Annotated in this window: 105 protein-coding genes and 2 pseudogenes (2 of these 107 cut by a window edge); 30 read left to right on the top strand and 77 right to left on the bottom strand. The window is 31.6% G+C overall.

The genetic code is table 11. The annotated features are described in order from the left end of the window. From PQO00_RS09690 to PQO00_RS09585, 22 genes are all read right to left on the bottom strand, one after another. Positions 1-1,355: the beginning of an endonuclease/exonuclease/phosphatase family protein gene (locus PQO00_RS09690; protein ID WP_274184647.1), read on the bottom strand. It extends 1,447 nt beyond the left edge of the window; only the first 1,355 of its 2,802 coding nucleotides appear in the window; the start codon lies at positions 1,353-1,355; its stop codon lies off the left edge, out of view. A 23-nt stretch (positions 1,356-1,378) separates the two neighbouring features. Continuing rightward, positions 1,379-2,230 (bottom strand): N-acetylglucosamine kinase, encoded by an 852-nt coding sequence (locus tag PQO00_RS09685; RefSeq protein WP_274184646.1) that lies wholly within the window; start codon positions 2,228-2,230, stop codon positions 1,379-1,381. Positions 2,231-2,422: 192 nt separating this feature from the next. Beyond that, positions 2,423-3,292, bottom strand: a complete 870-nt coding sequence (locus PQO00_RS09680; RefSeq protein ID WP_274184645.1) for an endonuclease/exonuclease/phosphatase family protein — start codon at positions 3,290-3,292, stop codon at positions 2,423-2,425. Between the two features lie 11 nt (positions 3,293-3,303). Continuing rightward, positions 3,304-5,220, bottom strand: a complete 1,917-nt coding sequence (locus tag PQO00_RS09675; RefSeq protein WP_274184644.1) for a PQQ-binding-like beta-propeller repeat protein — start codon at positions 5,218-5,220, stop codon at positions 3,304-3,306. 45 nt (positions 5,221-5,265) lie between these two features. Beyond that, complete coding sequence (gene pafA, locus PQO00_RS09670) at positions 5,266-6,942, bottom strand: alkaline phosphatase PafA (RefSeq protein WP_274184643.1); 1,677 nt, start codon at positions 6,940-6,942, stop codon at positions 5,266-5,268. A gap of 176 nt (positions 6,943-7,118) precedes the next feature. Further along, entirely contained in the window at positions 7,119-8,093 is a 975-nt protein-coding gene (locus PQO00_RS09665; RefSeq protein ID WP_274184642.1) for an endonuclease/exonuclease/phosphatase family protein, read from the bottom strand. An 85-nt stretch (positions 8,094-8,178) separates the two neighbouring features. After that, a complete protein-coding gene (locus tag PQO00_RS09660) occupies positions 8,179-9,906 on the bottom strand; it encodes a RagB/SusD family nutrient uptake outer membrane protein (RefSeq protein WP_274184641.1) in 1,728 nt (575 codons plus the stop codon). 21 nt (positions 9,907-9,927) lie between these two features. Then, entirely contained in the window at positions 9,928-13,440 is a 3,513-nt protein-coding gene (locus PQO00_RS09655) for a TonB-dependent receptor (RefSeq protein WP_274184640.1), read from the bottom strand. A 240-nt stretch (positions 13,441-13,680) separates the two neighbouring features. Further along, positions 13,681-15,393, bottom strand: coding sequence for a lamin tail domain-containing protein (locus tag PQO00_RS09650; protein ID WP_274184639.1), 1,713 nt, complete (start codon positions 15,391-15,393; stop codon positions 13,681-13,683). Positions 15,394-15,476: 83 nt separating this feature from the next. Next, on the bottom strand, positions 15,477-16,649 hold the full coding sequence (locus PQO00_RS09645; protein ID WP_274184638.1) for a FecR family protein: 1,173 nt from the start codon (positions 16,647-16,649) through the stop codon (positions 15,477-15,479). Between the two features lie 209 nt (positions 16,650-16,858). Then, positions 16,859-17,404: an RNA polymerase sigma-70 factor gene (locus tag PQO00_RS09640; protein WP_274184637.1), complete on the bottom strand. Its 546-nt coding sequence runs from the start codon at positions 17,402-17,404 to the stop codon at positions 16,859-16,861. A 1,035-nt stretch (positions 17,405-18,439) separates the two neighbouring features. Continuing rightward, complete coding sequence (locus PQO00_RS09635; RefSeq protein WP_274184636.1) at positions 18,440-21,250, bottom strand: pitrilysin family protein; 2,811 nt, start codon at positions 21,248-21,250, stop codon at positions 18,440-18,442. 92 nt (positions 21,251-21,342) lie between these two features. Then, complete coding sequence (locus PQO00_RS09630; protein WP_274184635.1) at positions 21,343-22,680, bottom strand: hypothetical protein; 1,338 nt, start codon at positions 22,678-22,680, stop codon at positions 21,343-21,345. Positions 22,681-22,683: 3 nt separating this feature from the next. After that, on the bottom strand, positions 22,684-24,009 hold the full coding sequence (locus PQO00_RS09625) for a hypothetical protein (protein WP_274184634.1): 1,326 nt from the start codon (positions 24,007-24,009) through the stop codon (positions 22,684-22,686). A 44-nt stretch (positions 24,010-24,053) separates the two neighbouring features. Next, the gene (locus PQO00_RS09620) at positions 24,054-26,381 is read right to left on the bottom strand and encodes a Gldg family protein (protein ID WP_274184633.1); all 2,328 of its coding nucleotides are present in this window, start codon (positions 26,379-26,381) and stop codon (positions 24,054-24,056) included. Between the two features lie 7 nt (positions 26,382-26,388). Further along, positions 26,389-27,315 (bottom strand): ABC transporter ATP-binding protein, encoded by a 927-nt coding sequence (locus PQO00_RS09615; protein ID WP_274184632.1) that lies wholly within the window; start codon positions 27,313-27,315, stop codon positions 26,389-26,391. 192 nt (positions 27,316-27,507) lie between these two features. Beyond that, a complete protein-coding gene (locus PQO00_RS09610) occupies positions 27,508-29,001 on the bottom strand; it encodes a RagB/SusD family nutrient uptake outer membrane protein (RefSeq protein ID WP_274184631.1) in 1,494 nt (497 codons plus the stop codon). A gap of 10 nt (positions 29,002-29,011) precedes the next feature. Next, a complete protein-coding gene (locus PQO00_RS09605; protein ID WP_274184630.1) occupies positions 29,012-32,566 on the bottom strand; it encodes a SusC/RagA family TonB-linked outer membrane protein in 3,555 nt (1,184 codons plus the stop codon). 224 nt (positions 32,567-32,790) lie between these two features. Further along, positions 32,791-33,960, bottom strand: coding sequence for a FecR family protein (locus tag PQO00_RS09600; RefSeq protein ID WP_274184629.1), 1,170 nt, complete (start codon positions 33,958-33,960; stop codon positions 32,791-32,793). A gap of 338 nt (positions 33,961-34,298) precedes the next feature. Continuing rightward, positions 34,299-34,826 (bottom strand): RNA polymerase sigma-70 factor, encoded by a 528-nt coding sequence (locus tag PQO00_RS09595; RefSeq protein WP_274184628.1) that lies wholly within the window; start codon positions 34,824-34,826, stop codon positions 34,299-34,301. An 856-nt stretch (positions 34,827-35,682) separates the two neighbouring features. After that, the gene (locus tag PQO00_RS09590; RefSeq protein ID WP_274184627.1) at positions 35,683-35,841 is read right to left on the bottom strand and encodes a hypothetical protein; all 159 of its coding nucleotides are present in this window, start codon (positions 35,839-35,841) and stop codon (positions 35,683-35,685) included. Between the two features lie 24 nt (positions 35,842-35,865). Next, the gene (locus PQO00_RS09585) at positions 35,866-36,258 is read right to left on the bottom strand and encodes a hypothetical protein (protein WP_274184626.1); all 393 of its coding nucleotides are present in this window, start codon (positions 36,256-36,258) and stop codon (positions 35,866-35,868) included. Between the two features lie 1,141 nt (positions 36,259-37,399). On the opposite strand from PQO00_RS09585, the gene PQO00_RS09580 reads away from it, so the two are divergent. Further along, a complete protein-coding gene (locus PQO00_RS09580) occupies positions 37,400-37,900 on the top strand; it encodes a CAP domain-containing protein (RefSeq protein ID WP_274184625.1) in 501 nt (166 codons plus the stop codon). A 69-nt stretch (positions 37,901-37,969) separates the two neighbouring features. Here the strand turns inward: PQO00_RS09580 and PQO00_RS09575 are convergent, their stop codons facing one another. From PQO00_RS09575 to PQO00_RS09475, 21 genes are all read right to left on the bottom strand, one after another. Beyond that, positions 37,970-40,300 carry a tyrosine-protein kinase family protein gene (locus PQO00_RS09575; protein WP_274184624.1) on the bottom strand — a complete coding sequence of 777 codons (2,331 nt, stop codon included), beginning with the start codon at positions 40,298-40,300 and terminating at the stop codon, positions 37,970-37,972. A 58-nt stretch (positions 40,301-40,358) separates the two neighbouring features. After that, entirely contained in the window at positions 40,359-41,117 is a 759-nt protein-coding gene (locus tag PQO00_RS09570) for a polysaccharide biosynthesis/export family protein (protein ID WP_274184623.1), read from the bottom strand. Next, positions 41,110-42,228, bottom strand: a complete 1,119-nt coding sequence (gene wecB, locus PQO00_RS09565) for a non-hydrolyzing UDP-N-acetylglucosamine 2-epimerase (RefSeq protein WP_274184622.1) — start codon at positions 42,226-42,228, stop codon at positions 41,110-41,112. Before wecB ends, PQO00_RS09570 begins: the two co-directional genes overlap by 8 nt. Before the next feature lie 15 nt (positions 42,229-42,243). Continuing rightward, positions 42,244-42,939, bottom strand: coding sequence for a WecB/TagA/CpsF family glycosyltransferase (locus PQO00_RS09560; RefSeq protein WP_274184621.1), 696 nt, complete (start codon positions 42,937-42,939; stop codon positions 42,244-42,246). 289 nt (positions 42,940-43,228) lie between these two features. Beyond that, positions 43,229-44,434, bottom strand: coding sequence for a delta-aminolevulinic acid dehydratase (locus tag PQO00_RS09555; protein ID WP_274184620.1), 1,206 nt, complete (start codon positions 44,432-44,434; stop codon positions 43,229-43,231). Beyond that, positions 44,424-46,568: a bi-domain-containing oxidoreductase gene (locus PQO00_RS09550; protein ID WP_274184619.1), complete on the bottom strand. Its 2,145-nt coding sequence runs from the start codon at positions 46,566-46,568 to the stop codon at positions 44,424-44,426. Before PQO00_RS09550 ends, PQO00_RS09555 begins: the two co-directional genes overlap by 11 nt. A gap of 12 nt (positions 46,569-46,580) precedes the next feature. Then, the gene (locus PQO00_RS09545; protein ID WP_274184618.1) at positions 46,581-47,804 is read right to left on the bottom strand and encodes a hypothetical protein; all 1,224 of its coding nucleotides are present in this window, start codon (positions 47,802-47,804) and stop codon (positions 46,581-46,583) included. After that, positions 47,801-48,259, bottom strand: a complete 459-nt coding sequence (locus tag PQO00_RS09540; RefSeq protein WP_274184617.1) for a DapH/DapD/GlmU-related protein — start codon at positions 48,257-48,259, stop codon at positions 47,801-47,803. Before PQO00_RS09540 ends, PQO00_RS09545 begins: the two co-directional genes overlap by 4 nt. Beyond that, positions 48,256-49,422, bottom strand: coding sequence for a glycosyltransferase family 4 protein (locus PQO00_RS09535; protein ID WP_274184616.1), 1,167 nt, complete (start codon positions 49,420-49,422; stop codon positions 48,256-48,258). The genes PQO00_RS09540 and PQO00_RS09535 overlap by 4 nt, the downstream gene beginning before the upstream one ends. Continuing rightward, positions 49,412-50,503, bottom strand: a complete 1,092-nt coding sequence (locus PQO00_RS09530) for a glycosyltransferase family 4 protein (protein WP_274184615.1) — start codon at positions 50,501-50,503, stop codon at positions 49,412-49,414. The genes PQO00_RS09535 and PQO00_RS09530 overlap by 11 nt, the downstream gene beginning before the upstream one ends. A gap of 2 nt (positions 50,504-50,505) precedes the next feature. After that, positions 50,506-51,582 carry a glycosyltransferase family 4 protein gene (locus PQO00_RS09525; RefSeq protein ID WP_274184614.1) on the bottom strand — a complete coding sequence of 359 codons (1,077 nt, stop codon included), beginning with the start codon at positions 51,580-51,582 and terminating at the stop codon, positions 50,506-50,508. Next, positions 51,579-52,727 (bottom strand): glycosyltransferase family 4 protein, encoded by a 1,149-nt coding sequence (locus tag PQO00_RS09520; RefSeq protein ID WP_274184613.1) that lies wholly within the window; start codon positions 52,725-52,727, stop codon positions 51,579-51,581. The genes PQO00_RS09525 and PQO00_RS09520 overlap by 4 nt, the downstream gene beginning before the upstream one ends. After that, positions 52,717-53,868 (bottom strand): glycosyltransferase family 4 protein, encoded by a 1,152-nt coding sequence (locus tag PQO00_RS09515; RefSeq protein WP_274184612.1) that lies wholly within the window; start codon positions 53,866-53,868, stop codon positions 52,717-52,719. Before PQO00_RS09515 ends, PQO00_RS09520 begins: the two co-directional genes overlap by 11 nt. After that, positions 53,865-55,016, bottom strand: coding sequence for a glycosyltransferase family 4 protein (locus tag PQO00_RS09510; RefSeq protein WP_274184611.1), 1,152 nt, complete (start codon positions 55,014-55,016; stop codon positions 53,865-53,867). Before PQO00_RS09510 ends, PQO00_RS09515 begins: the two co-directional genes overlap by 4 nt. 79 nt (positions 55,017-55,095) lie before the next feature. Beyond that, positions 55,096-56,082, bottom strand: coding sequence for a hypothetical protein (locus PQO00_RS09505; RefSeq protein WP_274184610.1), 987 nt, complete (start codon positions 56,080-56,082; stop codon positions 55,096-55,098). 3 nt (positions 56,083-56,085) lie between these two features. Next, on the bottom strand, positions 56,086-57,168 hold the full coding sequence (locus PQO00_RS09500; RefSeq protein ID WP_274184609.1) for a GNAT family N-acetyltransferase: 1,083 nt from the start codon (positions 57,166-57,168) through the stop codon (positions 56,086-56,088). Then, entirely contained in the window at positions 57,165-58,604 is a 1,440-nt protein-coding gene (locus tag PQO00_RS09495) for a lipopolysaccharide biosynthesis protein (RefSeq protein WP_274184608.1), read from the bottom strand. The genes PQO00_RS09500 and PQO00_RS09495 overlap by 4 nt, the downstream gene beginning before the upstream one ends. Further along, a complete protein-coding gene (locus PQO00_RS09490; protein ID WP_274184607.1) occupies positions 58,594-59,619 on the bottom strand; it encodes an NAD-dependent epimerase/dehydratase family protein in 1,026 nt (341 codons plus the stop codon). The genes PQO00_RS09495 and PQO00_RS09490 overlap by 11 nt, the downstream gene beginning before the upstream one ends. 5 nt (positions 59,620-59,624) lie before the next feature. Continuing rightward, a complete protein-coding gene (locus PQO00_RS09485; protein ID WP_274184606.1) occupies positions 59,625-59,882 on the bottom strand; it encodes a hypothetical protein in 258 nt (85 codons plus the stop codon). Beyond that, positions 59,872-60,963: an MraY family glycosyltransferase gene (locus PQO00_RS09480; protein WP_274184605.1), complete on the bottom strand. Its 1,092-nt coding sequence runs from the start codon at positions 60,961-60,963 to the stop codon at positions 59,872-59,874. Before PQO00_RS09480 ends, PQO00_RS09485 begins: the two co-directional genes overlap by 11 nt. 164 nt (positions 60,964-61,127) lie before the next feature. After that, positions 61,128-62,315, bottom strand: a complete 1,188-nt coding sequence (locus tag PQO00_RS09475; protein WP_274184604.1) for an OmpA family protein — start codon at positions 62,313-62,315, stop codon at positions 61,128-61,130. Between the two features lie 894 nt (positions 62,316-63,209). On the opposite strand from PQO00_RS09475, the gene PQO00_RS09470 reads away from it, so the two are divergent. The 3 genes from PQO00_RS09470 to PQO00_RS09460 all read left to right on the top strand — a co-directional run bounded on the left by PQO00_RS09470 (position 63,210) and on the right by PQO00_RS09460 (position 67,544). Continuing rightward, positions 63,210-65,225 (top strand): tetratricopeptide repeat-containing sensor histidine kinase, encoded by a 2,016-nt coding sequence (locus PQO00_RS09470; protein ID WP_274184603.1) that lies wholly within the window; start codon positions 63,210-63,212, stop codon positions 65,223-65,225. After that, the gene (locus PQO00_RS09465; RefSeq protein WP_274184709.1) at positions 65,225-65,881 is read left to right on the top strand and encodes a response regulator transcription factor; all 657 of its coding nucleotides are present in this window, start codon (positions 65,225-65,227) and stop codon (positions 65,879-65,881) included. The genes PQO00_RS09470 and PQO00_RS09465 overlap by 1 nt, the downstream gene beginning before the upstream one ends. A gap of 910 nt (positions 65,882-66,791) precedes the next feature. Next, entirely contained in the window at positions 66,792-67,544 is a 753-nt protein-coding gene (locus PQO00_RS09460; protein WP_274184602.1) for a LytTR family DNA-binding domain-containing protein, read from the top strand. Positions 67,545-67,741: 197 nt separating this feature from the next. Here the strand turns inward: PQO00_RS09460 and PQO00_RS09455 are convergent, their stop codons facing one another. The 19 genes from PQO00_RS09455 to PQO00_RS09365 form a co-directional block, all read right to left on the bottom strand. Further along, complete coding sequence (locus PQO00_RS09455) at positions 67,742-68,590, bottom strand: hypothetical protein (RefSeq protein ID WP_274184601.1); 849 nt, start codon at positions 68,588-68,590, stop codon at positions 67,742-67,744. A gap of 291 nt (positions 68,591-68,881) precedes the next feature. Further along, on the bottom strand, positions 68,882-69,265 hold the full coding sequence (locus PQO00_RS09450) for a class I SAM-dependent methyltransferase (protein ID WP_274184600.1): 384 nt from the start codon (positions 69,263-69,265) through the stop codon (positions 68,882-68,884). A gap of 4 nt (positions 69,266-69,269) precedes the next feature. Further along, the gene (locus tag PQO00_RS09445) at positions 69,270-69,785 is read right to left on the bottom strand and encodes an N-acetyltransferase (protein ID WP_274184599.1); all 516 of its coding nucleotides are present in this window, start codon (positions 69,783-69,785) and stop codon (positions 69,270-69,272) included. Between the two features lie 32 nt (positions 69,786-69,817). Continuing rightward, complete coding sequence (locus PQO00_RS09440; RefSeq protein ID WP_274184598.1) at positions 69,818-70,594, bottom strand: sulfite exporter TauE/SafE family protein; 777 nt, start codon at positions 70,592-70,594, stop codon at positions 69,818-69,820. 4 nt (positions 70,595-70,598) lie between these two features. Next, entirely contained in the window at positions 70,599-71,486 is an 888-nt protein-coding gene (locus PQO00_RS09435) for a PhzF family phenazine biosynthesis isomerase (RefSeq protein WP_274184597.1), read from the bottom strand. A gap of 64 nt (positions 71,487-71,550) precedes the next feature. Further along, the gene (locus tag PQO00_RS09430; protein WP_274184596.1) at positions 71,551-72,471 is read right to left on the bottom strand and encodes a hypothetical protein; all 921 of its coding nucleotides are present in this window, start codon (positions 72,469-72,471) and stop codon (positions 71,551-71,553) included. Positions 72,472-72,473: 2 nt separating this feature from the next. Continuing rightward, on the bottom strand, positions 72,474-72,860 hold the full coding sequence (locus PQO00_RS09425) for a hypothetical protein (protein WP_274184595.1): 387 nt from the start codon (positions 72,858-72,860) through the stop codon (positions 72,474-72,476). Further along, on the bottom strand, positions 72,857-73,732 hold the full coding sequence (locus PQO00_RS09420) for an alpha/beta fold hydrolase (protein WP_274184594.1): 876 nt from the start codon (positions 73,730-73,732) through the stop codon (positions 72,857-72,859). The genes PQO00_RS09425 and PQO00_RS09420 overlap by 4 nt, the downstream gene beginning before the upstream one ends. Before the next feature lie 40 nt (positions 73,733-73,772). Further along, a complete protein-coding gene (locus PQO00_RS09415; RefSeq protein ID WP_274184593.1) occupies positions 73,773-74,372 on the bottom strand; it encodes a DUF6624 domain-containing protein in 600 nt (199 codons plus the stop codon). A gap of 143 nt (positions 74,373-74,515) precedes the next feature. Beyond that, entirely contained in the window at positions 74,516-75,367 is an 852-nt protein-coding gene (locus PQO00_RS09410; protein ID WP_274184592.1) for an MBL fold metallo-hydrolase, read from the bottom strand. 47 nt (positions 75,368-75,414) lie between these two features. Further along, positions 75,415-76,272: a MaoC/PaaZ C-terminal domain-containing protein gene (locus tag PQO00_RS09405; RefSeq protein ID WP_274184591.1), complete on the bottom strand. Its 858-nt coding sequence runs from the start codon at positions 76,270-76,272 to the stop codon at positions 75,415-75,417. Between the two features lie 4 nt (positions 76,273-76,276). After that, the gene (locus PQO00_RS09400; protein WP_274184590.1) at positions 76,277-76,828 is read right to left on the bottom strand and encodes a carboxymuconolactone decarboxylase family protein; all 552 of its coding nucleotides are present in this window, start codon (positions 76,826-76,828) and stop codon (positions 76,277-76,279) included. 26 nt (positions 76,829-76,854) lie between these two features. After that, entirely contained in the window at positions 76,855-77,421 is a 567-nt protein-coding gene (locus PQO00_RS09395) for a hypothetical protein (RefSeq protein ID WP_274184589.1), read from the bottom strand. Then, positions 77,405-78,280: a ketopantoate reductase family protein gene (locus PQO00_RS09390; protein ID WP_274184588.1), complete on the bottom strand. Its 876-nt coding sequence runs from the start codon at positions 78,278-78,280 to the stop codon at positions 77,405-77,407. The genes PQO00_RS09395 and PQO00_RS09390 overlap by 17 nt, the downstream gene beginning before the upstream one ends. Before the next feature lie 47 nt (positions 78,281-78,327). Next, a complete protein-coding gene (locus tag PQO00_RS09385; RefSeq protein ID WP_274184587.1) occupies positions 78,328-78,813 on the bottom strand; it encodes a DinB family protein in 486 nt (161 codons plus the stop codon). 14 nt (positions 78,814-78,827) lie between these two features. Continuing rightward, complete coding sequence (locus PQO00_RS09380; RefSeq protein WP_274184586.1) at positions 78,828-79,265, bottom strand: carboxymuconolactone decarboxylase family protein; 438 nt, start codon at positions 79,263-79,265, stop codon at positions 78,828-78,830. 63 nt (positions 79,266-79,328) lie between these two features. Beyond that, positions 79,329-79,907 (bottom strand): Crp/Fnr family transcriptional regulator, encoded by a 579-nt coding sequence (locus tag PQO00_RS09375; RefSeq protein ID WP_274184585.1) that lies wholly within the window; start codon positions 79,905-79,907, stop codon positions 79,329-79,331. Positions 79,908-79,945: 38 nt separating this feature from the next. Next, positions 79,946-80,410 carry a GNAT family N-acetyltransferase gene (locus PQO00_RS09370; RefSeq protein ID WP_274184584.1) on the bottom strand — a complete coding sequence of 155 codons (465 nt, stop codon included), beginning with the start codon at positions 80,408-80,410 and terminating at the stop codon, positions 79,946-79,948. After that, positions 80,407-80,967, bottom strand: a complete 561-nt coding sequence (locus tag PQO00_RS09365; protein WP_274184583.1) for a GNAT family N-acetyltransferase — start codon at positions 80,965-80,967, stop codon at positions 80,407-80,409. The genes PQO00_RS09370 and PQO00_RS09365 overlap by 4 nt, the downstream gene beginning before the upstream one ends. 126 nt (positions 80,968-81,093) lie before the next feature. Between PQO00_RS09365 and PQO00_RS09360 the strand changes: the two genes are divergently transcribed. From PQO00_RS09360 to arsM, 10 genes are all read left to right on the top strand, one after another. Then, entirely contained in the window at positions 81,094-81,810 is a 717-nt protein-coding gene (locus tag PQO00_RS09360; protein ID WP_274184582.1) for a dienelactone hydrolase family protein, read from the top strand. Next, the gene (locus PQO00_RS09355; RefSeq protein WP_274184581.1) at positions 81,803-82,450 is read left to right on the top strand and encodes an HAD family phosphatase; all 648 of its coding nucleotides are present in this window, start codon (positions 81,803-81,805) and stop codon (positions 82,448-82,450) included. Before PQO00_RS09360 ends, PQO00_RS09355 begins: the two co-directional genes overlap by 8 nt. A 55-nt stretch (positions 82,451-82,505) precedes the next feature. Further along, positions 82,506-83,357 (top strand): sigma-70 family RNA polymerase sigma factor, encoded by an 852-nt coding sequence (locus PQO00_RS09350; protein ID WP_274184580.1) that lies wholly within the window; start codon positions 82,506-82,508, stop codon positions 83,355-83,357. Positions 83,358-83,694: 337 nt separating this feature from the next. Further along, positions 83,695-84,303: an FMN-dependent NADH-azoreductase gene (locus tag PQO00_RS09345; RefSeq protein WP_274184579.1), complete on the top strand. Its 609-nt coding sequence runs from the start codon at positions 83,695-83,697 to the stop codon at positions 84,301-84,303. 10 nt (positions 84,304-84,313) lie between these two features. Continuing rightward, the gene (locus tag PQO00_RS09340) at positions 84,314-84,817 is read left to right on the top strand and encodes a cupin domain-containing protein (protein ID WP_274184578.1); all 504 of its coding nucleotides are present in this window, start codon (positions 84,314-84,316) and stop codon (positions 84,815-84,817) included. 184 nt (positions 84,818-85,001) lie between these two features. Further along, positions 85,002-85,421: a hypothetical protein gene (locus PQO00_RS09335; protein ID WP_274184577.1), complete on the top strand. Its 420-nt coding sequence runs from the start codon at positions 85,002-85,004 to the stop codon at positions 85,419-85,421. A gap of 34 nt (positions 85,422-85,455) precedes the next feature. Beyond that, positions 85,456-86,334, top strand: a complete 879-nt coding sequence (locus PQO00_RS09330) for an RNA polymerase sigma factor (RefSeq protein WP_274184576.1) — start codon at positions 85,456-85,458, stop codon at positions 86,332-86,334. Between the two features lie 109 nt (positions 86,335-86,443). After that, positions 86,444-86,914, top strand: a complete 471-nt coding sequence (locus PQO00_RS09325) for a DinB family protein (protein WP_274184575.1) — start codon at positions 86,444-86,446, stop codon at positions 86,912-86,914. Positions 86,915-87,002: 88 nt separating this feature from the next. Continuing rightward, a complete protein-coding gene (gene sigZ, locus PQO00_RS09320) occupies positions 87,003-87,551 on the top strand; it encodes an RNA polymerase sigma factor SigZ (RefSeq protein ID WP_274184574.1) in 549 nt (182 codons plus the stop codon). A gap of 59 nt (positions 87,552-87,610) precedes the next feature. Beyond that, positions 87,611-88,534 (top strand): arsenite methyltransferase, encoded by a 924-nt coding sequence (gene arsM / locus PQO00_RS09315; RefSeq protein ID WP_274184573.1) that lies wholly within the window; start codon positions 87,611-87,613, stop codon positions 88,532-88,534. A 59-nt stretch (positions 88,535-88,593) separates the two neighbouring features. On the opposite strand, the gene PQO00_RS09310 is transcribed toward arsM, so the two are convergent. Then, on the bottom strand, positions 88,594-89,172 hold the full coding sequence (locus PQO00_RS09310) for an RNA polymerase sigma factor (protein ID WP_274184572.1): 579 nt from the start codon (positions 89,170-89,172) through the stop codon (positions 88,594-88,596). Positions 89,173-89,207: 35 nt separating this feature from the next. Further along, the gene (thiE, locus tag PQO00_RS09305; RefSeq protein WP_274184571.1) at positions 89,208-89,849 is read right to left on the bottom strand and encodes a thiamine phosphate synthase; all 642 of its coding nucleotides are present in this window, start codon (positions 89,847-89,849) and stop codon (positions 89,208-89,210) included. A 229-nt stretch (positions 89,850-90,078) separates the two neighbouring features. On the opposite strand from thiE, the gene PQO00_RS09300 reads away from it, so the two are divergent. The 6 genes from PQO00_RS09300 (at position 90,079) to PQO00_RS09275 (ending at position 94,321) form a co-directional block, all read left to right on the top strand. Continuing rightward, positions 90,079-90,993, top strand: a complete 915-nt coding sequence (locus PQO00_RS09300; protein WP_274184570.1) for a ketopantoate reductase family protein — start codon at positions 90,079-90,081, stop codon at positions 90,991-90,993. After that, positions 90,994-91,776 (top strand): DUF6597 domain-containing transcriptional factor, encoded by a 783-nt coding sequence (locus PQO00_RS09295; protein WP_274184569.1) that lies wholly within the window; start codon positions 90,994-90,996, stop codon positions 91,774-91,776. It begins immediately after the preceding gene. A gap of 77 nt (positions 91,777-91,853) precedes the next feature. Next, a complete protein-coding gene (locus tag PQO00_RS09290; protein WP_274184568.1) occupies positions 91,854-93,233 on the top strand; it encodes a hypothetical protein in 1,380 nt (459 codons plus the stop codon). Between the two features lie 83 nt (positions 93,234-93,316). Beyond that, positions 93,317-93,520 (top strand): hypothetical protein, encoded by a 204-nt coding sequence (locus tag PQO00_RS09285; protein WP_274184567.1) that lies wholly within the window; start codon positions 93,317-93,319, stop codon positions 93,518-93,520. Positions 93,521-93,531: 11 nt separating this feature from the next. Beyond that, positions 93,532-93,849, top strand: a complete 318-nt coding sequence (locus PQO00_RS09280; RefSeq protein WP_274184566.1) for a cupin domain-containing protein — start codon at positions 93,532-93,534, stop codon at positions 93,847-93,849. A 13-nt stretch (positions 93,850-93,862) separates the two neighbouring features. After that, a complete protein-coding gene (locus PQO00_RS09275; protein WP_274184565.1) occupies positions 93,863-94,321 on the top strand; it encodes a VOC family protein in 459 nt (152 codons plus the stop codon). 36 nt (positions 94,322-94,357) lie between these two features. On the opposite strand, the gene PQO00_RS09270 is transcribed toward PQO00_RS09275, so the two are convergent. From PQO00_RS09270 to PQO00_RS09260, 3 genes are read right to left on the bottom strand one after another with little or no spacing between them, the layout of a single operon-like run. Then, on the bottom strand, positions 94,358-95,080 hold the full coding sequence (locus PQO00_RS09270) for a GNAT family N-acetyltransferase (RefSeq protein ID WP_274184564.1): 723 nt from the start codon (positions 95,078-95,080) through the stop codon (positions 94,358-94,360). Continuing rightward, positions 95,070-96,272, bottom strand: a complete 1,203-nt coding sequence (locus tag PQO00_RS09265; RefSeq protein WP_274184563.1) for an MFS transporter — start codon at positions 96,270-96,272, stop codon at positions 95,070-95,072. Before PQO00_RS09265 ends, PQO00_RS09270 begins: the two co-directional genes overlap by 11 nt. A gap of 52 nt (positions 96,273-96,324) precedes the next feature. After that, positions 96,325-96,900, bottom strand: coding sequence for a Crp/Fnr family transcriptional regulator (locus PQO00_RS09260; RefSeq protein WP_274184562.1), 576 nt, complete (start codon positions 96,898-96,900; stop codon positions 96,325-96,327). Between the two features lie 110 nt (positions 96,901-97,010). Here PQO00_RS09260 and PQO00_RS09255 point away from each other — a divergent pair, with 110 nt between their 5' ends. The 5 genes and pseudogenes from PQO00_RS09255 to PQO00_RS09235 all read left to right on the top strand — a co-directional run bounded on the left by PQO00_RS09255 (position 97,011) and on the right by PQO00_RS09235 (position 100,322). Further along, on the top strand, positions 97,011-97,745 hold the full coding sequence (locus PQO00_RS09255; protein ID WP_274184561.1) for an SDR family oxidoreductase: 735 nt from the start codon (positions 97,011-97,013) through the stop codon (positions 97,743-97,745). A 181-nt stretch (positions 97,746-97,926) separates the two neighbouring features. After that, entirely contained in the window at positions 97,927-98,769 is an 843-nt protein-coding gene (locus PQO00_RS09250) for a methylated-DNA--[protein]-cysteine S-methyltransferase (protein WP_274184560.1), read from the top strand. Between the two features lie 6 nt (positions 98,770-98,775). Next, positions 98,776-99,488 (top strand): annotated as a pseudogene (locus tag PQO00_RS20390) (2OG-Fe(II) oxygenase). Between the two features lies 1 nt (position 99,489). After that, positions 99,490-99,735 (top strand): Ada metal-binding domain-containing protein, encoded by a 246-nt coding sequence (locus PQO00_RS09240; RefSeq protein WP_274184559.1) that lies wholly within the window; start codon positions 99,490-99,492, stop codon positions 99,733-99,735. Next, a pseudogene (locus PQO00_RS09235) lies at positions 99,722-100,322 on the top strand (alpha-ketoglutarate-dependent dioxygenase AlkB). The gene PQO00_RS09240 and the pseudogene PQO00_RS09235 overlap by 14 nt, the downstream one beginning before the upstream one ends. Before the next feature lie 564 nt (positions 100,323-100,886). Here PQO00_RS09235 and mnmE read toward each other — a convergent pair. Next, entirely contained in the window at positions 100,887-102,308 is a 1,422-nt protein-coding gene (gene mnmE / locus PQO00_RS09230) for a tRNA uridine-5-carboxymethylaminomethyl(34) synthesis GTPase MnmE (RefSeq protein ID WP_274184558.1), read from the bottom strand. A gap of 387 nt (positions 102,309-102,695) precedes the next feature. On the opposite strand from mnmE, the gene PQO00_RS09225 reads away from it, so the two are divergent. Then, entirely contained in the window at positions 102,696-103,124 is a 429-nt protein-coding gene (locus tag PQO00_RS09225; protein WP_274184557.1) for a hypothetical protein, read from the top strand. A gap of 605 nt (positions 103,125-103,729) precedes the next feature. Continuing rightward, complete coding sequence (locus tag PQO00_RS09220) at positions 103,730-104,158, top strand: hypothetical protein (protein WP_274184556.1); 429 nt, start codon at positions 103,730-103,732, stop codon at positions 104,156-104,158. On the opposite strand, the gene PQO00_RS09215 is transcribed toward PQO00_RS09220, so the two are convergent. The 5 genes from PQO00_RS09215 to PQO00_RS09195 all read right to left on the bottom strand — a co-directional run bounded on the left by PQO00_RS09215 (position 104,150) and on the right by PQO00_RS09195 (position 109,498). Then, positions 104,150-104,980, bottom strand: a complete 831-nt coding sequence (locus PQO00_RS09215; RefSeq protein WP_274184555.1) for a S1 RNA-binding domain-containing protein — start codon at positions 104,978-104,980, stop codon at positions 104,150-104,152. The two genes, PQO00_RS09220 and PQO00_RS09215, sit on opposite strands and share 9 nt — an antisense overlap. 733 nt (positions 104,981-105,713) lie before the next feature. Next, positions 105,714-106,052, bottom strand: a complete 339-nt coding sequence (locus PQO00_RS09210; protein WP_274184554.1) for a DUF2853 family protein — start codon at positions 106,050-106,052, stop codon at positions 105,714-105,716. Positions 106,053-106,137: 85 nt separating this feature from the next. Beyond that, positions 106,138-107,904 (bottom strand): 2-succinyl-5-enolpyruvyl-6-hydroxy-3-cyclohexene-1-carboxylate synthase, encoded by a 1,767-nt coding sequence (gene menD / locus PQO00_RS09205; protein WP_274184553.1) that lies wholly within the window; start codon positions 107,902-107,904, stop codon positions 106,138-106,140. 47 nt (positions 107,905-107,951) lie between these two features. Then, positions 107,952-109,070: a chorismate-binding protein gene (locus PQO00_RS09200; protein ID WP_274184552.1), complete on the bottom strand. Its 1,119-nt coding sequence runs from the start codon at positions 109,068-109,070 to the stop codon at positions 107,952-107,954. Next, positions 109,070-109,498 carry a PaaI family thioesterase gene (locus PQO00_RS09195; RefSeq protein WP_274184551.1) on the bottom strand — a complete coding sequence of 143 codons (429 nt, stop codon included), beginning with the start codon at positions 109,496-109,498 and terminating at the stop codon, positions 109,070-109,072. The genes PQO00_RS09200 and PQO00_RS09195 overlap by 1 nt, the downstream gene beginning before the upstream one ends. Positions 109,499-109,572: 74 nt before the next feature. Here PQO00_RS09195 and PQO00_RS09190 point away from each other — a divergent pair, with 74 nt between their 5' ends. Then, positions 109,573-110,208, top strand: coding sequence for an alpha/beta hydrolase (locus tag PQO00_RS09190; RefSeq protein WP_274184550.1), 636 nt, complete (start codon positions 109,573-109,575; stop codon positions 110,206-110,208). 64 nt (positions 110,209-110,272) lie between these two features. Here the strand turns inward: PQO00_RS09190 and PQO00_RS09185 are convergent, their stop codons facing one another. After that, a complete protein-coding gene (locus tag PQO00_RS09185) occupies positions 110,273-110,434 on the bottom strand; it encodes a hypothetical protein (protein WP_274184549.1) in 162 nt (53 codons plus the stop codon). 608 nt (positions 110,435-111,042) lie between these two features. On the opposite strand from PQO00_RS09185, the gene PQO00_RS09180 reads away from it, so the two are divergent. Next, positions 111,043-111,927 (top strand): GyrI-like domain-containing protein, encoded by an 885-nt coding sequence (locus tag PQO00_RS09180; RefSeq protein ID WP_274184548.1) that lies wholly within the window; start codon positions 111,043-111,045, stop codon positions 111,925-111,927. 332 nt (positions 111,928-112,259) lie between these two features. Continuing rightward, a complete protein-coding gene (locus PQO00_RS09175; RefSeq protein ID WP_274184547.1) occupies positions 112,260-112,616 on the top strand; it encodes a hypothetical protein in 357 nt (118 codons plus the stop codon). On the opposite strand, the gene PQO00_RS09170 is transcribed toward PQO00_RS09175, so the two are convergent. The 3 genes from PQO00_RS09170 to PQO00_RS09160 form a co-directional block, all read right to left on the bottom strand. Continuing rightward, complete coding sequence (locus PQO00_RS09170; RefSeq protein ID WP_274184546.1) at positions 112,609-113,556, bottom strand: nitronate monooxygenase family protein; 948 nt, start codon at positions 113,554-113,556, stop codon at positions 112,609-112,611. The genes PQO00_RS09175 and PQO00_RS09170 overlap by 8 nt on opposite strands. 182 nt (positions 113,557-113,738) lie before the next feature. After that, complete coding sequence (locus PQO00_RS09165) at positions 113,739-114,968, bottom strand: class I SAM-dependent rRNA methyltransferase (RefSeq protein WP_274184545.1); 1,230 nt, start codon at positions 114,966-114,968, stop codon at positions 113,739-113,741. A 34-nt stretch (positions 114,969-115,002) separates the two neighbouring features. Beyond that, on the bottom strand, positions 115,003-115,343 hold the 3' end of the coding sequence (locus PQO00_RS09160) for a metallophosphoesterase (protein WP_274184544.1). Its footprint extends 736 nt past the window's final position; only the last 341 of its 1,077 coding nucleotides appear in the window; its start codon lies off the right edge, out of view — the gene reads right to left on this strand; its stop codon occupies positions 115,003-115,005.

Raw genomic sequence — 115,343 nt, 5'->3', positions numbered from 1 at the left:
TCTTGTACACCAAATATGTCCATATTATGGTTTTTAATAAGGTTGGCTATGTGTGGGTAACGCGTTTCCCATAAATCTAAAGCATCTATGGTGTTTGCATATCTTACATTATATGTTCCTGCATTGAACTGTGGTGTTATTGTCTGGCTTATACCACCATGAACTTCTAAACTGTTGACCACAGCCCCAGAAACGTGACGCCCAATGGCAAAGGTGCCTGTATCGGTTGTATTACCCCAGGCATACAAACGAAAGGTCACAGTTGTTCCATAGGTTAAATTTTGTAAGGCAGCTATTGAGCCTAGGTCTATTTCAGGCTGATCTATCCCATCATAGCCACTTGTAAATGGAACATTTCCCGTTCCCATATCTGTAAAATTAACGCCGTCTAAACTATAGCTCCATCTATATGCATTGCACCCTGAGTTGCTTCTTCTTAACCTCACATTTAATGAGGTCAACGAAGCGGTACTGCCTTCCTTAGGAGACAGTGCAAACTCATAATAATTGCTATTTGTTAACGCATCGCTTTTAGTCCCGTTAAGGGGAAGAAAGTTCCTTGCCGTAAAACCTCTACTTAATCCTGTATTACTATCTTCGGGAATTCCTGACCCTCTATTTAATGTTGAACTGTAAACTCCTAAATTATTGGATGTAGATGGGTAACTCTCTTCATTACCACTAGAGTTTGGAAGGGCAAATTGAAATCCAATCAATGACTCATCTCCATTGCGGACTACCCTACCTCCTATAGACAGACTAGGGCTTGTATCTCCCGATGAAAAGCGTCCAAAAGCAACAGTACTTGTAGATGTTGTAGCTCCCCATAAATATAGTCGCAATGTTATAGTCGTACCAAAAGAAAGGTTTTGTAAAGCGTCTATGTTAGATAACATCACTTCTGTTTGGTAAGCACCGTTTGTATCTGTTGGATCAAAAGGAACATCGGTTGTATTGGCATTTAAAAATGTGGTACCATCCAAACTATACATCCACCTATAAAAACTCGCTCCTGAACTACTCCTTCTCAGTTTTGCATCAATGTTATACAATGAAACCGTATACCCCGGCTGAACAGAAAAAGAGACTTCATAATAATCATTATTATTAATCGCATCGGACATAGTCCCATTAATTGTAAAATCACTGGAAGAGAATCCCCGGGATAAACCAATTGGTAAAATCCCACTGCCTCTTGTTAGTGGGTTTGCTGTTATGTGTGGGTTAACATGGGTTGGAGCATAAGATCCCTCATCTCCACTTGAAATTGGATCTCCAAACTGCCATGACAGTAGTTGGGCACTTGTGGTTACTGTGCTAAGAACCAAGCTTAACAGTAGAATGGTTTTTTTCATAATATTTGGTTTAGTTATTTAGTTTATTTTTTGGATATGTGGTAGTTTACCAAACTATAAACGGGCTTTTGAATAAACTCTCCCACAATGAACCCTTGCTCTTTTAATAATTCTTTTATCTGCTCTTTTGCAAAAAATGCTATCGAACCAACAAAATGAACTGGATAATTCTTTAATTCTTCCTTAAACAACATAAGGTGGGTTTTTACAAACAGTTTTAAAGCATCTTCTAAAAGTGCTTTCATAAATGGTTCTTCAATGTTATCGAATAGAAACCTAGCAAATGAAGATAAATAGGCATTCACATTTGCCTTTTTGTAAAGTTTCTTTTTTACTTTGACCGGGTTTGGATTATACTCCATACTAAATCTATGAGCCAAATGCTCCGGCATTTGATTAAAATAATAAGCCCTTAACAATTGTTTCCCAATAAAATTACCACTCGCATCATCCATTAAGGTAAAACCCATTGGGGGCATTCTTGTTATTATTTCATTTCCATTATAAAAACAACAATTAGATCCTGTTCCAAGAATACAAACTATTGCAGGTGTTTTAGTACATGAATGGACCGCTGCAGCTAAATCTTCTTTAACCGTAATTTCATTAGCTTTTGTAAAATATTTCTTAAACCCTTCTTTAAGGGCTTTTTGTTGTTCTTCAAACCCACATCCAGCACCATAAAAGTATATTTTATTGATGTCGTTCTTGTTTGATGACAACTCTAAAGAACCTTGTAATATTTTTAAGATTTTTGTTTTAGATAATAATGATGGGTTTACCCCCTTTGTTTTTGCTCTTAATTGAATATTACCATTGCAATCTACACCTAACCAATCACATTTGGTAGATCCACCATCTGCTATTAATATCATAGTTTAACACTTTTTTAATCATATGACCAGTTATTTACTTCTTATTAGTTTCAAAAAGCACCATAGGCTTAGCCCAGTAACATCAACTAATTTTTAAGGAAGTTTTTAAAAATGGTACCTTATTAATTTGAAAACCAACCATTAATAAGGCACCTTTTTAATTAACTAAACTAACTCTAATAAATACTTATACTATTTATTGTTGGCGTTCCCCGCACCTTCTTTTAACTGTATATCCAATATTATCGGAAAATGGTCTGAAGGGAATTTTCCACTTGAATACGTATTTAGATCCAGTTCATAGGTAATGACCGTGAAGTTCTTTGATAATAAAACATGGTCAATCCTTTCATCGGTTTGTTTCGCCTTTCCAAAGCCATTAAAAGTTCCCGTATTTTCATTCTTTAGGTCAAGCGCTATATCATAAGCATTATAAAATTCTGGATACTTATTAAACTCCTCATACCACTTGCTTCGTTGTCCTATATTAAAATCTCCGGTAAGTACAACTGGCTTATTGCCTGCTATGTTCTTTATCTGCTCAAAAATAAGGTGAATACTATTTGCTCTAGCTATATCTCCCTTGTGGTCAAAATGTGTGTTAAAGAAATAAAATATAAAGCCTGATTCTTTATCACAAAACTTTGCCCAACTACATAGTCTCTCAAATGCAGCATCCCACCCCTTGCTTAATTTTTCTGGGGTTTCAGATAACCAAAAATCGCCTGAATCCAATAAGATAAACTTCTCTCTTTTATACCATATGGCTGAATGCTCTCCTTCTCTTGCACCTTCTCTACCAAGCCCCGTATATTCGTAATCGGGCATGGATCTTAATAAATCGGAAAGTTGCCCAAAAAGCCCTTCTTGTATGCCGAATACATCTATATTGTGTTTTTTTATTACGTCTACAATATGTGGATACCTATCTTCCCAGGCATTATCCGGTCTGTCACCTTCGTTATCGTACCGTAAATTGTAGGAAGCTATACGATAATTCTGCGCCTGAAGTGTAACTGAGATAGCTATACTTATAATAATTAACAGAAATGTTTTTTTCATTTGAGATTTAATTAATCTTTAACATTAGATGTATGCTTATTGTTTTTTCCGCGCATTGGCCACGCATCTTCTGCCAAGCCTTCTGCAAACATTTCAAAAGCATAAAGATTACCATCATAGGCTCCAATGTATACCGTGCCATCATCTCCGATGGATACTCCAGACCATATTCTGTTTCCAGTAAGATATTTATATTTTAAAGTTCCATCTGGATTAACAGCATAAAAATAATTGTCTGCAGATCCGAAATAAATAGTTCCATTTTTATCTACAGCAGGTGAGCAATCTATAATTCCACCCACAGTAAATGTCCATAGTAGGTTTCCACTAGAGGCATCAATCGCAAGCAAATTATTGGTATCTTTAGTCCCTACATAAACAGTTCCATTTGCTATTACAGGAGAACTTACTTCTATTCTTCCAAATGTTGGAAGATGCCATTTTATTGAACCGTCATCTGGATTAAAGGCATATACAGAACCATCTGTACCTCCTTGACCTACCGCAACAATTACGGTACCATCAGTATCAATAGCTGGACATAATTGGGAATTACCACCTATGTTAGCCGACCATTTTTCGGTACCATCTGGATTTAATGCATAGAAATTATCATCATCAGAGGCAAAAAATATGGTACCATCAGAACCAATTGCTGGTGATGATTTCACATTGTTTGTCGTTTCAAAAACCCATTTTCTGCTACCATCTGGGTTTATGGCATATAAATTATCCTCATCTGATCCTAAATATAAGGTACCATCATCAGCTATTGCTGGTGTTGAATAATTAACATTATTATCAACCGACGATATCCATTTTTGTGTACCGTCTGGATTTATGGCATGTAAATTATCATCTCTGGAAGCTACGTAAATAGTGCCATCAGTTCCAATAGAAGCTGAAGCATATGAATAATCTGTAAACTCTGTATATTCCCATTTTAAAGTACCGTCTGGATTAATAGCATAAAATTTATTGTCGCTTCTTGCACAAATATAAATAGTGCCATCATCTGCCAACGCAGGTGCTTGAGGTCTTACCTCTGCTCCAATTGCGAAGGTCCATTTTACTCCCCAAACATATAAATCTGTTTCGGTCACATAAACAAGTCCTGCATCATCTGTTACCGTCATCTTTACATTATAAATGCCTGGCGTATCATAAGTGTGTTCTGGGTTTTCCATTTCAGAAGCGTTTCCATCTCCAAAATCCCAAGCCCATGTTACAGCAGTATTCGTACTTAAAAATGCTGGATTATATGTAAAGTCTATTGTTTGCCCGCTCATAGTAACCTCACTTGTTGTAAAAGGTTCTACAGGACCTGGTATAACTTGGGAAACAACCTCAACAGGAGAAGCTATCCCATCATATACAACTGATAATGTTACGGTATATTCTTCGAAATTTTGAAGCTCTGTAATTTGATAAATAGCGATATTTTCATCTAATAATACGCCGGTTTCTCCTCCTGGAGTCCAGGATAAGTAATACCCGCTAATATCTGATCTATTAGGTTTTTCCCATCTTGCTATAACAAATTCATTCCCCGGATATACTTGAAGATTAAGTTCATCGGGTAAAAAAACTGAAACAGGAACTTTTAAAGATTTTTCATCTTCACTAATTATAGATTCAATCCAAATTTTATGTTCTGTATTGACCTCTAGACCTGTAATTTCATAAGAAGTAATGCTTCCATCGAGATCAGCTACCAATACGTCAGCTACATAAATTCTGTATCCAATGGGGGTACCCTTACTTGGTTTGTCCCAAGATAACTGTACTTTTTCATGTGCCACTTGAAATTCAATGTTTTCTACAACCAGCCTTTTAGCTTCTATTGGCGGAACACTATCATTTTCACAACCAAAAATGGCTAGTGCTACAACCATTGTTAGTACTATCTTTTTGAGTATTTCTTTCATGTTTAATGATTATTTAGTTAAAATTCTTTATGATATAATGCTTTTCTAATTATTTATAAAAAGGGCTTCTATAGGGCTCTTATCACTTGCATTTGGTAAGGGAATGTCAAGTATAAAAGCTATAGTAGGTGCTACTTGCGTGATACGATAGGGCTTTACCGATATACCTTGTGGAATATCCCAACCGTACCAAAGCAGAGGCACATGGGTATCACTGTTATAGGCAGTACTGTGAGTAGTGCCATAGTTTCTACTAGCCATCCAACCTGAGTACATGTGGTATATAATATCACCCGATTCATTAGGATCAAAACTGTTTCTAATTAATTCTCCAATGGAACTATTAGCCAAAGTCCAGCTGTTTAAACTTGGTGCATAAACCTCTTTTACACCTGGTATCTTTTTTAAAAAAGATACCGCTTCATTTATAAGGGTTTCTTTTGGTATTTGTACTTCATCAGTAAAGTATAATTGGGTATTGTCTAAATATGCTACATAATCGGCAGTCCCATATACTTCTGATAAATGGTTGTTTAACCCGGTCTTTATATCTTGTACACTAAAAAACTCACCTGGTAAATGATTCGATTCTAAAAATTGTGGATGGTCGCTCGCACCATGATCAGCGGTTAAAAACAGCAAATAATTACCTTTTCCAACTTGGTCATCTAAAACCTTTAAAAGTTGAGCTATTTCACGGTCCATACGTACATAGGTATCTTCCAATTCTTTGGATCGAATTCCAAAAGCATGTCCTACATAATCGGTACTGGAATAGCTAATAGCTAAAAAATCGGTTTCAGGACCTTTTCCCAACTTCTCTCCTTTAAGTGTTGCCTGAACCATTTTCGTTAGCAAACTATTTCCAAAAGGTGTTTCTGTAAGCAATGCATAATTACCGTTGCTTTTTCTTAATTCTTTTAGATTATAGGGGAATGTGCTTTTCTTCCTTCCTTTAAGGATTTTTTCAAAATCATCATCATCTGCATTGCTATTTATATATTGATTTATTGGTAACAAGGGAGCCCAAGTTGAATTAAGCAACGAATCTGCTTTTTTGCTCTTATTAAATGCCACCAACCAGTTTGGCAGTGTTTTGGTATAATAAGAACTAGTTATAAAATCTCCAGTCTTATTATTATACCAATAAGCGGCATTAGCCAAGTGTCCAGCTGGGGAAATAGCGCTTCTATCTTTAATGGATACCCCTATAACTTTCGAACGACCATTGGAAAAAAGCTTAAGTTCATCAGTAATAGTGGTCGTTTTTATGTTTTTTGGCGATCTGGAAAACCGATGGTTTACAGTTGATGTATCTATCCCCAAATTGTTTACTAAAAATACAGTAGTGTCTTCTACACAATACATTTTTCTTTTCAGCCTCCTATTATACCAATCGTTTGATACAATACCATGATTGGTTGGAGTAGTGCCGGTATAGATACTGGCATGGCCTAAACAAGTTGCTGTTGGAATGTAATTGTAATGCGTGTTTTTTGCATTAAAGCCATCTTTCATTAATCTTTTAAAACCATCATCACCAAAGTTCGCTTTAAACCTATTTAAATATTCGGCACGCATTTGATCTAAAATCACTCCCACAACCAGTTTTGGCTTTTCTTGATGTTGGATTTTTTTGGCTGTTTGAGCATTTATGCCCATACCCAAAAAAAGTAAAACATGGATTGTAAAGTATTTTATTATGTCTTTTTTTAGATTCATTTTTCGTTTTGCTTATGGCTTTAAAGCCATACATTACTATTTTTAATGATGTATTTATCCCTTATAATCATTCTTTTTTACAGGAATGTTATTCTTAAAAACTGTCTTTATGTTTAGGTTTTTTGTTTTTCTAGCCTGTGAATTTTTGCTTTTTTATGAACCTAGCAGTTAATTCGTTAAAGTGATAAAACAGTTAATACAGGAAAATGATCGGAAGGATAATAATTGCCTTCATAATCTGGAATAACTTTATAAGCATTGCACGAAGTTACATTCCTAGTAAAAACATGATCTATTTTCTCTCCTGAAGTGAGAGGACCAACATCCATACCCGTTTTTGTATACGAAGGTCCACTAGGTGAGGTTTGAGACACACTTTTAGTATCAATAAAATGTATTGGATCTATTTCATTAGTCATTATATTATATGAGGTGTCTCGATTGGGGTCTGAATTAAAATCACCAACTACAGCAACACTTTCACCTTCTTCTATGATCTCCTCAACTTTGCTCATTAAAAGTGATGCTTGTTGCTTACGAATATTATCATTTAATGAGAAGTGAGTATTGAATATGTAAACAACCTCGCCATTATCAACATTTTCTTTGAACTTGCCCCATACACAATTTCTAAAATGTGTATCACTCGTACCTTCACCAAATCCAACATTAGGAGTATCAGGGTCATTTGAAAACCAAAAGACCCCTTTTTCTAAAACGTCAAAGCGTTCTGCATTATAAAAAATAGAATTTACAATCTCGTCTGGAGTTGGAGAATTGTTTTCAGATTTACCACTTTCTGTTCCATAACCAAAATAGCTAAGCGATGTTTGATCCTTGATATATTTGGCTTGGTGTGAAAAGGCTTCTTGAACTCCAATGAAATCGGGGTTATGCCTGTTTATCAGGTTTACTAAACTTACCCGCCTTGTCGACCACTGCCTAGACCCAGTTTGTCCTTTGTCATTTAAAACATTGTACGTCATAACATTGACTACACCACCAACATTGGTCGCATCTGTAGTTGTTTTAGAACTTTTTTCTGGAATCACAGGTGTGTCATCACCGCCACCACCAGAATCACTACTACAATGGCACAAAACAACAACGCATAGCGCAAAAAATAGTTTTTTAATAATTTTCGAAAACATAGCTTATAATATTTAATTTTTTAAATTATCCTTCTTTGTTGTGCTAATCAGTTATAAATAGACTTTAAACCGCATAACACATTAATTAAAATCCTGTACTATCTGTCCAACCTGGGTTTTGGGTTAAAACTCCTCTTGAACGTACACGCTCGTCTGCTGGTATAGGCCATAAGTAATCTCGACCTTCTTCCCAAATTAAATTATTGTTTGGATAGGCAAAAACATACCCTGAAGTCCCATCAGACAGTATCAAATCAACGCCAGCTTGCAAACTAGTTCCACCTGATATAGTTTCTGGTGTTCCAGACCAAATCACCAAATCATCAGAACCATTGTTATCCATGTCGTAAGTATCTAACCCAGGGAAATAACAGCCATAAAAAGGTCGGGTAAACAATTGCCCTTCTTTCCAACGAAGTAAATCATATTCCCGGTAACCTTCTAAAGCCAACTCAATAGTTCGCTCACGACGAATTTCTAAAATAACTCCCATATTGTCTCCTTGTGTTACATTCGTATAATAGGATACTAAAAATGGATCGGGTGTCGTATTTGCCGCTGTTAAAATTAAGTTAGGCATATTTACACGAGCACGAAGCTTATTGATTGACATGTCTATATCTGATTGATTGATTGTTCCCAATTCAGCTTTAGCTTCAGCATAATTGAGGTAGACTTCAGCAGTTCTAAACAGTGGCCAATCGGCTATTCCTTTATTATTACCATCATAATCTGGAGTGGATACAAATTTTATACTTGGGTATCCTGTTAATGACGCAAGGTTGTTTATGGTAGGTGTTGAAGTCCCTTTCTGTATGTAACCTGGTGTTAGAACAGTTTGGGCTAAACGTGGGTCTCGATTTTGGATTTCATCTGGAAAAATCATTGTTTCCCATCCTGATTGTGAACTGAAACGCTCCCCATTGGTCATTAAATAATGATTCATAAAATTTCGGGTAAACCCTTGTTTATCTCTATCTAAGCCAAATTGTACACTATTCATTACTAATGCTACAGAGCTATAAACCCTTGCAAGAATAACTTCCTGATTGATAGCTTCATCACTTATAAACAAATCTCTATAAGGCTCAGCTCCTTGGTTATAAATTGAATAACCACTATTCTGGATGAAATCCAATCCTGCATCAGCTACATGTTGTAAATATTTTTCCCAATCACTTAGACCATGGTATTTACGAAATGTACCCTCATACAATGCCATTCTTGTTTTTAAGGCTAATGCTGTCCATTTGGTAACCCTAACGGAGCTTTTAGTTGCTGGTAGTAATTCTATAGCTCTATCTATATCTTCGATGACCTTGTCCATTACAAAACCACGGTCATCTCGAGGTTTAAAAAGAAGGTCTTCATCGGCAGATCCCAGTACTTGATCATACCAAGGCACATCGCCATAACGTCTTACTTTTATAAAATAAAAATAAGCACGCATAAAATAGGCAACTCCATCAAAGTGCTGTCTTGCTGTTTCATCAGGACAATTAGACGAATTTTGGAGATAATAATTTATGTCTCTTAACCTACCCCAAGTCCATCCATCTTCACTTGAAGCATCACGTCTGCCTTCCATTAAAGAGCCCAAGTTTATATCTATATTAACATCGGAGTTTGAGCCAACTGATCCATTTGCCCCTGCAAGCTGTGTATAAAATTGATTAGTCCAAAGTTCCAACTCTTCAGCGGAAGAAAAAAAAGTATCTGGACTTAATGAATCTTCTGGAACCAATGTTAAATCTGAACATCCCCAATAAAAGAATGTAAATAACATTAGTATAATAGCCTTTATTTTTTTCATCTTAAATTATTTTATATTTTATTACATTGATATGTTAACACCTAAAGAAATTGTTTTAGAATAAAAATACCCTAGTCCTGTATTTGCATCGTAAGTAGCATTGGTATTTGTAAGTTCTGGATCAATTGTTAAAGTATGACGCTTTAATTTACTCCAGTAAAACAGATTTTCTCCAGTAGCATATACCTTAACTTTGTCTAAACCTTTTAACTTAAATGGAATTGTATATCCAATAGTCAAGTTTTTTAGTCTTAAGTATGATACATCTTGAAGATATCTATCCGATATAACATTTAAAGAACTACCAGCATATGCTTGATAGCCTCGTGGTCTTGGAAAATAGGCATTAGGGGTTTCTTCAGTCCAATATTTAGAAGCAAAATCTTTATGTATAAAAGATGCTCCTGGATATGCAAAAGGCCCCCAAAGATCTGTTGTTTCCGGTTTTGCAAACCAATCTTGTTTTGCCACCCCTTGGAAGAAGGCCGATATTTCAAAGCCTTTCCAGTTTGCGCCAATTCTAAAAGAATAAGAATAGCGTGGTAAACTATTTCCAACTATTCTCTTATCTCCTGAATCACTTACAGTACCTGAACCTTCATTAATAACGTTATCTCCATTAAGATCTATAAACTCGACATCTCCTGCTTGTAAGTAATTGTTTACCGATCCACTATACACTCTCCTATTTACAGCGCTATCATCTATTGCAGCTTGATAAGCTGCAGCATATTCATCACTTGCAAATAATCCTGCTACTTTATACCCCCACATTTCACCTAGTGTTTGACCAACATAAAATTCATCTATTAATTTATCTGGATTATTGTATTTAGTAACTTTTGTTACGTAATCCCCTAAAGTAAATCCTACATTATATTTAAAAGGCTTTTCTCCCAAATTAAACTGATCTTTCCATGAAAGGTCTAATTCCCATCCTTTAGTTTGTAGATTTGCTGTATTAGCCGTAGGCGTATCAGCACCATATACTGCAGGAAGTGTTAATGACTGTTGCAACATATCTTTTGTATCTCTTATATAATAATCGTATGTTAAGTTTAAACGATTATTTAAGAAAGATAAATCCAGCCCCGCATTAAGCATAGATACGGTTTCCCATGTTAAAGAAGAAGAAATAGGATCGGATATTCCTGCTCTACTTGCTCTTGAAATTCCATCAAAAGTATAATCCATTTGAATATTAGGTGATATTTCATCAAAAGTGGCATAATTGTCGACTTGCTGATTACCTAAACTTCCATAAGATAATCTAAGCTTACTGTTGTTTATTATTGGGGTTATTCCTTTCCAGAAACCTTCCTCGCTCATTCTCCATCCTAATGATGCAGAAGGAAAGAAGCCCCATTGTTCTCCTTTTCTAAATCTAGATGTTCCGTCAAAACGCCCACTAACCTCAAAAAGATATTTCCCTTTATAATCATAATTTAAGCGTCCAAAGAAACCTAAGTTCTTAAATGCATTTATCGATTGTGCTAATTCTATTTCTCCAGCCCCTACTGCGAATGTGCTTAAATCTTCATTTAACAAGTCATATTGTCTTACCGACAAATCTGTATTTCGGTACTCTTCATATTGAGTTCCAACAACCACTTTTAAGTTATGATTATCGTTCAAATAAGGGTTATATGTGGTATACAAGTTTATGTTATGATTATTTCTGCCTCTATGCTGTTCTCTGTAATAATCATAAATAGAACCTGCCTGATAGGTATTAAACACATTTAGCTCATCAGAATATTCAAATGTATTACTACGGTATTTTATTAACCTATTTTCATATTTATATGCATAATTCATTGTAACCGATAAATCTTTCCTTAAATCAAAATCAAATTGATTTGATATAATAAAAGTCTTTGTGCCTCTAGAATTTCGTGAATTATCTGCAGTTAAAAATCCTCCATGACCACCACCTATAGGAGAACCTGGCAGGAATTGAGTGGGATACTGTACTATGGATCCGTCTGGATTTCTTGGCACAAATGATGCTATGGCTTTTCTTGACAATTCACTAACTGTTCCCTGTTCTAGAAATCTTCCTGCGTATTTATAAATTCTGTTGGAATAGGTAATACTACTAGTGTATCGAAGCCATGGCTTAATCTCTGTTTTTAAATTTGTTCGAAAGGTTCCTAAAGTCATATTATCATGGTAAATATTATATATACCATCCTGCTTCATTTGCCTTCCACTTACAAAATAGGTTGTTTTGTCATTGCCTCCACTAATTGAAATATTATGTTCATTTTCAGGACGCGTTTTTCGGTAGAAATAATTAAACCAATCAAAATTACCATAATATCTATATTTATTATCGTCACCTACAACAACCCATGGGCGGTCTGGATGCTCAACCCTATCATTTCTCCTATCGTATAGCATTTGCATTTCTTCAGCATTATAGTCTAGCATTTGTCTTCCTTCGTGTGCTTCATAAAATTGATTTACGATACTAACATGGTCATAGCCCGTAGTTATAAAATCCGTTGATGTTGTATTTTGAGCAAACCCTGTTCTAGTATTAAAATTAATCTTAACCTTATTATTAGTATTTTTTCCTGATTTTGTAGTAATAAGAATAACACCTGCCGATGCTCTGGCTCCATATATTGCAGCACTTGAAATATCCTTTAGAACAGAAATAGATTCGATATCATTTGGGTTTATTTGGTTTAAATTTACCTCTATACCATCTGCAATAACCAAAGGGTTGGATCTATTCAAGGATGCAGACCCCCTTACATCTATATTGTATCCAGAATCCAACACGCCTGTATTAAAAGTAAGGTTCACGGAAGGATCAGCTCCTTGTAAAGCTTTTGCAAGATCTATAACGGGCCTATCATTGATTTCTTCCGCAGTTATAACCCCCACAGCCCCTGTTAAATTAACCTTTTTTTGTGCACCATAACCAACAATAACAATCTCATCTAATTGCGCTGTATCCTCTTCTAAAGTTATAGTAAACGAGGTTTTTCCATTAACAGGAATTTCTTTAGTAACAAAACCAATGTAAGTGACAACAAGTATAGCATCTTGGTCACGCACCGTTAAAGAAAAGTTCCCATCAAAATCTGTTTGGGCTCCATTATTGTCAACCTCTTTTTCAACTATATTGGCTCCTGCCAAAGGAAGACCCGTTTGGTCTCTGATTGTGCCAGACACCTCATACCCCTGCAAACTATTTATCGATGCTTTTTCCTGTGAATCAATTTCTTGAATAATAATTACGCCTTCATCATTTAGTTTATATTTAACATTACTACCAGAGAAGCTTTTTTTCAACAACTCTGTTATAAGTATTTCTCCTTTTTTTAATTGCACTTTTGGTGCATCTTTAAAAATCTTTTTTCGATAAATAAAATTATAGTTTGTTTGGTTCTTAATAATCTCAAAAACCTTATCAACAGTAACAGTTTGGTCTTCTGTGATCTTTATTTTGTCTTGTGAGAAAGATTTATCAGTTGAGAGACTAAAAACGGTTGTACACAATAGAAATATAAATGTTCTCATAATATTAACTAGATTCGTTTTTTGAAAACAACAACGAACTAGTATTAAATTAATTTTCATAAATTTACTTTGTTTAATTAGACATTAGTTTAGTTATACAAGATGAAGGGACGAAATTGAGCCACGACCAAATGTTCATTTCGCTCCCTTTTTTTATTTTATTTATTACCTTAAGTTGCACTCTTTATTCACTACCAATATAATTATTTTTGACTGGGAAATTTTTCAGTCCCTAAAAACTTATTTTCCCCTGAGGAATATTTTCTTTAAATAAATACCATTATTATCTTGAATTCTTACAAAATAAATACCGGTTGATAAGTTTGTTAAATCAATCTCTTTATTATTTAATAAACTTTCACTTGCTATTTCCTTTCCTAATACTGAATACATTTTAAGATTAGCATTAGAATCCTCTAACCCTTTTACTTTTAGTGTATTGTATTTAGTTTGGTAAATTAATAAATCTTGTGATATTCTATTTTCCTTAGTGCTTAAAGTAGTTCCATCTGCATTAAATAAGCCTGGTGAATACTTTACCGGATTAGTTGCTATAGTAGTGTGAAATACAAATGCTCCTGAAATATCAGGGTTTCTTGCAAAAGACCCATCGGAAAGGTTTGGTGTAGCACCAAATACATGTTGTAACAATATATCTCCTACACCATTGTAAAGTGTTACCGTATCACCACCATTATTAAGAGCAAAACTGCCCGTACTTGCTGTTTGCACTAAACCACTAATACCAGTTGGAGTTCCTCCACCAAATATTACTATAGATCCTCCTGCTGGAATTGTTGTAGAAAGAAACACATGTCTCATTTCTGCACCATCGTGAATCTCATAATTTGAAATATCTATACTCGAACCACTGTTATTAATGATCTCAATAAACTCATCTTCTGAAGAACTACTTGTTCCATCTCCATTAGCGTCACTGTCCGGTCTAGTTAAAACTTCATTAATTACTAAAAAGTCATCATCTTGAATAAAAATAGTATGTGTATCTTTCAACAACGTACTACCTGTTGAGGTCGTTTCAGACATAACCAACACTAAAGACTCTAATTCACCAGTATCGGCATCGTCATGAATGTCAACTAAAATATTTTGTGTTCCATTCCCTGTAAAAGTAAGCGTACTCGTATTTAAAGTATAATCTCCTGCATCTGCTGTACTAGAACCATCTACAGAAACACTTAAGGAAACATTACTACCTGAATAGCCCAGCAACGTTACTGGAATTGATATTGATTGTGTAGCATCTGTTTCTTCTAAGTTTGTGGTAATAGTATCAAAACCCACAGATGGAGGCACCCCATCTATAATACGAAAATCATCAATAGCAATGTCTTCCTCTCCAGAAGTGAGTGTAAATGTTATTAACACATCCATTACAGTTCCTGTACCTAAAGGTGCTGTAAATTCTGCAAAAGCACTTGTAAGGTTTTGTGTACCATCATTAGTGCCATCAAAATCTGCATCCAATCCAGGAGTTCGATTACTAGCGGAATTGTCTGCAGCAAATTGCAATACTTTAGTAAACGTACCACTATTATCATAATCAACAGCAATTGAAACCATATCTTCAGGATCCCAATCTCCTAATCCATCATCTGCTTGGTCTTCTGCAGCAAGAAGCGACAATGCTAAACTTGTATATCCTGATATATTAATATCATCAAACAATAACGTTTGAGTAATATTTCCACAATCTCCATCTAAATCTTGAGCTGCAAAAAAGTAATCTCCTTCCTTATCAGATACCTCGTAGTTTGAACTTATATCTGAACCATTTGTTCTGATAAAAAAATCGCTATCCCCGTCATTACAATTTTCTACAGATTGTGTTGCTGAATTGCCTGTTTCAAAATTTTCCTGAAAAACAGTTGTTTGGGCGTTAACAATAAAAGTTGTTAAGCATACTAAAATAAATAGTGTAATTTTTGTCATTCTGTTTTAGTTTTAAATGTTTAGTCATAGTTAATTATATAAAATAGACAACACCTTTATTATTGCCTTATCTCAAAATCCCTTTAGTTGAGTATTACTTTTTTACCATAGACTTCATAATTATTTATTGTTCCTGAATTTTTCATTGTTTTTAAAATGTTTTCTATGCCTTTATCTTTACTAAAAAGACCAACGAACTCCTCCTCTTTCTTATCAATTCCATTTTCAAAAGTTACATCTACATCATACCAGCGAGACAAAACCTTCATAACTTCTTGAAGCGTCTTTCCATTAAAACTAAATACACCTTCTTTCCATGAAATCTCATTATACACATCAACTTCATTAACAGAAATAGAATTATCTAAAAGATTTAGTTTTGATTGCTGATTTGGCTTTAATACTTTATTTGTTTGTGCAGAAGACACTGACACCCTACCTTCTACAAGAGTTGTATATATGGTTGTTTCATCTTTATATGCCTTTATATTAAACTCAGTACCCAATACCTCTATATCCTGCTTTTGATTTCTTACCACAAATTTTGAACCTTCGTGCTCGGTACTTGGTGACACATCAAAATAGGCTTCACCATAAACAAGCTCTACTTGTCGTATTTCTCCTTTTATAAAACTAATTGGGTATTTTAACTGTGTTTCTGAATTTAACCATACTTTAGTACCGTCCGATAGCTTAATGTTAAATTGCCCTCCTCTTGGTATTGTTAAATAATTGTATGCTATTTCGGATGAGGTTCTCTGTCCAGACTTATAAATTATCTGTTCGCCATTGCTACTAGCTTCATTAGTGTTGTATGATTCTCCCTTTTCCAAAACAATATGGGATCCATCATCTAAAGTCAAAGTAGCTTTGTTTGTACCTGGTTCAATTGTATCAATATTAACTATTACCGGAACAACTTTTTCTGTAGAACCGAAATAATTGATTTTTATTAAATAGACTGAAAATAAAATTCCAATAATTGTTGCAGCAACTGCATACTTAATCCAAGGCGTTCTTTGTAATGGAATAACTGCCGGGTCTTTTTTAAGTACTTTATCCTCAATAGCTTCCCAAGCTTTGTCTTTGTTGATTGATGAATACTGTTCTACCTTGTCCATTAAGGACTCTATTTTAATATCCTTTAAAAATGGATATTGAACACTGAATTTATTGAACTGATTTTTATCGGCTTCATTTAAAACCTTCAAATACTTTTTAATAATTAGTTTTGATATCGTAAAAAAATCAATCATTCCGTTAAATTATTTATTTATATAACAACCATGTTTTAATAAGGTACTATTAAAAAGTACTTTTTTTTAGGAAATAAATAAATTAAAAGGGGTAAAAATCAGAAAATATCAATATAACACTCTTGAAAACAAATTATTAGAAGATTATCTGTGGAGTGCTTTTTTTTATTTTTTTTAAAATTTATTTTGGGTATTAAGGACTATTCTAATTAGTCCATCAATAAAAAGTAGATAAAAGTGCTTAACTCTGCAAATTGTTCCCTCAGAATTTTATACGATTGAGACTTTAATGTTTTGACCGTTTGGAGTTTTATACCTAACTCTTCAGCAATCTCATTATTTTTTAAACCTTTAAGGCTTAACTTTATGATCTCTTTTTTTCTTTCTGGCAGTTTTTCAATAGCTTTATATAAATGGTTTACAATTTCTTCCTCTACTATTTGTTTTAAAAAAAGATTATCATCCTCAATAGCATGTTTAATATTTTCAGCATATTTATTTTTTACTTTGTTATGCTTTATAATATTATAGCATTTATTACGAACAACTTTATATAAATAGGCTTTTAATGAAACTTCATCAGGAAATTTCACCTCCTTTTCCCATAGTTCGACAAAAACATCTTGAACCAAATCTTCACATGCATCCATAGAAAATATAAACCTCTTTGCATACACCACCAAAGACTCATAATGTGAATAAAATATTTTCTTTAAATCTTTACTACTCAAAAAATTGTTATCTAGTTCTTTCACAAAAATATGCTATGATTGGGAGTCAAATTAACCGCAATAATAAAAAAAATCATAAAAATTGAAATTAAATTATTGTCAATTTTTATGCTACTACTTTAAGATATTAAAAAGTTAAGGTTAATAAATAACACCTTTTTTAATTTTAGTTGTTATTATAATTAAAACTGTAATTTTATACAGAATACATAAAAAACATTAATATTGGATGCAATATCTAACTTTTTTGGCTTATTATCTTAATAAATTAATAAACTGAAAGATTTTAAATGTATTGCAAACACGCTTAATAACTTGTAAATCAAATAAAAAAAGACTAAAAGCTATTATTTTTTTATAGAAATCAAATTATTATCAAACCTAGTTCTGTCACATCTATTAAAAGCTTAAAATGGTTTAGCTATTAAGCAGCAAGGAAAATAGATTATTTGTAGGTTTAAGCCTTAGCATTCGGCAGTAGAACTTTCTTTATCATTCTTACTGTTTCCATGAGGGCTAAAAAAATAACAATATGCTGTCTAAATATTATTATACAGCCCTGATTTACTCTTCTATCATTGTTTTTTTTAAACCGCTTGAGTTGGGAAATATTTTGCGATTTAGTGCTTATATTGGAAGGTTTTTTTATTTTAATACTCTCATCCTTAACCCTCTTTCCTGCCAAAGCACCCATGTTTAAAAACCCTCAAACGCTATTGGCTGTTTGGGAAATTGCTCATAAAAACAAACTGTTTCTTTAATGCCTTGCTACCATACCATTTAAAAAAACACGACACCCCATCACTGGAGTGCCGTGCAACTAACTCAAAATAATCCAATTTAAGCGACTAACTCAAAAAAACAACTATAAAATAATTTATGATCATTTTAAATCAACATGGTTATTTCAGACTACTATTTTTGTCTCTTATGCCTTAAAGGGAATGATTGCTTTAACTAAAATTAAGATTCATTATCAATCGTTTTCTGTTTTTTTGGATCTATACAAAAAAAATCTGCTTCCCATTCCCTTTGTGGACATTTCAATTATTCCGTTTATTACTTTAAAGGCTTGAACACGATCTCATAGGTTTGTGCGCCATTTAAAATCTTGCCCGCCATTTCCTGAACGTCCTTAGCTACCATCCCATTTACGATGTCCTCAAAATTCTTTGGGTCATCTATGTTGTAGTTATATCTAAAGAAGTTCACAAGCAATGACATGTCATAACCGTTCCTGTCTTTTGACTGTTCACGCTCTTTTATGAAATTTGTTTTGATCTTGCCCAGGTCTTCTGGCCTTATGTTTCCATTGCCTATGTCCTGAAGCTCTCCCTTGACCATTTCCGTAAGCTTATCAGCCAAGTCGGGGTTGCAGTCAAAATTAAAAGAAACATAGGCCATCGGTCTGGGCTCTCGATAAAACTTGGCCATCGCTCTTGGGCTATAGGCCCCTCCTGTCTCTTCCCTGACGGTTTCGGTAACACGTAACTGCAGAATATTACCTAGAGCGCTTGTGTAAATATCGTCCTTAAGAGAGTAAGGCATCTTCTTTTTATAGGCCATGTTCACCGATGCCTTGGGATCTTCCATTTTTAAATAGATGTCCTTGTCTATATTGCTTGACACCCATTCTGCACCGTTGTCCTTAAAGGTTTCTTTTATGTGGCCTGTTGGAATACTGGCCAAATATTTCTCCAAAAGGGGCCTTAGGTCGTTTTCCTTTACGTCCCCCACGATAAAGAACTCAAAATCCGAGGCATCGGCAAAGCGATCCTCATATACGGCCTTGATCTTTTCAAAAGAGATCTTATTTGTGTATTCTTGGTTGAAAATGGCCCTTTTAGGATTGTCTTTTCCATAAATGGAAACTGTTAAGCTGTCCCCCATTATTTCACCGACATCCTGACTTCTTCTGGTTATGTAATTGCTTATGTTATCATTTAGGACATGGAATGCCTGTTCATCAAAACGCGGTCTCACAAAGTACAGATAGACCATTTGCAGCATGGTCTCAACGTCTTTTGTGTTTGATGATCCCGAGACACTTTCGCTGATATCCCCCAAGCCAATACTCACATGGGCCGTTTTACCTGCCAAAACCTTTCTTAGGTCTGTTGCCGAGAAATCACCCAGCCCGGACATCTGGATCAAATTACCCAGCAAACTGGCAGAAGGCAGGTCATCATGGCTTAACAGTGATGTCCCTCCATAACTGATCGCGCTCAAGGACACCTTGTCCTTATCTTTATCAACAAATCTGTAATGTACTTTTATACCATTGCCCAACACAAAAGTAGTGGCTCCAATATCCTTATTTGTTTTGGTGTTTGTTATCGTTCCATCTTTAATATTTAATCCTGACACCAAACTTTCTCCTTGCAAGTCTTCTGTATATGGGCTAATGGCGCCATCGTTTTCTACACTGGATATGATTTCAATAGCTTGGTCTTCCGTTAGATTATCCTGTCCCTTGACCCCTGTAACGTTCAGGTACCTATTGTCCTTGGCGTACAACCGCTTTATGGTTTGGTGGAGCTCTTCTTTTGTAACGTACCCCAATATGTGTTTTGATATTTCATATTCCTTTTCTACGTCCGAAATGGTCTTGTTCTCAAGATAGTTGCTCTGGATGGCTCGCTCTATTTGTCCATGGCCCCTATCGTCCAATCTGGAAATCTGGTTCTCGTAAGAACTCTTTAGCTGTGCAACGACCCTGTCTATCTCTGGCTGGGTGTACCCATATTTTACGGCTCTTTTCACTTCTGTTAAAACTGCACCAAAAGCTTCTTTCTGCTTATTCTCTTTCGGATAAACACTGATGCTGAACACTTTGGAGGTCCTGGACATGGACCTATAACTTACCCCTGCTCCCAAAAAGGGGGCGTCCGGTTTTTGGGCCTGCTCCGAGATCCTTGCCGAGAGCATGCCAATCGCCATGGATTCCAACAGCTGGCGCTTTAGATCCCCGACGGTCTCTTGTCCCAGTGATTTTTTATGCCGAATACCAAAACTGATGGAGGCCGTTGAGACCTCGGGGTCCGTTCCCAAACTGTACAGCATCTCATCATTATCTGGAATATCTACAACAAAACGCTCCCTTTGGTTTTCTATAGCTGGAATTTCCGAGAATTTTTCTATTATTTTCTTTTCAACCTCATCAACATCAATATCGCCTATCACAGCTATAGCCTGTAAATCGGTTCTGTACCAATCATGATAAAAATCGCGAAGTGCCTTGTATTCAAAATTTTCCACTATTGACATTAACCCAATTGGCAAGCGATTAGCATATTTTGAATGATTGAACTCAATTGGCAATGATGTTTTATATAAACGCATCTGACCATTTTGACGGGTACGCCACTCTTCTTTAATCACACCACGTTCAGCATCAATCTCTTCATCGGTTAACAATAAATAATTAGACCAATCCTTTAAAACCGTTAAGCAAGTGTCTATCAATCCATCCTTGGTTGGAATATTACTTAAGTTGTAAACGGTTTCATCAAAACTGGTATAAGCATTAATGTCCTTTCCAAATACTGCCCCGTGTTTTTGGAGTGTATTTAAAATACCTTTGCCAGGGAAATTTTTAGTTCCGTTAAATGCCATGTGTTCTAAAAAATGTGCCAATCCTTGCTGGTCATCATTCTCTAAAATAGACCCTACATTTTGTATGATGTAATAACTAGCAGCATCCTTAACGACATTAGTACTTTTTATGTAATAGGTCATACCATTGGGCAACACTCCTTTTGTTATAGAGTTATCTTCTGGTAGCCGATTGTTATAGTTCAGTGATTGTGACTGTCCTTTTTGACCGAGCCCCAAGAATAATAGAATTGTAAAGGTTAAAATATGCTTCATGATAGTTCTTATTATTTTTCTTTTTTTAGGTTATTTATATAATGATTCAATAGGCAGTAATCCCTATCAATTTTTTGTTAAAATTCAATTCTTTAGTTAATATTCCCATTGATAATATCCAGTATTTTTTCATTTTGGATGATCATCATGCCTTGGCGATCATCTGTTATCCCCTCATGTAAAGTATAAGTATAGGTTGGTACATTTCCTTTTACTATGGTGGGCAGATATTTAAAGAACAATTTATTGTTCGTTTTTCTAAGAGCTTCTCCAGCTTCCATAATATGCGTTGAAATAATAAATGTTCCATTTCTTTTGGAAAAAGCATCAACGATGGCTATGGTTCCATCTGAAGCATCTTTTACATTGGTTCCTTTAAATAGTTCATCAAAAATGACTACTAACTGTTTGTTGGTGGCTACTTCTTCAGCTACATGTTTTACACGTAATACCTCAGCATAAAAGTGACTATATCCTTTTTCTAAATTATCTGGAACATTGATAGAAGTATAAATCCCCTCGTGAATTGAAAATGTCATGTCACTTGCAGCTACCGGAAACCCCATATGTGCTAAATAAACAGCAACACCAAAAGATTTCATAAGAGTAGATTTACCAGCCATATTTGCACCTGTTAAAAAGAAAACATTTTGCTTTTTACAGATGTGTACATCATTTTTGACAGCTCCCGATAAACACGGATGATACATACCTTTTATGTCAATGAATTCCTCTTTTTTATCTACAGCTTTTGCGTAACTAAAGTCTTTTTTTATTGATACATCTGAAACAGTTATATATACATCTAATTCATATAGTTCTTTTAATAAGCCTTCTATTTCATTATGAAACAACCCTCTAAAAATGTAATCGAACTTTAATATATTTTGAAACGTTAAAGGAAATGAAGGGAGCACAGATTGTTCCATAACCAGATCAAAATGTTTACTGCTCAAAAAGTCAGCAATCTTTTTTGCTTTATTGTAGTATGGCGTGTTGATAGATGCTTTTTCAATGGTTTTCATCAAAGGCTTTAACTTAGAAAAAAGGGGTATTGTTTTTTCTAAACCTTCCCGCAATAACTCATATTCCCTATCATGAGCTATAAAATGCAATAGTTTACTTTTGGTGATATTAAAACCAGCAACTATTTTATTTTTAGATTCAGGGCTACGTAGATAATTCTCTACAATTTCAAACTCTTCTTTATCAAAAGGCAAAGACACATTTAGTGTTTCAAAAAATGAAAATATTTTGCTACGTTCATTAATGGCTTCAGCATGGGTTAAAGGTTGCTGAAACATGTTTTCCAATAATCTGCCACCTCCAATAGTTATCGTTTGGTTAAATATGCTGAAGATAGAATTACTTTTATAGCGCCCTAGGATGTTTAAATCATCCAATGTTTGTTTATCGGTTACAAACCCCATTTTTTAATTTTTTAAAATGTCCAAAATCTTTTCATTCTGAATAATGATCATTCCATGACGATCTTCTGTTATACCTTCTTTAATGGTATAGGTGTATTTAGGAGTCTTACCTTTCATTATTGTGGGCAGGTATAAAAACTTAATATTGTCTCTTAATTTTTTCAAATCTTCTCCTGCTTCAACAATATGCGTAGAGATTATAAATGTGCATTTTCGTTTAGTGGCAAATGCTGATACAATGGCCACGGTAGCTTCATAAGCATCTTTTACATTGGTCCCTCTAAAGAGTTCATCAAAAACAACAATTAAACGGTCATTGGTATTTACAGCTTCTGCTACTTTTTTTACTCTGGAAACTTCCGCATAAAAATGACTAAAACCCATGTTTAAATCATCTGCAAGATTAATGGTGGTGAACATGCCGTTTTGGATATTAAAACGCATGCTTTCAGCTGGTATTGGAAATCCCATGTGTGCCAAATAAACAGCAATACTGAAGGTTTTCATAAAGGTGGACTTACCGGCCATATTAGCACCGGTTAAGAAAATCATGTTGTTGTTTTCATCAATAGTAATATTATTGGGTACGGCATTTGGTACTAATGGATGGAATACACCTTGCATCTCAATAACATTCCTGTCATTTTTGTTTATTTCTGCAAAGGCAAAATTTAAATTTTCAGACACTTTGGCAACGGAAATGAAAACATCTATTTCATAAGCATAATGAAGTAATTTTAAAATGTTTTCTTTAATGGTAAAACGGAATAATTGGTCGTACTCAACTGTTTTATCGTATGAAAGTTTACCAACGCTATTTATATCCTTTATAAAAGTTAAATCTGACGAATCTAAAATTTCTTTAACCTTGTTTACATCTTTCAGAAAATTATTTTTTAAAGCTTTGTTTTCTATTGCTGAAACAAAATGGTTTAAATCGACCATAAATTGTAAAGTATCTGAAACACCTTTATTGATTTGTTGATATTCTGTGTCTGATCCAATAATGCTTTCAAACTTACGCTTTACATTATCTTGATGATGGGTGAGTCGTGTGCGTTCGTCGGTATTACTTAAATAAAATTCAATCGTATCAAAAAGGGCATTGTTAAAAGGAAATTCAATCTTTTCTTCTTTAAAGAACCGAATTGTATTTACCCTATGCATAATTTCCTCTTCTTTCGAAGATGGATACTTAAACATATCCTTTAGGATTTCTGCACCACCTCTTGTGTTGGTTTTGTTAAACAAACCGTAAATATCATTGCCTTTATTGTTGCCAATGATTTTTAAGTCACTTATGGTTTGGTTGTCTACTTTAAATGCCATGTATACTTTTTTAAATACTTTTTAGTATGCACCTTTTAATTTTGTTATCTACCTTTTCTGCGTAACCAGATTAGTAAGAAACCAATGGCTAATATTGCAGGAATGATTATTTTAAATAATAAGTTAATAAATGAAATATCATTTATTTGAGTGGAAATTTCATCGTCTGGCGGTGTTGTGCGACGTGCATCTATAGGGATTTCATTGTTTGAAAGCCAATGAAAAATACCAGTTGCCATGTTAAAGTTTCTGGCAGCTATTTCGTTTCTTCTTCTTGAGAGTTCATCATTGCTCAAAAAATCTGCATCACCTAAAATCATAATCCGTTGCTCTTTATTTTCTACTTTTCTATTAAGAGCCAAACCTGTTGTTAGTGGCCCTTTAATTTCACCTTCTTCTGCATTATATTGAGCTATATCGTCAACAAAATCAGTAGTTTGTAACTCGTTCCATGAACCTATTGAATCAATCGTAGAATTGGTCATTACATCTGAATGTAAAACTGGAGTATATTTAAAATTACTTATTTCTTCATAATTAATTCCAACTGCTCCTGGCATTGAGACAACTTGTTCTTTCTCTTTCATTTCTTCAAAATGATAAGAGAGGGTGCTATTTTCGTTAGTTAACTCGCTGGTTATCAAGTCTAAATCGTACCCTTCATTTCTCTCAACCACTTGTCCTTTCATAAATTCAATTCCAAATGGCCTTACTAAAGGGTTCATGATATCCTGCCTGTTTAAATCACAAACTATAAGTAAATTACCTCCTCTGTCCACATACTCATTTAGGTTTTTGAGCTCTTCATCGGAAAAAACTGTTTTAGAATCGGCAATGGTAAGAATGTCTATAGTTTCATTTATGGGTTTTGATAGTGAACATTCGGTAAAATCAAAACCATTGTTTAATAGTGAATGACGAAATGGCTTTTCCATGGTTAACTTATGATAACCACGAGCTCCAAGATCGTTTATACTGCGTTCTTCATGACCTGTAACAAATCCTACTTGAGGTAGTTTCATTGTTAATTTTTTAAATGCTGCAGACATTCTGGATTCAAATGGATGGACACCTACATCGTCATACAATCTTAAATGAACAGATGATCCGTCTTCCAATTCAATTTTTCTTACAAATCGGTTTAGCTCCGATTTTAAATCTATCTCATCACTATAATAAGAAGCAGGTTTAAAAATATCTTTATCAACACCATAGCTTATTGTTATTCTATCTACGGCCTCTTCAAGGGTAAGCCCTTTATAAGTACTATTGTAGTTTTTTAAGGCGCGACCTTCAGGAATAGCATAATAGTACTTGTATTCAAATTCCATGTTAGGATGGAATCTTAAATAAGGAGCGAACTGCTCCAAATCATAATTTTTTGCACTAGGAGCTCCAAAACTAAAATAGTTTCCAAATAAGTTTACATAGGTGGTAACTTTTACCTTACCTTCTATTTTGTCCATTATTTCTTGGCTATTTACAGTGAGTGTATTTACCTTAGTTCGGGTAGCATCGTAGTATTTCATTAAAGAAGGTCTCATACTTAAGTAACCTAAAAGAGCAACTAAAACGAAGACCCCGGAATATCTTAAAAACCCAGTTAATTTAGATTTGTTTTCTCTAATTCCTTTAAATCTAAATATGGTGAATGCTAAAAATAAACCAGTTACTAAAATAAAATACAAAATGTCTTCACTACAAATTAGCCCTTTTATAATATTTTGGGCTCTACCATTAATAGAAAGCCAGAAAGTGATATCCCTAACAAAATCAATGTCCTGCCACATTCTACCGGAATAACTTAAAATAAAGAAGACAGCAAAAGTCCCTATAGCGGCTACAATTTGATATGAGGTAAGAGATGACATAAACAAACCTATTGCAGAGTATGTACACAATACTAAATAGAAACCCAATAAAGAAGTAAATATCAATCCAAAATCAAAGTCTTTTATAACAAAAGCTCCATACACTACTTGGAAAAACATAATTAAAGTTAATGTTAAAGAAAATAGCATCATGGAAAGAAATTTACCCAACACAATTTGTGCGTTTGATACAGGCGATGCGTATAATAGTTTTATGGAACCGGAACTAAACTCCCTGCTCAATAATCCCATGGTAACCAATGGGAGATAGAGGTAAATGTTTGATAAGGAAGTATTAAAAAAGCCACGTCTAGCACTAAATAAACTGTTGGTTAAATCTCCAACTTCTCGTCCTAAAGCAATTGTTCGAACCAATCCATCTATACCATTCGCAAAATATAATCCAGCTTGAACCCCAAAAATAATTAGCACTAACCATGCTATAGGAGAGTAGAACATTTTTTGAAGTTCCATTCTGGCAATTTGAAATATTGTTTTCATACTTTTTTTAGCTTTTAGATTTAGACAATTCGGAAAAAACATCGTTTAGAGAAACCTTTTCAACTCTGATTTCATCCAAATTCCAATTCCTTTTTACACTTTCTTGAACAATACGTTGAGTAGCACCGTTTAAATCAGAAATTATCAAACGATAATTTGCTCCACCAAGCTCTTCCACATTTTCAACGCCATTTATTTCCATCAATTCATCAATAGAAGGTCTTTCCAATAAGCGAACAAATACACTATTTGGAGCCAAATAGTTGTCAAAATCTTCCATTTTCCCTGAAAACACCATCTTTCCTTGTTCAATCATTAGAATATCATCACAAATAGCTTGAACCTCGCTAAGCATGTGTGTTGATAATAAAACCGCATGTTCTTTGGCAATTTCTTTAATTAGCTTTCTAATTTCAAGAATTTGATTAGGATCCAAGCCATTCGTAGGTTCATCTAAAATAACAAACGATGGTTTGTGAATAATGGCTTGAGCTAAGTTTACACGTTGCTTGTAGCCCCCTGATAAATTTCGGATTAAACGATTTTTAAAATGTGAAATAGCACATTTTTCTAAAACTTCATCTACAGATTGTTTTACTTGATTAAAAGGAATTTTACGTAAACGAGCGCAATTTGTAATATATTCGCCCACAGTAGTATCTAAATAAAGAGGAGGGCTTTGAGGCATAAAACCCAATTGCTTTTTTGCCTCAATTGGATTTTTAGACATACTTATTCCATTAATAAATACTTCTCCTTCGGTTTGGTTTAATACCCCGCTCATGATATTTAAAGTTGTAGATTTTCCGGCTCCATTAGAACCCAACAAACCATACACACCCTTAGAGTCTATATTGATATTAATATCTTTAATAGCCCATTGTATGCTATACTTATGGGATAAGTTTTCAACTTTTACTAAAGCATTTTCCATAAAATCTTTTCTAGATTATAATTAATAGTTGATTACTTTATTCAAGTAATGTAAAATGTAAATGAAACTTTTATTATAAATGAAAATCCATAATTCAAAGTATGACCCCTCCTCTATCTCTATATGAAGAGGAGCCATAAAAAGTTTTTATACTCTAATTAGAGTTTATTGAATTATGAACATGTTAACCCATTATGGATTATTTTCCATATTTGGATTTTGGTCAATATATGCTTGAGGAATTCTTAACGTAAGTCGTTCTGGTCTTAAAGTAAATGTTTCCAACACAACCGTTTCCCCATCAACATAATCATACAAATTATGTGTATATTTAACAGTGTTAGCCAATTCTGTGTTAGAATCTACAGACAACCTGCGCATATCGAACCAACGGTAGCCCTCTGTAGCAAACTCCCGAATTCGTTCCTCCAATATGAATTTAATGAGACCTACCTGATCTGAGACAATTGATGCTGGAACTTCTGCATCTGCAACAGGCATTCTTTTTTCTCTTAAAAATTTCACATCTGCAACGGCACCGCTTAAATCATTTAAACGAGCCTTACATTCAGCACGCAATAAGTACAATTCGGATAATTCCAAGCCATAACGCGTGTAAAGTATTCCATATTTTCTTAGGACCCCATTAGGATTAATATCTAAACTATAATCCCCATAAGTATCTGAATATACATTTAAGCGTAAATCACTACTTTCATAAAGAGATGCTGCTTCAGGGCTTAAAACAAGCCCTTCATTACCTGCTCCATTTCCACTATAGGGACCAGAATAACAAACCCTTGCCAAAACAGATTCCTGAAAATCATAAGGGTCATTGCCTGGACCATTAGGTCCATCATATGGACTTATTGGCAAAAACGATCCCCCAGCAGCATATTCTACATTATAATCATAAAGGGATGGCGGGTTTGTGCTTGAACTCAAATCATCAAAAGCTTCATTTAATAAAGGTAAAGCCTCATCAAACCTACCCATGAACATATAAATTTTTGCTAAAAACCCTTTAGTGGCAGGTTTTGTAAAACGTGTGTTAAATGAACGTTCCATTGGAAGATATTCAATTGATGACATTAAATCTTCAATAATAAAGTCATATACTTCTTGAACAGATGCCCTGGTAAAGTTATTTTCATAAATATCAGGAGTTGTTATAATAGGAAAGCCTAAATCACTGGAAGCTGTTGATGCCGAATATGGCTTTGCATAGAAGTTAATAAATTGAAAATATTCAAAGGCCCTATTCGATTTAGCCTCGGCCTGTAATGCCATTTTTTCTGCTTCGGTTCCTTCTTCAGCCCCCATAACTTGATTAATAACCTTATTTAAGGTATATACTCTTGAAAGACCATTTCTTAAATCCCATGCTCTATCATCTTCTGTTGGGTAAATTTCATCTTCCCATTGGAACAATAATTTCGCTTGTATATCATAGCTATAAACATCATGGGCATCAGCAGCTATTTCATCTCCCATCCATCTAGGTGCCTGCCAACCTCCCGTGCTATGAAAATAATAAGTTGGATTATTCAACAATAAATCATAATCTTCAGTAGATCCAGCTACTTGAGAGCCTTTGGGTACAATATCTAAAAAGTCATCGTTACAAGAGACCAATATTGAACATGTTAGTAATAAAAAAAATATTTTGTTGCTATACTTTTTCATGCTTGTGTTTTTAAAATGTAATATTCATACTAAAATTAAACGGGTGGTTACTTGGAGGAAGAGTTCTTGAACCATATCTGTATTCATGAAATTCCGGATCAATTCCCTCATCGTTTTCAGTCCAAAGCAAAAAATTACTTACTTGAGCACTAAAACTCAATCCTTGAATATTTAATTGACTTGTAACCTTCTGTGGCAGACTGTAAGTAAGTGTAACATCACGTAGTTTTACATAAGAAGCACTTAAAACATTGGTGTTTGCCAAAGTATAGTATTGTGTATTACGGTTAATGTAATCATCATAAGAATCGGCATAATAACGTGGTATATCTGTAAACCCTTCGTCTCCTGGTTCTTTCCATCTATTTAAAAAAGAAGTCGATATATTGCCGCTAAAAGAGGTGCCTCCAGTTAATCGACTTGTAAAGAAAGTGTTCACGTCATTTCTCATTACATGTCCAAAATTGTAAATGATGTTTGCTGTTAGTGAAAAATCCTTGTAAGAGAAAATATTTGTTAATCCTCCAGTAACTTTAGGAACCGTACTTCCCATGTACAAGATATCATCAATAGTCAACTCATCTCCAAAAGGGTCTGTGGTTTTGGTACCATCGGAAAGCTCGATTTGAGGATTTCCATTTTCATCCAACCCTCCATAACGATATGCAAATAATGGGTTTAATGAGTATCCTTCTACATAAGGGGCAGATATTCTTCCATTAGTTGTACTGTAATATGAACTTGCTCCCGAATAGGAATCCAATTTATTTTTATTATGACTGAAAACAAAATTGGTAATCCAGTTGAAATTATCTGTTTTTACATTATGTGTTCTAAGCGACAGTTCAACTCCTTTGTTGGTAGCATTTCCAATATTTGAAAGAATGCCTGAACTAAACCCTGTGAACGGATTGGGTCTTTCTGTCCCTAATAGATCTGTTGTTTTTTTCCAATATAAATCCAGACTTCCAGTAATTCTGTTTTTCAATATTGAAAAATCAAGTCCTGTATTTATAGTCTTGGTAATCTCCCATCCTAACTTCTTGTTTGCAGCTCCAGAAAGATTTAAATAATTTCCTGTTACAGGGATAGAGAAAGGTGCTGTTAAAACATCTTGGGAAGTAGCTGTTCCTGCAAACGGGGAATTACCAGAAACACCAAATGTTGTTCTTAATGCCATTTCATTAATCCACTCAACATTTTGTATAAAATTCTCTCGACCAAGAATCCATTTACCACCAACACTATAAGTAGGTTTGTTTTGCGTTGATTTATCGTTGCCAAAAAGATTACTATGATCTCTACGCCAACTTAAGTTAATTCCATATTTATGGTTGAGCAAATAATCCGCTAAAGCAAAAAAGGACGTAAAGCGCGATTTTTCTTCATCAAAGGTAAAAGGAGGTGTTTGATATGCCCCAAAACCTGTAATTGATGGATATATATACTCGTTTGCAGCTGTGTAATAATCTATTAGTGCATAGGTTTGCAGATGCTCATCATAACCTTCTAAAACACTTGTTTTATTAACTGTTAGAGCTTCATTAGCTTCTTGACCTACTTGGATATTTAGAAAATCTTTTTCATTTCGAAGACTTGTAGAATAAATTAATTGATTTCTAACTGTCCAATTATGCTGTTCTATATTAGATGAGATGTATGTTCCGCCTGTAGGTGCTTGTGTTGTACCTTGTGTATTTGGAAAAAAATAGGTGGTTTCTGGCACATATGGCGGCGCCATCGCCATACTTAATATAAATTTTCTTTTACTAAGAGTTTTGTAATCTTCGTAATTAGTAGATGTTCCTGGAGTTGTAATATAACCATAAGTCCCGTGAAAACGCAACCCTTTCATTATTTTAACATCTAAATTACCCGTAAGATTAATGTTCCAATTGTTATTTTTACCATGCTTGTAATCAATTTCCTTTAGAGGATAGTAATCTAAATTAATGCCACCCAATTGTTCGTATTCCAAACGAACATCTTCAGACCACCCGAACATATATGGCATATTTATATCGTTGCCATTCGCATCTTTAAATAACAGATAAGGCAATGCTCTATTACCAATGGAAAGTGAATTTTTTCTACTTGAAACACTATTTGAAATAGATGTATTTAAAGCTATGTTAATATTGTCGTTAAGTTGAAAATCTTGATTTAGGGCTAAATTATAGGTGTTATTTTTAGTTCCTGGTTGGTTGTTTACTAAACTTCTATAGGCTAAAGCTCCATAAAAAGAATAGTTTTTGCTTCCTCCTGATACTGACATGGTATGCCCTAAACTATAGGCATTTCTGTACCAAAGGTCTTTAATTTGATCTATATTATTTATAGATGCTAGACTATCTAAACGTGCATTGGCCTCAGGCTCTGATATAATACCACGATACTGGTCATAAAGTATTTGTTCGTGAGGTGCTACAAACCTTGTTGCCAATGAACCCCAACTGTTAATATCTGGAGCAAAAAGTTCTTTTGCCGTTTGTATATATTGCTCGCTACTTAATACAGGATCGTAATCAAAATCAGGTTTTCCTTGAAAGTTAAAAAAGGTTTTATAGTTAACCTGTATTTTATCATTTTTCTTACCTCGTTTTGTGTTTACTACAATGACACCATTAGAGGCTCTTGCACCCCAAACCGCAGTGGCAGCGGCATCTTTTAATACTGTTATATCCTCAATATCCTCAGAATTTACAATATCAAAATAAGGAACTTGCACCCCATCTACAACATAAAGCGGATTAAAGTCTAAAAGCGGGCTATTTCTTCCTCTAATAATACTGTTTCGCTTAGTAACACCATTACCTATTGGATTTGCAACTTCTGCATCAAAACCAGTAATAATAGTAAGCCCTGGTACTGTGCCTTCTAATCTGCTCACCAAATCTGTATAAGCACCATCTCGGGAATTTAATATTTTCATATCTGGCTTAACATATGAACCCGTAGCACGTTCTTTTTTAAGGGTTTGATAACCAGTACTAATTACCGTTATCTCTTCTAATTCACTGGCTTCCTCTTCTAAAACTACTTTAATATCATATTGATCTCTAATAACAACTACTTGAGTTTTATAACCAAGGTGAGAAAACTGCAAAACATTTTCCGGGTTTGGAATTAAAATTCTAAAACTACCATCAAAATCGGTAGATGTACCTTGTGCTGTTCCTTTTATAAGCACTGTAACTCCTAGAATAGGCATGCCTTTTACATCGACAACTTTACCAATAACAGAAATTTGTTGACTTTCGCTTTTTTTCTTTATGGTAATACGATCATTTACTCCCAATATTATATTAAACTCATTTTTTGGCAAAGTTTTCTGCAACAGCTTACCTACACTTATTTTACCTTGTTTAACTTCTACTTTTGGCGCATCTTTAAATAGATTTGCTGGATAAATGAAACTGTATTTGGTTTGGTCAATAATAATGTTGAAGACCTCGTCTACCGAAAGTATTTTGTCATGGTCTATAGTTACTTTTTCTTGTGCTAGACTATTTTCTATATTGAAACTAAAAACAGTTGTACACAATAAGAAAATAAATGTTCTCATAAACGTTAAGAGTAGCCGTTTTCGAGAGAGAGAACGGGCAATAGTTAATTTAATTTTCATAAATTTGCTTGTGTTAGTTAGACATTGTTTTAATTAATACTTTGAAAAGGGACGAAGTTGATCCATCGCCAAATGTTTGACTTCGCTCTCTTTTTTGTTTTATCGATATATTTGTGTTCTAATACTTTTCTCTTTTTTTAAAAAGTATTAAAATTATTTTTCATTCACTCAAGTGTTATAGTTTTATTATGAATGTTATAATTTTTGATAACTCCAAAACTCTTGATATCATTGAGAACATCAACAATTTTTTGGTTTTTATATAGTGAGCCAATAAACTTGATATCTTCTAGTTCCTTGTTTTCAAATACCACATCCATGTCATACCAACGGGACAATGTTTGCATAATGTTCTTTAAACCCTTGTCCTTAAATATGTATACCCCTTCTTTCCATGCTGTCTCTGGCCTTATCTCAACCGAAGTTACTTTTATCGTATTATTTACTGCGTTATAAACCGACTGCTCTCCCGGTGACAAAGTATTGTTACCCAATTGTGTGTTTATCTCCACTTTACCTTCTACCAAGGTTGTGTAGATATTTGCTTCATTATTATAGGCCTTAATATTGAACTCCGTGCCCAATACCTTTACTTCCTGCTGGTTATGGTACACTTTGAAGTCAGAACCTTTATGCCCTGTACTTGGTGACACATCAAAATAGGCTTCACCATAAACAAGCTCTACCTGCCGGCTTAAGCCGTCGGTAAAACTTACAGGGTATTTTAGTTGGGTTTCGGAATTCAACCATACATTGGTACCGTCCGAAAGGGTTACTTGGAATTGGCCACCTCTTGGAATGGTCAATGTATTATAGTCTATTTCAAATGTACTTTTATCTCCAGCTTCATATACGATTTCTTCTCCGTTGCTTTTGGCGTTTTGGGTTTGGTAGGTTATGCCTTTTTCGAGTGCTACACTTTCGCCTGTTTCCAAAGTTAAGGTTGCTTTGTCTTTACCTGGTTGGATTTGGTTGTTCACGATGATTGGTGATGTCGGTTCGGTAGCATTATTAAATAAGGTGTTTCTCAAGAAGTAGGTTGAGGTCAGGGCAATGATTATGGTTGCAGCAGCGGCGTATTTCCAATATATTTTCACTACTGGAATATCCATTTTAGATCTTAACTTTTTCCAATCGGCCTCCTTATCTATTTGATTTGCTAGATTAAGACGTTGCTTTATGGGTTCATTGTTTGTTAAATTATTTAGAATATATTGTTTGTCTTGATCATTAAACAACTCTGAATTCTGTAGATCTGTAGGTTGCTCATCACGCAATAGCGATGTTGCTACACGTTTAGAAAGTGTTATAATATTATTAAAAATGGAGTTCATGCCACATTGGTTATTTATAGCTATGACGATAAACTGTTCAAAGTGGGTTAAGAAATGGTTAAAAAAAATTGAAATTTTTTGTTTTCAGCCTTTTTGTTAAGGAATTGATTAAAGTAAAAACGCGTTATTTTCATTATGCCATTTTTGTTTTGATACATAAACGAACCAAAAAAGTCAGGGCTGACTTTTAGTTCCTTGAAAATCGGCACCAATTGCTTATCATGCGCATCCCAAAACGCTCAGCTAGGGGGATGCTCCACTGTCCATCACCATCAATTACCTTAATTTTACCACAGAATTAAAATGTAGGTTGGTATTTTCCAATTAAACATTTAAGTCTAATTGGCAGCGTCGAAAATGAAGGCAATAAGAATAAAATAATCTTTTAAGAGGGGTTTGAGACGTTTGTAAGCGATTTTTTTTTGAGCCTTAACCGTGTTGACCGAAAGATTCAACTCTTCGGCAATTTCAGCATTTGAATAATTTTTAATGCTTAACCTTATAACCTGTGCGCAACGGTTTGGGAGGGTATTGATAGCCTCTTCAATAATCTTGGAGGTCTCTAGAATGACTACCTCCCTTAAAAAGAAGGGCTCTGTTTCAAGTTGTTCCATTTCATCTATTGAAAAATGATCGGTTGTTTTGACTCGCTTGCTTTTAAGATAATCCAAGGATTTATTTTTTACTGATGTATACAGATAAGACTTGATGGTGTTTTCATTTTTAAATTCGATTTTGTCCTCCCAAATTTTTATAAATACATCTTGAACGATGTCTTTTGAAACTTCTAGGTTTTCTAAATAATTGTTGGCAAATAGGCACAACGAGGTGTATAGCTTATTAAAAAGACTTTTGTATTCTTTCAAGGTCAACTTATACATTTTGTGTTCTGCGCTTTACAAATGGATTAATCCCCGCCCAAATCTAAATAAAAGAATTCAATTTTTATGAATGTAGGATGATATGTATTCAAAACAGTTTTTGCAATTTGCTTTTAAGGCCCCCTTTTTTTTGCCTGAATAATACTTTTTTGTATAATAATTTAATACCCCCTGCATCTATCTGAGGGGTTAATTATCAAAAAAAAGTAATTAGAACTTTTAGAATATGACTTTATGTTATATTGATTAGCTGAAGCATAGCAAACTTGAACATTCTCATTTTTTATGGCTAATAAAGCAACCGATAATGTTGAAATTTTATTATTGAGAGGAGATATAACAATATTATAATCATCTAGATATTTATCAACTAACTTATCTAATATATTCTTAGTTTCTAAAACATTTTTACATGAAAACTCGAAATCTTCACTGATTAATGAATTGGATGTGTTTGACAGCCTTTGTTTTTTTGCTTAAAGCGAATATAATAACCCTGTTCATCCGAATGTTGGACCTCTTTCCAAATCAATTTATTAATATCTGACCAACGTAAACCAGTCAATGCACTGAATAAAAAAGCTTGCTTTAGAATAGGTATTTCACAATCGGTTTTAGATGCTTTTTTAACTCATCTAAGGTTAAAAATTCTCTTTCAGATTTTCCTTGCTTAAACCCTGTGTTCATCTGTTTTTTCAGAAAAACAATTGATGAAGTTCTTATTCAGATTCTCTTTTACAGAATTTGAAAAACCATGCTCTTCATACTGGATCCCTAAGAACTTCTTGGACCGAATATTCTCAGCTAATAATAAAGTCTTTTTATATTGATTATTAGTATTTTATATGGAATCATACCTGATAAGGTTTCCTTTTTCATCAAATTCTTTATTGACTTCTATTTTCTCTTCAGGTTGTTTTATGGAATCTTTTTTTTGCGCATTAGCAGTTGCACTAAACCGTAAAGAAAATATCAAGAGTATTGCGCTTAACTTTTTCATGATATCTTAGATTGATTTTATTTTTCAGGAAGCTTCAAAAAGCGCTATTGCCTTTTCTACATTTCTCTTTTTTGTAAGATGAATTCGTAACGTATTATTCTGATATAAAGCTGAATTTATATGCTGGTATTGTTTATCGGGTAGTAGAATATCAAAATCAACATATCGCTCATCAGGCTTAAATTGTGATATCTTATTATTAAAACTGAAAGTTCTTTTAGGTTGTTTTATCTTAAGGCAAAGCCTACCATTTTGAACATTTATTTTATAATTTTCTTTTTTTAGAAAACGAGCAGAAATAAGTATACGAATTCCTGTAGTATCGAAATCCATTTTAAATTTTTTAAACCTTAGTGAAGAAAAAGCCTTAGCTCTAAATTGATTATTCTTTTTTTCAATAGTATTTAATGGTTTCATGACTATTTTTTTAAATTATACTTTATTACTTAGTATTCGTCTAAAGAAACAGAATGAAGAATGATGTTTCTATAAAAAAGATAAGACTATTTAGAAGAGTCTCTTAATGAATATTTTTTAGATGATTATCTGTAAAACTTAAATTCAAAACATTTAATTCCCAAAAGAAGCATAGGAAAAATTAACCAGAATAATCTTTGAGTAGATTTTAGTTCCGAAATAAACCCGCAAATAATATTCTTTAGCATTAGTTTGCCTAATACTTTTCCAATTGACCAAACTGAAAACGCGGGTGTAAAGCTATTTTCTCGTTTAATAAATTGCATAATATTGCTATTTTAAATTTTGTTAAAATTAAAAAATCAAAGAAAATATCAAAAGTTAAAAAAAGTTAAAATGTCAGTTTTGAACTGACATCTATCTTTAATCTGAAAATGATTCTTATGGCAACCTCTTTAAAAGGTCTTTTATTATTAACTTTATTTAAGAACAGTATAAACAATTAATGTTATACCAATTATAAGGCTTTAAATAAATACTGACCAATAGCTATAGTGTTTACTATCTGCAATACTTCTCCGTCTTCCGTTTGGCGTCAAGAGTTTAATTTTATCCATTTTCTCTTTTTTCGTTTCTAATTTCTTTAACAACTTCCTCTTTTATTACTCTAAACATTAAAAAGAATAAAAACAACAACATTATAATTACAAAAAATAAAATACTGAAGAAAATAACTTTTAATTCAAATTGATTTAAGCTCAATATCACTTTTAAAATATTTTAATTGCTGTTTAAAGCATTAACCTAATTGCTTCTTTATGGTCATCTATTCAAAATCTAAATCGAATGTAAAAAAAGTGTATAATAACCTTAATCATAAAGTAATAACTGTACAGTATAGTCAAGAGAAGGATTATAGATATGATATATTCAGCTTATTTACCAAATATATCTTATAAAAATGTTCGGAAAGGATGCCTTTAATATGTATTTTCATATAGTTTAACTAACCTTAATTGCTTTTCACAATAGATAAAACCCCAAAACCTCCATTTCTAATTAAATAAGATATATACCACTTATTACTTATGCTTTTCCAAAGCAGCTTTTTGTTTTCAACTTGTAGGCAAACTACTTGTTTATGGCAAAAAAAACAATACTGAAATGGGCTATATTTTTATACTCCTTTTTATACATCTTTTCTTGTACCACCGTTGAAAATATGGATAATGATTATAATATAGATTTGGCTCTTGTTAATCAAAATAATTGGTCTATGTCTAATGATATATTATATTTAATTAATCAATATAGAGCTAAAGAAGGAAAAAGTGTTTTTGTAAAGGATACTTTATATGCAACTGCCTATGCTGTAAAACATACTAAACATATGATTTCAACCAATAATGTTAGCCATGACTATTTTTATTATAGGAGCAACGGGTTAAAAGACAAAGGGGCCATTAAAGTAAGTGAGAATGTTGCTTATGGATATTCTTCGGCTAATTCTGTAGTAAATGCATGGTTGGGTAGTGAATCTCACAGAAAAGTAATAGAGGAAGATTATTCGAATGTTGGATTTGGAGTATTAAAATCCTTATCAAACAATAGATATTACTTTACAATGTTGTTCTACAAATAAATTTAAATTCACACTATACAACCATATAGGTTTGGTGCTTTTTGAGATTATTTCTTGACATGCAATTCTTTAATTATACCCATAGCCATAGCCATAATTATAATTGTGCCCCTTACTTTTTTTTATGCCATTAACAATTAATGCCATGTGCAACATTTTTTTGGTTTCATACACATTTTTTATATGCTCAAATATTCTTTTTTCTGTATACCCAGATCTAACAACATATAACATAAGATCTGCATATTTAGAAATAAGAAAAGTGTCTGAAACTAAAATTGTGGGGGCCGTGTCAACTATAATATAATCATATTTCTTTTTGGCTTCTTCCAATAACTTCTGGAATTTTCCATTATTTAACAATTGTGGCGCATTTGGAGGAATTGGCCCTCCAAATAAAACACTAAAATTCAAATGATTTTCCGATCTATTAACTAAATAGTTATCCCAAGACATGTCGTCATCTGCTCCATATAAATAGTTTGACAAGCCATTATAATCTTTACAAAAACCATCAAAATAATTATGGATTTGCGGATTTCTCAAATCGGCCCCTATTAATAAAACTTTTTTATTATATGATGCCAAAGTTAAAGCCAGATTGATACTTATATAGGTTTTTCCTTCTCCTTTAATGGATGATGTAGAAAAAATAATTTTCGGTTGTTCAGTAGGTCTGATTAGATTAATATTAGAAATCAATAACCTGAACACTTCTGTCTGTGCAGTATTTTGATTGGGATTAACTTGAATTATCTGTTCTTTAAAATTTTTAATTTGTGGAATTTCAGCTATCACAGGTATTTGTGGCATGATTTTTTTCAAATCTTTTGCAGAACGAATTTTTGTATCCAGACCGAAGATAAAATGTAAAAACCCAAATGGAACCAACAAACCAAATAAAATGGCAACCGAATAGATTACAAATGGTTTAGGGTATATGGCATCGGTATTAGATTTCGCATATTCTACAACCTTAACAGAGGGTTCGGTAACTGACAGGTTAATAGCCGCTTCTTCTCTTTTTTGAAGCAATAATAAATATAAATTTTCTTTAATTTGCTGTTGTCTCTCAATAGAGCGTAGCAGCTTTTCGTTTATAGGCAACAAGGATATTTCTGAGTTGATTTTTTTATTTTGTTTTTTTAACCGAGATAATTGAAATTGAAGTTCATTTATATAAATGTCTAATGATTTCCCCAAATTGATTTTTATATTTTCAAGCTGTTCTTTAATATTTATAGTCAACGGATTTTTAGTTCCTGCACTCAAATTAAGTTTTTTATATTCTAGTACTTTTGCATTATATAAGTCTATGGATTTATTTAATTCTCCCCCACTATCAAACCCAAAATTTGCTGGCAATAAATTTATAATTTCAGAATTGTCTACCAATTTATCTTTTAAGGCATTAACTAAAAATAATCTGTTGGACATATCGAATATAGAAGAGTCTGAACTATTAAGTTCCAATATACTCTGCGAGGCATTTTCTTTTATATCCAAAAGTTTACTTTGTAGTTTAAAATCTTTCTTATTATTTTCAATAGAATCAAGTTCACCAAATAAAGCAATCATCCTTTCTTCTATAAATTCTATAGTTCTTTTAAAAACCAATTGCCTATCTATTATACCTACTTGTTTATATTCTTCTGATATGGCATTAATTATCAATTCTGACTTAGCTGTATTTTCATCTTGTAAACTCAGGTTTAATATGTTACTTAAATCCCCTATTTGTTTAATTTTAATATTTGACTTTATCTGGTTTATTATATGGTCTTTAGGCGTGAATCTTATTTGGTATGTTTGACCTATAAGAGTGTTCATTTTTTTTGCGTTTTCTATAATTTTGAACGGTAGTATATTATTCCCATCTGTTTGGGTATTATACCCTATTATTTTTATTGGTTTTTCCTCGTCTTGTTTTAATATGTTCAAGCCAATGGGGGTAATAGTAATTTCAAAAGTTTTTGTAGAACGAATACTATCACTTTTTATAGTTGGTATAAAATTAAAAGGCAATTTTAACAACTCATAGTCCCTAACATTTCCTTTACGAAAAAATAAAATATTTAAATTATTCTTAACAACTATATTTTCTATAATTGGATAGGATTTTAATAGCTCTATTTCATTTTCCAAGTTTATATTTGGTCTATTAAAAAGATAAGAAGATTGCTTTAATTCAAGACCTTTCGACTTATCCAAAAGTTGTATTTTACTATTAGTGATATATTGTTTTTTGCTGTATTTTAAATAGAAGAAGCTTACTGCAACTGCACATGTTAACGCTATTAAAAACCAAGGCCAATAATTAATGTATTTTCGAATTTCTGCTAAAACATTTAGTCTTTTTTCTTCACTATTGAGCATTAATTTAGTTTTATAATCTTCCATCAATTTGGTTAATTGTTTTTAATTTTGAATAATTACAATGATTTTTAAACATGTCCTTTTATCGGGCCAATAGGACAATGGTTGATATTAAAATAGAAGTTACCGATAAAACAGTTCCAAAATTATTTATATAGCCTGCACTTTTAACTTTTGCCGTATTTGGTTTAACATAAACAACATCATTCTTTTGTATGGTATAATATGGCGTATTCAAAAGATTGGTTGCTGTTAAATCTATATTAGCTATATGTCTTATGCCGTTTTTTTCCCTAATAACCAAAACATCATTTCTTTTTCCATTGATAGTAAGATCTCCTGCATAGCCCAATGCTTGAAATAGCGTAATGGACTTCTCACTAAAATCGTAAGTTCCAGGGTTATTAACCTCGCCCAAAATTGTAACTTTAGAGTTTAATAACCTTACATCAACTATGGGGTTTTCTAAATGACTGTCTGTTAAAAGCTTGTTTTTAATTATTTCTTCTAGTTGCTCGAGTGATTTATTTTTTACAGAAATCGTTCCTATTACAGGGAGTTTAATCGTGTGTTTTTCTGATACTAAATAGCCTTCTAACTTTAGGGTTTCTACACTGCTTGCAGCTAAAGCTTTAGATTTATTATATGGTATTGCTGCCTCAGGCACTGATGCCCCAATCGTAATTTTAAGAATATCATTGGGTTGTATGTTAGTGTTATAATGTCCAACCTCTGAATAAGTTTCATTGTTAGCATCTTGAAGATATAAAATGCTTTTTTTGCTCGAACAAGAAAATTGAATAGTTATAATTAGAATAAAAATAAAAAGCTTTTTAGGCATCGTTAGATAATTTATCAAATTCGTTTATCAATATTTTTAAAATCCTTTTTGAAGTTTTTCCATCCCATAAGGGGATTTTTTTTAATGTCTTCCATTGACCATTGAATAATCTATCCAGATATACTTTTATATTATTTGGGTCTGTGCCCACTAGTTCATTGGTCCCTAAATCGACAGTTATTGGTCGTTCCGTATTATTGCGAAGTGTTAAACAAGGAATATTTAATATACTGGTTTCTTCCGTAATGCCCCCAGAATCTGTAATAACTGCTTTAGAATGCTGGATTAAATAATTAAATTCCAGATAACTCATGGGATGGACCACATGCAACCTTTTACAATCTATTTTTAAACTATTAAATACTTTGGCTGTTCTAGGGTGCATTGGGAATACAATAAGAAGATTTCTTGTATTATTGATTATTTCTGTAATTAATTTGTTTAAATTTTGTCTATTATCCACATTAGAAGGGCGATGTAGTGTTACTACAAGATAATTTCCAGATTTTAATTTAAAGGAATCATAAAAATCAGGTTTTTTAAAATAAGGCAATCTTTCCATTAATGTGTCAATCATTGTATTACCAACAAAAAACACTTTCGGTTCATTAATTTTCTCATTTATTAAATTTTGACTTGCACCACTTGAAGTTGTAAAAAGATAATTTGATATACTATCGATTATCAACCTATTTATTTCTTCTGGCATACTCCAATCACTAGAACGTAACCCTGCTTCAATATGTGCCACTTTAACATGTAATCTTTGGGCTGTAATTGCACATGCCATTGAGGAAGTTACATCTCCTACCACTAATACTAAATGTGCTTTGTTAGCCATTAATTCCTTTTCAAAAGCAATCATTATATGGGCTATTTGTTGTATTTGGGTTCCGGTATGGCATCCCAAATTAGCATCAGGGTCGGGAATTTGTAGTTGGTCAAAAAAGCAACTAGACATATTTTTATCATAATGTTGACCTGTATGTACCAACCTAAAATCTATTGGTATAGACTTGAATTGCAATCGTTGTATTTCGTGAATAATCGGAGCTACTTTCACAAAATTTGGTCTTGCTCCAACAACTATGGTAATTTTATATCTATTCATAAACAAATTGGTCCTTTAGTACTTAAGAACCAAATTAAGGGCAAACCGAATTAAATGTATTTGTCGCTTAATTCTTGATGGTTGTTTAATCAATCTATTGGCCCATTCCAAATTATTATCAACCCACCATTTGGGGGCCCTTTTCACAGCCCCCACATATACATCAAAACTCCCACCTAATCCTTGGTAAACCGCCTGATGTTCTTTTTGGAGCAATTCCATTAATAACTCTTGTTTAGGAGACCCCATGGCAACAAAAACAATATCGGGCTTGTGTTTCTTTATATCTTCAATTAAAGACTGTTGTTCTTCCTCGGTTTTTATATATCCATTTCTGTAATTACATATATCGATACCTTCAAAATCTTTTTTTAATTGTTTAACAGTCGCAGCAATAATGTGTTGTTTGCTCCCTATAAGATAAAATGATTTAGTTTTATAATAGGTCTTAATTATTTGTAACCATAACTCACATCCCGGAATTTTAACAACATTTTTTATCCCTTTTTTCTTTAAAATTTGAACCGCACCAAAACCATCTGGATACCCTACGTTTTTATTTATAAATTGTCTACTTTCGTTCGATGCATAAAGAATTTTTTCTGCATTGACCGCTATTAAAATACTTTGTCTTTTAATAGCGTATTCTATAAGCTCTTCTCTAGAACCAGGCGCAAATGTTTTTATGCCATTTAACAATTTATAGTCCATAACAAGTATTGTTTTATCTATAATTCTCAATTAGAATAATCATGTGGCTATCCGAAAAAATGATTAACTTATAATGCGAAAATAACAGAGGTACATGCCACTTGGCCGTATGAAGTAATATGTGGAACATATACCTAATAAAGGTGCTTAAAACTTTCTTTATAGGGAATTATAATAATCCAAACGCCTCATGTAAATCTCTCACACTCAATAGAACAAATGTGTTAAGGATATCATTAATAAACTTCAAAAAATATTATTGCGATAAACTATATGGAGTATATATAAGTTAAATTGTATTTCTTTGAATTTCATGTTCCAATAAATAACAGGACATGGCATTGAACATAAAGGCATTGCTCCATCTCATATATGAAATTTTTGAGTTTATGCCTCTTTTTATTTGATAATGAAAATACCCGTTTTTATTTTGCATGTTTTGTATTGTCCATTGCATTACATCTTCTATCAAAACATTATGTAATTTAAAAAGATTCAATTTTGATATGGTGACAAATAATTGTCCCGGACAATGAATATCTATTGGGTACATTTTATCATGGTAATATTTGGGTGTTCCATCTCTTCTGAAAAAATTTTCCAAATAAAAGTATACGCCTTTCTCCAAATAGGTTTGAAATGTTGAATCTCCTGTACAATTATGGTATGTTTGTATAGCTTCTAGATTGTACCCCGTATGAAAACTATCTATCCAATTCTGCACCGGTAGGTTCCCATAAACCCAAGATCCATCTTCTCTTTGGGCTTCACAACAGGCCTTAATTGTTTTTTGGGCGGTATTCTTCAATATAGTATTCTTGTTAAAAAAATACACTTGGCTAAGAATTTTAGCACCTAACAAACTAGCATTAAATACTGTATTATTACCCTTTAGAGGTGAATAAGAAAATAAAAAACCAGATTTATACTTCGCTCTTTTTAAATCTTTTAACACAAATTTAGTGGCAGATATACAAGTATTTAAATAGTTCTCATTTTTTGTAATAACGTAAGCTTTTAACAATGCATCTACAGCAAATGAAGTAGCCACTACAGTAGGTGTATTTTTTGGAAATAAAAATAAGCGTCTGGCTTGCCAATCAAAATTATAACCCCAGCACGAACCGCTATACCCCTTACTTTGTAAGGACAATAAAAGATTTGCCAATCTAATAATATGCGCTTTCAGTTCTTTGGAAGAACCGTATAAGGTATTTTGAAATTTTGAAATATCATAAAGATTACAATATCCCGATAAAAATAAAGCAATCCCTTTAGCATTATAAGCTTTGGGGACTCTTGTTAAGTTTCTAAAATTAATGGGGGAACGCTTGAAAAACTGAATCCAAATTAATCTAGCTATGTCCCATTTTTTAAGGGGCAATGCTTGAAAAAGCTTTGAATTAAGTCCGTCGTATGGATCCCATCCCTTATAATTCTCAGCTTCACAATAGGATTTGAGTTTTAAAAAACTGGTCTCTACTTTATACTTCAACTTGCTTTCCTCCTTGCTTTATAGATTCTAAAACCCTAAAAGATGCTTTGGTAACTGCAACTATATCATTAAAAGGAATTGGTGGACGGCTGTTATGACCAATTAAACTATTAAAAAATTCAGTTAACATTTTCTTCTGCCCTTTATTTTGATTGAAAAGCTTAAACTTTTTTGGTTTACCCTTGCCATAGATTTTCAATGCTTTAAAATCATTTAATGTTACCGATGTTCCACCAGAAAATACTTCTATATATTCTTTTGTCATAGATTTTGATCCATTGGCATAATAAGCCACAACCCCCATAGAACCATTTTCAAACTGAATTAAAATATTAACCGTATCGTTTAGTTTATTGGCATCGGGTAACGTTTCTGCTGTAACCTTCACTGGAACACTTCCATTGATAAAGGTTAGATAGTCTATAAAATGGCATACTTCTCCTAGTATTCTTCCCCCTCCAATTTCTGAGTCTTGTATCCAATTATCAACAGGGACGGCACCCGCATTAATTCGGTACAACATAGTCATTGGGTTATTATTACCCAGAACCTTTATTAATTTTCTCGTCAATGGTGAAAAACGCCTGTTAAAACCCACCATTACCATTTTTTTACTTTTGGCTTGTGCTTTAACAATAGCGTCCAATTCGGATTCCAACAGGCATAATGGTTTTTCTACAAAAACATTTTTATTGGCATTTAAACTTTTTAAAACATAATTTCCATGAGAATCGTGACGTGTTGCCACAAAAACAGTATTGGTTTTATCATCTAGCACATCTGATTCTTGAGCTGTACAAAATTTAAATTTAAATTTCTCCGCTACCCGCTTAGAAGTGGTTCCCGTATTGGTTAACACCCCAACTCTTCCAATATCCGAAGACTCTGGAATATTTGGCAACAAATTACCTTGGGCATAACTGCCAGCCCCAATAAATGATATATTTACCTTGCCCTCTGCCTTAAACTTTGAAGTAGTTATCTTGGTTTTTGATTGTACTTTTTTCGTGTTGTATTTCAGCGCTATCCCTGTAAAGGGTTCTGTTTTAGAAACCACCAAATCAAAAGCAGCCTTAGCATTTTCAAACTCAAATTCATGAGTGGTTAGATACTCTATATTGATACGATGGTTGGCAATTAAACTTTGAAACGCTTCCATATTACGTTTTTCTGTCCAGCGTACATAGGCCACAGGGTAATCGATGCCTTTTTCTTCATAGTTTAAATCATACCTACCAGGGCCATACGAGCACGCCATTCTCAACTCCAACTCTTTTCTATACCAAAATGGATTGCGGCTAAACCCTGTAGGTACATCTCCTAAAATAACGACCTTTCCTCTTTTACGGGCAATGGCTCCAGAAAAGTTTATAGGGTCAAGACTAGACGTTGCAGCTGCAATAATTACGGCATCTGCCCCATAGCCACTAGTTGCATTTAAAATCTGTTCTTCTATTCCCAATGTATTTCTAGCTAACCCTAAATCGACAACGGCGTTTTCTATAGCTTGTTTCACTGATGCTTCAGATATATCCACTCCAATAACCTTCACTCCAGATGCCTTTAAGATTAATGCTGCCAATTGCCCTAGAAGGCCAAGACCTATGACCACACACGTCTCTCCCAATCGCATATCTGCACATCTTACAGCTTGCATAGAAATAGCCCCCAAAGTATTATATGCAGCATGTTTTAAGTTCGTTGTGCTTTCTAATTTCACACAAAGGTTTATAGGTATTGTTACCACTTCTGCATGATTGGCATAACCTGCTCCCGCACAAGCTACCTTATCCCCAACTTTAAATTCCGTAACCCCTTCCCCAACCTCAATAACCTCTCCTGCCGAGCTATACCCTAATGGTGAATAAGCATCAAGTTTTTTTATAACTGCTCTATATGTTTGCATTGGACCTTGTTTTTTTAAAGTGTCCAATACCTGTTTTACTTGTTGGGGGCGTTCTTTTGCTTTTGCAATTAAGTTTTTACGGGCTGCCTTTACTGTAGACCCCTCCGTTCCTACACTAATAATAGAATAATGGTTTTTTACAATGACCATCCCTTTTCCTACTTGTGGAAAAGGAATATCTTGAATTAACATGTTGCCAGAACCTAATTTCTGTGTGAGCTGTTGCATTTATCTTTTTTTTTAAGTTTTTTCCAGTAAATCGGATTTTAATAATAATAACCCTATAATGCCCCATACCAATATGTTGTAATAATAATAAACCCCAGAGGTTAACCCTAAACTATCTATAAGAAACATTCCTAGCAACATCAAACCAAAGACTCGTGTTTTTTTATTAATCTCAAAAACATAGCTTATGCTTCTAAAAATGGAAAAAGAAAACAAAACCAGTCCAATGATACCATTAGCTAATAATACCCTCAAAAACTCATTATGTGCAGGTCTATTTATACCGTCACCGGTCCATTGAAATATTGGTATCTGCTCATTTAGCCAAAATTCCCATAAATCGTTCCATATATAGCCACGTCCGGCAAGGGTATACTTTATATCTTTGTAAGTACCATCATTATATCCTATTTCTTTTCTGAAAAGTTGTTGGATATTATCATATATAACATCTCCAAGATTAATATATATATAAAGAGCAAATACGACCAAAAAGAATATATACTTAAGTTTTACTTGTAAAAAAAGAAGTATTAACAATAACCATAAACACATAATAACTATTGCAGCTTTACTGAACACCAAATAGACTGAAAACAAGGCAGCAGTACATAGACCTATTAGAATAAACGTATAAAATTTATTTTTTGGTTTAAAAACAAAAAGGTATAGAATACATGAAAACACAGTAAATAACCCATAAAATCTAACAGGAAAGGCATCATGATAAAATCCGACGTAGCGTAGTAAGCCTACTGTTTCTCGAACGCGAAACACAATACCTGTTTGAAACTGAAAAATACTGACACCAATTGGAAATATACCAGAAATTATAATGGCTATTAGTAGCTTTTGGAATTTATAACTATGGTCAACCAGCAATGGAATCAATAAAAACCCCATAAAAATATTAATGTTTATCAAAAGAATTTCGAGGCTTTCCAAAGGTTTTACCGTAAAGGCAAACAACAACCCAAAAGAATAAGCTATAAATAATAATTTGGCATTCGAAATCCACTTACTAGGCAAGTATTTTATTTTTAGTAATACAGGATAAAATAGTACGGGCATTAAAATCCCCCCTACAGAACTAAAAGACAAAGGACCAATCCTTACATCCCAAAATGCATCCATTATTGATTTTGTTGCAACCAATACCAAAAAGGCAGCAAACATGCCTTTGAACACCCGAACAATTACAATGGTTATTAATATGAAAATTGGAAATATAATCATCTTGCCGGTGTATGCTTTTTGGGCAGTTTTCTATAAGGCTTTGGTAACTCTTTTATAATCCTAATAGGGTTGCCAACTGCCACTACACCTTCTGGTATATCTTTATTGACTACAGAACCAGCTCCAATAATGGCATGATTACCTATGGTAACATTTCGCATGACAACAGTATTAACACCTATAAATACATGATTACCAATAGTTACGTAACCAGAACCATTATCATTAGGATTTATAGTATGTGCAGCACCATCATGAGATAAAATATAACAACCATGGGTAATTAAACAATGATTACCAATAATAACTTTTCCTCTCCTTACATCTATTTTAGCTCCTAAGCTTATCATGGTATTCTTGCCAATCTTTGCACCAGATATTCTAAGAAATGATAAATAAAAAACCCTCAGTATATTACCCAAATAGTGAATCATCATTTTAATAAAACTTTTCATTTTTCTAGTGTTTTAAAAATTATAGATTTAAAATCATTCGCTATTTTATCTAATGAAAAATTGTTTTTTGCATACGCTGAATTTGCCTTACCTATTTCCAAAAGTTCATCTGGAACAGTAAGCATATGGGTTAAAGTCGCTTCTAATTGATTTAGATTCCCTGGTTCAAAACTAAAACCATGTACTTTGTCCATTAGTACTTCTTTATGTGCGCCTACTGGGGTATAAGCAACCGGTTTCCCTACAGACATAGCTTCTAATAAAGCTCTTGAGAACCCTTCGGAATATGAAGCTGTTAAATAGATCTGTGTGGTTTTTAAGTGCATCATCTTATCCACACCAGTAACAACTCCCAGATTTCTATAATGGTTTCTATAGGTTGAATTTTGAATACTCCTTTCAGCCAGAAAAGGATCTTCATATTTCAATTTTTCCCCCGTGAGTTGATTATAAAAAACCCCTCGCTCTCCTTTTCTCATATTACCGGCGAAATAAAAATGCACATACGGAAACTGTTTACAAATATTTGGAATCACCTTTAGTATATCTGTGTAGCCCTTAGCCTGTGTCATATGCCCAAGAACCAATATTTTGCCTTTTTCTATTTTATAAGTATCATCATAAAAATATGTATCGACATCCATCGCTTGATATAAAACACAGACATTATCTTTTTTAATAAAAGGATAAAACTGGCTTCTTAAATATTTGGCCTGTACTATAGCCTTATCTACTTGCTTTAAACTATAAGCAACCGTATATCTTATTATCGGATTGAAATGTGTGAAATTGAGTTTAAAATGACTCCCCCTTAAATGAATAATAACTTTGGCGCCAAATAATTTACTTATCAAAATAGTCCACACATCTCTACCAATCCAACCTATTTGTGTTGGTGTAATAGGGTAGTATACACATTTTGGATGTTTAACAATTAATAATTTTACTAGTCTAAAAAAGAAAATAAAAAAGTTCGCAACCATTAAAAAATCCAGTTTGCCTTTTCTTTTATTGTCAATCCTAAAATTAGTTTTTAAAAAACTAATTGATAATGAGCTATTTAACACATCAGACTCTAAAAATTGTTTCATACTCAATTCTGGACCTGAAAACGGTGGTGGTGCGGGCCCTATAAATAATATTTTAGGCTTTTTAGTATTCATTTAACAGGTTAAATCTCATTTGTTGTACCCAATTTTTTGTGGATAATATTTCTCCTTTTGTTTTGGCATTTAGGCAAAACGTATTTAATAATTCTCTATCTGTAAGCAAATTCAATAAAACATTTATGTTTTCTTTAAAGTTTCCATTAAGTTCATAACCATTTATACCATTTTCTAAATAACTTATTTCTGGGGCATGGGCGCCTTTTAAAGTGACGTATGGCCGACCATAAGCAAACGCATGATTAATTGATAAGCCTGTATGGCCTGGGATAAATACCAAAGAACTTCTTTTTATGATTTTTGATATTTCATTTTCGTCAATCAATATCCCGTGGTGTATTATATCTTTATCATTTTTTATTGCAGGCAAAACCTTCGAACGTTCTGGACCATCACCAATAATCTCTAATTTTAAATTAGGCAGGTGTTTTTTCAAATAGTTATAATATGTTATTAAAACATTTATTTTTTTTGATTGAATAAGGCGTCCTATAAATAAAACCGTGGGGCTCTTTAAAGGTGGTAGCTCAAAAGAGTAACACTTATTAACTGCATTTGTATCAATAGTGTTATTTGCCCAAAATGCCTTTTTGGGATTAATCAATTTCTTCTGAATAGCCCATTTACAGCTATATTCTGTATAAAAAACAACACGGTCTAACTTTTTGTAGAGCCATTTTGTTAATAACTTATCGAATACTGTTACCTTATTCCCGTTAGATTTCAGAACTGGATGATTATATGAGAAAAGCTGAACGTTTTTATTCTTATTTCTCAATTTTAGAGCAAAAACAAACAGTAATAAATTCTTTTTTTCTGCAGGAATCAGTACCCAATCAAATTCCTTAAAGATGTCTTTTAACTGCTGTCTAACTTGTTTAGATACACCAAATTTATTTTTAGGTACATGTACCTTATACAGTTTAAAGGACCATCTTTCTTTAAGTTCCCGATCACCCATGCCCTCACGCCCAGTGCCTGATAAAATAGTCAAAGCGATATCCGGTTCTTGAGCCAAATGGTTTAAAAATCGTGCTTTATAATGATTAAAAACTGGTGCAAGCCAGAGTATTTTCATTTTTAAATATTTTTATATAAACTATAATAATCCCGTTCCATTCGTTCTATGCCAAAATTTTCTTTAGCATAATTTATTCTTTTTGAAGCTGTGGCAGTGATTTGATCTCTATGTTGGACATAAAACAACAATCTATTGACCAATTCTTCTTTGTTTAAAACAATATTTTCAGGTTCTAATGGCGCTACTACTTCTTTTAGACCGCCTGAATCCTTAAAAACAATTACGGGTTTACCGTGCAAATAGGCTTCTACTGCTGCTAAACCAAATGGTTCATTTTCTGATGGATACACAACAACATCAAAATCGTTATAATACGCTGCGACATCTTTTTTATATCCTAATAATTTCACAGAATCTTCAATATTAAAGTTGTTTACCATATTTTGAATCCTGTTAAATTCGAAACCGCCTCCAACTAAAATTAATTTGCCTAAACCTCCCTTTTTTTTATATGCTTTAAAAGCCAAAATAAGTCTATCGATACGCTTTCTTTCCGTAAAACGGGATACTAAGCCAATTGTAAATTCGCTCGTACCAGAAACTGTATTCAAACTATAATCCGCCAGCCTAATACCATTCAATATCACTTGGTTTTTCACTTTTTCCAAACCATAGTGCTTTTTTGCTAAACCTAAGGTAAAGTGTGAATTTGCTATTACAATAGATACTGTATTAAGCAATCTTTTTTTTACCAATTCCCTAATAAAATATTTTAATACACTTTCTTTTCTTACCTCCTTAGAAAGTCCATGAACAGTATATATGGTTTTTACTTTAGAATATTTTGCTGCAATAGAGCGCATAAACGAAAAATTATGCAAATGAATTATTTGGAATGCTTTAAAGCTCCTTTTTAACTGTTTAAATGTTTTGTAGTTGAGGCAAAACCCATTTTTAATACCTGAATCCAAAATTGGGATATTTTGGTTTAAAAGGTATTCATAATATTGGCCTTCTCGGGTATCTAAGATAATTGCCACTTCAATACCCTGTTTTTTTTGTTCAATGGCAAGATCAATAACCAATCGTTCTATTCCTCCTATTTGTGGACTATTAATACAATGCAACACTTTCATGTACTTATTACTTTTAGAAAATTGTCCGTCATTGTTTTAACACTATGTCTTTTACGTCCATAATCACTAGCATTATTAGACAAAACTTTATAAACCTGATAGTCAGTCAGCAATAAAGTTACTTTTTCAATGGCTTCATCTAAAGATGCTACATTGAAACCTAATTGTTTTTTTTGAATAACAGCATCAGGGTCGGCTCCCAATACTACAACTGGCAATCCTCTCACCCATGATTGAATATAGGTGTTGGAAAATCCTTCACTTACAGAAGTATTAATCAGTACAGTAGCTTTATCAAAATAACTCAGTGCTTTTTCAAATGGTAATTGTCCAGTACAATATAGGTTTGAAGGTTTATCTTTTAGAACACTATCCATGTAGGCTTTATTTCTATGACCACCTACCATTACAAACTTAAACGGGGTATCTAGCATCTGTCTTGCCAATGCTATGAATTGTTCAGGACGCTTATGAGCTCCAAAGTTAGCACACCACAATACCGTTTGACGTAGAAACTTTTGTTTTGTACTATACTGATTTAAGGGTATATGATGTCCAGTAATTATTTGGCGGGTATTTATACCAAAACTTGATTTTATAATTTTTCTTTGAAATTCATTTTGTGAAAAACCATAATCAATATATTTCATTCCCGCATTACGATAACAATCCATTATTTTGGCATTTAACACATAAACCACAAACTTTAATAGAGATATGTTCTTTGAAGCTATCTTCTGTTTAAATTTTTTTACATGAAAGTCTTTATAAGGGCTTAGGTTATCGGTACAAATCCAATTATAAATAGCGTTATTCTTTTTACAATAGTTTCCTATTATATAATTAACATTTGAGGATAATCGCTGAATGACGATATCAGGTTTTATGCCATTTAAAGGTTTATAATACTTATTTTGATCCAGCCATTGGAAACGTCCAGAAGGTTTCAACCAAAATATGCTTAGTCCGTTAATACTTTCAAAGCAATTAACCTTTCTTTCATGATGGGTCTGACAAATATAATAGACCTTAAAACCTCTATTTGACAGCTCAACAGCTAGATAATTTGCTTGTACCTCGGCACCTCCCCCTCGCTCGGAAATATGCCAAGGCATTACAAAAGCTATTTTCTTATTAGCGTTCATTTACGGGTACATTAAACAGTTTTATGTAATTCTGTATTATAGTACTATCTGTAAATGTTTTTGTAGCAAACTTTACAGCATTGTCACTCATAGTTTCTAGCATTTCTGGTTCGTTTATTAATCGTTTTAGCTTTTCCTTTAAAGCATTAAAATCACCTTTTGCGGAAAAACCTATATTATGAGTGCCCATCCAATTGTTTGGGTCATGATGTAACGACAAAACAACGGTACCACTTAACCAACTCTGGATATAAGCGTTAGGCAATCCATCTGCATCAGGTTTACTTGTATTTATATATATTTTAGATGTTTCATAGTATTTGAAAGAATCTTTAAATGCTACTTCCCCTAGCACTCTAACAGAATTTTTGTTAGTTATTAAACTTTTAATTTTGCTTTCATACATTTTATTTTTTGTACCTCCTCCTAAAATGGCTTTCCAATCATTCAAGTCACAAGTATCTATAAGCCTTAAAAACAATTCAGGCTGCTTATTTGGTGACAAACTTGCCAACCATAGAATGTGATTTTTTTTTACCATGTTAGTCTTTCGATAAAAGAAGTAACTTGGCAATACAATTCCATTTTTATTTAAGATTCGTTTGGTCTCTTGTTGTTGGTGAAGAGATTGATTAATTATAACATTGGCCATTTTCATTCCTTTGTTAATAAAAAAATCTTCTACAATCTTAAACGGGTATAATCCTAATTTTTTGATCCCTATTTTTTTGGATAGTTTTAAACGCTTCGTATTTTTCCAAAATTCGGCACTATCATCACCATTAGTACCCCAAACATATTGGATATTATTTTTTTTAGCATAGACCCCCGCTACATATTGCAACACGTTTCTACCTCTTACATATATAACACTTGGTTGGATTTCAATAAGAATATTGTAGTACAAAGGCATTATTTTTTTCCATAATAAAAGTCTTGATTGTATCTGTACCCAATAAAAATGAATACCATCAATAATCGATTTCTCTGGTTTGGTTTTATCTTCGGTTAGAGCAATATAATGTACTTCAATGCCTGCATGTTTAAATCCAAAAGCGAGGTGGTGTAATTGCACCAAAGTACCATTAATCGATACTGTATTATCATACAAATATGCCTGTGCCAATATAGCCAACCTCATAATACCTTCTTATATGTTTGCTTCATTTGATTGGCTACGTTTTTCCAAGTGAGGTGTGCTACCGAATCTTTAATTAGTTTATCATTTTTTTTTATATACGCTTTCTTATTGTATAAATCCAATATCATATCAGCTAAATAAGAGGGTGTTTCTTTGTCCATTATCCAGCCTGTTTTTCCTTCATAAATAACGTCTTTAACACCATGTTTTTCACCAATAATAACTGGAATACCACAAGCCAAAGCTTCTGTAGCCGCTAAAGAGAATGCTTCGACATAAGATGTTGATACGTAAAGATTTGCCGAACGGTACAAGTTTATTAAATCGGGAAACGGCGGGTGAGCTATTGCCTCTTTCTGTTTTGGAATTTGACCCGTAAAAATTACTTTATCAAGCACATCATGTTTTTTTGCTAGATCAACAAGCTCTTCAAAAGGTCCCACACTTATACACTTTATTTTCTCATAATCTTTCAACTTTTTAAAAGCCTCAAAAAGTAATTCAATACGTTTAACAGGCTTATTTCGCCCTACACTTATAACTAAAAAATCATCCTGTTCGACTCCCAGAAAAGCTCTTTTACATTCAAAGGGAATAGCATTAATCATATCCATATGTATACCGTTATGTATAATAGAGATTTTACTTTCCTCGGCACCTAAATCGATCATATTGGTCTTGTTAATTTGGCTAACTGCAATTAAGTGGTCGGCATTTTTAATAACAGTTTCTACTCTTTTTTTCAAATTATCATCAAGTAAAGCTCCATAGCTTATAGGAGCAACCGTCTGTACATCAGAACCATGGGAATGGGCTATAAAAGGTATATTATGTCTAAGACTTTGATTGTAACAATAGTAGCCCCCACCATGTAACATGGGACCATACAGTAAATTGACTTTTTGCTCTCTAATCATTTTGTCCTGGTTATATTTAAACAGCCAAGGTGTTAAATAAGATAAACTTTTGGCCCTATAACAGTTATATTTATAAGCAACTTCTTTGGATATTCCTTTTAATGAATTACAAGACAAGCTAACTTGTATACTACTGCTTTTTTGTAATTCGTTTGCTATAAAGTGAGTAGCATACTCCATGCCTCCAAGCCTTGGATAATGATGTGCCGTTAAAATCCCTAAATGAACCATGTTGGTTTATTCTATAATTATTGCCTTAAAATCAGTAATAAATATTTCAAAATTTATAATATCCAAAAAAATACATTCATCATAACTTTAGAATTACACGAGGGATTTCAGACAACCCTACGAAACACACTTCCTTATTACTTGTAACCCATTCCAAATAACCATCTAAGCGTTTAATAATCCTGTTCATAGACTTTTTTGTTAAACTATAGGGGCTTGTATTTACCTCAAATTCATTACTATGAAACATCATACATAAAAAAACATCTTTCTCTTTTGCCATAGAAACAAAATCGTTAGTTATCATTTTCATAGTTTTAATATTTGAATAAGTAGGTCTCAGCCATACAGGTTTTGAAAAACCAGTTATATAATTAAATATAATATGGTGGTACGATTTTGTAAACGAAATATATCTTTTAAAGATTGGTGGCAACTTTCTTAATCTTCTATTAATTAAAGTTACTGGCACTTCAAGAATATCCATATAGCCCGCTTTTCTAAAGTCGGTACTCTCTGGATAATATGGCTGGTAAAGACTTCCCATAAAATTAACCGAATTACCATTTTTACTTTTCCAATACATATCTGGAGTTACAGAACTATCTACCTTATACCCTAGTTTTTGTAAAAACTGTAAAGAATAATTGCTTATTCCAAATCGCCCTGCCCTAAATGATAATGGATTATACCCAAACTTCTTTTCAAATAAGTGGGTTAAATTTTCTAACTTCTTTTCCTCTATATCTGGTTTAAAATCTTTTTGGTAGTAATTGGTGCTTTCTGAATTAAAATTAGCTTGGGGCTCTATAAATTCCGAATGCAAATGGGTTCCCAACTCTACTTTATTTCCTAACCCTTTGAATACCGTTACCGATTCCTTGTCCATCATAACTTCTGGACTTAACAGATAAGTTGCCTTGACCTTATACTTATCAAAAATAGGTTGTAGGTTATTTACAAGTCCATTATAAATATTTAAAAACCTTAAAGGCTGTTTTACTTTCCAGTTTGCTCCTTTATCACATTCTGTATCAATTGTTATTGCAAAATATATCTTGGCCATAATCTATCTAAAGTTTTTGTCAAAAACACCTAACAACTTGCCATATAAGTCTTTGTTATTATATATTCTGAATCTATAATTAGAGCGGCAGGTTTTGGTCCATTTATTTTTATACCCCGATTCTCCCCTCATAAAGTTGAATTCTCTATAATTATTTTTGTGCATAAACTCTAGGACATAGTATTGAAGCAACCTACTTGGGTAGAAATTTTTATAATCTTCTTTAAACGCTGTGCTCCACCAATAAAAAATATTGTCTATATAAAAACCTAACATATATCCTATATAGACATTATTAAATTTTAACCAATAGGTATTAAATTGATTATTTTCTAAATGGTACGTTAAGATTTTTTTAAAAGCTTGCAAATCGCCACCTTCATCCGAAAAACGACTTTTTCTACCTAAAGCCTTTTGTCTTTCTATATGTATTGGTCTAAATCGTTTGATAATTTCGTCCTCATCAATGTTTGGATTATATTCTATCTCCCAATTTCCAGCTTTAGTTATTCTATTTTTGGCCAATTTGACATTTTTCCAGACAAAACTTTTACTGGTATCATTTATAATAGCTTCCCAGCTGCGTTGTAAATTAATGTAGAAATAGCTCCCTATTGTAAGCCTGTAATTAGCTTTTTTGATTGCCAAATACCTCTCAAGAGGTTTTATAATATTAGTATCAGACAAAATATCATCAATAATCATTTCTTGCCACTTAAATGGTCCGTTATAGAGCCAATTCATTGATGTCTTAATAGTAACTTCCTTATGTTCTGGTTTGGCATAAACATCATGAAAATCTGAAAATGTTGAACCAAAAAATCTCAACTTTTTGTAAGGAATTATTTCTTTCCGCTTAAAAGTTTTAAACATTAAAGGAATAATCCCAACAACTATATTCGAGCTCGTATTAATGCATTTAATAAATAGTGGTTTCCATCCATCCAATAAAAAATCATTAAAACATTTTATAAAAAAAGAGGAGGTATTAATTTTTGGAACGTTAGAATAGACAATAAGTTTTTCAATCTGGTTTAATAAACTATCTTTTAATACATATTCTACTTCTACTTTTAAATTAGTCATGATTTTGCCTTCTTCATTTTAATTATTATATTATATAATATGTCTTGTTTGAAAGACCAAACCAGCATGATATAGATAACCAAACCCATTATCAACTGAATGACTAATGTTGTTAGAATTTGCAATCCAAATGCATTAACACCATAAACCATTAAAAAAAGAATTAATGAAATAGTGACACTTACCTTTATCGTCGACCAAACCCCGCATCTTAGCTCAATTATTTTGTTATAACGATTACTTGTATAAATCCATCCCAAAATAGCTCCAAAAGCATACCCCAGTATAAGCCCATAAATACCGTAATATGGCATTAGTAAATACATGAGAGGTAGAGAAGGTATTAATTCTGTTAGCGTAGAAATAAATATAATATTTGACTTTCCTTTTGCCAGAATGGCACTTCTTAGAATATGTGAAAGTCCTCTTATAATACCGACTAAAGACAAAAACATTAGCATGTTGCCGGCACCTTGCCATTTTGCACCATAGATTATAGGTATCAGATTTGTACTAGTGGCCATGAGCATAACCATAATAGGTATAAAAAGCAATGATGTTAAATCTAATGCTTTGGTATAATTATTTCTGAACCTTCCTATACTATTTTGAATTTTAGAAAATCCAGGGGTTAAAACAGAAGTTATAATGCTTTGTATTTTAGTTGCAGGTACTATAGCTAAATTATAGGCAATATTAAATAATCCTAAAACATCTTTCCCCAAGTATTTGCCTGTTATTAAAGCCACTAAATTTTCAGCAAAATAATATGTGAAATTAGAACCAAGCATATTAATTCCAAATCTGAATAAAGGTTTTATCCCTTTAAACTCAGGTTTTGTAGGTACCCACTCGCTATAATAAAATGAAAAAATTCCAAAAATTAATCTCTGAACAATTAGCCTCCATACCAATGCCCAAACCCCAAACCCTCTAATCGCTAAAATGATTGCAATACTATTGGAGATAACCATTGACATTATTTCCAATAATGAAAAAGATTTAAACATTAACTCTTTTCTTAATAAAATATTAGGAAATTGCAACGATTGTAAAATAATCACAAAAGAGAATGTCTTAATTAGTAGGGTTAATTGTGGTTCATCAAAAAATGACGCAGCCAAATCGGCATTAATAAACACTAGAATTGTCAAGAAGATATTAAGTGAAAGTTGGACGAAAAAAATGGCCGAAATTTGCCCTTTTGTGATTGTTTGACTTTGAATGATAGCATTCCCAAACCCTATATTTGTTATAGTAGTTACAAACCTATTGACAAGTAACGCCATGGCAGCTAAGCCAAAATCTCCTTTGGAAAGCAATCTAGCCAAAATAACAGTAAAAACAATTTGTAGGACATGCTGCACAATATCTGCCCCTCCTCTCCAAGCAATTCCTGATAAGACCTGTAACCTTAAGGACTTGTTATTCAACATCATAAAATTTTTTATACCAATCAACAAATTTTTTAATTCCTTGTTCTATAGGTGTTGAGGAGCAATTATTATAATTACTTCTAAACTTAGTGGTGTTAGACCAAGTTTTAGAAACATCCCCTGGCTGCATAGGCAGCATACTCTTTATTGCTTTTATACCGACCTCGGTCTCAATGGCTTTAATAAAATCCTCCAACTTAACAGGAGATCCGTTTCCTACATTATATATGGAGTATTTAGAATTTGCTGGTTTAACCAATGTGCTTATTATTCCATTTACGATATTATCTATATATGTAAAATCCCTTAACAAGTTTCCGTTGTTAAAAACCTTAATTGGCTTTTTATTTAAAATAGCTTCAGTGAAAAGAAAAAGTGCCATATCTGGTCTTCCCCAAGGTCCATAAACAGTAAAAAAACGCAATCCTATTGTTTCAAGGCCATATAAATAACTATACGCATGTGCCATCAATTCATTCGATTTTTTGGTCGCCGCATATAAACTTATAGGCAAATCCACATGACTCTCTTCAGACAGTATCTCTTTGCTAGAATTGCCATAAACACTGGAACTACTAGCATATACTAGCTTTTTTACATTAAAGTTTCTGCAACACTCTAAGATGTTAAAAAAACCCACGATATTTGAATTTATATAAGCTTGTGGGTTTTTAATGGAGTATCGAACGCCAGCTTGTGCTGCAAGATTACATACAACATCAAACTTGTTATTTGTGAACAAATCAACAAGCTTTTGCTCGTCTTCAATATCCATCTTAACAAATTGCATATGCTTTTTATAAGTTCTACTAACACTAAAAAAACCATATGCCTTAATGTCTTCTTTTTGAATCCCCAATTCATTTAACCGGGCATATTTTAGATTAACATCATAATAATCATTAATATTATCCAAGCCTATTACCCTATGGCCCAGTTTTAATAATTTTTCGCATAAATGATACCCAATAAATCCAGCTGCACCAGTAACTAAAATAGTTTTTTGAATGTCCATTCTTATCAAGATAAATAGTTACAAGTTTTTATTACGTCTACATCATCAGTCCAAAACAGACCTTTGTTATTTGAAGGTTCTGAAACCCATACCGTTTTTAAAAGCGGGGCACTCATTCCTAAGGTGGTATCAACACCATTGCTTAGCTCTGCTATGCTTGTTTTATCTATATCAAAATATTTAGTTGCAAATAATCCAGCTAATGGCAAGCCAACATATTCTAAACCAATTATTGTTATTTTAGGAAAAAAATCAGTATTCATTTTTTTTATAAAATTTAGATATAAAGGGTATAATATAAATCATCAAAGAAATTGAGAAGACAACAAAAAAATGGGTGTTTATATCTAAGAACCTCAATTTAAAAGCCAATAGGAAAAGTAAAATGGTATATGTAATAATAATGAGTGTACTTTTTTTATGGGTTAAATGTAATTTAAGTAAATGATGATGGATATGGTTTTTGTCCGCTCTAAATGGACTCCCCCCTTTCATTACCCTAACAACAAAAACCCTTAAGGTATCCAGCAAAGGATAACTGACAATCGTTATGATGATTACCTGTATATTTTTAAAAAGGTTTTCATCAACTAAATCACTAATTAAATGTGGTTGATTTGTTGCCTGTATAATGCCATAAGCACTAATTAATCCTAAAGACATAGAGCCATTATCCCCTAAAAAAATTTTTTTGGTTAATTTACTGTTCATATTATAAAAAAGAAAAGCAATGGATGCTCCAGAAAAACTCAGCATTATGGTTGCGTTAAAAAGCAAGCCATTTTTAAAAAAGTAATAACCAATCAAGAAATTGCTTAGGGAACTTATTGATGCAGAAAGACCATCAATACCATCTATTAAATTAAATGAGTTTATTAACAAAATCATTAAAAACAATGATAAGATAAAACTTACATAATAATTTAAGTAATAAATACCCAAAAGACCATTCATATTAAATATTCTAATATCAAAAATGACAATTAAATAAGTAGACAAGAGTATTTGTATGGTTAGCTTTTTTAAAGGGTTCACCCCATAAAAATCATCTACTAACCCCAATACAATAAGAACCAATAAAGTTAAAAACAGCCCAAAGGCGAGCTTAAAATCAAAAGCGGGAATACTAAAAACATTCATTATGCTAAGCAACAACATAATAAAGACGACGGTAAAAAAAATACAAACCCCTCCTAAATACGGTATTCCAAAATCATGGGACTTCCTAAATGTTGGCTTATCCAATAATTTGAATTTCTTTGCATAATTAATAATATATGGCATTTGAAAATAAGTAACAATCATAGACACAAAAAAACACACAAACATAATTTCATCTTTCATTTTCAATTAAATGTTTTATTTTTTAGGGATTGAATTACTTCATTAAAAGGCATGAGGCATATTGTTTTACAGATTAGTTATTAAAATCGCTTCAATAAACCTTTAGCACTTTTTGAGGGGATAAGATTTTTTGAGTATCTCAATTAAAAAACAAGTAGGGGGTTTTACAACTGTTTATCATCCTTTAATATTTCCACCCTTCTATTTCTTGATTGTCCTAGTTTGGTGCGGTTTGAAGCTATTGGCATCAATTCACCCCGTCCTATAGATACTATGTTATTTGGATTGACACCTCCTGAAATTAAATAATTCCTTACGGCACTCGCTCTCTTTTTTGATAATTGTTGATTATTACTATAGGAACCAACACTATCTGCATGCCCTTCTATTTTAAATTTAACTTCTGGATATTTTAGCATTATGGAAAGTATTCTTTTCAATACTGGATAGGATTGTTGTGTGAAATTATAATTCCCGGTATTAAAATGAATTTTCCGTGAAAGATTCAATAAATAGTTAGCAGAATTTTTATCATATTCATCTTTATCTGGAATAAGTGAGTCATTAGAAATAATATTTTTAGAGCTATTTTCTTTTTTCAACGTCACCTCTTCCAACTGATTATTACTAATTGTGCTTTTGTTCATTGCCCCTTTTGGGTGATTAACCTGAGCTAAAACAGAAGTGCCGTCAATAGCCCCATCACCTTTTTTCTCATCTACAATGATGCGACTTCGCCTTTTTGTGTTTGACAATTTAAAAACAATACCTATTGAAATCTGAAAATGGTTTGTTTCATATATTGATGGCTCTGAGTCTAACACAAGTTTAGCCTTCCCATCAAGATTAAATCCAAATTTTGGTGTCATCCATATATTAGTCCCCGCACCAATATTCCCACTAAACCCTCCTTGAGTTATCTTAAAATATCCCGCTCCTCCACTTATGTACAATTCAAGCCACTCTTCATTTAAAAACCAGTCAAAAGCTTCATTTAAATAAAAATTAGTATTAATATCCAAGGAAAAATAATCCTGATTTTCCTCTAAGATATTACCATCAATCTTGGCATTGGGCACTTTCCAAGTATTTACACTCCCATCAAGTCCTAACGAAAGAAATTTACTAAACCTATACTCAGCCCCTATTTTGAAAGGCGAGTGAAAAGCTGAGTTTTTAAAGCTGCTTAAAGAGTTGAATATATTTGACTCTCCAGAATTATCTACAGCATTTACCCCAAGCTTCAATAACACTTCTTTTGAAGCACCGTTAAAATCCATACTAGCATGGTTTTGGGAAAACGTATAACAACAAAAGAATAAACTAAAAAAAAATAGTAAACCTTTTTTCATAATAAATTATTTTAACACAAATAAAGCGAGCTTCATTTTAACATAAATATTAAAGTAATAAGCGGTCTCTATAAGTGATATATGGGTTATTTAAAATAGTACCGGTTTTGCCCCTCCCTTTATACGGCTTATGGTATTCTAAAATCAAAAAGGAACATTTACTTCACACAAATTATTATTAGTAAAGTATAGTGTAGTGTACCTATATAATTAGGAATAATAGTATCGCAATCATAGATATTATGAATATTATAAATTCCTTAATTAGGAGTGAAACTTTCCAACAGTGTTCATCCTGGTTTCTTACTATCTTCATATTATTTTTAGTTTAATTTTTTAATAGTAAGACATTATTAATGATTCAAAATAAAGAAAGATACAAACGGACATTATCTGTAATAAACGAGTATAAAATTGCAAAAGCGCATGGTGATTGAAATTAAATCAATATTGGACTAATTTTAAAAACAGAGATAATTGATATCATGCTTAAACCATTAGTCAATTATTAAGTCATACTTGCAAATGAATCATATTATGAGAAATACAATATTAACTACAACCGGGTAATGACCAGCAATTAAATTTAACACAAACAGAAAAAAATGCAATTATTGCGTTTATAAGAACTTTAGGAGGGCTGATGTTTATCTAAATGACAAATGGAGTGATCCTTTTATCAATTAATGTAATTACTCACAGTATTAAGTCTTTACTGAAAAGAAGTGTTCAAAAAATGATAAATGCGGTTATTCTGCCTTACCATAATCTAAATAACTTTCATGTTTTGTTATTGTTATAATCACTTCTTAGAAACATAAAGTAGAAATAGTTAAATTTTATTGTATTTATCTATTATTCACTAAATTTATCACATAATACTTATCCTCTTCATTGAAAAAATTACTGTCCTATACCATCTTTAGCATTTTTCTAGTAAGCTATTCTCAAGAAGCCACACTTAAGCACAAAGTGGAAAGTCTTAAACAACAAATTGCTGTATCACACGGAGGCGAAAAACTTAAGTGGATGGACAGTCTCTGTAAAATTACGAAGTACAAAACAGAGCATAAATATGATTCCATAGCACAAAAAACAATTGCTTATGCCCTTGAGTTAAATGCTGCACAATTGGCCTTGCGTCATGCAAAATCATTGATTCTCTATCTTTCCGTTAAAATTGGAAAACCAGAATTAGCTATTGAAGTTTTCAATGACATAAAAGATAAAGTTCCCAAAAATGGATGTTATCGACGTTTGGCTTCCTTTTATTCTGAAGGTGGTGATAGTTATCAAAGTTTAAATCACCTAAAAGAGGCATTATCCATCTATGAAGAAGCACATAAGTTTGCCCTTATGACAAATGATTCAACCCTTATAGGAAAGCTCAAATCCAAAATAGGCAGTGTACTGTGCTTAAAAGGGGATTTTTTAAGAGCCGCAAAATTTTTGCAAGAGGCCAGTGAAATTTTTGCAATAAGCAATCCCGAATTGGTTTGGAGATCAAAGAGAACATTATCTATTTTGTATTCTCAGAATGGTCTTCAAGAACAGGCAAAAAAAATACGTTTGGAGATAATCGCTAATGGAAAAGCACAAAAAAATTATAGGGCCGTGTACAATAGTTATTACAATCAGGCTTTTGACGAAATGCTACACGGTAGCCAAAAGGAAAGACTTCGAAACATTGATTCTGCAAGGATATATGCTTTAAAATTCCCTAATAATGATTACGATTTTCAAGAGGTTTTGGTTGGTCAGTTAAGCGCTTATGCTGAAAATGGGTTGTTGGAGAAAGCAAAAGCCGTTAAAGAAGAACTTGAAAACCATAGAAAGAATAGTGAATACTTTGAAATAGATGAATATAACTTGTCTATGGCTCATTATGAATTCGCAATGGGCAATTACAACAATGCTGCTGTCTTAGGTGAAAAAGAATATAATAAAGTAATAAATACACTGTTTTATGAAGGCATTTACATGGCCAATAAGTTCTTGTCCAAAGTGTACGATAGTCTAGGAAACCATAAAAAAGCATATGAACACTTAGAGGCTTATTCCAAAATAAAAGATTCTATTGAAACGGTTCAAAAGGCAAATGGATTTTCCTATTACCAAGCTTTACATGAAACCGAAAAAAAAGATGCCGAAATAATAATAAAGGAATCAGAAATAAAATTACTAAACTCCGAAAATAAATTACAAACTCAATGGATATTATTTGGGGGCATAGGTTTAGCTGGATTATTTTCAATAGTATATTTATATAAAACAAAACAGTTTTCAAAAAAGAAACAAAAGCTTCAAGCAGAATTCTCTCGTAACCTCATAAGAAACAAGGAAGATCAATGCACTCATGTATCAAGGGAGCTACATGACGGTATAGGTCAAAAATTGATCTTATTGACCAAAAAAATTAAATCCCTGGGAAATGATAGTATTGAAGCTTTGGCAACAAATACACTAGGTGAATTAAGGGACATAGCTAGAGGATTACACCCTGCTTTACTTGAAAGTCTGGGAGTTAGTAAAGCTATTGAATCTTTAATAAATGAGGTAGACAATAACACTGATATTTTTTTTACAAGTAGCATAGAAAATATCGATAGTATATTAAGTAAAGAAGAAGATTTACATTTTTATAGGATTATTCAGGAAATTCTTAATAATATAGTTAAGCATTCCAAAGCTAAAGCAGCTTCCATAATAATAAAGAAAAGTAAAAATAACGTCCATACCATTATTGAAGATAATGGTGTGGGGTTCGACACAATAAGCGTTATTAGAAACCCCACAAGTTTAGGGATGAAAACACTTTTAGAACGTGCCAAAATTTTGACATCAAAAATCAATATAGATAGTACTATCAACAATGGTACAACAATTAATATTCTAACCCCCATAAAGTGATGGATAAAAGGCTTAAACAAAACATATCTATAGTTATTGCTGATGACCATCCGCTACTTTTAAAAGGATTATTTGAAGAGCTATCTGAAAACAATTATAATATTGTTGGTCAAGCCAATAATGGCGTACAAGTTTTAGAATTAATTGTGAAACAATGTCCAGATCTAGCACTACTAGATATAGATATGCCCATGTTAAACGCCTTTGAAATTATTGGCATTGTTAAAGAGAAACAAATTGATACTAAGTTTATTTTATTGTCTTTTCATAAAGAAAAAGATTATGTAACACAAGCTAAAGCATTAAATATAAATGGATATCTTTTAAAAGAAGATTCTTTTATGACTATTGAAAAATGTATTCTTTCCGTTGTCAATGGAGGAAGCTTTTTTAGTCCTTCGTTAGACGAAAATTCACTTTTGAACGCAGACAATGATTTAAGGTTATTATCACGCTTAACAGGTTCTGAGAAAAAAATTTTGAAACTAATTTCAGATAACTTTTCGTCCAATGATATTGCAAACCATTTGAATGTATCACTTAGAACAATTGATAAACATCGAAGCAATATTATAAATAAATTAGAATTAAAAAAGACAACTAACTCCTTGACCAATTGGGCTCTTATACATAAGAATATTCTTACATTGACTTAATCACTATAAATTCTCTTGAGCAAAATAAGTACTACTACTTAATAATTGGGTACCAACACTTATTTGATAAAAAATATAGCGATTATAAATTAGCTACATCAAAATAGCCTTCCTTAGGATTAAGGAAAAAATGAATAGCACAAGTACCCCTCTATTTGTTTACAATAATTCACTGTTAGAGTATATTTTGCTAAGGAATATTAAAGGGTGCTCTAACCTTTGTAAACCACCCTAAGGGGTGGTTTTTTTAGGTTCTGAGTAGCTATTACCTGAAACAATAAGTACAATTTTGTTCTTATGTAACCTATAGTTGATTTTAATAAATCATTACCTATTCTTTGATTGATAGTAGCTTTTAAGAGGAGAGTGAGTGATCAATCATGAGCCACCCAAAAAGGGTGGCTCTTTTTTTTTATAAAATCCACCAAAATAGCATTATAAATACTTAAAATAATGTGTACTTTTTTGCTCATTAAAAATGATACATGCAATTCCTTTATAGATAGTTCTTTAAAAAGCTTTTTAATTTGAACTTGGAGATATCAAAAAAAGGTAGTGAAAAACAAAACTCATTCATAAGTATTGAAACTGTCAAGAACATATTGTTGATAATTTGACACCCATACTTTTTTGATTTTAAAACCTAATAAGTGTTACTACTTATTATTTAAGCAATCACACTTATTTGATTTAAGGGGCGCTCTCAGTATTATTGTTATCGAAGTAAAATTATCCAAAGTACCCAATACCTTGATATCTAAATATGAAAAACATCAATAATTATTACTTATCATTTATCACCAAAAACTTATCACTTATACCTTATATAAGCCTAGTATTTATTTTATTGGTATTACCTAGTTATTCTATAGAAATTAACATCATAATAAAACCAAATTTATCTATTTAAATGAGCAAGATTGAAGCCCTAATAGTTGAAGATGATATTTTATCTCTTAACATACTAAAAAATCAATTAAGAGTACATTTTAAAAACATCAATATTTCTGGAGTTGCAAAAAATATAAAAGACACTCTTAATTTATATAAAAAAATAAAACCGAAAATTTTGTTTTTAGATATCAACCTAGGTAACGAGAATTCTTTCTCTATTCTTGATATCATTGAAAAAAGTGAATTTAATACTCAAATCATATTTACAACTTCTCATAAAGAGTATGCCATCAAAGCTATAGAGCATAATGCTACTGATTACATTCTAAAACCTGTTTCAAAAAAACATCTTATTAAGGCTGTAGATAGAGCATTAAACAATATAAATGATTCGTATAAATTGGAATTATATGAAGAAGAAAGTAAAAGAAATATAAAATACCCGAAAATAATTGCTATTCCTTACGTTGATAAAATTGAACTAGTTAAAACTGAAAACATATTATATTGTGAGGCTGATGGTAGATATACAAAATTTCATCTAACAAACGGGGATATAAAAATAGCCAGTCGCAACTTGGGTGAATACGAAAAATTACTAGACCCCAACATATTTATTAGAATTCATTATTCATGTATAGTTAACATTCTTATGATTCATCATATCAATAAAACCGATGGCAATTATTGCCATTTGGTTAATCATAAAACATTACCAATTGCAAAACGAAGGCAAAATGAATTAAATAAATTCTTAAATCTAAAATAATATAGTAGGAAGAAAATCTGTTATAAAATGTGGTAATAATTAGTAAAAATAATGTTATGTTGGTAGTATCTCACTAAGTGTGCAAAGTTAAACCCTCGATTTTTAACTTACGCTCTTTACGGGATAGTGTCGCTATGGTATATTATTTCGTTTTTACTTGTTTTTAAACAAAAGAATTTAAGCGTGTTTGCTGTAAATCAATCATTCAACAAACAGGAAAAGCTTACTTCCCCAAAAAAAGCCAATAACTCTGTATAAACATAAAGTTGTTTCTGTTTTAAACTTATCTCTTTCAAATTTTCTTTTATGTGTATTATTTTTTTAACACAAGTATGCGACTCATTTTCTATAGTTTTGAAATAACAAGAAGACTTAAAAAACCCTAGCTGATAACATATTAAAAATACATTAAACCAATTATTAACACCTAATTTTGTATAAATACTCCGTTGAATAGCCTCTACACTTTTATCTACAACCAATCCTAATTCGTCTTTGATTTCTTTATTATTTTTAAAATTAAAAGCTTTAACTCTTATATAATTTAGTTCAGATTTAGTTAATGCGCGCGCGCTTTTTAACTTATTATTAGATTCATAAAACTTTACTTTGTAAGAACTGTGAAAATCTAAAACGCTCTCTCGTAGTTTAAAATATAGCGTACTATTATTTGGTATATCAAAAAAATCAGAAATAATTTCTTGTGCTAGTTTCAATGCTTCTTTTTTTACAACATCGTTCAAATAATCGTCCTTTATCAAAAACTTACCTCTAAAAGCTTTAACTAATAGCTCTGTTAAATTTTGGGATTTAAATTTTGCTTTTAAATCACACTTAAACAAATACAATTCATCAATATTTATTTCTAAAAAATCAGATATTTCCTTATTTGTTAAATTATGCATATAAAGTCTCAAATAATAATGCTCCAATACCGTTAACTCTATATCCAATTCATTGTTATCTCGTTTTAGATTATAAACAGCTATAGGTGATTTTGGTGTATTAAGCACCCTTCTTGGTGTATTTATATTTAATGTACCCATAATCCTTTAATTGCTTTATAGTAAAAATACATCTTCGTTGTCTGCCTTTAAATGGCGACGTATTAGTCGTTCCTAATAGACAATAACTGGGGTTAATACATTATTTTCTTCACGGGTAATAATTCATTTTTCATTATTACCCCAACCAATAAAATTGATTTGACTTCTATTGGGCTTCCTATATTAGACTGGACATTAGGATATGAGATTTAGAGTTAGAAGCATTAACTTTGAACCATAAAAAAAAGAAACAGGACTTATAGACCATCATTCAAGCAAAAGGCAGTAGAATTAAGCGGCTATGAGTGATAATATTTCTGAAAATGCTTTATTTAAATCTGCCCAGTGGTGAATGGTCAACATTGCCACAACACCGTCGATACTGTTTTGTTCTAAATCTAAATTTTCAACTGTTCCCAATCGCCAATCAATGTCATTAACACCACTTTGTGCCTTTTCAAGCATTTTTTGTGATGGATCCATCCCTATAAAATGAACTCCAGATTTTCGAAACTCTTTGGTATAATTTCCAGTACCACAACCTATATCTAGGTATATCCCTCCTTTTTTTGGCTCAAGATGCTCTAATATTCTTTGAGTTATAAAAGGGTCTGCTTTTCTTGTTTCGTTGTAATTACTCCCTATTTTATTGTATTTAATTTCCTTTATTGCCATATTATTAGAGTTTGAGCTTTAAACCATATACTAACAAAGTATTCATATAAAAATCTATTTTAGGAAACCTCTTAAACCCCATTTTCTCATACATTCTCCAGGCATTATTCATTGATTTTGTTGTATGAATGACTACTTGATTTCTTCCTTGTTTTATTGCATACTGAATACAATAGTTTGTGAGTAGTTTGCCTATCCCTTTTCTTCTAAATTTATCATCAACAACTAATAATCTAAAAGCTCCAGCATTACTGCATGAATCTGGAAATTTTGTTTGACCATATGAATTAACATCATTTATATAAACGACACCACCTGTAAGCACATCCGTATCACTGATACATACAAATATTTTTATATCAGTATGACTTGTTAGGTCTCCAATATTCTCTAGTGTTTGGTAATATTGTGGTGCACTTTTTTGACTAGGAAAACCGTCAAGGTTTTCATAGCTCCTAACCATCATTTCACCTAAACGCTTATGCTCTTCAACTTTAATCTCTCTAATTTTAAAATTCATTTTCTGTATATAACTTTAATCAAACGGATTAATTAAAAAATTGATTCATATAAAATTTTAAAACCCATTATTAAGATAACTATGACAAAAACCTTTTTTGTCCATTTATCTCCTTTTTTAACTGCTGTACTTGCTCCTAAATAGCCTCCCAATGATGAGCCGATAAGTAGAGGAATTCCAATATAAAAATCTACATAACCATAAAATATTAGTGATACTAAAGAGCTAATAGTAATAAAAAGCCAAGCTACAGAACTTGTAGCATTGGCCTGAATTATTGTTAAACCAAAAAACCACATGATAGCATACAGGACCATTGGACCAGAGCCAATTTGAATTGAAGCCCCATAAATTGCCAAAATGAAATACACTATATAACCTGCTATTAATTTTTTCTTTTTAGGAAAGGATTGTTTAATACCAATTTGTCTATTTAAAAAAATTAATGGCACCATCATAAGTATAACAATTCCAATTATTAAGCTTAATTGTTCTCTATTAATAAGCGTTAGTAGTTTTGCCCCCAGTAAACCGCCTATTAGTGCAATGGGAATCAATGGTATTGCGTATTTCCATACTACTTTTTTAGACCTAACAAACTTATAGGTAGACAAAGAAAACCGTCCTAAATCGCCTAGCTTTATAGTGGCTATGGCTATTTCTACTGGCACACCCATAAAAAGAAGTGCTGGTATTGATAACATTCCTGCCCCTCCCGTAATACTACCATAAAAACTTGACAATAACCCAATAGCAAAATAAGCTAACACCTCTATTGTATCAAATTCATACCCAAATAACTCAATCATTCTACTAAACTTTAATTATTGCTTTAAAAGCCATTGTACATGTGCCCCCAACATTAACTTCAACTTTTTTATTGGTATTTACATCTACATAAACAGTTCCTTTTCTATGGAATGACTCTCCTTGTTTACACAGAATTGGTGAATTAAAAAACTTGTTATCTACAACTTTGTGGTGATGTAAATATTTTGCCAATGGAATACAAGAGTTTCCATTTACAGGATCTTCATCAATACCGATTGTTGGAGCAAACATCCTTCCATTACATATTAAACTTTCTACATTATTTATAGAATTTATATTGAACAAGAATATTGGTGGTAGATTATTACATTGCTGAAATGCCTTTAATTTGTTAAAATCAGGGATGAAATCAAAAAGACTTTCCTCCTGCTTAAGTAAAATTAGTAGTTTATCACTTATACTTTTTACAATTTGAATGGGATATTTTGAATCTAGAGAGTTGTTATCCAAGTTTAGAATTTTTAATAATCTATTTTGAATACTGTTATTTAATTCTTCCCCCATTTGGGCTGAATAAGAACCATAATAAAAAACCTCATTAGAAACTTGAACCTTAACAACATTTTTATTTGTTATGAACTCAATTGGTCCATAATTTCCAACTTGTTTAGCAAAAACAAAAGCAGCTGCAATTGTTGCATGACCACAAAAATCAATCTCTTGAGTAGGTGTGTAATATTTTAAAGTTGGTGGTAAGTTGTCTTTATTAAAACACACAAACACAGTCTCTGAATTATTAAATTCCCGCGCAATTTTAAGCATCAAATCTTCTGGTAATTTACCAGAATCCCATACCACAGTAGCTGGGTTACCTTGAAACTTTTCGTTTGTAAAAACATCTACTTGATAGACATTTAAAATTTTTCTCATACTCTTATGACCAAAAAAACCTCAATTTTGTGACAATTTCTTATAAAGAGATTATATAATTATTTTAATTGGTTGTATATCTGCTTATATCCACCCAATATACCTCACCTTTTTCCACCCCGTTCCAACTTTTGTCATTTGGATTGTTGTATCTTCTTGAATAAATAAGGTGCTTTCCATCTGGTAATACATAGGGACACATATACACCCAGCCTTCTTCAAAATTAATTCCCACATCAAGAAACTTTAATGGCTGCCATTTATTATCCCTTTTGTACGAAATGTAGAACCCTTTAGAATTCTTTGGTGTAGTAACCAAAAATTGTTCATCTGGTGATACATATGTCGTACCGTCATTCTCAACAGTGCTAATTGGCGGGCCCAAATTTTCTGGCTTTTCGAAAGTTCCATTTTCATTATATTGTGCTCGGTATATATCTCTCCCACCAAAACTATCTGGTCGATTAGAAGTGAAATATAAACTTCCATCGGCTACAACAATTGGGTATGATTCTACATACTCATCTGTTGAGACTGGATATGCAACTTTTGATGCTTTTTGCCATTTACCTTTTACTTTTTCACTTTTATAAATATCTGATGGGTTTTTGCCCGTAATATCTTGTGGACTGACTCCCAAGAAATACATGGTATTGCCATCTTGGGTTAAAGTCATGTCTATAGCGTGTGAAATGGAATCTTTATTGAACATATAAATGGGCTCTGGTTTAGACCACTTTTTTTGTTTTAATTCTGTATGAAATATTAAAAAATGCTTATTAACTATTCGCATAAAAAAGCACTCATCCATAGCATTATTAAAGACTACGTTTATTTCAACACTATCTGTATTTATAAAGTTTGGGGCTATGAGTTGAGGTTTATTAGCTGGAAGTTCAAAATTAGGTTGTACTTGACTATTTCTACAACTGACTATAAGTACAAACCATAAAAAAGATATTTTAAAAACAGATGAAAATCTCATAACTAGTTGAATTGTTTTTTTTCTTTAAAAATTAAGTATTCCATTATTATCCCTACAGAGATAAAACCAAGTGACATTAACCAAGGTTTTTGCATTGCATTATCTCCTGTTTGAAGGATTAACTCGGGTATTACTATCAATAAAACTCCCTTAATAAAGAACATAAAGCCTAAAGAGGAAACTAATATCTGCAATATATTTTTCCACTTGCAATGGATTACTAAAATGATCATCCCAATAAAAAAATGAACCATTCCAGATAGATTAATCAAAATAGGGTTTGTTGCTTTATGAGAAATTAGAGTTTCATAAAACTCACCTGATATCAAAAAACCGATACCTGTTATTATTAAATATGCTGACAAAATTTTAGCAATCTTTACTGTCATCTTTTTAAAAATTTTTGAATTTCCTTAATAGCTTCTGTTGGTTTTTCTTCCTGAACAAAATGCCCACAATCAAATTTCACAACTTTTGAGTTTGTCAATCTTTGTCTCCATTTTTCGAGGTATTCTAATGTGACAAACTCATCTTTGATTCCCCATAAAATCAGCCATGGTTTAGATTCCAAATCATGTAATTGCTCCCACTGTTGCTCATACCAACTGGAAGACCCTACTAGAGATTTCCCAATGTTTAATAAAGACCATCTTGAAGATTTATTTGGGAATGGCAAAATGTATTGCTTATGTACTTTTTTAGTTAATCTCTTCTTGCCATAAAAGCCTTTTTTAAGCAATACTTTTGGCGAGAAATTCATTCGCAAATAGAGAAACTTACCAATTGTACTATTCAATATTTTATCTACCTTTCGAGCGCCTTTATTACTCTTTGTTTCCCATAGCCAAGTATTAAACATTATCACTTGTTTAATTCTATTATGATTTTTAATCGCAGCCCCCAAACCTATAGGCCCACCAAAATCGTGAACAACCAATGTGATGTTTGATAAATTCAATTCTTGTATGAATTGAGATAAATTATTGGCATGAGCTTCAGGTGTTCCATCAAAACCTTCTGGTTTATCGGAAAGACCAAACCCTAAATTATCTACAGCAATACACCTGTATTCTTTTGATAATGCAGAAATAAAATTCCGGTATAGAAAAGACCAGGTAGGTGTACCATGAACAAATAGTATTATTTCTCCCTCACCTTCGTCTACATAATGAATTTTACCACTCTTTGTTTGAAAGTAATTTGATTTAAAAGGAAATACATTTTTATCTACCCAATTGTATTGATTAATTTTTGAGGCCATTAAAACTTTTTGTTTTACTCGTTTAACTAGTTCTCTATTTTTATTTTATCCAACCGACTGATTTTCTCCAATTATCATATTCTATTTTTCTTTCTTGAAAATCTATTGGTGGTGATTGATTCTCTTTCTCAACTCGCTTTTGCATTACTTGAATTTGTTCTTCAAGAGCGTTAAGACCGATAGATTTTCTTCTTTTGTTTACTTTGATTAAATCATCATATTGGTTTGGTCTTAAGTCTCCATTTTTGTTCCAGTCAAATTGCGTTCCATAGCGTTGAGGTTTTCCTTCAAAAACGGCTATACGATCTGTTAAGTAAGCCAAACTTATAGGGTTAGCCTTTTTTTGTTTAACTGCTTCCGATAATAACTTTGCACATTTTCTCATAAAGTTGGGTTGACTTATGGTATGTTGTATTATTAACCAAGCCGCTTCACTTGCTTCTTTACCCACTTTATCTTTGGTTGGATAACCAATTTCATCAATTAATTGATTTAATTCTTTTGCATTACTATTGTGCAATGCCTCCATTTCTTTGTTGTACCCTTTAGAAAGATTACCGCTTTTTATCAGTTCATTTCTTAATTTTTCATCTTGATTTTTTAAACCAATAATTTTTTGTGCTATTATTTTGGTATCCATATAATTGGTAAAAAGTGCATTGATTCAAGTCAAAAATTAATAAAAGCTAAAGTTGTCTTTTTACTTGGTATAAAAGTATTATTCTTTAACTCGAAAAAAATTAAGCTGGTTTAAGAAAGTTTATTTTTCCTGGTTTGTATAAATTAATTCAATCTAATTATATCATTGTCATTCGGAACCAATATCTTATTTATTAGATCATTAGATTTAAGAAACAATTTAATTTCTTCTCTAGTTAAACTACAGTGATTTATAGACTCAAGATGTACAGCTATAATTTTTGCTTCTGGCATTAATAGGCTTATTTGCTTTAACTCTTCTTTAGACAAGGTCATTAACTGACCTGGCTGAAGAACAGGATTTTCTTTGGTGAATTGACATTCTCCGGTATTTGCTATTATCCAACTTGGGCTAGACTTTTTTAAACTAGCAGTAAGCTTTTCATCTAGAATAGCATCACCTGTAATAAAGATTGAATTGTCATTAAATTTCACACTAAAGGAAGAAGACTCGCCAAAAGGGGGTTCGCCAGTAGCTCCAATATGATGGCTAGCTCCATATCTGCTTATAATAACTCCTTCCCAATTAAATTCTGAATTAATTGGGATGAGATTTTCAAATCCTTGATTTTGCAATGATTCCAAATCTGAAGGCTGACAAAAAAATGTTATGTGTTTTGGCAACGCATTAATTGCAGTACTGTCTAAATGGTCTGGATGATTATGAGTTAATAAAACAGCATCTATATTTTTAATGATATCTTCTACGCTAGTAGGTAAATTAGCTGTTGGATTTCTTATTTTATTTGAAAAAGGAATTGGGTCGTTTTCTCCTTTAGCTCCTAAAATAGGATCGATTAAGATGGTTTTATTGTTTACAGTAAGTTTTACTGTTGCGTTTCTAACAAGTTGCACTTTAACATCATTTTGAATTATTTCTTTAACTGATGCACAGCCTACAATTAGAAAACTTAAAAGATATATTATTTTTTTCATTTCGATTCAATTAATTATTAGCACTTAAATTTTTATTAGAATGATGTTTAAGTAAAGGTTAATGGCTTAATATTGCCTTTTAAAAAAAGTTTTGATTCCTCTGCATTTTTTACTTGAAATACTAGCAAATCATCATCAGAAAGCTCAAACTCCAAGATAGGCTCATTTGGTAATGTGATTGCATTATGAAAATTCACATGAATTTCAGATGCGCTTTTTTTATGCACCTTATTATAAATATGTTCAATTTCACATATTGAGTACCAACCATGAATTATTGAGCTTTTAAATCCTAGCATTTTAGAGAACAAACTAGATGTGTGTATAGGATTCTTATCTCCTGAAATTTTTGCGTATTCTTTTGCAATACTCGAATCTAATTTCCATTTTAGGCTTGAACTATATGTTTCAATACTCTCTTTTTCCTTATTGCTTCTTTTTGAGTTCTTTCTTGATTTTCGCTTAACTATATAAATACTCTTACAGCTACAAATATGCTTCCCATTTTGGTAGATTTCAACGAAGAAGACCGGTTTTAATGATCCTTCCGCTTTATAATCAACATTAACAGTTACTTTTATGTCTATTGGATGATTTGTGCTATAATCTAAATACATAACAAGATTATTCTCAATATGAATCATTCCTGGTATTGCCAAAGTAAATTTCTTGTCAAGCATTAAACTTGTTTGAGCTCTTTGTGCAAAAACATATAAATAAGAAATAGGTGTCTTGGTTGTAAAATTGAAATAATTAATGAACCTATCTAACTTAATTTTATCGATCTCTACTTTGTTGTAGAAATGTTTTAAATGAATACCCTCTTTTGATATTTTTTTCCCTTTTAATAGCGTTTTAAAAGCAGGTATAATTAAAGATTCCATTTTAGATAACCCCTTACTCATAATATTACTGTTTATAATTGTCTTTTTCCAATTGAGCTATATTTACCATCATTGAAACAGTATGATAAAGACCTACTAAAAAAATAATATCAATTATTTCACTTTCTGAAAAATAAAGCTTGAGGTTTTCTACTATATGATCTTCCACTTTTTCAGATTGCAATAAGGGCGTAATAACATCAAATACAGCAGCCTCTTTTTCATTCCATAATTCTGAATTGTATTTTAGGTTTTTTATATCCTTCAACTGTTCATTGGTAACCCCCATTTGAGCAGATATAGTATCTTCATGCAAAGAAAACTCATAATCATTTTTTGAGATTACACAGACCCTTAAAACTATTTTCTCTCTTAAATCTGGGGCTATTCTTTTTCTATCATATAGTCCTGTCTTTCCTATAAACTTACTTTCTACTAACTCACCAAAAAGCGCTTCATTTTTAGCAACTAACCGATACAAATTTGGGCTTGGAAGAACACTTGGAAATATCTTATCCATAAGCTCTTGTGTACTCGCACTAAGAGGCTTTTCTAAAGGTTTTATTCTATTTTTCATTATTCCTAAATATGATGTTTACTAAATTATTCTCGCTGGTATTTAAAAATTGTTGTACCTTGAAAACCTTCATCCAATATTGATTCTGTTACCATAATTGTCAAAGTATTGTTTAGCATGTTAACATTTATACTAATCATACTTTCTTCACTATCTACATTTGTTGGCTTTATTATAACCTGCCCTTCTTCTACATACCATTTCGCATTTGAATAGTATAATATATCGGCCAACGAAAAGTATGTTTGATGAACCAATACATTACCAGATGCTGTTACCTTGTATTGCTTTGATTCAAACTTTACATAACCTTCAGACTGGATAACTTTTGGGGATTCTAAAAATTCAATTTTATTGGTAGATTCTGTATATAACTCAGAAATTAAATACTCATTTGAATCTCTATGTAAAGTATATTCGCTTTCATAATCAATAAGTACCCATTTACCAATTAATTCCTTTGAAACCAAGTCATCAGGACTTACTATATTTTCTTCTGTACTACATGAAAAATTTAATAATGAGAGAAATAAACAAACTAATAAATGAACATAAAAAGAGAATGCATTGTGTTTTTTAAATATCTTTTTCATTATTTGTATGTTTTAGCAGTACTGTTATTAAATCATTTATTTCTGTTTTCACCCCATATCTCTTGCCATATGAAGAAATAACCCCATTTTTAGCATTAACTTCAATAGGTTTGCCGTTAAGCCTGTCAGTTAGCATAGAACTTCCTTTTGATCCTGATGAGCTTTTTATGTCTTCTACTAATTCCCTTAAAAAGTCATCTTCAATTTTAGCCCCAGATAGATTTGCAACATCAATGCCTTCGCTGATAATTTTAGCACATAACTTCAGGATTTCAGGATCTTTTAACACCCAGCTCTTTTCACCAATAAGCGCCAGAATACCACCTGTTGCACTACTTATAATTATCTTTTTCCAATTTTCGGTTACATAATTATCGGCCTCATTAAACGACACACTTTTATGATTAAATAGAGTTATAAAATCTCTAAATACATGACTATTTTTTGATGTAATTAATGCTCTGTTTAATTGTTTATAAGTTTGATTACCCATTTCTTCTACAGGACAGTCTATCATACACTCGATTACTTTATTTTCATCTACAAGTCCTTGAATAGACTCTTTTAAATTGATACCATTTCTTACTAAAGCGACTTTAGTATTTGAACTGATTAATTTCTTTAAATCACTTAAAGCACTTTTATAATGATACTCTTTCAAACAGATAATTAACCAGTCTAGGTTATAGCTTGTATCTACATTGGATAATTCAATTTCTTTTTCATATTGAACTCCATTACACAAAATTTTGATCTTATCTCTGTTCGATCTATTATAATAATACACCTTATGCTCGCCATTGATTTTTACGGCTAGTGCAGAACCTATGGCACCAAGTCCGAAAATTCCAATTTTCATTTTGCTTGTTTTAAATTGTTAAAATGAGGATAAACTAAATATTTGCACTAAACTTTATTATCAATAAAAAGCCCTCGATGTATTAAGTTTACATTTATTGGTTTAATACCAATTTCTCTAGTCCAAACTGATATTTGCCCCATATGATGTATTTCGTGAGCAATAATATGCCTTAAAGCTTCACCATATGTACATATTATTTTATCACCGTTTAGGGTTTTTATCTCTAGGATTTGATATTCATAATCAGTCGTAATTCGACGTACAACATATTTTACAGCTTCATGATTATTGTTTGACAACCTTTTAATTTTATCTAAAGTTTTATAATCATTAAACTTTTCATTTGAAATTGGAAAACCTTTTAAATCTTGAATCCAGTTATGCTCCACTTGTATAACATGAAATAATGTCTTTGCAATACTGCCATGTCCTCCAGTCCGCACTTTTAAAAACTCATCTTTTGGAATAGTTTTTAAAAGTTCGAACCATTCACTTCTTATTTGCCAATTGTATTCAAATAGATGCTTCATTACAAAATGCTCAATTAACCAACACCTAGCCTTGTACTTATTGCAATTCTATTCCAAGCATTGATTATTGTTGCAGCCATAATGATCGCAATAATTGTTTCTTCATCGAATAAACGTGTAGCTTGGTTATAAGTTTCATCTGTTAATTCTTTTTGTTGAATTAAAGTGATCTCTTCTGTCATTTTTAAAATGACCTTTTCTTCTTCTGAAAATAAACTTGATTCTTTCCAGGCATTAAGAAGATGTAAGCGTTGATGAGTTTCGCCCGCCTTTAGAGCTTCTTCAGTATGCATATTAATGCAATAAGCACAACCATTGATTTGTGAAGCACGCATCTTAATCAATGAAATCTGTTTTTTGTTTAAAGGGGAATTGTTAAGAAAACTTTCTAAAGCAAACATTCCTTCGTACGCTTTAGGTTGAGATTGATAAATATTTACTCTACTTTTCATATTGAATGAGTTTTAATTTTAAACAAAATTAAGTGTAAAGATTATCAATCTTCTTAAGCTGGTTTAAGAACGTACTTTTGCTCTTATTTCACTAACATACTCTGGTGTTAACCCAAGATATGAAGCAATTAAATATTGCGGAACTCTTTCTGAAAACTGTGGAAAATGATCTGTAAAGCAGAAGTACAATTCTTCCTTTGAAAATTTAAACATGTGCATCATTCTAAACTGGAAAGCGCCATAAGCAATTTGATAAGTTTGCCTAAAATAAGATTCTAACTTTGGAAATTTCTGTAACAACTTTTCATAATTATCATATGTAATACTCAATAGTTTTGAAGCTTCAATTGATTTTACATAAAAACTTGTGGGACTTTGATTATAGAAAGCCAAAAAGTCACCTATCCACCAATTTTCTATAGAGAATTGGATTGTTCGTTCCATCCCTCTATCATCTATAAAGTATAAATTCAAGCAACCTTTAGCCGTAAAAAAAATATGATTGCATTTCTCACAAGGCTCATAGATTATCTTTTTTTTACCAACGTTTATTTCTTCGAAAAAACTATTTATTTCTAAAAAGGTAGTTCTATCTATATCTGTGTATTGATTGAAATGATTATACAGTTCCTTATTTTTCATTTAAGTCAATAATTATTTTTTAGTTTGTTTTATAAAAGTTAATTTTTAAATGAATCATTAAAATCCCATTTACAGATTACCTTTACCTTGCTTTTAGCACCTAATCTATTATAAAACCTCAAAGCAGATTCATTCTTTTCTTCGACTTCCCATTTAATAATAGCTATTCGATTTTCAACACAAATTTTCTTCGCTTCAATCATTAGTTTTTCACCTACTCTATTGTTTCTATAATTTTCATTTACGTACAAATCATCCAAAAGCATATGCCTTCTTCCTATCCATATACTATAATTCCAAGTAAACGATAAATAGCCAACGGCTTTTTCTTTATTGTAGGCCAATAAGAATGAACAATCAGGATTTTCTTTAAATATTGCTTTCCGCAATAAACCTACATTTGTTTCAACATATTTATCCGGATTTTGATTAGCCGCCAGTTGCTTAATTAAATCTATAATAATGTATTCATCACCCTTCTTTGCTTCTTTTACTGTAATCATTTAACTTTTTGTAATTTCTTAAACTCGTTACTTAACAATCCGTAATAAATTAAATCAACAATCTTTCCTGATGATGTTTTATAATCGCATCTTAATTTACCTTCTTTAACAAATCCACATTTCTCTGCTATAGTTTTCATAGGTAAATTAGTTTCATGCGTTCTTAAGAATACTTTTGTGAATTTAAACTTGTAAAAACAGTATTCCAAAAAGTTATGTAATAAGGTTTCTGTTAGTCCTTTTCCTTTATAATTTCTATCGATGAAACATCCTAATTCTGCCTTTGGTATTGACCAATCAATATTTTTAAGATCGAAAAACATGACAATATTATTAGTTAAAGAGTCAATAATTAAAAATATATAGTAATTCTTTTTATAGCTACTAATTAAAACATCATCAATGAACATTTTTGTTTCAATTAATGTTTTTGTTTTTGATGTTAATCCAGATAAATATTCTTTAATATCATCTCTATTTTCATCAATTAATTGATAAAAATTGTTCAAATCATCCGATTTTATTTCCCTTATTAAAAACTTATCATCTTTTATCATGAGACTTTTAACATCAATTGTATTGACAATATAAAAGTAAAAAATGTGACAATTAATTGAAAAATTTTATTTTTTAGTCACACAAATACTATGTCTTTAGTCTAATAAATAGAGATTTAATAAAAAATGAGACAAATAAAAACTTTTTCTATTTCCTATGAAATTGAAAAAAAGAACCATATTGGATTTATTGCCTATCCAACTCATATTACCAAGCCTTTACCTGCCATAATTGTAATTCATGCATTTGGAGGAATTTCAAATTTTGAAAGAGATAAAGTTATTGAGTTAGCAAAAGAAGGCTTTTTTTCGTTTGCGCTTGACCTCTATGAAAATGGTAAAAATGCAAAATCTGAAGAAGAAGCCTACAAGTTGATGAATAACCTATTAAACAACAAAAACGTTTTATTAAACAAAATCAATCAGTCTATTGAGGTATTAAAAGAATACAGGCAAGTAAATTTAAATCAAATAAACGCACTTGGTTTTTGTTTTGGTGGACGGTGTGTTTTGGAGTATGCTTTATCAAAAAACACTCTAAAAAATGCTATAAGTTTTCATGGGGAATTTCCTGAAAATATATCTTTAGATAGAGTTTCGACAAATGTATTAGTTGCTCATGGATATAATGATCCATTAACACAAGACAATAAATTAAATAGTTTTTTAGAACTCTTAAACATGTACAATGTAAATTGGGAACTACAACTTTTTGGTAATACAGGACATGCTTTTACCAATCCTAAAGCCCAGTTTCCTGAAAAGGGCATGTTATATAATCCATTAGCTACAGAAAGGGCATGGACATCTATGTTAGACTTTATAAAAAAACAAGATGAATAAAGCTTTTATTTTTGACATGGATGGCGTTATAATTGATACCGAATCCTTTTGGGAAAGTGCAGAGTATAATGTTTTTAGTAAATTAGGTGTCAAGGTGTTAAAAGAATATTCACATATTACAAAAAATATGGATATGAGGAGCGTCTGTAATTTTTGGTATGAAAAACAGCCATGGGGAAATAAAAATTTTGATATTATTGAACAAGAAGTTTTAAATGAAGTTAAATCTCAAATTAAGGACAAAGGAGTACTAATACCTGGAATTAAAGAACTTTTAAAGAAAATAAAAACAGAAGGTTATAAAGTTGGTATTTCCAGTAATGCACCATTAAGCTTAATAAAATTTGTAGTAACAAATTTTAAAATAGAGAATTATTTTGATTGTATTTGTTCGGCTGATTTAGTAGAAAATGCAAAACCCTTCCCAGATGTTTATTTGTTGTCTTCAAAATTACTGAAGATACCTGTTGAAGACTGTATTGCTATAGAGGACTCTATTACTGGCCTAAAAGCTGCAAAAAGAGCAAATATGTCAACCATTTATTTTAACAACTTTTTATTTAATATAAACTATAAAAAAGAACTCATAGACTATCATATTTCAGATTTTAAAAAAATTAACATCAAAAATATAATATAATTATGTCACATTTAACATAGGAGATATTGTCTTATTATAATATTTTGATTTCATTATGAAAAACTACCAACAAATTCTTATACCATACGCTTACAATATTCTTGGCTCTCTTGAAGATGCGAAAGATGCCATTCAAGATGTAATACTAAAGTATACGAATTTAGATAAAGCGCATATTGAAAATGAAAAAGCCTATTTAATAAAAAGCGTCATTAATCACTCGATAAATATTAAAGAAAGAAAGAAAAAGTTTCAAAAAGTTGAAGTTTGGCTTCCTGAACCAATTACCACAGAAGAATCTGATAAAAATCTAATTTTAACCGATTTGTTATCGTATTCCCTACTTATTCTTCTTGAAAATTTGAATCCTAAAGAACGAGCAGTATATATACTAAAAAGTGCGTTTAATTACTCTCATGAGGATATAGCAAAAGTTTTAAACATCACAAGCAGTAATTCACGAAAAATATACAGTAGGGCAAAAATTAAATTGAATGAAGACAAATCCATTCTTCAAAATATGGGCGAAAATGATACTAAATATTTAGAAGACTTTATTGATGCAGTACGAAATAAGGATTTAGTTAAAATGGAACAGATTTTAACGGATGATGTTGCCTTTTATGCAGATGGTGGAGAAAAAATACCAATTGTAGCTGGAAAATGTTTTGGTTTAAAAAAGGTTTCTGAATTGTTGATTTACGTTTACCATAAATTTAACAGTAAATGCATTGTAAAGTTAGGTAGCGTAAACCACAACCCTTGTTTGTTTTACTTTACAAAAAAGGGGAAGTTGAAAGTTTGTCAAGTAATAGAAATTTCAAATAAAGAACATAAAATAAAATCTATTAGTAGTTTATTAGATCCTAAAAAATTAGTGACTCTTGAAAAATCTTTATTTAACTAAAAATTTCTTTTTACATCTAAAACATTTTGAAATTATAATATAATACTTACAAAATAATCACTTTATATATATGTGTGTGTAAAAATCAGCATATAAAACCATAAATAAAGAATCATTCCTACGGAAATTTATGAATGGGATTTTAACTAAAAGAATTTTGATAGAATTAAACAAATTGTTCTTTCAGAGAATATAATTTACCTTGACACAAATACCCTTAATACATTCAAAATCCAGATAAATAAAAAATTATTCTTGATTTACAGTTTTCTTTTCAAGATAATAAGTCACATTTTTTTTTAAGTGTTTGTCATATCTAAAAATAATACAAATAATTATGAGAACATTATTAAGAATTGACACAAGCCCTAGAATGGAGGGCTCACACTCCAGAGAACTAGCTGAATATTTCGAATATAAATGGAGACAAAAAAATCTTGGTGGCAAAGTTATTAAAAGAGACCTTGTTGAAACTCAAATACCCCATTTAACAAATAATACCATAAGTGGGTTCTATTCTTCTGAAGAAAGTATGACTGCTGATATGAAAAAAGAAACTATTTTTTCAAACCAATTAATAGCTGAACTTTTAGATGCGGATGATATATTAATAAGTAACCCCATGTATAACTTCAGCATACCATCGAGTTTAAAAGCATTTATTGATCAAACCGTTCGTATCAACAAAACTTTCAGTATTGATACCGAAGGTAATTATGAAGGTTTACTAAATAACAAAACAGCATATTTACTTAATGTAAAAGGTGGTGTTTATAAAGGCACCCCAAGTGAAGCATATGACTATCAAGAGAATTATTTAAAAGCAATACTTGGGTTTTTAGGTATAACGGATTATCATACGTTATCAATAGAAGGCACAAGCAACCTTGAGCAATTAAAAACAAACAAAGCAAAAGCTTTAAGTAACATAGATAAACTATTTTAAAACAATTTCAATGAATTATTTCGAAGACACTTTAGAAGACAATGCAACAGTAGTTTTACCTCATGAAGGTAATGAGCTTAATATCAATGAAATGATTTTAAACTTCAAAATCACCAGTAATGAAACCAATGATCAATTAGGAATCTATAAAATAACACTTCCCCCAAAAAGTATAGGTGCCAAGTTGCACTATCATAGGTTCATGGATGAAACTTTTATGGTTACTGAAGGGATAGTAACCATAGAAGCCGGAACGGAAGAATATAAAGGAGATGTAGGAACTATTGTGTATGTTCCTAGGCTTACACCTCATGCTTTTAGAAACGACACTAATAAACCCGCATCGATAACACTTATATTTAACCCTGCCCAAAAAAGAGAAGGTTTTTTTAAAGGTTTATATGAAACTTTAAATGAAACACCAATTAATCCGGAAAAGTATTTAAAGTTGTACAATAAATATGATAGTTTTCCTGTGGACAAATCAAATATGCTTCCTGTGTATAAAGAATAATATTACAATAAAAACAAGAGTGATATATATTTATTTCGTCATTAATATAGACTATAGGGGTTGTGAAATAGTAGCTAATTACATTTTCGAGTTAATATTCTCTTCATTTTTTATTTTACTGTAACAGGCTTCATTTTAATGTGTCTAAATAACAGAAACAATTAAAACAATTAAAATAATTAAAATGAAGAAACAATTGCCAGAAAAAACATTTGACGTACAAAGCATCGAAATTTATGCTAATTACAAAAAAGCTTTTGATTTTATAGCTGAACCTAAAAACTTACCGTTATGGACAAAAGCTTTTACAAAAGTAGAAAAAGAATCTGCAACAATGGTCACAGAAAATGGAGAGATAAACATTAAATTAGAAACTATAATATCTAAAGATTTAGGAATTATTGATTGGGTTATGACAATGCCTGACGGCAGTATAGGAAAAGCTTTTTCTAGAATTTCTGAAAACGGCAAAACTAGCATTTACACTTTTACTTTACTAGCGCCACCTGTACCTTTAGAAGAATTAGAAGGAACTTTAAAAATTCAAAAATTATTGTTAGCACAAGAATTAATGAAATTGAAGAGCATTCTTGAAGTAAATTAAATTGATCAAGTATTTGGTCATTATAATATTAATAATGAATAGGACATTTGAAAATAATAATTTAAAAACAGAAGACAATATACTTATTGACCAAGTTTTAAATGGTAATAAAATTGCTCTAGAAAATTTAATAAAAAAACATCAAAATTGGATTTATAATATAGCTATTGCTATGGTAAGTGACCATAACGAAGCAGCCGATATTACCCAAGAGGTTTTAATTAAACTTATAACAAAATTAAGTTTATTTAAAAAAGAAAGTGATTTTAGAACTTGGTTATATCGCATTGTCAAAAATCATTTCTTAAATATGAAAAGAGGGAAGTATGAAGCTAAAGCTATCTCTTTTAATGAATTTGGAGAAGGTCTTGACAAAATTCCTAATGAATCTTTTTCAGGTAATTCTTGGGAGGCAGAAAACAAGATTTTAGTTAAAGAAGCTAAAATAAGTTGCATGAAAGGAATGCTTTTGTGTCTTGATAGAGAACAAAGAATGATTTTTATTATTGGTGAATTATTTGAATTTAATGATAATATTGGAAGTCAAATAATGGAAATTTCTAAAGAAAATTTCCGAGTAAAACTACATAGAGCTAAAAAACAACTTTACAACTTTATGGATGATAAATGTGGGCTGATAAACAAAAAAAATCCTTGCCGTTGTGCTAGAAAAACGGCCGGATTTATAAAAATGGGGTTTGTGGATCCTGTCAATCTTTATTTTCAAAAAAATGTCATTAGTAATATCAATAAAGTAATAGTTAAAAAAGTAGAAACTTACCAAGGTGAATTAATATCAGAATATCAAAAAATTTACCAAGAGCACCCATTTCTAAAAAGTCCCGAAAATTTAGAATCAATAAAAAAAATGCTTTCATCAAATATTGTAAAAGAAACTTTTAATTTTAGCTAATAAGCATAAAAAATAATGCTAAACTTTTTAATTTATCAGAAGAAAGTATATTAAAAACATTATAAATTATTTGAATTTCCTTTACCATAGATTAATAAACATATTAAATATGACCACAAACGAAATTTTAATATGGAATTTTAAAGAAACTAGGAGACGAAGCGAAAAAATTTGGGAAAATATTTCCCCAAATAATTACCATTGGAAACCAGACGATACAGCAATGAGTATTATTGAAATGGTAAGACATGTTCTTGAAGGTGAACATTTATTTCACAAAATAATAGAAAAAAGAGGAAATCTTGGAGATTATGAAACGCCATGGAAAGACTTACCCTATAAGAGTATTGAAAAAGAACTAGAGTTTGCAAAACCATACAGAGAATCATTTATGAATATGATTAAAAATTTTAATACTGAAGATTTTGAGTCTATCATTATTAAACGAACTGAAGTTGGACAAAAGAAAATACTGGGTGACTATTTAAATAGAATAGCTTATCATGAGGCTGTTCATTGTGGGCAAATGTTATCTTATTTAAGAATATTACAAGTTGAAAGGCCCTTAATTTGGGACTAAATTTTATAATAGAAGGTTATAAAAAGTAGTTTGCGTCCTTCTTTAAATTATTTCGTCTTACTATTGAAACATAATTTTTTAATTTAAAATGAACAAAATAGTAAAAGAAATATGGAAAGACTTTAATGATGAACTTAAAATTTTCATCCTAAAGAAAGTTAAAGATGAAGACATAACCAATGATATTTTACAGGACGTATTTATTAAAATAATAGATAATGCAGACAAAATAAAACAAGCTAAAAGTGTACAACAATATATTTATGGTATTGCCCGAAACACCACAATAGACCATTTTAGAAAATCTGCCCAAAAAGCTGTATTTAAAAACGATTCTTCTTTTATTTCTGAAAACGAAATTAAATCTTTAAACACTACTATTGCAGATTGTTGTATTAAACCTTTTATTAAACAGCTTCCTGAAAAATATCAAGTGGCTTTGACCAAATCGGAATTTGATAATATAAGTCAAAAAGATTTGGCGGAACAGCTTAATATTTCCTATTCAGGTGCAAAATCAAGAGTTCAGAGAGGTAAAGAAAAACTGAAAGAACTCATACTAGCCTGCTGCAATTTTCCAAGCGACAGTTATGGAAACTTGATAGACATAGAAGATAATAATTGTAGTTGTGATTAATTTTTTGCGTCTTTTTTAATTGTTCTACGTGTTTAGGTAAACAATTAAATTTCAAAAAAATGAAAACAGAAACAATTAAAGAAGAAATCAAAAAAACCTATGGAAACATTGCAAAAGGCAACATTCAAGTAGGTTGCTGTTCAACAGATGTTGCATGTTGTACTACAGACGAATTTAGCTCTTCAATGGCTGTAAACTACGAAAACATAGAAGGCTATGATAAAGATTCGGACTTATCCTTGGGTTGTGGACTTCCAACAGAAATTGCAAACATTAATAAAGGCGACACAGTTATCGACCTTGGTTCTGGTGCAGGAAATGATGCCTTTATTGCTCGAAGAATAGTTGGTGAAACTGGAAAGGTAATTGGTATTGATATGACCCCGGAAATGGTTATAAAGGCTTTGAAAAACAATCAAAAACTAGGTTATAAAAATGTAGAATTTGTATTAGGCGAAATCGAGGATATGCAAAATATTTCAAGTTCCACAGCAGACGTAGTTATAAGCAACTGTGTTATGAACCTTGTTCAAAACAAAGCTAAAGCATTTAACGAAGTTTTCAGGACTTTAAAAACTGGTGGACATTTTAGTATTTCAGATATTGTTTATGTTGGGTCTCTTCCCAAAGGGATTTTAGAAGCAGCGGAAATGCATGCCGGATGCGTATCAGGTGCCAGTGAAAAAGGTAAGTATTTGGGAATTATCAAATCGGCAGGTTTCAAAAACATTCAAATTAAAAAAGAACGAAAAATAGACTTGCCCGACGATTTGTTATTAAAATACCTAAATCAACAAGAATTGGGCAATTTTAAACAATCGGGTTCTGGGATTTATAGTATAACAATCTATGCAGACAAATTGGAAGAAGGCAGCTGTTGTGAAACAACAGATAGTGGATGTTGTGGAAGCGAAGAAAATACCACATCTGAAAAAATAAGTTGTTGCGGAACGGAATCTAGTACAGAAACTGGGTGTTGTTAACTATTAAATGAGCCATAGTTAGTTTTTATTACTCTCTATGGCTCTACTTCTTTAATATTTTACAAAGCAGCACCTTCCAATAATGAAAATTCTATTTCTAACATTTCGTTCTTGCTAATTTTATTAAGCAGATCTTTATTAAATGTAATATTTGAATTGCTAATGGTATTAATTTTTACAAATTTTTGTGTTGTTCTACTTAAAATTTTGCGTGAATTTTGCTCATCAATTTTTATAAGATTTGCAATTTCTTTATGGCTATAATCAAACCCATATTTTAAAATAAAAATAGCTCTATCAACTTTATTTATCCTTTCTAATTGAGCAATTAGTGGAGAGTGTATAAAATTGTCTTTTTTGATTAAATTAAAATCTGACGAATCACCATTTTCAACTAATGTATTAATTTCCTCTATATTTTGAAATCGATTTCTATTGAACTTTTGTTTAAAAGAGATTGACTTATTAATTGTACTTTTTATTAAATAGTTTTTATAATTTATTATAAGGCTTCTGTCCTTTTGTATAAAAGCTAAAATAACATCTTGAATAACATCCATTGCGTCATCATAAGAACCTAAAATTGAAATGGAATAAGGAAGTAGTAAATCTGGATAGCTTTTTAGAAATACTTTCATTTAGTAACATTAGATTTTTTCTATACCGTAAATTTTTAACAAAAATTAGCTCGAATAGTATTTACTGTTTTTGGTTTATTTTTACTTTCATTGATTAGAGAGGCTATAGCAATACCATAGACACCTGCAGAAATCAATGGATTTATATCTTCTAATTTAATACCACCAATAACCAAGAGCGGGATTGGCTTTTCAAAAGTTTGCCTCTGTGTATCTATCAAATCCTTAATCTGCTGTAAGGATAAAAAATTCTCAATTTCAGGTTTTGTATTTGTTTTACGAAAAGTTCCCAATCCAATATAATCTGCAATTCCATTTGATTGATGAAACTGGACTTCTTCCTCATTATAGGCAGTTGCTCCAATAATTTTGTTAATCCCAAACTCTTTTCTAGCAATCTTATGGTCCACATCCTTATTACCTAGATGAACACCATCCGCATCAATTTCAATTGCAATATCTAGATAATCGTTAATGATTAAAGTAGCATCAAAATGTTTACAAATTTTTTGCGTTTTCAATGCGATATCAAGCATTTCCGCCCTTTCCATATCTTTAAGTCGAAGCTGTACTAAATCAACACCAGCTTCACAGGCTTCGAGTGCCAACTGCTGATGGGTTTTATTGTTCATATTTTGAGTGATATGATGAATTCTGGATATTCTTTTTTTTATCATAACTTATCTGGTTAAGCATTACCTAATAAAGATTTACTACTCAACATATATTGCTATTTTTAATTGGCTGAAAATAGTTTCTTTTTTGTCCATTCGTTTTTTGAACAAAAGTGATTCAATAGCTTTTAATAAGATAGTACAAGATGGACACAAAATGAATATGTCTAACTTATACTATTTAAAATAGTACGATTTACCGTAATTTGTTGTTTTGATAGATTTAAAATAAATGAATATATACATAATTGGTGCTGGGGCCATTGGTAAAACATTGGCTGTTTGCTTGACAAGACACGGAAAAAACGTTCAGCTTATTCGAGGAAGTGTTGACGATGGTAGTTTGTATAGCGAAATGCTAACGCTGACACTTAAATCAGGACAAAATTTAACAGCGAATGTAAGGTTTAATTCTTTAAGTAACTTTACCAAATTTAATGGTCTGGTAGTGCTTACAAATAAATCCTTTGGCAATAGAAAACTTGTTAAAAAACTGAAGGATAAAATTTTCAATACTCCAATTGTTATCTTGCAGAATGGTTTAGGTATAGAAATACCATTTATTGAACATGGTTTTAATGAAATCTATAGATGTGTTCTTTTTACAACTTGCCAAAATATTTCAAAAAATGAAGTTAGTTATAAACCTGTAGCGGAATCTCCCATTGGTATAATCAGACAGAACATTACAGTTTTAGAAGCAATTGTAAAGGAAATGGATACACCTGAATTCAGATTTATTGCTGAAAAACAAATCGATAAAATTATATGGAAAAAGGCCATTGCTAATTGCGTATTCAATTCCATATGTCCCTTATTGGAAGTTGATAATGGGGTTTTTTACAGAAATACAGGAGTCTTTTCTCTAGCCAAGAGAATCATTAAGGAATGTGTACTCATCTCAAAGAAAAAAGGGATTACTTTAGAAGCTAAAGAAATCGAGGATCAGATAATTTTCATCAGCAAAATGTCCGATGGTCAATTCATTTCAACATGGCAAGACATTCAAAATAAAAGGGAAACTGAAATAGACACTCTCAATTTGGAAGTTATAAGAATTGCTAAACAAATGAACCTTGAAGCACAAGTCCAAGAAACAAAGTTACTTGGGGAGTTGGTTAAAATAAAATCAGAATTAAATAGATAGATGTATCAAATATTTTCTCCACCAGAACATTTACGCCATATGATACGCTATTATTGGCTACTTGATTTAAGCACAAAAGGGCAACATGGAGTAACGGAATATATTTTTGCCTATCCTTATGTGAACTGGGTGTTTACACTTGGATCACCATATACTGTTAAAGACAATCAGTCGGGATTACTAGTTATAAAAGACACACGCATTCTAGGGCCAAGAACCAATTTTGCAGAATATTTACACCCCGAAGGAAATCTGGCTTTTGGAGTGACCTTTCAATTTGGAAGTACACGTCCTATTTTCAAAGAAGAAACGAATATATTAACCAACAAAATTATTTTACAGGACGACATTTTACCTCATTATAATTGGTTAACACCTTTTTTTGAAGACGTCCAGCCTGCTATATTTATCAATTCTTTTAACAAACAAATTGAAAAATTTTCTGATGAACAAGATAGTAAAGGACAAGCATTGTGGACACAATTTATAAATCTAATAATTCAAGGTAAAAACTTTTCAACATCGTCTATTAAGATGGCCAAAGCCCTTCAAATAAGTCAAAGACACCTTCAGCGCATATCTATGCAGTATGCAGGATTATCGCCCAAACAAGTACAATCAATGATTCGTTGCAGGTTGGCTATTAAGCATATTCAAAGAACCAGATTTATACCAGATTTTTTTTATTACGGCTTTTATGACCAAAATCACTTTATTAAGGAAGTAAAAAGATGGTCTGGTTATACACCTAAAAACTTATTGCAAATGCTGCCTACTAGTTAAAGATTTTCAAACATTTACTTTCTTAAAAAAGATGTCACAAAAATGTCTATTCAGATGTCTTAAAAGAAAACTAAATTATGAAAATAAAAAAAATAGCCAAAAACTGTATTTTATGCATCCTACTTATTCTTTCAAGTTGTGATTCAGATGATAATAATAGTACAACAATATTAAGTAGTGATAATTTTATTACCGAGTTTGTTTTTACTGCAATTCTCAATGATGAACTTTCACAAGACGTTATTGCCAGTATAGATCAAGAAAACCAAACGATAAGTGCCACTTTTCCAGCAAATACTTCAATAAACTCACTAAAGCCCTCTATTACTATTTCTAATTTAGCTTCGGTAGATCCAGAATCTGAATTAAGTATAGATTTAAATTCAAACATTACTTATACAGTTACGGCAGAAAATTCATCAAAACGGATTTACACATTAGAAACAACTGTTTTAGAACCATTGACAGATAGAGAAATACTCGAAATTTTTTACAATGCTAATCCAAATAATACATTAGATTGGGATTTAAGCTCTAATAATATGAGTAATTGGACTGGTGTAACAATCGTTAATGATAGAGTAACGGAATTAGATTTACATTTTAAGAATATTGAAAATATACCTTCTGAATTTGGAGGATTGACTGCTTTAGAAAAGTTATTTATATACTTTAACCAAATAAATAATTTACCAGATACGTTTGGAAATTTAACGAAATTAAAGGTATTAAATATAGATGATAATAATCTTGGAAATTATCCGGAAATACTTGAAAATCTAACAAGTTTAGAAGCTTTAAGCCTGGGTAATAACCAAATATCTAGCCTTCCTACTAGTATTGGCAACCTTAGTGATGAATTGATAATGTTTAATGTATCTCAAAATAATCTAACTAATATCCCTTCAGAAATTGGCAACCTTACAAATCTTGCCAATATTAATTTTGCATTTAATAATATATCTGACTTACCTCCCGAAATAGGTAATTTAAATCAAGTATGGAAACTAGATTTAAGTGACAATAATTTAGTTCAGTTGCCAACAGAAATAGGTAATATGACAAGTTTAGAGCAATTACATTTAGAATACAACCAACTAACTAGTTTACCCGAAACAATTGGGAACTTAAGTAATCTTGAAGTGACATACTTCAATAACAATCAAATTAATTCAATTCCAGCATCTGTTGGTAGTTTAAATAGCTTGATTATTTTACGGTTAGATAGTAATCTTATAACCAGTATCCATCCCAATATTGGTTTATTACAAAACATTATATCTATAAATTTAAGTGACAATCAAATCTCATCAATTCCTTCAGAAATGGGGAGTCTAAATACGCTTCAGAGTTTGAATTTAATGAACAACAATTTAACAACGATCCCTCAAGAGGTTTGTGATTTAGAATTAACAGGAACATCTATACAGAAAGATGATAATGTAAACTGTTTGTAAACATGGTGTTCTACAGAAAACAATATTAAAAAAGAAGCAAACTGAAACTCATCTATTATTAATACAACAAATATGCTTTAATTATGAACAAAGACAAACAAACAATATCAAAACAAATAATAGTACAAATAATTAACACTTTAATTTGGGCAATAATTATTATTTGGATTTCTAAAGAATTAGATGGTACAAACTATCACAATGATGTTCTCAATATTTTAATATTTGGAGCTACCACTAATTTATTATTAAGTTGGAGTATAAAATTAAGTAAAGTAAAAAAATAAACACAAAACTTATGATAGTTAAAAAAAAAGATGCCCAAATACGAGAGTTTTTAGGCGTAAAATTTGAATTATTAGCCATAGGCGAAAAATCTATGGTTACAAAAATGTTATATAAAAAACATAATAATGTCCCTTATCATGAGCATCCTCATGAGCAAAGCGGCTATGTTATTTCTGGTAAATATAGACTTCAGTTTGGTTCCTATGATGAAATTTTAGAAAAAGGAGATACTTATTCGATTCCGGGTAATACACAACATACACTTGAAATTCTTGAAGAAGGGGAAGTAATTGATTTTTTTAACCCACCAAGAGAAGATTATCTTTAAATTATTTAATTTAATGAAACTACAGATTTTAATCATTATAGCTTTTAGCCAAATAATATTATCTTGTAATAACAACAATCAAAACATGACTTTTAGAGTAGCTAGACATACAAACAACTTATCTGAAATAGAAGCCTTTTATATAAATGTTATAGGGTTTGAAAATTTAGGTTCTTTCAAGAATCATGATGGTTATGATGGTGTGTTTTTAGGATTACCAAGCTCTGATTGGCATTTAGAATTTACATCGACAAAAGAACCAGTTAATCATGAATTTGATGATGATGATCTTTTAGTTTTTTATCCAAGTACTGAAGAGGTTTTTCAAAAAATAATGCAAAATATCAAGATTAATAACATAAAAATAATCAAACCTAAAAACCCATATTGGAAAAAAAATGGAGTACACATTTTAGATCCAGATGGATATGGATTAATTATCAGTGCTCAAAAAACAAATAACCAAGGTTAAATATTAAAAATCAAACCTTGGTTATTGTTATTTTTATTATAAGGCAAATGTTTTTAAAACACCATATGTTTGAAAACCAATTTTACTATATATTTTCTCACCTGATTCAGAAGCTACTAAAACTATATGATTACTTGAATATTTTTTAGCCTCAAATAAAAGTTTATTAGTCATTATTTTACCAAGGCCAAAACCTCTGTAATTTTCTAATGTTCCAATCATATGTAAACCAACATTTCCTAATTCATCGATAAATATAAGCCCACAGCTCACATACTCATTTTTGTATTTCTGTATATATAGTTCTATTGTATTGCTATATTTAATTAAATTCTTAAAAATCTCAAATGGTATGTTGTATCTAAAGGATTTCGAAGCTATTTTAGAAAATAATTTTACTTCTTTATCTGTTTTCACTCTTTGAACAGATTCAAAATTTTCATTTTTATTAGCAATTGATTGAGCATCAAGAACCATTGCTTTTACTTCAGATTTTAAATAGAAATTAGAATCTTTGAGTATTAATTCTAGAAAGTAATCGTCAGGAACACATATAGAGTTTGGAATTTCATCTATCGTAATTTTACTTTTAAGCTTATTTAAATTAATCGATTTAGAATCAATTTTAAATATAGTTTTTGGCCAAGATCCATTTTTAGGCAGTGAATAATAATACTGATTATTCTTAAATAAAAACTGATTCTTATCAGCAACAAACCCCCAAAATTCAAAAAGGTTATTAAATACTTTACTTTTCATACTTATTTATTGTTTTAATTATTATCAATGAAAAACTTCCAGCCAATAAAAAACTTACTGGAAGTGTGTTATTATTATACTTAAGATAATAGTAGCCTATTAAAAGAGAAACCGGAACAGATATTATTGTAGAAATTGCACCAACTAAAGATGATGCTAGTCCAGCAACATGACCTAATGGTTTTAATGCTAATGCACTAATATTTCCAATTAATATTCCATAACAGAAAAATTGAATTAATAATACTCCAAAAAACACGTTTAGACCAATTTGTTCTCCTTGAGCATATTTTAAACTGTAAATTAAATGAAAAACAGACGCTATTATACTTATATATATACTTTTATGAACCAATGATTTCATACTATACCTATCAACCCATCTTCCATTAAAAAATGATGCCAATCCAATACTCAAGGCTAATAATGCAAAATACAGGGTATATTTATTTCCTAGGTTATAATCAAATTCAAAAATCTTTTGTGATAAATTTAGAATACCAATAAACACGCTAGAATAAAGACCCAAAATAAATATAAACCCACAAGATTCTTTATTTTTAATTATTATTATAGCTGCTTTTAAAATTCTAGTGATAGAAAAGAAAACTCTATTAGGCTTCTGTAATGTTTCTGGCATTTTAAAGGCGAATACAATTAGTACTATTAGCGTTAATACTATAAAAAAGAGATAAAGCCATTTCCAATTCATAATTAATAAAAGTGATTTTCCTAACGTAGGTGAAATAACAGGTACCAAAATATAAATCATCATAACATAGGACATTATTTTAGCCATCTTATTACCCTCATATTGATCCCGTACAATTGATAGTACTAAAACTCTAGGAGCTCCTAGACCTAATCCTTGAATGATTTGTCCTATTATAAGTTCATTTAATGAAGACGAAAAAAGAGATTGCAAGCAACCTATAATAAATAGAAACAATCCAATATACATAGCCTTTTTTCTACCAGTAGTGTCAGACAAAGGACCGTATAACATTTGCCCAATAGCTAATCCTAAATATAATAAGGATACAACTGAATGAACTTTATCTGGGGAAGAGGGTTTAAAAGTATCATTAATATTAGAATATGCTGGAAGAAGCATGTTTATAGTTAATGACACTAAAGCCATTAGTGAAGCAATAATAAAAACAAACCCAATATTGTTATCTCTTGTAAGCATTACACAAAAATAGTACCGGGTAAAATCTTAAATCTTAATCCAGATTAAGAAATCAGTTTTTCAATAACCTGTGTCGAATTTTGCTTAAATGCTCTGGTGTTATATTAAGATAGGAAGCAATAACATATTGAGGAACTCTAGTTTCAATATCTCCGTAATTTTGTTTAAAAGTTAAATACCTTTCCTCTGCAGTAGATGTAATTTGATTTAAAGTTCTTTCTTGAAGAGAAATAAAAGCTCGCTGCAACTTCAACCTTATAAACGTTTCAATTACAGGTTGATTGGTATATGCCTTTTCTAGATCTCCCCTTCTAATTTGATAAATTACAGTCTCTTCTATTGCCTGAATAGTTAAAATAGACTCTCTCTTTGTAAAGAAATAGTATAGATTATTAACCCACATATCTTCACTTCCAATATGAATTGTAATTTCCTTACCCTCTGAATCTGTATAAAACACTCTAACTACACCAGTATTTATATACATAAGACAGTCATTTTTTTCTCCAGGTAATAGAATATTTTCATTTTTGAGATAAGACTTCTTTTGAAAATTTGAGGTAAAACTCAACAAATCTTTTTCGTCTATTTCAATTATACTATCAATATGTTTCCTTAAATTATTCATAAAACTAATTTATCAAAAGTAATAAAACTATAAACTAAAATTCAGCAAGAATTGGGTTTTAAACAACTCATTATAGACCTTAATTTGTACTCTAACAATAAAAAAATTAAATGATGCAAATTTTTAAAGACAAAGTAGTTTTTATTACAGGAACAAACAGAGGAATTGGAAAATCATTAGTTAAAGAAGTATTAAATAAAGGCGCAATAAAAGTATATGCGACTTCAAGGGACTTAAGTAAGCTTCCTAACTTTAATGACGACAGAGTTATTCCTTTAAAACTGGATATTACTAATGATATTGAAATAGAACATTGCGCTGAAAAAGCTTTTGACACGCAAATATTGATTAACAATGCTGGTGTATTAAGCCAAGGTAATGTTTTAGAAGGAAGTATCGATAACATGAAGTATGACATGAATATTAATTATTATGGAACTATTAATATGATGCGAGCTTTTGCACCGATATTAGAAAAAAATACTCCAGCAAAAATTATAAACATTGTTTCAATTGCGGCATATTCTTCCCTTCCGTTTATTGCTGGATATGCCGCTTCAAAAGCCGCTCTTTTTTCAGCAACTCAATCAGTTAGAATAGAACTTGCTAAAAAAGGGATTACGGTACATGCTATTAATCCTGGTGCTATAGACACAGATATGAACAAAGGAAGTGACTGGGATATGACATCGCCAAATGATGTTGCAAAAAGCATTCTAAATAAAGTAGAAATGGGGGTTTTGGATATAATACCTGATGACATGGGGTTAGGTATGTACAATGCCTGGAGGGAAGACCCTGAAAATTTAGCCAAAATTTTTCACGATATGTATTACCAAATATGAATCATAAAATAATTTAATTTATAAAACTTATATAGGGTATTAAATTTTTCTTAATACCCTTATTCATTTTAATACTTTCGTAAAGAAAATTAATAAAAAAGCTAAATATTAATGATTAAGCAATAAATGGGTTTCTTTAAGCTTTAAAACAGCATAATTTTGTTTGAATAATATATTTATTATGTCCAATACACAACATGTTAACTATATGCGCATTGCTAATGCTATTGAATATTTAAAATCAAATTTTAAAGAACAACCATCTTTAACAGAAATTGCAAATACAGTTAATTTAAGTCCCTATCACTTTCAGCGTTTATTTACAAATTGGGCTGGAGTAAGTCCCAAAAAATTTATGCAATACTTAAGTATTGAGTATGCAAAACAATTGTTAAAAGAACAACAAGCTACTCTTTTTGAAACGGCTTACGAAACAGGTTTGTCAGGCACCGGTCGCTTACATGATTTATTTATTAATATAGAAGGGATGACACCAGGAGAATTTAAAAATGGAGGAGAAAACCTGTCTATAAATTTTAGTTTTTCTGAATCTCCTTTTGGAAAAATTATTATTGCCTCTACATCAAAAGGTATTTGTCATATGTCTTTTTTTAACAAAAAAACCGATGCCATTAATAGCATCAAAATAAAGTTTCCTAACGCAAAATATCATGAAATAACAGACCTTAATCAGCAAAAGGCTTTATCTATTTTTGAAAATGACTGGAACCAAATAAACGAAATTAAATTACATCTGAATGGAACACCATTTCAAATAAAAATATGGGAGACATTATTAAAGATTCCAACGGGCAATTTAACCACTTATGGAGCTATTGCAAATCAAATAAATAATCCTAAAGCATCAAGAGCTGTAGGCACAGCGATTGGCAAAAACCCTATAGCCTTTATAATTCCTTGTCACCGGGTTATTCAAGCTACAGGAAACATTGGTGAATACATGTGGGGAACTACAAGAAAATCAGCAATAATTGGTTGGGAAGCCGCTAGATTAAGTAGATAAGATTATATGGATAGCTTGAAAAATAAAATTGAACAAGTAAATTGGAATAATATTTCAATAAAAATGCATGAAAAAGGATATGTTATTATTCCAAATTTTTTACCTAAAAAAATAAATGAAGAATTAATTAGTCTTTATAATAACCCTGATGGCTATAGAAAAACGGTAAAAATGGAACGATTTCGTTTCGGCAAAGGGGAATATAAATATTTTGATTATCCATTACCTGCTACTATAAAATTTCTTCGAGAAAACATACATCCAAAACTTGTTCCTATTGCTAACCTGTGGATGAAAGTTTTGAAAGTCGACAAAAAATTTCCAGCAACCTTTAAAGATTTACAGCAAATGTGCCATAACAATGGACAAAAAAAGCAACAGCTCTAATCTTGAAATATAAAAAAGGTGACTTTAACACACTGCATCAAGACTTATATGGTGAAGTTTATTTTCCAATTCAATTGGTTCTCTTTTTAAATGAACCTGAAATTGATTATACTGGAGGGGAGTTTGTATTTACACAACAAACACCTAGAGCACAATCAAAAGCTATAGTGATTAGACCAAAAAAAGGTGACTTACTCATTTTTTCAACAAACTTTAGACCTATAAAGGGCGTTAAAGGATACTATAGAGTTATGATGAAACATGGTGTAAGTGAAATACATTCTGGAAAAAGACATACACTAGGAATAATCTTTCATGATGCCATAAATTAAAATGATATACCATAAATATACTTCAGCAAAACATCTATACTCAAAAATAAAAAATAAAAAAGTTTCATATGGGGGAAACATCAATTTGAAAATTTACGGTAAGCTAAACTGTAAATCAGGTAAAAGAATGAAAAAAGAAAATCGTATATTTTTTTCTTCAAAAGAAGAAGCTTTAATTTTTGGTTTTATACCATGTGGACACTGTATGAAAACAGAATATAATGAATGGAAAAATGAAGTTATTTAAAGGGGAACTTGATTTATCAATAAACCTTCTTCCATTTGAAGGTGTAGTTAATTATTATGGAAAGATAATAAATGAAGATGCCAATATTTATTTGAATCGTCTTTTAAAAGAAATCAAGTGGACAAATGACATAGCTATAATATTTGGAAAAAAAATATTAACAAAAAGAAAAGTAGCTTGGTATGGAGATGAGAGTTACTCTTACACTTACTCAAAACTACAAAAACTGCTCTTCCTTGGACCAAAACCTTATTAAATATTAAAGCTCTTGTTGAAAGTATTTCAGGAGAAAAGTATAACTCCTGCCTTTTAAATCTCTACCACAATGGAAATGAAGGAATGACTTGGCATAGTGACTCTGAAAAAAATTTGAAAAAAACGGAGCAATTGCTTCTTTAAGTCTTGGCGCTGAAAGGAGGCTCATGTTCAAACATAAAAAAACAAATAAAAAAATTCAGCTGGTTTTGGAACATGGTAGCCTTTTAGCAATGAAAGGGGAAACACAAGCTCATTGGCTTCATAGTGTACCAAAAACAAAATTAGTAAACTCTCCAAGGATTAATTTAACGTTTAGATATATAGAATAAATGAATGAAATCATTAGTTTTATAAAAAGTCAAATTTTGGGAATTTGAAATTACAACAAAATGAAATACAAAAATTTTTTCCTCTTTATAAAAATGCATAATTCAAGTTTCTAGGTATATCTAAATTTAATTATAAGGAGCGTTTAACTGAACACTAGCTCGCTTATTTGAAATAGATTTAATAATATATTTATACATTATAACAAAAAATAAAATAATTTCAACCTTAATAAAATTTAGCTTCTAAATAACTATTAAATGCTCATTAAAAATAAATAAGATTTGAAATTATATACTTTAAAATTTTCACTCAATCACAGACCCTAATAAAATATTAATACTCAAAACATTTGGAAAATAATTAATTTGCAAGTTTTAAATAATTTGTGATATTTTACAGTAGAACAAATTAATAATTAAAAAAGTTTTACTTAAGAGCTACCTAAAATCGGGGAAACCTCTAAAGCTAATAGATAAAATCTAAAAAATTTAAGAGCCTCTTTCGTTAACAGTAAATCTTGTAAATTTTACAAATATTTAATTTTCATAATTAAATTTGGATAACTACTTCCCGATACAAAAATTAGCAAAAATATTCCCCAATAAATCATCATTTGTGATCTCACCGGTAATCTCACCAAAGTGAAATAATGCTTGGCGAATATCTATAGCCAATAAGTCCCCAGACAGGCCAGAATCCAATCCGTATTTAACTTTTTCGATTTCCTCAAAAGCTTTTAAAAGGGAATCATAATGACGTGAATTAGTAATAATTGTATCATTATTTCTTAAGGCCCCCGTATTAACAAAGCTTAAAAGTCTATCTTTTAATAAATCCACACCTACTCCTTGTTTTGCTGATAATAGCTCTACATTTGAGATCTCGGATTTGAGGTTTGAGATTTCTTGCTCGGTTAGCTTGTCAATTTTATTGGCAATAACAATTAAGGGTTTTTGCGGGTATTTATTTTTAATTTTTTCTATTTCTATCTTAACGCTTTGAAATTTCTCACTAGAACCTGTTTTGGACGAAGTCGAAAGGTTAGAAATGACATTCGATTCAAAAAGGTAAACTACAACTTGCGCTTGTTCAATTTTTTCAAAGGTCTTTTTAATACCTATGCTCTCTACTACATCTTTAGTATCTCTTATACCTGCTGTATCTATAAACCTAAAACCTATCCCTCCAATTGATATTTCGTCTTCAATAGTATCTCTGGTAGTTCCTGCTATTTCACTTACTATAGCACGCTCCTCGTTTAAAAGCGCATTTAATAATGTGGATTTTCCTACATTAGGTTCACCTACTATCGCTACAGGAATGCCTTTTTTAATAACATTGCCAACAGCAAACGAATCTATTAATCTCTTAAGTACAAACGTAATCCGTTCTATTAAATCCTTAAACTGCGTTCTATCTGCAAATTCAACGTCCTCTTCTGCAAAATCAAGCTCTAACTCTATTAAAGATGCAAAATTTAAAAGTTCCTCACGAAGCCTCGCTATCTCTGATGAAAAACCACCACGCATTTGTTGCATAGCAATTTGGTGCGACGCTTCATTATCGCTAGAAATCAAGTCTGCTACAGCTTCTGCCTGGCTTAAATCCAACTTACCATTTAAAAAAGCTCGTAAAGTAAACTCGCCCGCAGTTGCCATTCTACAACCTTGACGTAAAAACAATTGAATGATTTCCTGTTGGATATAATTAGAACCATGACAAGAAATCTCAACAACATCTTCACCAGTGTATGAATTAGGGTTTTTAAAAACCGATACCAATACTTCATCTATAGTGCGACTATCGTCTATAATATGTCCCAAATGAATAGTATGGGTATCCTGTTCCCTTAATTGTTTTCCAGAAACCGATTTAAATCGGCTTTCTACGAAGCCTATAGCATCTTTCCCAGATAGTCTTATAATAGCAATAGCTCCAGCTCCCGACGGTGTTGCCAATGCCACTATGGTATCTTGATTAATCATCTTACAAAAGTACTAAATTTGAAATGCCAACACCTAGAAATTAAACTATAAAAAGATGTATTTTTAAAATGAAAAAAAAGCATTATCGATTAAGATTTTTCGCATAACAAAGGGGGTGGCGCCTTTTTATTACTCAAAAAACCAAGTATCAAACCCTTATTAAAAATAAACATTTAATAACATTTTAAAAAAAATGTTAACAATAACATAACACAAAACTCAAAATAAAGAATTATTCACAATAATGAAATCGAAATATATTTAACCTTGACTATAATACGCGCTCATAGTATATTTACGTTCTGTCATTTTTATAATCGTTGTGATATAAATTAACAGAAATTATAACTTCATTCTCCCAACCCTAAAAGAAGTATATAATAGTATATGAAAATTGCAGAATCTGATTTCTCAAGCCATATTGTAGAATCTGTAGAAAAAGAATTAGGAAACATATTCTTTTTTAAACACATAGCCGTTATAGAATTTAACGAAGGTGTTCACATTGATATAGAAAATTCATCTGAGTTTTTTGATGAGCTAATAAGCTATTTTGGTTACTCTAGGCCATTTGGTGTCATCGCTAACAGAATAAACTCCTATTCTGTAAAGTTATTGGATGCAGACCTATTTAGTAAGAAAATTAAAAACCTATGCTATTATGCTGTGGTAGGTCACAACAAAGCAAGCAAAATGAGTGCTGAAATTGAGAATAGATTCTGTAGTTCCAATAAAATTAATTATGATACTATTCACGAAGCCATGAACAGTATTTACAGTAAAGTAAAAAATGACATCTTACTTTCTTTACACTAGATAAATACCATTAAGACTTAATTTCTATTTGGTAATAAAAGAATTTTTTGAAACGAACTACTCCTACCTAGTTGGCAAACAGGCTCAAATCTTGAGTACTTCGGCTGCGCTGCATAAACTCTAGTCGAAAGGCTCACTACATGTTTCGCTCGTTCCTTTTTGACCTCTATTACTAAGGAGCTTATGGCAAAATATTAGAATAATTATTTGATTAAAGCATCATTAAACATCTTCTAGATTTATTAAAAAATATCATAGGTTTTAAAGGTTTTTTGAATATAATGCTCTCGAAATCTTTTAAATCATGGACATATTTCATAATCCATAATGATTGTGTTATAAAACATCTTCAACATTTTTAAGTAAAACACAAATATTTCTCAATATTAAGATTAAAATCAAAGAAGGTTATCAATCTATTTAACAAAAGGTTAAAATTTATACAAAAACATCAAGTATATGCAAATATACTATGCATTCATAGTATATTTGCAGGCTGAAAAATTTTAAAACAAATAAAGGCTTACCAATTAACAATCAAACTATTATAATTTCAACCAAAAACAATGAAAGTTTAAAAAGTAACATATCATAAATTAATGAGTATGAAAATAATTGAGTCTGAAATTTCTAACCATATTCAAAAAGTTAAAAAAAAAGAACTAGGAACTATCTTTTTTTTCAATCACATTGCCGTTGTTGAATTTAATGAAGGGGTACATATAGATATTAATAATGCTATCTCTTTTTTTGATGAATTCAAATCATATTTTGGAGAATCAAGACCATTTGGAGTCATTGCAAATAGAATATATTCATATTCCGTAAAACTTATGGATGCAGATCTATTTAGAAATCAAGCAAATAATTTATGTGCTTATGGTGTTGTGGGCCACAACCCTGCCAGCAAAATGAATGCTAAAATTGAAAACAATTTCTGCATCTCCGAAAAGATTGATTATGACACGCTATATGAGGCTATTAATAGTGTTTATAGTAAAGTTAAAAGTCAAATTATAGCTACATTAAACTAAATAAATACCATCAGGTTTAATTTCAATTTGGCGTTGTTTATATAAAGTACCAACAGCCTTTTTGAAATTTTTCTTACTCATTTGAAGCATTTCCTTTATAACTTCTGGGCTCGATTTATCTGTGAGATTTAAATAACCACTATTATCATGAAGTTCATTCATGATCCGTTCTGCATTAGGTTCAATATTCCTATATCCTATTTGTCCCAAAGAAATATCCAGCTTATTTCCCGGACGGATTTTCTTAACGATACCTTTTAACTTATCACCAATACTAAGGTCTGAAAAAATGGCATTCTTGTAAATCAGCCCAGAATGTGTTTTATTTACAATAACATTCATTCCTATGTCTGATGGATGCGATACAATTAAATCAACCTCATCAAATTCCTTTACAGTAAGATCTTTATTATCTAAAAAACGATTCGTTTTACTTGAAGCTACTAACCTATTCGTTCTTTCGTCCAGATAACAATAAACCAGGTACCAACCTCCTGGTTTCATCTTAAAAGCTTGTTCTTTAAACGGACAAAATAGTTCTTTAACTAGCCCCCAATCTAAAAATGCACCATAATCTGTTACTTGATTACAACGTAATAAGGCAAAATCATCACGTTTAATATAAGGCATGTCTGTAGTAGCGACCGGGCGCTCTTCATTATCCAAATACACAAAAACCTCTAATTTGTCCCAAATTTTAAAAGCCTCTGGCACATACCTATTTGGTAACAACACTTCATTATCTTCATCGTCAATTAAATACACCCCATGATCTGTTTCACGAAGTATCTCTAATGTATTTATCTGTCCTAAATGTATCATGCAGCAAAGGTAATAATATTAGACTGAGTCCAAACTATTTATATGAATAAGATAAGTATTAAAAAAAACAAAACCCTGAACTTGGTCCAGGGCAAAAAAACACTACAACAATTGTCATGTTTTTTAATATTTATATGAACTCATCTCGACTTTTTCTGTTTCCTAAAACCTGCCCCAGGCAACTACGTGTACCCACAAATATTAATGAATAGACATATTTAAAAAATAATGCGACATAAAAAGGCACCTATTAATTTCAAGAATTTTCCTTATCGACGAGTCTACCAAGCCAAAGGTTTGATAGGTTTCAAGCCTGTATGGCTTAAATCAGACTGAAAGTCTGATTTGCGTTTATGTTGGATATAGACCTCAACCACAAGAGACTCTATTCGTGTAAATTTGTGCAATTCGTGTCTTAACTATCGTTTGAGGCTCAGGGTTTAGTTTGCAATCGTAGTTTATATCAATTAAATTCCATAAAGCAGATAAGAAAAAATAACTTAAAAAAGATATGGGTACACCGTAGCTCTGACAGGTAGGAATGGTTTAAATTCGTTCATATTTCGTTACTTTTCTTATTCATATCGATACTATGACTTTCAAAAAGCGTCCTATCTGAACAAATTTTAGCTCATTTTAGTTCACTTAACTCTTATTATCATAAATCGGAGTTCATGAACCTTCGATTTCGGTTAAAAACAAAAAATCAAAATAAGTTCTATAAAAGATCTTACTAATAAACAGATTCTTTTTTAAAATGCTTGGTTAATAAATAATACACAACTACCCTATATTTATTACGGTTGGATTGACCATACTTATCCATCACATCTGCAATGACTTTATCTAAATCGGCACTGTCATTCAAGCCCAGTTTTTTAATTAAAAAATTATTTTTTACCGTGGCAAGTTCAGACTCATCAGAACCAGAAACTGTTGCAGAATCTGCATTGTAAATTGATGGACCACAGCCTATGGTCACTTTGGTCAATAAATCCATATCTACATGAACCCCGAATTTGTCTTTTAAATCTGCGGTATACTTTGCAATAAGCTCATCTCTTTTACTCATAATAATGTGTTTTGTGTGTTTTAAAATACTTGTATTGATACCTGTTAAAGATACCTATTATTTAGACTCAAAGCATGAGAGAATGTTACACATTATTCTCACCAATAAAATTAAAATAGTTTAAAAGCACTTCATCATTAAGGTTCTTTGGTGTAAAAATCTCTAATAATTTAGGCTGATTTCCTTCTCGATAAAATGAATGTAATGATGATTTCAATGCCTTTTCATCTGAAACAGATTTATATTTAAAACCATACATATGGCACAGATGTTCTGCTGTTAAATGATGATTTGTTTCAAAATAAGTATCAAAATTTTCGGTGTTTTTATGACCTGGAAGAATCCTAAAAATACCACCTCCTTGATTATTAATAACAATGATTCTAAAATTATCTGGAATATAATTATTCCATAACGCATTGCTATCGTATATAAAACTTAAATCACCTGTTATTAAAGTCGTTTGTTTTTTATTAGCAACAGCACAGCCAATGGCCGTAGCTGTACAACCATCAATACCACTGGTGCCACGATTACAAAATACGTCTAACGTTTTATTTAGATCGAATAATTGTGCGTAGCGTACTGTAGAACTGTTACCCAATTGTAAAATAGTACTATCCGGTATTGAACTCAATATAATATCAAAAGCTTTTAAATCACTAAAACCTATGTTATTCAAATAATCATTATGCTTAACAAGTCTTGATGCTTTTATATGGCTCCAATATGAATTATAATCACTTTTAACTAACCTGGTCTGAGGCAAAAATTTAGAAAAGAAATAATTTGGTGTGGTCTTCACAAAATGACTTAAACTAAAGAATGTATTATTTGCCTTGTTTAAATCTATGTGCCAATGTTGCTTCGGACTATACGCTCTTAAAAAGGCTTTTACTTTTTTTGAAACGATCAAACCTCCAAATGTGAGCAAAATATCTGGCTGTAACTTTCTAAAATCCTCGCTCCTTAAAGGTGCTATTAGCTTATCTATACTCGGAAAAAAGGCATCATGATGCAAATTTGATGTTGTTTCGGTAAATACAATCACACTATCATCTGCAGCTAAATTATCTAACCACCGTTGCTCTATTTGATTAGGTTGATTCACGCCAACAAGAACTATTTTTTTCGAAGCAGCGTTCCAGTTTTTTATACAGTCACCCAAAATGTAATCATCAATCTCCAACGGTTTGTTTTCTGGACCGATGGCCTTGGGCTTTACAGATAATTCATTAACCATAGTATACAACGGTTCATCAAACGGAACGTTAATATGCACAGGCCCATTTTTAAGAAGCGCTATATTTATAGCCTTATCGATCTCTTCTTCATTATATTCCTGAATGGTTTTTTTTAGCCCCGATAAGGTTTCAACCTTATTCTCCATACTTTTAAAAACAGGCAAGGCTTCTTCTATATCAATTTCGTCTTCTTTTAAATCAAGTTTTAAGTTTGATGAGTACAGCACATGATTTTCAAATACATTTTTCTGATTAATGGTTTGGCCATCTCCTATCCCAATTAAATGCTTTGGCCTGTCTGCAGATAGCACGACTAAAGGAATATCACTATAAAATGCTTCAGCAACGGCCGGGTAATAGTTTAACAGGGCGCTTCCTGAGGTACAAACAACGGCTGTTGGCTCTTGTAGCTGTTGTGCAATTCCTAAAGCAAAAAAAGCAGCACAACGTTCATCTACAATACTATAACATTTAAAATAATCGTCATTAGAAAAACCAATGGTTAGTGGTGCATTTCTACTACCAGGAGAAATAACAATATGTTTGATACCTTTCGCTTTACATAACTGTACAACGGTTTGTGCTAGTGGGATTTTTGGATAAATCATGTGGTAATAATCTAGCACAAAAATAAGAAATAGGTACAAATACCTAACTACAAAACGTTTTTAATTACTAAAGATTTAGATACGGTTTCCTCCCATTCTCTTTCTGGATCGGAATATTTTGTAATACCACCACCAACATAAATAATCGCTTTTGCTTCCTTTAGCTGCATGCATCTTAAGTTTACATACAATCGTGTACTTTTTTTATTTGTGGTGTAAGCCCTGTTTTCAATATTGCGTTTTGCAGATCTGGACTGCCTTTGGGTTACCATGTTCAACTCCCCTAAAAAACCCGTGTAAAATGCTCTGTGATAATGTTCATTATCTAAAATAAACTGCTTGGCACTTGGCTTGGGCAAACCACAAACTGCAGGTGTTGGGTGTAATAAGGAAATAACTTTTTTTAAATTTGATTCCGATTTCAACTGCGCAGAAATCATCGTTTTTAAATGTAACAAATTACCTGCTTTTACCGTCTCTACATCAGACACTTTAAACCTCTCAACTGAAGATCTTAAATTATCTATTATAAAATCGGTAACGAATTGTTGCTCTTGTTTTTCTTTATCTTGCCAAAGCACATCTAGAGTTCCTTTGTAATCTTGTGTTCCTGCCAATGCCATAATTGAAAACCTGCTACCTTCAATTTTTATGAGTGTTTCTGGCGTAGCTCCTAGCCACATCCCTACTTTTGGATGGTACCAACAGTATACAAATGCCGACTTATAAGCTAATAGGTTTTTAAAAACAGCTACAGGATCAGGTTCTGAAATGCTAATTGATTCCTGTCTGGAAAGCACTACTTTTTTAAATTCATTATCAGATATAGCTGCAATTCCCTTTTTAATTAGATTGAGGTGCTGCTGCTTTTCACTAAGGTTTTCAATAATTTCGAATCTCTTTTCTTTTACAGACGTTCCATGATCTTCTGAAACAAAATCCACTTGAATGTTTTCTGAATTCCCAAAAGGTATTAAAACTGTTTTTTCAGTATCATCAAATGGAGAAAACACAAAACCTTTTTCCGTGAAATCGCTTGTAAAATATAAATCACTAGTTTGTTGCAATAAACCGTTTACCCGAGTCTCATTTGGCTTTCTGTAAGCTACAAAAGGCAATTTGCTCTTGTATTGGGTTTCAATACGTTTAAAAAAGTCCAGCGTCATTAACGATCTTTTTTTGGTAAAGCAATAGTGGATAATTTACAAATTGAAATTAAATTATCAGCTTCATCCGTAACCCGTATATCCAATAATTGCGTCGTTCTACCTTTATGCAAAAAGGTCGCTTTGGCATACACAAACCCTTCTTTTATGCTTTTTAAATGATTCGCTGTGATCTCTATGCCCCTCACAAAGAATTTTTCAGTATCAATAAAAATATGTGATGCAAAACTACCAACACTTTCAGCTAGAGCAGCTGTCGCACCACCATGCAATACGCCATCAGGTTGATGTACTCTAGAAGTCACGGGCATTCTAGCTACTAAATAGTTTTCCCCAAAATCTACAACTTCAATATTCAAGGTTTCCATTAAAGTATTTTTACAAGCAGCATTAGCTCGAGCCAAAACTTTTTCCTTAGATAATTGCATAGAATAATTTATTTTTAAGAACTCGTACAAACGAGTCCAATATCTGAAACAAAAATACAAAACCAGTTTAATAAATGAATTCTAGCGAAAAAGAAATATCATATCAAACTACAAATACCTATTCTACTTTAAATATACTAACTGATGAAACAGAGCATGTTTGGTTGGTATGTCATGGTATGGGCTATTTAAGTCGTTATTTTTTAAAATATTTTAAAGAGCTAAATGCTAAAGAAAACTATATTATTGCGCCACAAGCAAGCAGCAAATACTATTTACATCCGCAGTTTAAACATGTTGGTGCTAGTTGGTTGACCAAAGAAAACACCTTAGCAGAAACCGAAAATGTGCTGCGTTACTTAGATGCCGTTTTAAAAGCTGAAAATATTCCAAAGGATAAGAAACTAATCGTTTTAGGATATTCGCAAGGCGTGAGTATTGCTACACGTTATATCGCTAAAAGAAAATTACAATGCAGCCAATTGGTGCTGCACTCCGGTGGTATTCCAAAAGAGTTGGTTGCAGATGATTTAAAATTTTTAAAGGCTAAAGTATCGCTAGTCTATGGAACCAATGATGCCTATTTAAACAAAGAACGTATAGAAGTTGAAACTGAAAGGGCCATTGAATTATTTGGGAACGATATAAATATAATTCCTTTTGATGGTATTCATGAGGTTAATGTAAAATTGATTAATGGTTTTGTTTAAATGCCAACTTGCGCGGGCATCTTATGATGCTAAAACAGCATTATAAATTCCTAAAATTGTTCTATTATTCTATTCTTTTGCCTGTTACTTCTCGTCCGCCTTGCAAAAGCGTGACACCAGCTACCTCTCCCTTGTCATTCTTATTAAAAGCTAATTGTGCATCGACCACTTTTAAGTAAAATACATTATCAATAATAAAAGAGTTTGATTGTCCGTAATTTGTCATAAACCTAAAAATATATTGTTTTTGTCATCCCGAGGCGACGAGGGATCTCATCGATTATTAACAGATTCTTCACTATAGCCTGTACTGAGCGTAGTCGAAGTATTCTGAATGACAAAAATATCATTATGCATGATTACGGACATTCAGTTAAAAGAGTATTATAATAGTTTTTTTAAACAGTAAATAATTTGATTTCATAAGTTAACATTTTGATTGATCAACCTTGATATAGAACTCATAAGACATAAAACAACCAAAATAAGTTACATAATATATCAATAATTCTTAAATTCATTTTTAGTGAACATGATGAACCATTACTATTCAGCAAGTTTGGAAAAGTTTCTATCTTGATTACTAAATACATTTGCAATACTACTTATACCAAATGAATTTTAAAATGATTGGTAATAAATTTGAATTATATTTTCTTTAGATGTGATAAAAAACATAAGCATAGCCTAGTTATGGTTATGTTTTTTATTGAAATATAAAGGAAATAGTAATCGAAGATTCACGAACTCCTATTATAAGAATAAATGATAGTGAGCTAAACGGATTTAACCTGTTGTTTTGAAGTTTATTTGGTATTAATCAATACTTTAAAAATGACACAGAAACAAACCAACAAAGCATTTTATGAACAAAAGCTAAACTTAATTATTGAGTACATTCACAATAATCTGGATAGTAAAATAGATCTAAAAATGCTGGCAGGGATCTCACATGTTTCACCGTTTCATTTTCATCGTATTAGTAGAGCGCTTTTAGGAGAACCCATTGGAACATACATTTCTAGAACCCGTATAGAAACTGCTGCTAAAATGATTCGTTATACCTCTTTAGATATTGAAAGCATTGCCTATAATGTGGGTTTTGAAACACCGTCGTCCTTATCTAAAAAATTTAAAAATCACTTTGGAGTGTCCCCTACTGCGTATCGTAAAAACAAATTATTCACAATTAAAAAAATGAACATTATGGGAACAACATTCAAAACTGAAAACAAACAAAGTCTAAACATTAAAAAACCAAAAATTCTAGATATAGAAGACAAAAAATGCATCTATATTCGTATGCAAGGGGCTTACCAATCTTTAGATTACCCTGCTGCCTGGAAAAAACTTTGGGAGCAAGTAAAAGAACAAAAGCTATTCACAGCAGGGATGGAACATATAGGCTTGCCATATAATGACCCTAAAATAACCGACGAGGACAAAATTAGATATGATGCTTGTTTGGTTATACATAAAAACGCCAAAGCCACTGGCAATATTGGAGTTAAGACACTTAAAGGAGGTAAATTTGCAGTGTTTTTATACCAAGGCAGCTATGAATTTTTCGCAGATGTTTACAATTATATTTTTAACGAATGGCTATTGAATAACGATTACCAATTACGTGATGAGGTTGTTAGGGAAAAATACATTAGCAATCCAGAACGTGTAGAACCGCATAAATTAAAAACAGAATTTTATTTACCCATAAAATAGACCTTATAACCAATTATTAGTTTCATCGAGTTTATATTAAAACTTCATCATGAAACGCATCCCTCCTTTTAGTTTTTTAACCAAAAAAGAGTTGAAATTTGACCAGATAAGGTCATTTTTGACAACTATTGCAGAGCTACATTTAATTATAAAATTAACAGCATGCTTATCCAAATTAATAAGGGCTTTATCTTTAGCCCTTCCCTTGGAAAATCCATATATAGCTAAAAAAATGGTTCTTAATCAAAGAAAACTGTAGTTCATCAAGTAATTATGGACTGCATAGATAATATTATCTAAAATTACGATCAGGAATCTTAATAGTGATTTAAATGAAAATAATTGTTACCCTTATATTGGTGTCCTTTGCAGGTTTGTGTAGTGCTCAATCTATTTCGACAGATGATAAACTACATTTTGGAGCTGGTGCCATAATATCAGCAACTACATATACCGTGGTCTATACCACAACTAAAAATAAGAAAAAGGCTTTTTGGTATAGTTTAGGGACTTCTGTATTAGCAGGTCTTGCCAAAGAAGTTTATGATAGTAGTAAAGAAATTAATCGGTTTGATACTGGGGAGCTAGTGGCAACCTCTTTAGGGGGTTTGACTGCAAGTGCTACCTTAAGCCTATTTGTTGGAAAAAATAAGAGTAAAAGAAACGCTAAAATTGCTTTGGTCAATTAACCAAACGATTAATTATTTCTTTTGTTGGTAGAATGGCTTTAGTATGTTCGATACTTGGTCCTGCTACCCAAACCGTTTTATAGGTTGCTTTTGTAGCCGCATTTTTAGTGGCATTCATACCAATGGAGAAACGAATCATTTTCACCCACTTTTTAAGCTTTTTATTTTTATTTAAAACCGATTCCAACCACGTTTGTTTTGTACCGATCTTTTGAACATAAGGAGTATTTATCACGGTGCATGGCGTTCCTGAAATACGCTCGGTCATAACAATATCATCTGCACCATATGTAACACAGGCTTGTTTATATTCATCGGTAACATTAGCTTCAACAGAAGCTATAAAAGGACTTCCTACCGATACGCCTGCGGCCCCATAACTTAACATTTTGTCTATATCGGCTTTAATACCTACACCTCCAGCAGAAATTATAGGAATATTACAATTTGAACTTAATTCTTTTATTAAATCTTCCGGCGATTCACCACCTCGATGGCCACCGGCCTGATTATTTACGGCTATAATAGCATCAGCTCCAAGTTGTTCTACCTTTTTTGCAAATTTTAAATCGACCACATCACAGAATACTTTAATTCCGACTTTATGTGCCCGATTGATTGTTTCCTCTGGGCTTCCTAAGGATGTGATAATAAAATCGCAACCCATTTCGCAAAGAACTTCTAACTGTCCTTTATATTTTACATTCGATTTATTAACGATTAAGTTAAACCCGAAAGATCCTCCTTCTACGCTATTTGCCTTTAATTCTTTTATTGCTGCTCGTAATTCTTCAAGTGTTCTATAGTTTAACGCAGGAATACAACCAGCAATACCACCTTTCATAGCCTCTTTAACCATGGCAACGTTAGAAACTAAAAACATAGGTGCTTGAATAACTGGGTACTTTATATTTAAAAGTTCGGTAAGTTTAATAGCCATGGGTCAAAGTTTGAACAAATATAATAATTATTATGCATGCATAGTTATTTTTAACGATACTATACTTAAATTAATATCATTTCCCTTATAAAATGCTGTTCTTAAAACAGGAAGACGAAGTAAAAATAAAAAAGACGATAAAATCATCTAGATATATAAATCCTTTTATGTTAAAAAAGCACCTAATTAGAAAATTTATAATACCCACATTTTAGATAAGCGCCTTCTGTAAACCCAATAGGGTGATCTAAGTCGTGATTCGTTTTTAATATTACTTTAAAACCTCTGTTAGATGACAATAAAACTTGTGAATTAATATCGAAAAAAGCTTGGGATAAAACTCTAGATGAGCAAGATGCCAACACTAACAATCCATTTTTGGCAGTTAGTTTTTCTCCTAATTGAGCTAATTGGGCATACTTTTTCTTAGCTAATTCAATTTCTGAAGCTTGTTTTGCAAAGCTTGGAGGGTCTATAACAACGACCTCAAACGTGATCTTCTTTTTGATGAGTTCTTTAAGCACTTCAAAAGCATCACCAGCAATCGTTTTATGCTTACCAGTATAATGGTTCAGTTTTCCATTTTGTATGGCTATTTCCAATGCCTGCTTACTAATATCCAGACTTGTAACTTCTTTAGCACCATTATATAACGCATGGACAGAAAACCCTCCAGCATAGGAAAAAACATCTAAAACTGTTTTACCTTTACTCCAGGCCCCCACTTGCTTTCGGTTAGCCCGGTGATCTAAAAAATAACCTGTTTTATGACCTTTGATCACATTTGCAGAAAATTTTACACCATGCTCAATAAACTGAACGACGTCATTCCCTAAAACCCCGAAAACGACTTCACCATCTTTTAATTGATGCTTTTTAGATTGTTGCAACCCGCGGCTTAAACGAATAACGATAGTATTAGCATTAGAAACTACCTGCACACTTTTTAAAATAGATTCTAAATAAGGCAACCAAATCTCGGAATATAATTTTACCACTAAAACAGCATCATAAACATCAGCAATTAAACCAGGGAATCCGTCATTTTCTCCAAATAACAAGCGATAACTGGTCGTGTTTGTTTTTAATAAATCTAATCGTTTCCGATACGCTTCTTCTATTTTGTGATGAAAAAAACTGGCATTTATTTCTGCTTTTGAGGAATCGTTATGAATCATTTTAATGCGAATAGGTGAATGGGCATCATACAGACCTAAACCAATAACGCTATTTTTATTCTTACCAAAAATAACCGCTAAATCCCCTGTTTTGGCTTCACTATTAATCTTTACTATATTATTTGAAAAAACCCAAGGATGTTTTTTAACCACAAATTGTTCCCCTTTAGCATTTAGTTTAACGGCTAAACGCTTGGGTTTGTAATCTGATTTAATTTTAGAAGAAAAAGACATACTTAAACATGGTTAGCTTAAAAAAAATAGGGCATTAATCCAATTCAAAGGAAAAATCATTAAATGACGTTTTACTCCATGCTTTGTTTTGCGTTTCCGGTGAAATGGCAAAAAATGGAGAAAATGTATGCATTTCTACAGTTTTTTTATCGGGTAAGAACTCAAGTATACGCAGCCAACCATTACCGCCATTCCCGTTCCATCCGCCACCCAGTGCTTGTGCATTAAATGTTATTTGATTCACTTTTTTACCAGCATGATTTATATCAGTTCTGTAACCAACATGTGCTTTAAAGTCATTTGGCGCTCCAATATGTCCAGAAAAAACCATTTGAATATTTGTTGATGGTTTAACTAACTTTTCCCAAATTGCCT

The organism is Flavivirga sp. 57AJ16 (genome assembly GCF_028736925.1).
Lineage (GTDB): Bacteria > Bacteroidota > Bacteroidia > Flavobacteriales > Flavobacteriaceae > Flavivirga.
Note: the sequence above shows the minus strand (reverse complement) of the source record. Positions and strands in the feature narration are given on the sequence as shown.

What these genes read in the sequence shown, in the direction of transcription:
- PQO00_RS09685 (WP_274184646.1), bottom strand. Translation starts at nt 2,230, where the DNA reads ATGATATTAATAGCAGATGGTGGATCTACCAAATGTGATTGGTTAGGT.
- PQO00_RS09680 (WP_274184645.1), bottom strand. Translation starts at nt 3,292, where the DNA reads ATGAAAAAAACATTTCTGTTAATTATTATAAGTATAGCTATCTCAGTT.
- PQO00_RS09675 (WP_274184644.1), bottom strand. Translation starts at nt 5,220, where the DNA reads ATGAAAGAAATACTCAAAAAGATAGTACTAACAATGGTTGTAGCACTA.
- pafA (WP_274184643.1), bottom strand. Translation starts at nt 6,942, where the DNA reads ATGAATCTAAAAAAAGACATAATAAAATACTTTACAATCCATGTTTTA.
- PQO00_RS09665 (WP_274184642.1), bottom strand. Translation starts at nt 8,093, where the DNA reads ATGTTTTCGAAAATTATTAAAAAACTATTTTTTGCGCTATGCGTTGTT.
- PQO00_RS09660 (WP_274184641.1), bottom strand. Translation starts at nt 9,906, where the DNA reads ATGAAAAAAATAAAGGCTATTATACTAATGTTATTTACATTCTTTTAT.
- PQO00_RS09655 (WP_274184640.1), bottom strand. Translation starts at nt 13,440, where the DNA reads ATGAGAACATTTATATTTCTATTGTGTACAACCGTTTTTAGTCTCTCA.
- PQO00_RS09650 (WP_274184639.1), bottom strand. Translation starts at nt 15,393, where the DNA reads ATGACAAAAATTACACTATTTATTTTAGTATGCTTAACAACTTTTATT.
- PQO00_RS09645 (WP_274184638.1), bottom strand. Translation starts at nt 16,649, where the DNA reads ATGATTGATTTTTTTACGATATCAAAACTAATTATTAAAAAGTATTTG.
- PQO00_RS09635 (WP_274184636.1), bottom strand. Translation starts at nt 21,250, where the DNA reads ATGAAGCATATTTTAACCTTTACAATTCTATTATTCTTGGGGCTCGGT.
- PQO00_RS09630 (WP_274184635.1), bottom strand. Translation starts at nt 22,680, where the DNA reads ATGGGGTTTGTAACCGATAAACAAACATTGGATGATTTAAACATCCTA.
- PQO00_RS09625 (WP_274184634.1), bottom strand. Translation starts at nt 24,009, where the DNA reads ATGGCATTTAAAGTAGACAACCAAACCATAAGTGACTTAAAAATCATT.
- PQO00_RS09620 (WP_274184633.1), bottom strand. Translation starts at nt 26,381, where the DNA reads ATGAAAACAATATTTCAAATTGCCAGAATGGAACTTCAAAAAATGTTC.
- PQO00_RS09615 (WP_274184632.1), bottom strand. Translation starts at nt 27,315, where the DNA reads ATGGAAAATGCTTTAGTAAAAGTTGAAAACTTATCCCATAAGTATAGC.
- PQO00_RS09610 (WP_274184631.1), bottom strand. Translation starts at nt 29,001, where the DNA reads ATGAAAAAGTATAGCAACAAAATATTTTTTTTATTACTAACATGTTCA.
- PQO00_RS09605 (WP_274184630.1), bottom strand. Translation starts at nt 32,566, where the DNA reads ATGAGAACATTTATTTTCTTATTGTGTACAACTGTTTTTAGTTTCAAT.
- PQO00_RS09600 (WP_274184629.1), bottom strand. Translation starts at nt 33,960, where the DNA reads ATGAACTCCATTTTTAATAATATTATAACACTTTCTAAACGTGTAGCA.
- PQO00_RS09590 (WP_274184627.1), bottom strand. Translation starts at nt 35,841, where the DNA reads ATGAAAAAGTTAAGCGCAATACTCTTGATATTTTCTTTACGGTTTAGT.
- PQO00_RS09585 (WP_274184626.1), bottom strand. Translation starts at nt 36,258, where the DNA reads ATGAAACCATTAAATACTATTGAAAAAAAGAATAATCAATTTAGAGCT.
- PQO00_RS09580 (WP_274184625.1), top strand. Translation starts at nt 37,400, where the DNA reads ATGGCAAAAAAAACAATACTGAAATGGGCTATATTTTTATACTCCTTT.
- PQO00_RS09575 (WP_274184624.1), bottom strand. Translation starts at nt 40,300, where the DNA reads ATGGAAGATTATAAAACTAAATTAATGCTCAATAGTGAAGAAAAAAGA.
- PQO00_RS09570 (WP_274184623.1), bottom strand. Translation starts at nt 41,117, where the DNA reads ATGCCTAAAAAGCTTTTTATTTTTATTCTAATTATAACTATTCAATTT.
- wecB (WP_274184622.1), bottom strand. Translation starts at nt 42,228, where the DNA reads ATGAATAGATATAAAATTACCATAGTTGTTGGAGCAAGACCAAATTTT.
- PQO00_RS09560 (WP_274184621.1), bottom strand. Translation starts at nt 42,939, where the DNA reads ATGGACTATAAATTGTTAAATGGCATAAAAACATTTGCGCCTGGTTCT.
- PQO00_RS09550 (WP_274184619.1), bottom strand. Translation starts at nt 46,568, where the DNA reads ATGCAACAGCTCACACAGAAATTAGGTTCTGGCAACATGTTAATTCAA.
- PQO00_RS09545 (WP_274184618.1), bottom strand. Translation starts at nt 47,804, where the DNA reads ATGATTATATTTCCAATTTTCATATTAATAACCATTGTAATTGTTCGG.
- PQO00_RS09540 (WP_274184617.1), bottom strand. Translation starts at nt 48,259, where the DNA reads ATGAAAAGTTTTATTAAAATGATGATTCACTATTTGGGTAATATACTG.
- PQO00_RS09535 (WP_274184616.1), bottom strand. Translation starts at nt 49,422, where the DNA reads ATGAATACTAAAAAGCCTAAAATATTATTTATAGGGCCCGCACCACCA.
- PQO00_RS09530 (WP_274184615.1), bottom strand. Translation starts at nt 50,503, where the DNA reads ATGAAAATACTCTGGCTTGCACCAGTTTTTAATCATTATAAAGCACGA.
- PQO00_RS09525 (WP_274184614.1), bottom strand. Translation starts at nt 51,582, where the DNA reads ATGAAAGTGTTGCATTGTATTAATAGTCCACAAATAGGAGGAATAGAA.
- PQO00_RS09520 (WP_274184613.1), bottom strand. Translation starts at nt 52,727, where the DNA reads ATGAACGCTAATAAGAAAATAGCTTTTGTAATGCCTTGGCATATTTCC.
- PQO00_RS09515 (WP_274184612.1), bottom strand. Translation starts at nt 53,868, where the DNA reads ATGAGGTTGGCTATATTGGCACAGGCATATTTGTATGATAATACAGTA.
- PQO00_RS09510 (WP_274184611.1), bottom strand. Translation starts at nt 55,016, where the DNA reads ATGGTTCATTTAGGGATTTTAACGGCACATCATTATCCAAGGCTTGGA.
- PQO00_RS09505 (WP_274184610.1), bottom strand. Translation starts at nt 56,082, where the DNA reads ATGGCCAAGATATATTTTGCAATAACAATTGATACAGAATGTGATAAA.
- PQO00_RS09500 (WP_274184609.1), bottom strand. Translation starts at nt 57,168, where the DNA reads ATGACTAATTTAAAAGTAGAAGTAGAATATGTATTAAAAGATAGTTTA.
- PQO00_RS09495 (WP_274184608.1), bottom strand. Translation starts at nt 58,604, where the DNA reads ATGTTGAATAACAAGTCCTTAAGGTTACAGGTCTTATCAGGAATTGCT.
- PQO00_RS09490 (WP_274184607.1), bottom strand. Translation starts at nt 59,619, where the DNA reads ATGGACATTCAAAAAACTATTTTAGTTACTGGTGCAGCTGGATTTATT.
- PQO00_RS09485 (WP_274184606.1), bottom strand. Translation starts at nt 59,882, where the DNA reads ATGAATACTGATTTTTTTCCTAAAATAACAATAATTGGTTTAGAATAT.
- PQO00_RS09480 (WP_274184605.1), bottom strand. Translation starts at nt 60,963, where the DNA reads ATGAAAGATGAAATTATGTTTGTGTGTTTTTTTGTGTCTATGATTGTT.
- PQO00_RS09475 (WP_274184604.1), bottom strand. Translation starts at nt 62,315, where the DNA reads ATGAAAAAAGGTTTACTATTTTTTTTTAGTTTATTCTTTTGTTGTTAT.
- PQO00_RS09465 (WP_274184709.1), top strand. Translation starts at nt 65,225, where the DNA reads ATGGATAAAAGGCTTAAACAAAACATATCTATAGTTATTGCTGATGAC.
- PQO00_RS09460 (WP_274184602.1), top strand. Translation starts at nt 66,792, where the DNA reads ATGAGCAAGATTGAAGCCCTAATAGTTGAAGATGATATTTTATCTCTT.
- PQO00_RS09455 (WP_274184601.1), bottom strand. Translation starts at nt 68,590, where the DNA reads ATGGGTACATTAAATATAAATACACCAAGAAGGGTGCTTAATACACCA.
- PQO00_RS09450 (WP_274184600.1), bottom strand. Translation starts at nt 69,265, where the DNA reads ATGGCAATAAAGGAAATTAAATACAATAAAATAGGGAGTAATTACAAC.
- PQO00_RS09445 (WP_274184599.1), bottom strand. Translation starts at nt 69,785, where the DNA reads ATGAATTTTAAAATTAGAGAGATTAAAGTTGAAGAGCATAAGCGTTTA.
- PQO00_RS09440 (WP_274184598.1), bottom strand. Translation starts at nt 70,594, where the DNA reads ATGATTGAGTTATTTGGGTATGAATTTGATACAATAGAGGTGTTAGCT.
- PQO00_RS09435 (WP_274184597.1), bottom strand. Translation starts at nt 71,486, where the DNA reads ATGAGAAAAATTTTAAATGTCTATCAAGTAGATGTTTTTACAAACGAA.
- PQO00_RS09430 (WP_274184596.1), bottom strand. Translation starts at nt 72,471, where the DNA reads ATGAGATTTTCATCTGTTTTTAAAATATCTTTTTTATGGTTTGTACTT.
- PQO00_RS09425 (WP_274184595.1), bottom strand. Translation starts at nt 72,860, where the DNA reads ATGACAGTAAAGATTGCTAAAATTTTGTCAGCATATTTAATAATAACA.
- PQO00_RS09420 (WP_274184594.1), bottom strand. Translation starts at nt 73,732, where the DNA reads ATGGCCTCAAAAATTAATCAATACAATTGGGTAGATAAAAATGTATTT.
- PQO00_RS09415 (WP_274184593.1), bottom strand. Translation starts at nt 74,372, where the DNA reads ATGGATACCAAAATAATAGCACAAAAAATTATTGGTTTAAAAAATCAA.
- PQO00_RS09410 (WP_274184592.1), bottom strand. Translation starts at nt 75,367, where the DNA reads ATGAAAAAAATAATATATCTTTTAAGTTTTCTAATTGTAGGCTGTGCA.
- PQO00_RS09405 (WP_274184591.1), bottom strand. Translation starts at nt 76,272, where the DNA reads ATGAGTAAGGGGTTATCTAAAATGGAATCTTTAATTATACCTGCTTTT.
- PQO00_RS09400 (WP_274184590.1), bottom strand. Translation starts at nt 76,828, where the DNA reads ATGAAAAATAGAATAAAACCTTTAGAAAAGCCTCTTAGTGCGAGTACA.
- PQO00_RS09395 (WP_274184589.1), bottom strand. Translation starts at nt 77,421, where the DNA reads ATGAAAAAGATATTTAAAAAACACAATGCATTCTCTTTTTATGTTCAT.
- PQO00_RS09390 (WP_274184588.1), bottom strand. Translation starts at nt 78,280, where the DNA reads ATGAAAATTGGAATTTTCGGACTTGGTGCCATAGGTTCTGCACTAGCC.
- PQO00_RS09385 (WP_274184587.1), bottom strand. Translation starts at nt 78,813, where the DNA reads ATGAAGCATCTATTTGAATACAATTGGCAAATAAGAAGTGAATGGTTC.
- PQO00_RS09380 (WP_274184586.1), bottom strand. Translation starts at nt 79,265, where the DNA reads ATGAAAAGTAGAGTAAATATTTATCAATCTCAACCTAAAGCGTACGAA.
- PQO00_RS09375 (WP_274184585.1), bottom strand. Translation starts at nt 79,907, where the DNA reads ATGAAAAATAAGGAACTGTATAATCATTTCAATCAATACACAGATATA.
- PQO00_RS09370 (WP_274184584.1), bottom strand. Translation starts at nt 80,410, where the DNA reads ATGATTACAGTAAAAGAAGCAAAGAAGGGTGATGAATACATTATTATA.
- PQO00_RS09365 (WP_274184583.1), bottom strand. Translation starts at nt 80,967, where the DNA reads ATGATAAAAGATGATAAGTTTTTAATAAGGGAAATAAAATCGGATGAT.
- PQO00_RS09360 (WP_274184582.1), top strand. Translation starts at nt 81,094, where the DNA reads ATGAGACAAATAAAAACTTTTTCTATTTCCTATGAAATTGAAAAAAAG.
- PQO00_RS09355 (WP_274184581.1), top strand. Translation starts at nt 81,803, where the DNA reads ATGAATAAAGCTTTTATTTTTGACATGGATGGCGTTATAATTGATACC.
- PQO00_RS09350 (WP_274184580.1), top strand. Translation starts at nt 82,506, where the DNA reads ATGAAAAACTACCAACAAATTCTTATACCATACGCTTACAATATTCTT.
- PQO00_RS09345 (WP_274184579.1), top strand. Translation starts at nt 83,695, where the DNA reads ATGAGAACATTATTAAGAATTGACACAAGCCCTAGAATGGAGGGCTCA.
- PQO00_RS09340 (WP_274184578.1), top strand. Translation starts at nt 84,314, where the DNA reads ATGAATTATTTCGAAGACACTTTAGAAGACAATGCAACAGTAGTTTTA.
- PQO00_RS09335 (WP_274184577.1), top strand. Translation starts at nt 85,002, where the DNA reads ATGAAGAAACAATTGCCAGAAAAAACATTTGACGTACAAAGCATCGAA.
- PQO00_RS09330 (WP_274184576.1), top strand. Translation starts at nt 85,456, where the DNA reads ATGAATAGGACATTTGAAAATAATAATTTAAAAACAGAAGACAATATA.
- PQO00_RS09325 (WP_274184575.1), top strand. Translation starts at nt 86,444, where the DNA reads ATGACCACAAACGAAATTTTAATATGGAATTTTAAAGAAACTAGGAGA.
- sigZ (WP_274184574.1), top strand. Translation starts at nt 87,003, where the DNA reads ATGAACAAAATAGTAAAAGAAATATGGAAAGACTTTAATGATGAACTT.
- arsM (WP_274184573.1), top strand. Translation starts at nt 87,611, where the DNA reads ATGAAAACAGAAACAATTAAAGAAGAAATCAAAAAAACCTATGGAAAC.
- PQO00_RS09310 (WP_274184572.1), bottom strand. Translation starts at nt 89,172, where the DNA reads ATGAAAGTATTTCTAAAAAGCTATCCAGATTTACTACTTCCTTATTCC.
- thiE (WP_274184571.1), bottom strand. Translation starts at nt 89,849, where the DNA reads ATGATAAAAAAAAGAATATCCAGAATTCATCATATCACTCAAAATATG.
- PQO00_RS09300 (WP_274184570.1), top strand. Translation starts at nt 90,079, where the DNA reads ATGAATATATACATAATTGGTGCTGGGGCCATTGGTAAAACATTGGCT.
- PQO00_RS09295 (WP_274184569.1), top strand. Translation starts at nt 90,994, where the DNA reads ATGTATCAAATATTTTCTCCACCAGAACATTTACGCCATATGATACGC.
- PQO00_RS09290 (WP_274184568.1), top strand. Translation starts at nt 91,854, where the DNA reads ATGAAAATAAAAAAAATAGCCAAAAACTGTATTTTATGCATCCTACTT.
- PQO00_RS09285 (WP_274184567.1), top strand. Translation starts at nt 93,317, where the DNA reads ATGAACAAAGACAAACAAACAATATCAAAACAAATAATAGTACAAATA.
- PQO00_RS09280 (WP_274184566.1), top strand. Translation starts at nt 93,532, where the DNA reads ATGATAGTTAAAAAAAAAGATGCCCAAATACGAGAGTTTTTAGGCGTA.
- PQO00_RS09275 (WP_274184565.1), top strand. Translation starts at nt 93,863, where the DNA reads ATGAAACTACAGATTTTAATCATTATAGCTTTTAGCCAAATAATATTA.
- PQO00_RS09270 (WP_274184564.1), bottom strand. Translation starts at nt 95,080, where the DNA reads ATGAAAAGTAAAGTATTTAATAACCTTTTTGAATTTTGGGGGTTTGTT.
- PQO00_RS09265 (WP_274184563.1), bottom strand. Translation starts at nt 96,272, where the DNA reads ATGCTTACAAGAGATAACAATATTGGGTTTGTTTTTATTATTGCTTCA.
- PQO00_RS09260 (WP_274184562.1), bottom strand. Translation starts at nt 96,900, where the DNA reads ATGAATAATTTAAGGAAACATATTGATAGTATAATTGAAATAGACGAA.
- PQO00_RS09255 (WP_274184561.1), top strand. Translation starts at nt 97,011, where the DNA reads ATGATGCAAATTTTTAAAGACAAAGTAGTTTTTATTACAGGAACAAAC.
- PQO00_RS09250 (WP_274184560.1), top strand. Translation starts at nt 97,927, where the DNA reads ATGTCCAATACACAACATGTTAACTATATGCGCATTGCTAATGCTATT.
- PQO00_RS09240 (WP_274184559.1), top strand. Translation starts at nt 99,490, where the DNA reads ATGATATACCATAAATATACTTCAGCAAAACATCTATACTCAAAAATA.
- mnmE (WP_274184558.1), bottom strand. Translation starts at nt 102,308, where the DNA reads ATGATTAATCAAGATACCATAGTGGCATTGGCAACACCGTCGGGAGCT.
- PQO00_RS09225 (WP_274184557.1), top strand. Translation starts at nt 102,696, where the DNA reads ATGAAAATTGCAGAATCTGATTTCTCAAGCCATATTGTAGAATCTGTA.
- PQO00_RS09220 (WP_274184556.1), top strand. Translation starts at nt 103,730, where the DNA reads ATGAAAATAATTGAGTCTGAAATTTCTAACCATATTCAAAAAGTTAAA.
- PQO00_RS09215 (WP_274184555.1), bottom strand. Translation starts at nt 104,980, where the DNA reads ATGATACATTTAGGACAGATAAATACATTAGAGATACTTCGTGAAACA.
- PQO00_RS09210 (WP_274184554.1), bottom strand. Translation starts at nt 106,052, where the DNA reads ATGAGTAAAAGAGATGAGCTTATTGCAAAGTATACCGCAGATTTAAAA.
- menD (WP_274184553.1), bottom strand. Translation starts at nt 107,904, where the DNA reads ATGATTTATCCAAAAATCCCACTAGCACAAACCGTTGTACAGTTATGT.
- PQO00_RS09200 (WP_274184552.1), bottom strand. Translation starts at nt 109,070, where the DNA reads ATGACGCTGGACTTTTTTAAACGTATTGAAACCCAATACAAGAGCAAA.
- PQO00_RS09195 (WP_274184551.1), bottom strand. Translation starts at nt 109,498, where the DNA reads ATGCAATTATCTAAGGAAAAAGTTTTGGCTCGAGCTAATGCTGCTTGT.
- PQO00_RS09190 (WP_274184550.1), top strand. Translation starts at nt 109,573, where the DNA reads ATGAATTCTAGCGAAAAAGAAATATCATATCAAACTACAAATACCTAT.
- PQO00_RS09185 (WP_274184549.1), bottom strand. Translation starts at nt 110,434, where the DNA reads ATGACAAATTACGGACAATCAAACTCTTTTATTATTGATAATGTATTT.
- PQO00_RS09180 (WP_274184548.1), top strand. Translation starts at nt 111,043, where the DNA reads ATGACACAGAAACAAACCAACAAAGCATTTTATGAACAAAAGCTAAAC.
- PQO00_RS09175 (WP_274184547.1), top strand. Translation starts at nt 112,260, where the DNA reads ATGAAAATAATTGTTACCCTTATATTGGTGTCCTTTGCAGGTTTGTGT.
- PQO00_RS09170 (WP_274184546.1), bottom strand. Translation starts at nt 113,556, where the DNA reads ATGGCTATTAAACTTACCGAACTTTTAAATATAAAGTACCCAGTTATT.
- PQO00_RS09165 (WP_274184545.1), bottom strand. Translation starts at nt 114,968, where the DNA reads ATGTCTTTTTCTTCTAAAATTAAATCAGATTACAAACCCAAGCGTTTA.